Source organism: Burkholderia sp. BCC0398 (genome assembly GCF_902833245.1).
GTDB classification, from domain to species: domain Bacteria; phylum Pseudomonadota; class Gammaproteobacteria; order Burkholderiales; family Burkholderiaceae; genus Burkholderia; species Burkholderia sola.
This window is the reverse complement of sequence record NZ_CADFEM010000001.1, coordinates 230687-342489: the sequence shown is the minus strand read 5'-3', so window position 1 is coordinate 342489 and position 111803 is coordinate 230687. Positions and strand designations below refer to the sequence as shown.

Sequence of the window (111803 nt, the reverse complement as noted above, 5' to 3'; positions counted from 1 at the left end):
CCGTTGTGGAGGGGATCGTGCGGCGCATGATGCGTGTCCAGGTGAGTAATGAAATTAACGAGTGATATTTTTGCACATGTCGGTGCAAACAAATCGTTTGTTTTGGCGCTACGTGGCGAATAAAGTTGGCGTAACACCTTCACGCGGGCGATCAACAAATGACCAATGCACACAAATCGAATTCGTTTCAATGGGACGACCCGCTGCTGATCGACCAGCAGCTCGACGAAGAGGAGCGCATGGTGCGCGATTCCGCGAACGCATACTGTCAGGAGCGGCTCGCACCGCGCGTGCTGGATGCTTTTCGTCGCGAGGAGACCGATCGGGCGATCTTCCGCGAGCTGGGCGAACTCGGCCTGCTCGGCATCACGATTCCGGACACCTATGGCGGCGCGGGGAGCAACTACGTCAGCTATGGCCTCGTCGCGCGCGAGGTCGAACGTGTGGATTCCGGCTATCGCTCGATGATGAGCGTGCAATCGTCGCTCGTGATGGTGCCGATTCATGCATTCGGTAATGAAGCGATCCGCCAGAAATACCTGCCCAAGCTGGCATCGGGGGAACTGGTCGGCTGCTTCGGGCTCACCGAGCCGAATCACGGTTCCGATCCCGGCGGCATGGCGGCGCGCGCGCGAAAGGTCGACGGCGGCTATCGCCTGACAGGCAGCAAGATGTGGATCACGAACAGCCCGATCGCCGACGTCTTCGTCGTCTGGGCGAAGGACGACGAAGGCGCGATTCGCGGCTTCGTGCTGGAGAAGGGCTGGAAGGGTTTGTCGGCGCCGGCGATTCACGGCAAGGTCGGGCTGCGCGCGTCGATCACCGGCGAGATCGTGATGGACGACGTGTTCTGCCCGGAAGAGAACGCGTTTCCGGAAGTCCGCGGTCTCAAGGGGCCGTTCACCTGCCTGAACAGCGCGCGCTACGGTATCGCGTGGGGCGCGCTCGGCGCTGCCGAGGATTGCTGGCATCGCGCTCGGCAGTACGTGCTCGATCGCAAACAGTTCGGCCGGCCGCTTGCCGCGAATCAACTGATCCAGAAGAAGCTTGCCGACATGCAGACCGAGATCGCGCTCGGTCTGCAAGGTTGCCTGAGGCTCGGCCGGATGAAGGACGAAGGCACGGCGGCCGTCGAGATCACGTCGATCATGAAGCGCAATTCATGCGGCAAGGCGCTCGACATTGCGCGGGTCGCGCGGGACATGCTGGGCGGAAACGGGATCAGCGACGAATTCGGCATCGCACGGCACCTCGTGAATCTTGAAGTCGTGAACACGTATGAGGGTACGCACGACATCCACGCGCTGATCCTCGGCCGGGCGATCACCGGCATTGCCGCATTCTGAGCCGCCATGGAAACGATCGCACAGCAAGGCGCATTGGCCGGCCTCCGCGTACTCGATCTGTCGCGGGTGCTGGCCGGGCCGTGGGCAGGCCAGCTTCTCGCCGATCTCGGCGCCGATGTCGTCAAGGTCGAGCGGCCCCGGACGGGCGACGACACGCGGGCGTGGGGCCCGCCGTGGCTCCTCGACGAAGACGGACAGTCGACGGGCGAATCGGCGTACTACCTGAGCGCCAATCGCAACAAACGCTCGATCGCGGTCGATCTGAGCCGGCCGGACGGTCAGTCGCTGGTTCGGCAACTCGCGCGGCAGGCCGATATCGTGCTCGAGAATTTCAAGGCCGGTGGCCTTGCGCAGTACGGGCTGGATTACGCGACGCTCGGCGCCGAGAACCCGCGCCTGATCTACTGCTCGATTACCGGGTTCGGGCAGACGGGCCCGTATGCGTCACGTGCCGGTTACGACTTCCTGATACAAGGGATGGGCGGCCTGATGAGCGTGACGGGGCGCGCCGACGGCACGGAAGGTGCCGGCCCGGTGAAGGTCGGCGTCGCGCTGACCGACGTGATGACGGGGCTGTATGCGACGGTTGCCGTGCTGGCCGCCGTTGCCCATCGTGAGCGCACGGGGCGCGGACAACACATCGATCTGGCGCTGCTCGACGTGCAGATCGCCGCGCTCGCGAACCAGGCCGCCAATTACCTGGTCGGCGGCATCGTGCCGCGGCGGATGGGAAACGCACATCCGAACATCGTGCCATACCAGGACTTTCCGACGGCCGATGGCCACATGATCATCGCGGTCGGCAATGACAGCCAGTTCACCAGTCTCTGTGCGGTGCTCGGTCAGCCGCAATGGGCGAGCGATGCACGTTTCTCGACGAATCCTTTACGCGTACAGCATCGCGACGAACTGGTCGCGCTGATTGGCGCAGTGACCACGTGCCGGTCGACCGACGAGTGGGTCATCGCGATGGAGGAGGCGGGCGTGCCGTGCGGCCCGATCAATGGGCTCGACCGGGTATTCGCGGACGAACAGGTCAAGGCGCGCGGCATTCGTATCGAGATGCCGCATGCATCGGCCGGCAGCGTGCCGCTCGTGGCGAATCCGATCCGAATGTCCGATTCGCCGGTCCAGTATCTTCGTCCGCCGCCGCGGCTCGGCGAACAGACCGATGAGATCCTGGGCGCATGGCTGGGACTGAGAGAAGAAGAGATCGACGCATTGCACGAGCGAAAAATCATCTGACATCATGATTTCGATATGCGATCCTTCACTGGGCTGGGAGGCAATCTGCGAGGCACGAATGGTTGCCGCGGCTACCGCGAACGCGGACGATGCTTCGGTATGGAGATGGTTTGCGGCGATGCTCGAAGAGCGGCGCATCCGCTGGCGCTTCATGTTCAACGCGTGGGTCGTTCATGTCGACCGGAAGGAAGTCGCGATCGAATCGAGCTTCTATGAGGCGATCCGATCCGCCAAGTATGAATCGGAAGAGCTTGGCCTTGGCGCACTTTAGTATGAGTTGGATTGCCGCCGCGCCGAATATGGGTAGGATCGTGGGCAGGAAGCCATTTGCGATCGCGGGAGTCTTACCTGCCGGCCCTGTCCAAGCGGTGGTTGGAATCGGCTGCCTTCCGCCAGTCATGGCTTTGCGCGCATTCCGGCGGCTTCTGCGGCTCCAAGCGATATGGACGAAGAAGCCAGAAACCGCCCGTCGCGTACGCGGCCGTATCAACGCAATACTCGACGCCGAAATGGTCTTGGGCCATCGCGCCGGCGCGAATCCGGCGCGGTACGTCGATCATCTACAGCTTGTGTTGCCACGCTCGAAGCAGCGTTCGCACGTCAAGCAATCATCCAGCGCTTCCTTGGAAAGAACCGCCAGCGTTCATCCGTGAACTGAAGCAACGGCCCCGGCGGGCTGCGAGCGTTCTGCACTTGCTCATCCTGACATCATGGACTGCGCCTCCTGTCCGTGGTGATCGCTCCATTTCAGGAGCCGACTGCCTGCGGACGTTGCATCGGTCGCCGGTGGCGATTCGACGGGCACAGCCTGGCCGATGGCCGGGGTGTATCGCCCGATGGCGGGCCTTCTTCGACGCCGAGCATCGAGCAAATCCTCCGCGTTTCGATACACGGCGAACGATCCGGCCTATCGCACCGATCGATCCCATCGCCGCGGTCGGTTTTCTTCTCCGTGCTCGCTTCGCATCCCGATCGTTCCGTTCGCATCGCGTCGGCGAAAGCCGACCCGATACAAGAGACTAACCGCCAGGGGACGTCCACCGCACGAGCCGGCAGCAAGCGCGGCACGGCTGTGCGCGGCGCCGCCGTGCGCTTTTTGATTGCAGCACTCCAGCAGACGAGGACATCGTGACTTACACAGGATGCAGGGACGAGATTGCCGGCGGCCTAACCAAGGTGCTGTGGACGGCTTCGCAGCTCGACGACGAAGCCGACTTCGAGGATCTCCTCGAAGCGATCCGCGTGCTTTGGCCCAGGTGGCCCGGGGCGGGGACGGTCGCCGCGTGGCGCTACGTCCGGCGCCAGGCATGGGGCGACGCGCGCCGCGTGCTCGAAGACGACGACACCGAAGCGAAGCGCTCGGGGCTTCATACCGCACTGATGGCGGTGTGTCTGTTCGGCCTCGAAGACCCGCTGTGGCACAGCTATGCGCTCAGCGCGGCCGACCAGCGCGAAAGCATCGAGGGCGCGAAGATCGGCGCGCGTCTGCTCGAGCGTGCCGCCAAGCTCGACGTCGGCGTTCAAGCGCCTGCGTCCACCGACGCACCGGCGAGCACGCACGGCGTGCCGGCCGACAACGGCGGATTCTCCGCGTCGATGACGTGGGTCCGCGCATGAGCATCCGTTTTCACGTTTTCCGCGCGCCGGGCGATTCGCATTTCGATTGCAGCCTTCGCATCGGTGCGCTTGTAGCAGCGACAGCAACCTAGACTGACTTTGCTTCGTAGTACCCACGGTCACGCAAACACTTACCCGACAGGAAGAAAACATCATGAATCTGAACGTTCCGAATATGACCACCTACCCCACCGATCCGGCGAGCTACCTGCAACGGCTGACCAACGGTGCCTCGACGGGCTCGACGCAGGACGTGCTCAAGGATCTCATCGGCCTCATCAGCCAGTTGCTCAAGCAGATGCAGAGCGGGCAGAACGGGCAGGCCGGCGGCATGCCGGGCGGTGCGGGCGGCGCCGGCGGCATGCCCGGTGGCGGCGCGGGCGCAATGCCCGGCGGTATGGGGGCAACGCCCGGTGGTGTGGGAGCGGCGCCCGGCGGCATGGGGGGCGCAGGCGCCATGCCGGGCGGCACCGGGGGGATGACGGTGCAAAACGCGGCGGGCGTGCTGGCCTCGTACATGGGGCAGCATGGCATCAACGCGTCGGACCCGAACACGATGTACAAACTCGCGACGAACGCCGACGGCGGCACGCCGCCCACGGTGCAGCAAGCGGCGCAGACCATGCTCGCGAACCCGAGTGCCTACCAGCAGATCGACACGCACGACGTGGCGGGCACCGACGGCAAGTCCGCGGTCGGCAATTTCCAATGGGCGGCTCAAGGCGGACTCGGCGCGGCGGGCAACGCAACGGGTGGCGCGGGTGGCGCGGCGGCGCAGCCGGGGACGACCGGCGGCTTGCCCGGCACGGGCGGTTTTCCGGCGAACACCAATACGCTGCCGACGACGGGCGCGACGGCAGGCTTCACGCCCGGTACGGGCGACCTCTTGAAGGACGGCAAGCCGCTGCAGATGGCCGATGAAGGCAAGGCGCTGGCCAACTTCAACGCGCAGGATGGCGCCGACTTCCAGGCCATGGAAAGCGCGTTGTCGCACGGCGACGGCAATGCCGCGGCGAAGACGCTCGCCAACGCGGTGAAGTCGGGCAAGCTGAGCCAGTCGGATGCGGCGGCGATCGGCGCACAACTGCAGCAGACGGCGAACGCGCATGGCGGCGGCAAGATCAGCCACGACGCGAGCAAGGCGCTGTCGGATGCGCTGGGCGGCGCGAACGTGCTGACGCCGGGCAAGACGCGCGCCGCGGTCGCCTTCGAGAACATCACCGGCATTCACACGGGTACGATCGCCGGCGTCAGCACGAAGTAACGTCGCCGGCCGTTCCGGCGATCATCCCGATCGGCGACCCGAGCGGCCACCGATCGGGGGCTGCAGGAAGCGACAATCGACGACAATCGGCGGCCGCGCTGCGAAACACCGCAGCGCGGCCGCTTCGTTGTTTACCGGCGCAACCGATGTCAGGATTCAGCCCCCCATCTGCTGACGAAGGGACGCGTTCAGCGGGCTCCATTCGAGCAACGCGACGAAGCCGTCCTGCGCGGCGACCACGACCCAGCGCCGGTACTGATGCACGATCTGCCCGGGCTCGTACGTGTGTGCTTCCTGCCACGCGGTGGCGCGCCGCACGTGGACGGTCGTGCCGAAGAGCGGCGCGATCGATTCGACGTTCCCGCAGGCCCGCACGACGCGCATCACCTCGGCCACGGGCCGCGCGAAATCGATCGTGCGCTCGGCATCGGCAACGCGCGGCCAGTAGCTGCCCGCGCCTTGCGGACGCCGTTCGTTCCAGAGCCGATCGAAGTCGCGGGCCACGCGCGTGGCCAGCCGACGGGCGGCCATCAGCAGCTTCAGCTGCAGCGTCTCGTGCCATTCGTCGGCATCGAGCGGAAAGCATTCGGAATCGATGATGTCCCCGGTATCGAAATCGGCATCGATTCGGTGGCAACTGATGCCCCACTCGCGCCGCCCCTCGAGGATGGCGCGCATGGCCGGGTACGGGCCGCGCCCGTCGGGCAGCGGTGACGGATGAAAGTTCGCCGCATGGCGCAGATAGGGTTGCCACGCCGGAATCTTCCAGTTGTAGCCGGCCACGATCAGCGCCTCGCATTGCCGTTCGGCGAGCCAGCGCAGATCGTCTTCGTCGATGCGTGACAGTTGCACCGGAATGCGCAGCTTGTCCGCGCACTCGACGAGTTCGCTATTGAAGTCGAGCCGGTTGTCGACCGGAATCGAGTAGAGCGCCACGGGCTCCCAGCCGGCGGCCACGAACGCGTCGAAGACGACGCGCCAGCGATCGAAGCCGGCGAACGCGAATCGCATGATCGGTTCTCCCTTTCGCAGTGAAGGTCATGGCGGCATGGACGGCGATGACGGCCACCCCGCTTCACGGTAAGCGCGCACGGTGGAGGACAGCCCGCGCATTCCGAAGTTTCGTCGAGCGCCGCGAACCGGCAAATCAATCGCCGACTGCGTGCCGCGGCGACGGCGTCGCTATTGCGCCTGACGCCGCGCCGCGCGTCAAGACCTCAGCCCGAGGTTTTTCTTGATGGCGTCCTCCGCCGTCTTGGCGGCGGTTGCCGTGAGGCCGGGCTGCCCGATGATGTTGGCGATCTGTTTGAGCCGCTCGCTTTCGGTCAGCGGGGCGGCGCTCCGGCTGGAAGCCGATGTATCGCGCGGCGCCGGCGCTTCTTGCGGTTTTTCGCGCCGCGCGCGGGCAAGCTGCGAAAGCAGCAGCGCCGCTTCGCCCTTCGGAATGCCGCTGTCCGTCAGTAGCGTGTGCGCGGCGATCAGATCCCGATTGCGGCTCGCGCGCGGATGGTTGGCCACGATCGCGAGCGCTTGCCTGGCGCGTTGCGAGCCTGATGCATCGACTGCCATGTCGGCACCCGCGAGCGCCGCAAGCGAGGCTGGATCGAGGCGCCCGATGCTCTGGGTGACCATCGACAGAATGTGCTTGACCACGATGTCGCGCTCGGCATCCTTGTGTACTTTCGCCTTGTCTTCAGCGTGCATGCCCGAGATCAAGCGCTTGCCGAACGACGTCGTGCCGTTGGCATAGCGGCGTGCATCGTCGTAGAGCGACGCATAGATACCCGCCTGCGCCTGCGGGCTGCGCACGTCCGCAGGCAGGCCTTCGTCCTCCGGCCGCGCCTCCATCGCGCGCAGATCGTCGATCTTCGCACGGCTCGTTTGCAGCGCCGCGCGCAGGCGCTCGTCCCGCGTCTGGCCCGTGTAGTCGTGCGGGGCCAATACCGTGTCGACGTAGCGTTGAATCGTGGCGGCCTTCGCATTGCGCAGGTTTTGCCGTCCTTCGACAAACGGCTTCTTCAAATCGAGCGCTTCCTTGACCGCGTTGGTCAGGTGCCCGGATGCCGCGAGCGGCGCCAGCGCGCCGTGCGAGCCGCCTATGAGCAGCCCGCTTGCCGTCAGGCCGATGGCGGACGTGACCGACTGGTAGAGCGCGCCGTTACGTTGTTTGCCCTTGTTCTCCGCGATGCTCATGGCGGTCAATACGTCGCGGGCATGCTGCGTGAGCGGATGCGCGTCGTCTCGCGCAATGCGCGAGAGCTTGCCTTTGTCGTATTGCCATTCTCCGTTACTGCTTTTCGTCAGCAGCAGGTTGTCGACCCGGTTGGGCATCGGCGCGCCCGGCGGGCATTTTTCGGGGTGCTCGAAGCGTTCGACGTCGGCGGCGAGCATCGCCTTGACCTTGTTTTCGTAACGGCTATGAATCGAATGCGCGGCGGCGGCGTTCGAGCCCGAGGCCAGCGCGTTCACGAGGTCGGTGGCGGGCGCCGCGTCGTAGCCGAACTGTCCGTGCGCGGCCGTCGATGCGCCGTTCAGGCCGTCTTTCGCGGGCCGCTTGGCGGCGAAGGCCGTCAACGTCATGCCTTTGCGGTTGACGCCCATCGCGTGCGCGAAATCGGCGAAGCGCCGGCCCTTGCCGCCGGCACCCGGCACGAATGCGCCGATGTCGTCCACCCCGGGCTTCTGCGCCGCGATAGCCGCCGCGGGCCGGGGAGCAGCGGGCGCGGCGGGCGGGCCTTCCGCGCACGGGCGCTTGCCGAGGCTGCCGAGTTCGTCCATGAGCGCGCCGGCACTTGCGCGCCGGGTCGGCGCCGGCGCGGGTTTCGCTCCCGTGGAGGGGCCGGGGTCGCTCGGCGTGCGGGTGAGGGCGGCGGATTCGATCGCATGCGACCGGAACTCGAGCTTGGGTGGGGGCGCCATGATGTTCTCGACCAGGAGACAAGATGGACTGGACTGTGCGGGCCGGTCATGACACTCCCGTGAACCGCGCGAAGCATCGTCCGGATTGGCGAAGCGGGTTCGCGGCGGCATGCCGCCGAGCCGTCTCGCGGGTGTCGCTCATTCGGTTTTCGCGGTGCGGCTTCGCGCGCGCGAACGCTTTCGCATCCGCATTCATTAGATTGGAACGAGGGCCGCCTTCACGCGGTTCGGTGTCGCGCGTTTCATCGAACGCGCGTTTCGTTCACGATCAAGGAGAAAACGAATGAGCTTCATCGGCAATATTGTGAAGAGCGTAGTCGGGGATGTCACCAAGGCTGCCGGGGGTGTCCTCAATGGTGTCGGCAACGCGCTGCACGGCGCGGCGACGTTCGGCAAGGGGCTGCTGAGCGGCAACCCGAAGGAAGCCCTTGCGGGGGCGGGGGCCATTGCGAAGGGCGGGCTCGAGGCGCTCGAGGGCGGCACGGCGCTCGCGGAAAACCTGACGCCGGAGGGCGCCGCTACCGCGCTCGCGCTGGCGGGCGGCAAGGAGGCGGTGCGAACGCTGACCTCAGGCACGGGCGCAGCCTGATGCACGGACGGTGACGAGCATGATGGAGCTTCTTACCGAACTGCCGGCCGATGCGCCGGCCATCGCGCAGGCGATCATCGAGCATATCGAGGCCAACGAGCTGGACGAGGCCGAGGCGCTGCTGGCGCGCATGCACGATGTCTACCCCGAAACGCGCGAGGTGCACGTGTTCGCCGTGACGATCGCGTTGGTGCGCGGGCGTCCGCACGAAGCGTGGCAGATCGTGAACGGATTGCCCGACGATCGCGCGCCCGAACTGAAGGCAATCTGTCTGAAAGTCCTCGATGATCCGTCGTGGCATGGCTATGCGACGGCGCACGAGGACAGTAGCGATCCCTACGTGCGCCTTGCCATGCGGCGCCTGCTCGAAAGAGACTGATGGCCGCTGCCGGGGCCTTCGGCCCCGCTCGGCGAATCCCATCGCGTCGTTTCCCTCGAATCCGTGTCGTCCATGTATTGCCGATGAGCGGCGTTGTCGCGCGGCGGGAAATGCCGGGCAAAAAAAGCCCGCCCGGACATCGGGCGGGATCGTGCGCGCTTCAAACGCCCCGGGGGGGCGGACGCGTTCGCGTTCACAGACCTTGCGCGAGGAATTGCTCGGCGTACTTGTTGCGGTTTTCCATTTGCGGATCGGTCGCCTGTTCGTAGTCCTTGTCCCAGACCAGTGCCGCTTGGTCCGCCGTCGTCGTCTGCTTGATGTCCGTGATCGTCTTGCTGTACGTCGTGTCGAGTTCCTGATTCATGAAGCCGATGTTGGCTTCGAGGCTGCCCGGGTCGAGTCCGTGCTCCTTCGCATAGTTGATTTCGCCTTGTTTGCGCGTGCCGCCCCATTGAGCAAGACCCCAACCGTTGGCGTTGTCGTCCGCGAAGTTGCCGGAGGGCGCGCCTGTCGCTCCGCCTTGATTGACGTTGCCTTTCAGCCCGCTTTCCTGCTGCAGGTTGCCGAGCACGCCGGCGACCTGCGCGTCGGTCAGGCCGTAGCGCGATTTGAGGTCCTGTGCGATGGCGTGCGCGGCGTCGCCGCCCGATACATTGGGCAGCGTGTTGCCGCCGCCGTGGCCGCCGCCACCGCTTCCACCGCCGCCTATTCCCGGCGACGCGCCGCCACCGCCCTGGCCGCCACCGCCGCCGCTCACGCCAGCGGGTGCGGCGCCGCCACCGCCGGCATAGGCGGGCGGCGCGGAGTACGAAGGCGTACCGCCGCCGACGCCGCCCACACCACCCGCATCGCCTGAATTCTGGCTGGAGGGATCGAGAATCTGCTTGATTTCTTCGATGAGCAACTCGAGCAGTTGTGCGAGCTGCGATTCGTTCGTGCCGCCGCTGCCGCCGACATCGTCGATGCCGTTCAGATAACCGGCGTTATAGCCTTGCACTGCCGTGGTAGACATGATTTTCTCCGCGTGAGAATGACGTTGTTCATCAGCTGCCGATGGAGGGCCGATAGCGGCCGCCTGCGAAACCTAATTTATTGCCCGGCGCTTACAGCGCGTTGACGGATGCGAAGCCGTCGCCGGATTGCCGAACCGCCGAACCGGGTGGCGGCCGCGATGCCGATGCAAGCGGCTTGCGGCAGGCGAGCCGCCGCGCCACCGATGCGGCCACCTGCACGAACCTTCGTCGTTTCGCTAGCTTGGCGCGGCCCGTGTGTTCAGGCGGTCGTGCGATGCATCACGCCGAGTTCCACCGCGTTGTCGGCGTCGACCGTTCGCCGCTCGTTCGACCGGTTCGACGGGCTCGACGTGCTCGCGGCAAACGGCAGGCATCCCGCGATGATGAGCAGTGCACCCAACGCGTTCTCCGTGAAGTTCTTATCGCCGGCGGACCAATCGCTTCTCCCCCCCACGGCGTGATTGACCACGGCGGTGGCCGCATAAAGGGAGAGGAACAGGCTGAGACGCGCGATTCCCGCGCCGGCCGCCTTGTCCCCGAGCTGCCTGGCCGTGCTGGTTTCGGAGGTGTCGATCTTGCCCCAGCTCAGGCGCAGCGACTTCAGTTCATCGAGCGCCTTGCCCGTGAAGCCGTGCGTCGAGATTTCCGAGGCCACGCGTCCCCCGATCGCATCCAGCCCCTCGCCGGCGGCATTCGCTGCCGAATAGCCGAACAGGCCTTTGATCGCTGCGTTGGTCTTCGTGTGGTGAATGAGGCTGTCGACGTAGGACGTGGCCGACCATTGCGAGCTGGCCTGCGCGGTGTTCACGGCGAGCTGGTTTCCGAAATACGGAACGCCGTTGAGCGCCTGACCTCTGACGGGGTGCTCGTAGCCGGCGTCGTGATTGCCTTCGAGCGGGCGGAACACGTTGATCACGTCGCGCGCCAGGTATGCGTACGATTTGATCGCGCTAGGCAGCATGCCGGCGAGCTGCCCAAGATGCCCGTTGCCTTCGTCGTTCTTGCCGGCATGGGCGGCGAGGCCCACCGTCGTGATCAGCGCGATGAGCTGCGCACCGTGGCCCGCGTAGGTTTTCGTGTCCGCGGCGCCGGTGTGATACTTGTGCAACATCGCGACCAGGTTGCCCATCGCCGCCGCCGTGAACAGCGAGGCCGTGATGACGCCGCGTGTTTCGGGCCCGGCGCCGGTCTTGTCGAGGACGGCTTCGGTCGCCATCGAGCACAACTCCCGGAACAGCGTGGCGCCGCCGGTTGCGACGAATTCATGACTGAACGCGTTGACGAGGTTGGCCGTCCACCCTTTGAGCGGTTGCGCGGCGCCGTAGGGGTTCCGAGTCAGCATGTCGCCGACGTTCGAGATGAACGACCGGATTTGTCCCGGCCGGGACAGCGCGGCCGACAGGTGGTCGCTGATCGCGGCGGCCGATGCCGGACGTGTGTCTTCGGGTTCCGCGACCGCCGAGATATCCTCGGCCACCGATGTCCCGGCGGCCAGCGTGCGGGTTTCCAGTGCTATCCGGGACGACGAGCTCGGAACGGTTGCTTCGGGCCGGATTTCGGCATCCTGAATGTCGATGTCGTGCGCGACGCGGTGAGGCGCCGCGAAGCTGGCCGGATTCGGGGAGAGCGGGCTTCGGGGCGTCGTGTCGTGTCCGTCGGGTTTATGTTGATCGAAGACGGGGCTGGACGGAGCGGATGAGGAAGCGTTCGATGCGGCGCGGTGGAGCAACGCCGGGTTCGCCCCCTTGTCGAGCGGCAGCGGGCTGCCCGAACGGGACGTCTCGGGCATTTTGCCGGCAGCGCTCGTCCTTGCCTCGTCCACGAGCGCGGGCGGCTCTTTCGGGAGCGGCACCGGGCTGGCCGAACGGGACGTCGCGGGTTTCGATTCGGCCTCGCTCGTCGTCGCGGCTGTCAGCCCCGTGGCGTCCTTCTCGTGCGGCAGCGGGCTGCCCGAACGCAACGTGGCCGGTTGCTTGCCGGCAGCTTTCGTTTCCACCAGCTCCTGATGTTGACCGGGCGCCGCACTGTCGTGCTCCGATGCAGGCGTGTGTGGCTGCGGTTCGTCGTGTACGGGCAATTCTTCGCTCGACTGCCCGCCCCCCGACAAGTCGAGCACCGGCACCGTCTCGTCTCCCAGGGCTGCACGTTGAGCGCTCAGCTTGCCCGAACCGGGCAGCGACCGTGAGCCGCTACCTTCGCGACCGATCGCGGCGCCTGACGACGATGACGCGCGCGGAGGCAGCGATTTGCGCCTGACCGGCAACGGTGCCGGTAGCGCCGGCGAAGGGGGCTGCGCCGTCCCGGCCGGTTGCGATGTCGTCGAAAGCGGGCCCGCCGGCGCCGGTGCATCGGTGCCGGTGTGCGCCGGAAAGGCCGGCGCATTGCTCAGCGCGCCGAGCAATGCGCCGCCGGAGGGGCGCGGGCCGGTCATCGATGCGCTTCGTTGGCGCGGGGCAGGCGCGGGCTGCGTGTCGTTGCGCGGGAGGTCGAGCGATGATGACCGTACTTGCGTGCTGTTGCTGATCGTCATGACGTTTCCTTTCGGTTGATTTCGATCGTTCGACGTCGCCTCGCGACAAAGGCCTCGATGGACTTGCGCGCTGCCTCATCGCGTCCAGGCGGTCGACGTGCCTTCGCCCGTCGATTCCGTCTTCGCGCTTTGCGAACGTGGGTTCTCGTGTTGGAAAGGTAAAACGACATGACGGTGGCAGCCTGCCGATTCCGAAGTGGCGTGCAAAAACACGCACGTCGATGCCGGCGCCGGTGCGACGACCGCGGATCTCTTTGCGCACTTCATCGCATGTGTCGCATGCGTGCTTCGCAATTTCGCTCGCCGCGTCGCGTCGCGTGCGTTGCGCAATGCCGTCGAGCATAAGCTTGCGCTTGCATTCCTCGATATCGCTCCGCGTGAGTGGGATGCGGGGACCGTGCCGCGCCGACATCGAGCGATGTTGCAGGCGACGGAAATCGTCATGTCACTCAAGGAGTTCGCCATGAACAACTTAGGAATTCGGCCGGGGCTCGTCCAGTCCACTGTCGCGAAGTTCGAGAATGGGACGAAGAACGGTGCGGCCGACGGCGCACAAAAGCAATCGCCCGCGCGCAGCAAAGGCCAACTGGACGGGCTGTCCAGCTTCAAGGGGGCCGACGGCGCGCCGCCGCCTCCGCCTGCGCCGCCGCGCAACTTCGCCAGCCTGCCGGGGCGCGCGGGGAACGTCGGTGCACAGGTGCTGAGTTCGGCGCTTCATGCCGGAAGTCAGTTCATGCCGCCGGGCATCGCGTCCACCGCAATGCATGCGGCGGGTGACATCGTGCGTCCATCGGCCCTCGGCGCAGGGGACCCCGTGACGCAAATGGCTGCGATGCAAAACGACTTCATGAAGCAGCAAAACGAGATGACGCGGCTCAACAACGCGAACACGATGGCGGCCGCGGTCAACCAGCAGTCGCAGGAGCTCACGTCGGCACTGGCGTCGGTGGGTAACAAGGGCGCCAGCAACATTTCGAACGCCGCGAAGGGGCAGTAACGGCGACGGCGGGCCGCGGCGTTGTCGCGCGCGGCTCGCGAACGCCGCGGTTCGTCCACGCGTCCTGCCTGCCTCGTTCCTGCTTCGTCCCCGCGCTTCGCGCTTGCCTTGGCGCTCGCCATACGGGACGACTTCCTCATGCAACGTCGCTTTCCCTGTTGATGACGTTCGCGGGCAGCCGGGTCTCCCGGCTGCTCCTGCTCATCCTACTGCCCGTCATCCGCCAGCTTCATGCGCTCGACGATGCGTTCCACCGAACGCGCGTAGCGATCGCGCTCGGCAGGTGTCTCCGAATGGTACGCACCGATCGCCGCCCAGGTGTTCCCGTACTTGACCATCATCTTGTGCAGGTGCCACGCGGCCACGTAGACGCTCGAGCAGGGGTTCATGAGGTCGTCCGCCGAGACGCCGTAGCGCGACAGCAGCGGAAGGTGAATCGAGTTGATCTGCATCATGCCGTAATCGGTCGAACCGTTCCGGTTGCGATGGCGCGCGTTCGCGTTGCCATGCGATTCCTGCCACGCGATCGCGCGCAGCACGACGGGGCTCACATGTTGATAGGCCGCGGCCGCCGCAAAGCAGTCGAGGGTCTGCGCGCGCACTTCGGCGGGCCGCGCGGACAGAACGGCAAGCGCCAGCACGAGCGCCGGCCTGGGTATGAATAGTCGCATCATGGATCATCCGGTATCCGGTAAGAGCAGCGGTGCGGGAATCGCTTCGCACCGACATGCGAATGAAAACGCCGTCCGACCCACGCGTGTGCGTTTCGTCGGACGGCGTTGGCGGAAAAAAGCCGCGGGCCGGCCGTGTTACCGATCGGGAGTGCAGGCGCTTTGGCCCCGCACACCGCTGCCCTCAGCGGCCCATCGTCTCCGAGGGCGCTTCCTGGAACACGCGCCGGTAGCCGTTGACCAGCGTCGAACGATGGCGCACGCCCCACTTGTTCGCGACGTCGAGCACGCGCGTGGCCGGTGCGCCGTCGTCGAGCAGATCGTCGCGAATGCGCTCCATCCGCTGGCGCCGGATCAGCTCGCTCGGCGACAGCCCGAGGTGGTTCTTGAACGCGGCCTGCATCGCGCGCTCGGTCACGCCCACATGCGACGCCACTTCGCGCACCGAAAGATCCTTTTGGTCGAGGTTGTCCATCAGGTAGCGATAGGCGCGGCGGTATTTCGCCGGCAGGCGGGCGCTCACGTCGTCGGAGCGCTGTGCCGCGCGCGATGCCTGCATGTGATCGGCCGCGGCGGGCATCGACATGCTGTCCGCGCGCACGTGCTGAATCGAGGCGAGCGCGTAGCGGCCGTAGAACTGCGCGAATTCCTGCGTGCGCATCTGCTGCTGCATGATCTTCGCGCGGCAGTAGAGGTAGTCGAGGTACCAGCGCGCATGCTGGCTGCCTTGCGAATTCGCCGCGCCGGACGCATCGAGCATCGCTTCGGCCAACGGCGTCGCGTGGCCGGCGATCGCGGCCAGCGTGATTTCGAGGCACAGGCTGCGGTGATAATCGTTGAGGCCGGCCTGGCGGCTCCAGCTCACGTATTGCTTGAGCGTTTCGCCCGCGCTCGTCCGGCCGTCGGCCAGCGACACGAGCCGGTTCAGGTGCGAGAGTCGTTCGGCCAACAGCGGCAGCACGGTCCCGGCGGGCTGCGTGCCGGGTACCGGCGCCTCGCCCGGCTCGAACTCCGCGATGGCCGAGCGCCAGTAGATGTGGTCGGCGAGTCGCTCGGCGCCGTGCAGTTCGTGCTGCGCGAAGAGGTCCCGCCGCAACGCCTCCACGAGGTAGCGCCAGCGGCGATCGTCATGCGTTGCCGCCAGCGCGGCCAGTTCGCCGAGGCGATGGCACGCCGCCTGGATCAAGCCCAGATGAAACGAAACGAGTGTCGCACCGACGAGGCTGTCGAGACGTTGGCGTGGCGTGGCCGCCTTTTCCTCGCCGACGCGCTTGAAGCAACTGAGCGCGACGTTGAACTGGTTGCGGAACAACGCTTGCCAGCCGGTATTGCGGCACGACGCGATACGCAGATCGTCGCGATGCGCGCGAATGGCTTTTTGCGCGCGGCGATACGTTTCCTCCGCTTCTTCATGGCGGCCGAGCATCAGCTCGAGGTCGGCGCAGACTTGCAGCTGTGCGTAGCCGGGCTGGGCTTGCGCCGTGTCGGTATCGGCGTGGCGTGCGGCGTGGCGGACAGCGTCGAGAAACTGGCCCTGGAGCATTTTCGAGGCGACGTCCGCAGGGGTGTCGTCGAAAGCGAGGGCCGAGGCGGCGGCGAAGTAGATCGTTGAGAACATGTCGTGCTCCTGACTCGATGAGCGATGCGTTAAGCGGCGTGAAACGATTCGTGAAGCCGTGAGCGCATGTTTTCATCGCGGGCCGATTTAAGCGCGTGTTTGTGATGGTTTGTTACCTTCGGTTCGGCATCGGCGGTGGCCGGAGAGGGCGGCGCCGCGGCGGACTTTCACGCACGAGCGGCAGGCCTGCGTCGCGATTGTTTGGTGATTTGTTACGTTTGTTGCCGCGGTGCGGTAGTTGGCGCGGTGCACGGCGACGGCACGCGGGACGTGTTCGGTCTATGGATCCGGCGGACCGAAGGCGCGCGTTCTGGCTGCGCGCGGTCGACGACGTGAAACTGCGCGGCGTGCAGGACATCCCGATCGCGGTGGTCGACGGCCTGAAGGGCTTCCCGGAAACGACGGTCGAGACCGCTTCCCGGCGGATGAGGCAGCGCTCGAACGGATCTGGATGGCGCTGCGCAACGTCCTGACCAGGTGAACCGGTTCCCGGCACGATTGGAAGCGCGCCATGAATCGGTTCGCGCTTGTTTATCCAGAACGATTAAACATTGGAGTTTGAATCTCAATCCGCGTCACACGCGGAATTCCGGATACCTCGCGCACGGCACCCAATTGGCGACTCGCCCGCGAACGGCGCCATAGCACATCATTGTATCTGGCATATTTCCACGGGCGGCCATTCCGTGATTCGCGTCAAAACGTCCAAAAAATACGTGGCAACGGCCGCAGCGCCTTGCTGGGCGGGGATTGTGCCGCGAGGACGACGCGTTCGCGCCAGTGCCTGTATCATCCATGCCGGCCGAGAAAGAACGATTTTCCGAGAGTATTTTTTTACTTAAAGGCGCGGTGTGCTTTGCCGTAAACACCCATTGATATGTAGTGATATCCTTACGCGTCGTTACTGTTTTCTTACACAATTTCTTTCGAATTCCTGACGCCTTTCGGTACTGCTTTTAGGGCGGCTATTGGCATGGTTCAAGCAGATTGAAAAGAACGTGGCAACAAAAAAAATAGAGCTTCCGGCGCATCCGAGGTGCGTGAGCGACAAGAGGTGGAGCCGGGCGAGGGCGAATGTCTGGATAGCGGCGATACCGCCGGCAATTCGGGCGCTGCTGGGCGGCGTCTGGTTCGCCTGCACGGTCGCGCACGCTTCCGATCAGCAAGTCATCGTCGACGGCGGGCAGCGCCTGGGCGGCGTCGTGCGCACGGGCGGCCATGACGTTCCGTTGCTGCGCGCGCTCGAACAGATCATGCCGACGAGTTACAGCATCAATGTGCCGAACGCGGGCGCATGGGCCGACGCGCCCGTGAGCTGGCGCGCCGGCTCGTCGGTCGTGCACGCGCTCGGCGAGGTGCTGTCGGTCGATCCTGCGCTGCAGGCGCGCATCGATACGGATATGCGCTTGCTCTCGGTGACTGCGCACGCGCGGCGCGCAAACGTTGACGCGCCGCAGCCTTTCCCGGCGGCGGCCGGCGCGGCGTCGCGCATGAACGGTGCCGCCACGAATGCGTCTACCACCTTGCCCACGGGCGCGACGGCGATGGCTCCCGCGGCGGGGCCTGCCATTGGACAGGCGCAGACCGTGGCGCAGGCGCGCGTTTCGACGTCGATGCCCGCAACACCGGTATCGGCTCGCACACACGCGGCAGCATTGGCGGTCCCGCTCGTGCCGGCACCGGCACCGGCACCGGCACCGGCACCCGCACCCGCACCCGCACCCGCACCCGCACCCGCTCTGGTGATGTCGCCCGCACCGGCAGCCGGGCCGGCCATGCCGGCATCGGCACCGGCACGTGTTTCAGCACCGCCGCGAGCGCAGGTACCCACGCCGGCAAAGCGTGACGCCATTGAGCCCCCGCTGCTCGCCGCTACGCAATGGGCGTCCGGCCCGGGCTCGCCGGCGCCGTCGTCGGCGCCCACCGCCACGCCGGCGTTCGCACCCGCGGCGCCGCCCGAGCGCACGGAGTGGCAGATGCGCCTGTCGGACGGCTCCGTGCGCAACGCGCTCGCGCGCTGGGCGAGCGAAGCCGGCTGGCAATTCATTTGGGACGTGCCGACCGATTTTCAGGTCGACGCGACGGCCACGATACACGGCACGCTCGCCGAAGCGCTGCGTCAGGTGACCAATGCGCTCGCCGGCTCGCAGGTGCCGATCCAGGTGGTCTTGTACCAGCGCAACCGCGTCATGCGCGTCGTTCCCAAAGGAGCAAGTTGATGAGCGTCCTCCGTCGTCCTTTCGTCATCCTTGCCGCATGCCTGTCGCTGCTCGCGGGGTGCACCGGTCTCCTGGACAAGATCGAGCGCAGCTCGCAGGTCGATACCGCGCGTGCGGGGCAATTGCTCGGCAAGCTCTCGAACGGCGACAACCGCGCGGTGCCGGGCAGTGACGACGTCATCGTCAAGGACGAACTCTGGCTTTCGGGCAAGACGATCAAGCTCGCGACGAAATCGACGCTGCCGAAGCTCTTCGACGAGCCGGCGAGCTTCGACGGCACGGTCGATTCGCTGCGCATGTTCGCCGATCGCATTTCGCGCCTCGCGCACCTGCCGGCCAAGGTCGCGCCGGGCACGAGCGAAGCGGCCGCGCGCGCGACGCAGACCGCGGTCGATACGGGGGGCGCGGGCGCCTATCCCGGCGTGCCGCCGCTGCCCCCCGGCCTGCTGCAGGGGCCTGCACCGAGCACGAGCGCCGCGACGGTGGTCGCGCGCGTGCCGAGCGTATCCTCGCCCGTGCGCATCGCGTATTCCGGCGGCACGCTGCGCGGGCTGCTCGACACGGCATCGGCTCGCTTCGGCGTCTACTGGAAGTACGAGGACGGCGCGATCGTCTTCTTCTACACGGCCACGCGCGTCTATCAGGTCGTCGCCATTCCGGGCGACTCGAAGCTGGATACGAACGTCGTGAGCGGGGCGAGCAACAGCGGCGGCGCGTCGAGCAACAGCGCGGGGGCGGGCGGATCGGGCGCCGGCGGCGCGGGCATCGGCGGCGGAGGCGGTGGCGGTGGCGGGACGTCCGGTTCGCCCTCCGTGTCGTCGGACAACACCGCGAATATCACGATGAACGCGCAGCTTTCGGTGTACAACGGCTTGCAGACGGCGATCAAGGCGATGCTCTCCCCGGTAGGCTCGGTCATCACCTCGCCCGCCACGGGCTCGATCTCGGTCACCGATACGCCCGACGTGCTCGAGCGCGTGGGCGAGTTCATGGAGCAGCAAAACCGCGTGCTCGCGCGGCAGGTGCTCGTCAACGTGACGGTGCTCTCGGTTACGCTTTCCGCGCAGGACAGCTACGGCATCAACTGGCACGCGGTCTATCAGGCGCTCGGCACGCAGTTCGGTATCACCACCGCGTTCACGAGCATGATCCAGAACCCGAGCGAGCTCTCGGCCACGGTGATCACACCGTCGAGCCGCGCCTCGAGCACGACGGCCATCATCGATGCGCTTTCGACCCAGGGCACGGTGCACCGCAAGACCTCGGCGTCGATCACGACGCTCAACGATCAGCCCGTTCCGGTGCAGGTGGCCGAGCAGCAAGGCTATCTCGCGCAGATCTCGACGACCAACACCGTCAACGTCGGCAGCCAGACGTCGCTCACGCCGGGCACGATCACGACCGGCTTCAACCTCACGGTGCTGCCGCACATCCTCGACGACGGCACGATCATGATGCAGTTCTACAGCAACATTTCGTCGCTCGTGAACCTTGCCCCGTTCGGCCCGGCGAACCAGCAGATCCAGTTGCCGACCGTCGATACGCGCAACTTCCTGCAGCGCATCGCGGTGAAGTCGGGGCAGACGCTCGTCATCAGCGGCTACGAGGGCATCACCGATCTGGATAACCGGCAAGGCGTCGGCCATCCGTCGAACTACGCGATGGGCGGATTCAACGCGTCCGGCACGCGCGAGGTGATCGTCATCCTGCTGTCGCCGATCGCGATCAACGGCGCTTGACGCGCGCTCGGGCACAGGAACCGTCATGGCGACGCAAGTCATCCAGATCGGCCGCCAGCGTTTCATATGCGGCCTTTTCTGGCAATCGCTCTCGCGCCGGCACGCGCTGCGCGCGGAGGCCGTGGAACTCGCCGCGCGCCTGAATTTCGATGCGATGGTGCTGCGTATCGACCGCACGTTCGCGGGCGCGGGTTTCGCGAGCACGCGCGAGGGCGCGCAACTGGGCTTGCCGTCGCTCGGCGCGCTCGTGTCGAAGACGATCGCGGCCGAAGGCGCGTTCTACGACGGACGCCAGCAGCCGGCGCCCAACTGGCTCGGCGCGTTTCATCTGCCCGACGGGCGCTGGGCCTACTTCGCCGTGCGCGACGGCGCGTTCCTGCCGAACGGCGACTGGATCGGTTCCAGCGAGGAAGTGTTCGAGCGGCTGCACGGCGATTACAGCCTCGGTGGCTGGAACGTCGTCATCGGCGATCCGCAGCTGGAAGTGCAGGGGTTCCACAACTTCTACGCGCGGCGCATCGAGGACATGATCCCGCGGCGGGGCGGCAAGCCGCATTTGCCGCGCTGGCTCAATCTGTCGCGTGTCTCGCGGCGCGCACCGCGGCGCGAGGTGCTGATCGCCGCCGCTGCGATCGTGGTGGCAGCCGCGGTGGCGGCCGGCATCGTCGCGTACCGGCGCCACCGCATGGAACTCGAGCGGCAGCAGGCGTTCGAGCGGATGCGCGCGGAGCTCGCGCTGCATCCGCCCAAGCCCGCGGCACCGCCCGAAGCGCCGCACCCGTGGGCCAGCGAGCCACGGCCCGATGCGTTCGTTCGCGCGTGCCTCGATCACTTCACGCACCTCGCGCCGGGCGGCTGGGAACTCGACGACTACGTTTGCCGCGCGTCGAACGTCAGCTACAGCTGGTCGCGGGGCGGATCGAACGTGGCGATGCTGATGGCGGCGGAGCCGCGCGCGACGATCGACGGCAACGGCGAGCATGCGAGCTACGTGGAGCCGCTGGCATTGCCCGTGGGGGGAGACGAAGTGCTCGATGGCGTGCGCGGCGTGCGCTTGCGCATGCTTTCCGCCTTCCAGTTGCTGGGCATCGGCCTGACGTTCACGCTGCAGCCGGCAAGCGCGCCGCAGCGCAGCCTCGCTTCGCAAACGCTGGACCGCCTGCACCCGGGCGGCGAGCCGCCCCCGGCGCCGCGCTGGCAGACCTGGCGCATGTCGGCGCAACTGGACGACGTGCGGCCCGACAGCCTCATCAGGTACCTCGACGAGCCGGGTGTGCGCGTCGAGACGCTTTCATACAAATCCGGGCAGTGGACGCTCGACGGAGTGCTCTATGAGAAATGACGCTGCATTGACTGTACTGGTGCTCGCCTGCTGCTGGGCGTGGCCGTTGGCCGCGTTCGGCGAGGCCGGCGCCGCAACTGCCACGGCCGCCGCGCCCGCTGAAGCGGCGCCGCGCATGAACGTCGTTCCGACGCCGGCCGCCGTGCAGGCAGCCAACGAACTGATGCGGCTACAGGAGGAAACGATGATCCTCAAGGCCCAGCTGAAAAAGCTCGACGCGCAGGCGCAGGTGGCGGAGCGGCAAGAAGCGCTGCATCGGATGGGCAGTACCGTCTCGTCGTATTCGGACGTGTCGCTCGTGGCGACACAAGGGCTCGGCAAGAAGCTCGGCGCAACGGTGGCGACGAGCGACGGCGCGGAGTTCGACGTCGGGCCCGGCGATACGCTGCCCAACGGCATGCGCGTGGCGGCCATTCGCCCGGGTGCGATCGTCCTCGCATCGCAAGACGGACGGCGCACGACGCTGACCGTCTCCGCGAGCGCGCGGCAGCAGCCCGCGCGCAACGTGGCGTCGACAGGCTCGCCCGGCGTGCCGCCGGTGCCGACGCTGCCTGCTTTGCCGATGTCTGCGAGGTGATGCGATGAGTTCGTCTCCGACACCGCCGGGCAAGACGCCCAAAACCGTGACGCCGCTGATTCTCTCGCGCGCCGTGAAGCCGATCGAAACCGATCCGTCCGTGACGCAGGTTCAGCCCGCGGCCCCGGCCGCGCCGGCGCTCGCGCCCGTTGCGCGGTCGCGCGAGCCGGTGCTGAGCGCCGTGGCCGCTGCCGCCGCCGCTTCGGTGCAGCCCGCGCAAACGGCGTCGCAAAGCCAGCCGCCGGGGCAGGCGCTGCCGCTCGCCGCCGTGGCGCGCCCGCTTTCCGACAGCGGCGAGTTCGCCGCGAGCGACGAGGAGCGCAAGTTTCTCTGCCTGCTCGACGACGGCACGCTGCTCGTGGCCGAAGGGCACGAAATGAATCCGTTCGTGCTGTCGTACTGCGCGAGGCTCGAACGGCTCAATTGCCGCTATACGACGCGGCTCGTGGCGCTCGATGCGATCAGGCGCAGCTATCAGGGCCCGCGCCGCGACGGCAGCGCCGAGCGCATCGATCACACGCAGATGCAGGTCGTCGCGAAGAACCTGATCGCGCGGGCGTGCGATGCGCGTGCGTCGGATATCCATATCCGTGTGAACCGCTTCAGCACGGAGATTCTGTTTCGCATCCACAACGAACTCGTGCGCATGTCGGAGCAGACGCGCGAGTACGGCGAGCGGCTGCTCGCCACGCTTTATGCGGCGATGTCGAGCGTATCGGACAACACCTACAAGCCGAACGAGCGCCAGGACGCGGCCATCGGCGATCGGGACAAGCTGCCGGACCGGCTTTTCGGCGTGCGGATCGCGACGGCGCCCACGAGCGTCGGCAGTGTCATGGTCCTGCGGCTGCTCTACAACGATGCAGGCGAGGCGACGGCCCTGACCGAGCTCGGCTTCACGGTGGCGCAGGCGAACGCGTTCGAGCTGCTCGCGCAGCAGCCGCACGGCATGAACATCATCAGCGGCCCGACCGGCTCGGGCAAATCCACGACGTTGCAGCGCGTGCTGACGAAGCAATTGCGCGAGATGGCCGGCTCGATCCACGTCATCACCGTGGAAGATCCGGTGGAGTACCCGATCGAGGGCGCGGTGCAGACGCCCGTCGTCAACGCGCCGACGGAAGAGGCGCGCTCGCTCGCGTTCGCCGCCGCGATCGCGAATGCGATGCGGCTCGATCCCGATACGATCATGATCGGCGAGGTGCGCGACCGCGCATCGGCGCAAAGCGCGTTGCGCGCCGCGATGACGGGCCATCAGGTCTGGACGACGGTGCACGCGAACGGCGCGCTCGCGATCGTGGACCGTCTCGTCGATCTCGGCTTGCCGATCGCGATGGTGACGGACGAATCGCTCGTCACGGGACTCATCAGCCAGCGGCTCGTCAAGCTGCTGTGTCCGCACTGCTCGCGCCCGCTGGCCGAGTCGATGGCGCAGCTCGACATGGGGCTCGTCGCGCGCGTGAAGCGGGCCGTCGGCGCGCGGTTCGACGCGGTGCGCGTGGCCGGGCCCGGTTGCCCGCATTGCAAGAACGGCACGGTCGGCCGGACCGTGGTGGCCGAGGTCGTGCGCACCGACGCGACGTTTTGCGAATTGCTGCGCGCCGGGCGCAAGCCCGATGCGAACGCGTACTGGCTCGGCGAGCTCGCGGGGCAGACGGTCGCGCAGCACGCGCTCGAAAAAGTGGCGGCGGGCCTCGTCGATCCGCGCATGGCGGAGCGCGTGGTCGGCCCGTTCATGCCGGGCAGCGGGGGGCGGCCGCAGCCGCTCGGAAGCGGCTATGGCACTTGAGCTCAACCGGCGCTGGGCGCGCCTGCAACTCACGACGCAGGCGCGCCTGCGGCTCTATCGCAAGATCGCGAAAATGCTCGCGAACGGTTTGCCGTTGCTCAAGATTCTCGAGGAGCTCGAGTTGCGTGCGTCGCACGAGGGCCGCAAGCCGAACGAGCCGCTGGCATTGACGCTCGCGGACTGGCGCAGCGTCGTGCAAAACGGCGGCATGCTGGCCGAGGCAATGGCGTGGTGGGTGCCGCATACCGAGCAGATGATCGTCATGGCCGGCGAGCAGTCGGGGCGCCTCGAGGCCGCGCTGCTGAACGTGTGCAACGTCGTGCAGTACAGCCGCCGGATCCGCACGGCCATCGTCGGCGGGTTGACCTACCCGTGCGTGATCGTGGCGATGACGATCGGGTACGTGTACCTCTTCGGCCAGCTCGTGATTCCGCGCTTCGCGTCGATCGTGAACCCGGAGCACTGGCACGGCGTGGCGAAGTCGCTCTACGAGCTGTCCCGGTTCGTGCAGGGCGGCATGATCTACTGCCTCGTGGTGCTCGCGATCCTCGTCGCGGCGCTCTTTTACTCGATGCCGCGCTGGTCCGGCAACGTGCGGATCTGGCTCGACCGCTACCCGCCTTACTCGATCTATCGACTCATCACGGGCTGCGGTTTTCTCGTCGCGTTTTCGTCGCTGCAGGCGGCGGGCTTCACGGTCGAACGCTCGCTCGCGCGGCTCGCCACCGATGCGAAGCCGTGGCTCAGGCGGCGAATCGACGACATGCTCTTCGGCGTGAAATCGGGGCTCAACGTCGGCGAGGCGATGAAGAACGCCGGCTACCGGTTTCCTTCGGAGGAGATCGTCGACGATCTGTGCGTGTATGCCGAATACAAGGGCTTCGCCGAGGCGCTGCACGCGATCGCCAACGAATGGATGACCGACGGCGTGGAGACGATCGAGGCGCAGATGCGCGTGGTCAACGGCGCGGCGATCGTCGTGCTCGCGCTCGTGCTGTCGTGGCTGATCAGCGGCTTCTTCGGAATTCAGCAGGAAATTGCGGCTTTGGCCCGGAGTCTGCATTGAGCCTGCCGTGTAATGACGTGTAAGCGCAGTGCAAACGAACGGGTGTCGAAAGGAGCGGCACGTCTTTCTCGAGTGCCGATTGAGGAAACCAAGGAGAGCAACATGAATGTCAAGACCATCGCATCGATTCGCGCCAAGGTGGGTAGCCGCGGGTCGCGGCGCATGCAGCGTGGCGCCACGCTGCTCGAAGCGATCGCCTATCTCGGGATCGCCGCCATCGTCGTCATCGGCGCCATTGCGCTGCTGCGCGGCGCATTCGGCAGTGCTTCGTCGAATCAGACGGCCGAGCAGGTGACGGCCATCCAGACCGGCGTCAAGAAGCTGTATATGGGGCAGACCAACGGCTACAACGGGCTGGCGACGACCGTCGCCATTGCCGCCGGCATCATCCCGACGACGCTCGTCATCGACACAGCGGCAAATACCGTTACCGATGCGTGGGGTGGCGCGGTAACCGTGACGGGCACCGGCAGCGGTACCTTCACGATCGAATTCGATTCCGTGCCGACGGACGTCTGCATCAACGCAGCATCGGCTGGCGGAACGTGGACGGCCGTCTCGATCGGCGGTGCGGCGCAAATCGTGCCGGTCACGCCCGCCGCCGCTCAGGCGGCTTGTGCCGGCGGTGCGAAGAACATCATCTGGACCTCGGCCTGATCGCGGCCCGAGTACCGGCCTTCGCCCCGATTGACGCCACGAGTCGCCCGCCATGTTCCTGATCTGGATCGTCGCCGCCTTCGCGATGCTGACCGGTGCCTACGCGCTGCTCGGCGCCGAGGCGGCGCCGGCACCGCTCGCGCCGTCGGCGATGGCGCTCGCGGCGAACATGAGCGCCTACCGGCAGGCCGTGGTGGCGTTCGCGCGCGCCAACCCGTCGTTCGCCGGCAGCGTGCCGGCGGCCAGCCTCGCGCCCTCCCTCGGGGCGACCGTTCCCGATCCGATGTGGCGGAACTACGTCCAACCCAATGCCGGCTATGCGGGCAGCCTGGTCGTGGTCTATGCGGCATCCGCGTCGGCCGCGGCCGCGGTCGACGGCATCGAGCAGATTGCGCAGGGCTCGGCGCTGGCCGGCGTGGCGCTCGGCGCCAACCTCGTGTCTCCCGGCAACCCGGCCGTGCCGCTGCCGGCCGCACTGGCGAACGCGATCCCGAACGGCATGCCGGTATGGATGGCGCAAGCGTATGACTGAGCGCACCCGCACCCGCACCCTTGCCCGCACCGGCATGCGGCGCCGCGGCCCCCGCGCGCGGCCGGCTCGCCGCATGTCCGGCTTCACGATGGTGGAGATGCTGGCCGTGCTTGCGCTCGCCGCATTGATGATGGCGGGCCTCGTCACGCTCACGAACTCGTCGCTCGACGATACGCGCGCGCAGCAGGCCGCGCTTTATCAATCGCAGCTGACGGCGGCCGCCACGCGGCTCATTCGGCAAAACTACACGGCGCTCGCGGCCCAGGCCACGACCACCTCGCCGGTGATCGCGAAAATGACCGGCTCGACGTATCAGCTGTCGACCTACCTTCCGAATGCGTTGGGCGGCACGAACCCCTATGGTCAGGCGCCGTGCCTGCTCGTCTACGCGGCGCCGGGCGGCGCCAACCCGGTGGCGTTGCAGGCGCTGCTCGTCACGGAGGGCGGCCGGACCATTCCCGATCCCGAACTCGGCTACATCGCGGCGAACGCCGGCCCGGGCGGCGGTTCGATCCAGGCGACGAACAATGCGAACGGCGCGGCCACCGGCGCCTTCGGCACCTGGAAAATCGATACGCCGAACCCGGCGAATACATCGTGCACAGGCAAGAAAACGGGCACGGGCCATCTCGCGAGCCTCATTTTCTACGACGGCACGCAGGCGCAGAACGTCGACTATCTGTACCGCGTGGCCGTGCCGGGCAATCCGCAGGCGAACACGATGCAAGTGCCGATCGTGCTCGCGCGGCAGATCGACTATGCCGCCTGCACGCAGCCCGGCGCCATCGCGGCCGACGCGTCGGGCAACGTCCTGAATTGCGACGGCACGCAGAACCTCTGGGTGCCGCAGGCGGCCTATCACTGGCGCGAGCCGGTGGCCGACGAAGCGGCGCTCGCGGGCGTGGCCGCGCATCAGGGCGACGTGCGGCTCACCACCGCGACGAATCGGGCCTATGCGTACAACGGCGCCACATGGCAGGCGCTGGCGGTGGACGAAGCGGGCAATCTCGCGCTCGGCAACGCGCACAACGTCGGCGACCCATGCCCGCCCGCGCCGCAGAATTCGGCCATCGCCCCCGCGTCGGCGAGCACGACGCTCGTCTCCACCGATGCGAACGGACGCGTGCTGTCGTGCCGCGGCGGCAGGTGGCAAACGCAAAGCGAAATCGAGCCGGCGTCGTCGCTCACGGGCTGTCAGCTCGTGATGGCCAACCCGAACGGCGCGGGCGATTACTCGGCCTGCACGGGCCAGCCGGCGACGAACTTCCAGTCGGGCGCCTATTCGTACAACGGCAGCAACGGTACGTACTCGTATACGTTCAGGACGACCGTCAACCTCGCCAAGCCGGGGATCATCGTCGCGTCCACCTGGGCGCACCTGAACGACGGCATGTGCAACGGCCCTACCGGCAACCGGGGGCAGCTCTCGCAGAGCATCGACATCACCGACGGCGGCAACCACAACCTCGGGCATACGGAGAGCCAGACGCCGACGCTTCAGGACGATTCGGGCGGGATCAACAACGCGCTGTCCCAGGCGGGCACGCCCGGCACCTACACGATCGTCGTGACGACGAACTGGGCGACGTACGCCGGTATCACGACGCCGTGGATCAGCAGCTTTTGCGGGGAGTCCGGCCAGACGGTCTGGAACACGCCCGTCGCGGCGGGCTGGACGATCAACTCCTACTACTGAGCGCCCGACCGTGAGCCTATCCATACCGCACACCTTCGCAGCACGGCCACGCACGGCGCGACCGGCGAAAGCGGCGCCATTGCGCCGGCACCGCCTTCGCGCGGGCTCAGTGCGGCGCGAGCGTCTGCAGCATTTCGTGCAGCTCGAGCCGGTTGTAGGTCGCGCGCAGCACGTCGCGTGGCAGGCATTGCTGCTTCGATACGAGGCTGAAGAGGTGATCGTTGAGCATGCGCGACATGTTGTCTTCCTTGCGCTTCATGAACTCGGCAAGGTACGGCAGCTTGCCCGGATCGGTCAGCAGGCCGCTGATCTGCTGATTGTTGTTGAAGAGCAGTTCGCTCGCGAGCACGAAGTTCTCGCCATCCTCGGTCGGCACGAGGCATTGGCAGATCACGCCGATGAGGCAGTTCGCGAGCGCGGCCGCATAGCGCTCGCGCTGCTCGGCCGGAAAGAACGACAGCAGCCGCGTGAGCGTGCCGATCGCGCTGCCCGTGTGCATCGTCGCGAGCACGAGGTGGCCCGATTCGCCGGCCTGCAGCGCCGTCTCCGCGGTCTCGGGGTCGCGCACCTCGCCGACCATGATGACGTCGGGTTTCTGCCGCAGCGCCTCGCGCAGGCCGGCCGAGAAGCTCGGTGTGTCGGTCGGCACTTGCCGCTGCGAGACGATCGACGTGCGGCCCTCGAGTTCGTATTCGATCGGCTCCTCGATCGTGACGATATGGCTGTTGCGCGTGCGGTTGATGTGCTCGAGCAGCGACGCGATCGTCGTCGTCTTTCCCGAGCCGGTCGGGCCCGTCACGAGGATCAGCCCCTTGGCGCTGTCGATCATCGAGCGCACGTAGGCGGGCAGGCCGAGCTTGTCGAGCGCGAGCGGCTGCAGCGGCAGGCGCCGGATCGAAATGACGAGCTTGCGGCCGCCATTGGTGCGGTAGATGTTGCAGCGAAGGCGGCAGCGCGTGAGCACGAACGGGCGATCGATCGCGCCGTGCTGAAGCAGCGCCTCCCAGTCCGGTTCGATCGACGCCAGCGTGGGCAGCATTTCGTCGTGGAGCACGGGCTCCTCGCCGACGGCGAGCCACCCGCGCGGCGCCTTGATCATGATCGGCCGGTCCTGCTCGATATGGATGTCGGTGAAAGTCTGCCGCAGGTCGATCAATTCGAGAATCTCGCGCGTCAGGTCGCGACGTTCGTGACTCGGAGCGTTCATCGTCAATGCCCTTCCTATGAAAGATAGTCGGAACTTACATGAAAACTTTGTCGATGTGTCGGAGAAGCACCGGGCCGCGCTGCGTACGCTTCATCGCGGGCGGCGTGTCATGAACTGGGCTCGCCGACTGGGCACCGTGGCCCTCGCCGCCGCGCTCGCATTCGGGGCGACCGCCCCCGTCGCCGAGGCGGCGGCCGTGCGCTGGAAGTCGTCGAGCGTCGACTACGAAGCGCAGGGCAAGGACATCAAGGACGTGCTGCGCGACTTCGGCGCGAGCCAGGGCGTCCCCACGCGCATCGCCGCCGACGTGAGCGGCACCGTGAGCGGCAAGTTCCATCTGCCGCCGCGGCGTTTTCTCGATACGCTCGCGGCGTCGTTCGGCTTCGTGTGGTACTACGACGGCGAAGTGCTCGACATCACGACGGCCGCCGAACTGCAGAGCACGCTCGTGAAGCTCGATTCGGCCGATACGGGCGCGCTGCGCGATGCGCTCGACCGCCTGCGCATCGCCGACGAGCGCTTTCCGATCGTCTACGACAGCGCGCAGGGCACGGCGCTCGTGAGCGGGCCGCCTCGCTACGTGCAGATGGTGACGAACGTGGCCTCGCGGCTCGACAACAACGCGGCGCATCGAAGCGGCACGCAGGTACGCGTCTTTCCGCTCTATCACGCGTGGGCGCACGACCGCACGGTGCCCATCGACGGCCAGCAGGTCACGCTGCAGGGCGTGGTGGCCGTGCTCAACGGCATCTACCACCCGGGCACGGCCAAGGCCGCCGACAAACGCGGCGAGGGCGGCCGCGCGGCGAGCGGCGTGAAGCGCACCACGCCGATCAACGACGTGAACGGCAATGCGTACAACGGCCCGTACGTACCGCCGCCGGTGCCGTCGGGCGCGGCCGGCAAGGGCATGTTCGCCGGGCTCACCGGGCAGCCGTCGCCGGCCGTGGCGGCGGCGGTGGGCGAGCCGCCGCCGCCGCAGAACACGAGCACGGCGCCGGCGAGCGACGATCAACTGCCCGTCATCGTCGCGGACCAGCGCACGAACTCCGTCGTGATTCGCGATACGGCCGACCGGATGGATCAGTACGGCAAACTGATCGATCGCCTCGACGTCAAACCGCAACTGATCGAGATCGAGGCGCACATCATCGAGATCGACGACGACGCGCTGCATCAGCTTGGCGTCGACTGGACCGCGCACAACAGCCACGTCGACGTGCAGACCGGTACCGGCACGCTCGCACAGAGCACCTACAACGGCACGCTCTCCCAGAACTTCGGCCAGACGGCGCTGGCGGGCAACATGCTCGCGGCGGCGACGCCCGTGGGCGCATCGGTGGCCGCCGTGCTCGGCGACGCCGGCCGCTATCTGATGGCGCGCATCTCGGCACTGCAGCAGACGAAGGCCGCCAAGATCGACGCGAGCCCGAAGGTCGTCACGCTCAACAACATCGAGGCCGTGATGGACAACCAGACGCAGTTTTTCGTGCCGGTGTCGGGATACACGTCGGGCGATCTCTACAGCGTGTCGACCGGCATCTCGCTGCGTGTGCTGCCGATGGTCGTGGAGGAGGACGGGCGCACGCGCATCAAGCTCGACGTGGCGATTCAGGACGGCCAGCTCACCGATCAGACGGTCAGCAACCTGCCGGTGATCCAGAACAGCACGATCAACACGCAGGCGTTCATCGAGGAGGGGCAGGCGCTGCTCATCGCCGGCTATCGCGCGGACAGCGCGACGATGGGCGTGACCGGGGTGCCCGGGCTCTCGAAGATTCCGTTGATCGGCGCGCTCTTCAGGACCGACAACCGCCAGAAGAGCCACATGGAGCGGCTCTTCCTGCTGTCGCCGCGCGTCATCTCGCCGTGATGCACCGCAACCGCCCGCCCCGGGTAATGCAGGAGGCCATGTGAACGAATCCCGTACTCAGCCGCATTCGCTGCCCGACGTGCAGCCCGGGAAGCAGTCCGAGCCGCGGGCCGCCCAATCGGGCTTGCCCGCCGACGCATGCGGCGAGGGCGCCGCCGATCGCCGCCTGTCCGACGACGACGCGCGCCGCCTGCGCGGCACGCTGCGCGGGCTGCCGTGCGGGGTGATCGTGCTCGATCGCGCGGGCGCGGTCGTCCACGCGAACGCGCGCGCGCTCGAGATGCTGGCGATGACGCTGCCCGCGGGCGTCGATTTCAGCGTGGCGCTGAGCGAGCGCTTCGAGATGACGGATGTGCCGCGGTTGCGCGATCTCGAAGCGGGCCGCGAGGTACGCGTGGACGATTCGACCTTCTGGATTCAGGCGGGCCCCGCCGGTGCGTGCGCCGGTGCGGGGGCGGGCGAATCCGTCATCGCCGTGACGGACGTGACGCCGTTCGCTCGCTCGCTCGACGAGCGAGCGATGTCGCTGCGCTTTTTGCTGCACGATCTGCGCTCGCCGCTCAATTCGATCAGCGCGCTCACGCAGCTCGATGCGAGCGACCCCGACGCGTTCGAGCGCTGCGGCGGCATGCAGCAGATCACCGCGCTCGCGCAGTACGTGCTCTCGCTCGGCGAGCAGTTCATCTTCTCGTCGGTGACCGAGCATTTGCAGGCGCGCGACTTCAAACGGTTCGATCTGCGCGCGACGCTGCGCCAGATCATCTCGCAGCTGGAGGTCACCGCCGTCTATTGCGGCGTCGCGCTACACTTGTGGCTGCCCGACAGCGCGCCGCTCTGGGTGAGCGGCATGCGCAACTTCGTGGCGCGCGCCGTCCAGAACGTCATCGACAATGCCGTTCGCGCGTCGCCGCGCGGCGAGGCGGTGACGGTCTCGATCCGGCAGGCCGACGGTTTCGCCGAGGTGGTCGTCGACGATCGCGCGGGCGGGCTGCCGGGTCTCGTCGCGGGAGATCGGCTGACCGACTTCGAGAAGCTCGGCAAGCGGACGGCAACGGGCTTCGGTCTCGGGCTCAAGCTCGCCGTGCAGATCGTCGGCATGCACGGCGGCGCGCTTTACGCCGAGCTCAACGGACAAGGCGGTACCGTGTTCGTGCTGCGTCTGCCGTGCCTGAATCCCGTCGCCGCGAAGCCGCACGCGACGTCGCTCGTCGATGCCGACCGCGCGTTGCGCGCGGCGCGCGGCGAGTGAGGCGCCAGCGCGCGGCCCGTATTCGTTTGGCACGCGTTGCGCGGAGCGGGCGCCGGCTCCCGCGCGGCCGTCGGAACCAAGGGGTCTCATGAAATCGCTTGCAGGCAAACCCGTACGCATTCTGTTCGTCGAGGACGACGTCGCGCACCACGCGCTCATTCATTCCTGGCTCAAGAGCGAGGGCTACCACATCGACGCTTTTCACAGCGGGCTCGACGCGCAGCAATTTCTGTCGGAGCAGTGGGCCGATCTCGCGATTCTCGACTGGGATCTGCCGGGCGTTTCCGGCGACAAGCTGCTGCAAAAGATCCGCAGCCGCTCGCAATCGATCATGCCCGTGATTTTTCAGACCGTGCACTCGGCGGAGTCCGACATCGTGCGCATACTCGATGCGGGTGCCGACGACTATCTCGTGAAGCCCTACGACAGGCAGGTGCTGCTCGCGCGCATGCGCGCGCTGCTGCGGCGCTTCGCGCCGATGAACGTGCAGGGCCGCAAGATGTTCGTCGACGACGAATGCGCGCTCGATCAGCAGGCGCGCTCGCTCGTGGTGGCGGGCGTGGCGCACAAGCTCGGCACCAAGGAGTTCGACATTCTCTGGCATCTCGCCCGGCACACGGGCGCCGTCGTGCTGAGGCAGGATCTGATGAGCGTGGTCTGGGGCTGGGATGCGGCCGTGCAAAGCCGCTCCGTCGACATGTACGTGAGCCGCCTGCGTGCGAGCCTGAAGGCGGCCGGCGTCGGCTGGACCGTGCAATCGGTCTATGCGACCGGTTACCGCCTGACCCTCAAGCCGGATATGGATCAGTCGGGCGCCGGTGCGTCGGGCGCCGGTGCGTCGCCGGAAGGCGCCGCATGAGCGCGGCACGCACGCGAGCGCTCGCGCGCGGCGCCGTCGCTGCCTTCGTCTGCGCGGCCACCGTGCATGCGCAGGCGGCGAGCATGGCGTGGGCCGGCGGCCCCGGCGCCCGCTTCGTCTACGTGACGAATGGCGCGGGCCTCGCGGAGGTCCTGAATGCGTTCGCGGCGGGGCAGCACGTTGCGCTGCGCATCGACGGTCAGGTGGAGGGCGTCGTGAGCGGCCGTTTCGCCATGCCGCCGCAGCGCTTTCTCGACGTCATGAGCCGTTCGTACGGATTCGTCTGGTACTACGACGGTGCGGTCCTGCATGTGTCGCCCGCGAACGAGCAGGCGCATATCGCCATCCGGCCTCACTTCTTTTCGGCGAATGCGCTGCGTACGTCGCTCGAGCAGGCAGGTCTTGCCGATACGCACTTCCCGTTGGCGGTGGATGCCGTCGCGCAAACGGTGAACGTGCGCGGGCCGGCGACCTACGTGGAGCGTATTCGTGCCGCGGCCGAGCGCTTCGAGCGCGACGCGCGGGAGCGCGTGCGCTTGTCCGTGCGGGTGTTTCGCCTGAGTGCCGCGAATGCCGCCGACGAAACGCGCGTGGTCGATGGCCGCACGCTCGTCGTGCCCGGTGTGGCCACGCTCTTGCGGCGCCGTTTCGAGCGCCCGGCCGTGGCGAACGGGACCGCCATTGCCGATGCACCGCGGATCGTCGAGTTCGATGCGGCGTTGCCGGCGATCGAAGCGGATGCGACGACGAATTCCATCCTGATACGCGATCGGGCCGAGCGTATCGACGCCGACGGCGCGCTCGTCGCCAGCCTGGACGTGCGTGCGCAGCTCGTATCGGTCCAGACGTGGGTGGTGGATGTCGATGGCGACGCGCTCGACGCGTTGCGGCCCGCGTTGCCGCCGGCCATGGCCGACGGGGCAGCCGCCGAGCAGGCGACGGCGGACGCGCGCGCGCACCGCGATGCCGGTATCGCGCCCGACGGCGGCCGCGCGCTGCTCGCGCAACTCAAGGCATTGGCCAGCCGTGGCCGCGCTGAAATCGAGGTGTCGCAAACGGCGCTCACGCACGACCGCTCGCCGGCCGTCATCGACCGCCACGAGGCACGTCTCGCACGCCGCGATGAGGATGACCTGCCCGATGACGGCGCCCGCGATCTCTGGCTCTCGATTGCACCGACGGTCGAAGGCGCCGCGTCGATGCCGCGTATCGGCTTGCGCGTGGAACTGGGGCGTCGCCGCGATGCGCGCCGCTATCGGGCCGTCGACGAAAGCCTGGCGCCGGGCGAGTGCCTCGTCATCGAGGGGCCGGCGCGGCACAGGGGCGATGTCGAGCGTCGCGCGGACGATACCGGTTCCGGCAGTGCGGGAGAGGGCGGCACGCGTCGCCGCCTCGTCTTGCTGATACCGCGCGTGGCGGCATAGCGCCGAGCGGGCGAGCGCCCGCGATCGCGTGAGCGTGAAGCGACGTGCCGTGTACGAACGGTTGCGATGGCCGGCCAGGCGTCGATGCGCGCGGATGCGCCCCTTGCCTGCGGTGCGCCCGCGCTCGCCGGGCTTACGCCCGCAGCCACATGAAATTGCCCGACGCAATGCCCTCGAACATTTCGTCGGGCGATTCGAGGATGTTGTTTTGCCAGTAGCGGCCGTGTTCGGCGTAGTGCGAGAAGAGATCGGCGAGATAATCGCCGGTGATCGTCGGGCCCATCGGCAGATGGACGAGCAGCACGACGTTGCCCGTATCGGATTCGAGGCACAGTTGCGCCTGGTCCTGCGCGTAGACGAGCAGGTTGGCCTCGAGCATGAGCCGGAAAACGACGAGCGACCGGCCGGGCGTGACGGCGCCGTAATGAAAGCTGACATAGACCGAATCGGGGTCGGCCTCGTGGTGGTCGAGATGGACGTCGAACCCTTCGATCTCGAGCGTTTGCGTGTCGACGACATACTCGGCGTCGGGCAGCCCGACCACCGCGCAAACCTCGTGAATCAACTCGACGAAACGTTCCCTGCTCATGGGCGGCAATCTCCGGCGAAAATAGGGCGGGCCGGTTGCAAAAAAGCGGGGGCACGGAGCCGGAAAGCCGGGCTTTCCGCTTTCGTGCCCCTCGCGCCAACGGACCGCGGCAACGCGAGTCGCTTACTGGCCCTTCGCGGCGTCGGCGATGTTCTTCGCGCCGTTGTTGCCGACGGAGGCGAGCGCCGACGTTTCCTGCTGCTGCATGTTGATCTGCATGGCGGCCATCGTCATGGCGTTGTTCTGGTTGGCCATGGCCTGCATCTGGCCGACCATGTCGGCGTTTTGCGAACCGGCTTGCGAGACGCCCGAGCTTCCGATCGATGAAGACATGATGTATTCCCCTTATCAAGAAAGTGATGAAAAAAGCACTGCTGTGGGTTGACGCCTGATGCTTCGGTAAAAGGCCCGTGGCCGTGGTGGCCGCCGGTCCGGACCGGCTGACGCGCAGCCGGATGCTGCAACTGCAAACTGTCTAACCTTCTTCCGTATCGCCGCGGATGCCGTCAAAGCGCCGCGCCACGCGCGCTGTGGCGCTCCTGCAGCGTGAGCACGATGCGGCGCGCCGCGATCATCCCGCGATAGAGCTTTTGCAGATCGAGCCGCTCGCGCTCGTCGGCCGCGGACTGCGTGGCCGTACTGATCCGGCGCGCGGTTTCGTCGAAGGCCGCCGCGATGCGCGCGACCCGCTGCGCGCCGTCGGGCGCCGAGAGCGTGGCATCGAGCGCGTTCAGATCCTGCGCGATGGGAAGCAATGCGTCGTACATGTCGGTTCCTTTGGTGGTCGAGGTCAATTGTTTGCTTCGTCCCTGCTGCTCGCGAACAGATGCTTCGTGCCGTCGGGCGTCTCGATGTAGCGCAGCCCGCCCGTGGCGATCACCGACGTGTACTCGACATCGGGCGTGAGCGCCTGCGCCTCCTTGACGTCGACGTCGACGCGCTTGACGTTGTCGCCGAGGTCGGCCCTGATACCTGCTATCAGCGTGCGGAAGGTCGTCATCGACTGCACGCTGCCGCTCACGCGGAAGATGCCGTGGCCTTGGTAACTCACTGCCGCGCCCGTGCCGGCGAGCGACTGCTGAATGTTGTCCACATCTTGCTGCGCGACGTCGTATTCGCGCCGCACCTTGCCGCGCGCGAGACTGTCCATGATCCGCTGCGCCTTCGCGCTTTCGTCGCTGCTCGTCACGATGCCGCGCACCGCCACACTGTCCTTGCGTGCCATTGCCTGCAGATCGCCGAGGCCTTCGCGGTGCAGGGCCTCCTGCAACTGCCGTGCGATCGCGTCGGCGTCGAACTTCACGCTCGCCGCTTCGCTCGATTGCGTGCCCGCGAACATCACGCCGGCCACGGCGATGCCGCCGATCGCAGCGGTGCAGGCGAGCGCCAGCACGGCCGTGCGCCAGCGCACCTGGGGCGACGCGGTCGGCGCGCGGCCGGCGCCGGGTTCGTCCGCATGGGCCGGGTCCCGATCCGGCGCGCCGCTATCCGCGTCAGCCGCCGTCGCGGTGTCGGCAGGCGGCTCGGCTGTCTTCCAGAGGCCCGCCAGCAAATCGAGATCGCGCGGCCAGGCTTCGCCATCGGGGCCCACGCAAAACACGACATCGCCGAACGGCACGGCCACGAAGTCCGCCACGAGCACCTCGTCGCCGTTCGCCGAGCGGATCCGCGCCACACCGTCCTCGCCCACGCAAAGCTCGATGTCCTCGACCGTCCAGTCGCTGATGCAGACATCCGCGTGCTCGGCGGCGCCGATCCGGTAGGTGCCGCTCGTGAGCCGGACCTGGGCTCCGGCGTGGGTGCCGGTCAGTACTCGAAGCGCTTTCATGATCGTGGTATCCGTGTATCCGACGTGGGTCATGCGGTTGCTCTTGCGGGTCGCCGCTCCGGCGTGTCGCTGCTTCGCGCATCGGGCCGCCGGGCCTTGACCGTCAAAATCAGTTTAGGGTTTTGCCGTTGGCGCGGCCGGCGCCATGCGAACTTCGAACGTCTTATCCGAAGCGCCGGCCGTTGCCTTGGCCGCCCCTTGCCGCGCGGCGCCGGTTTGACCGCCGATCGCGCCGCCCGTCGCGCCGCCCGTGACGGCGGCACCGGCTGGCGCCTTGCCGGCCGGCAGCGCGGCTTGCGTGTCGAGAATGCATTGCTTCACTGCCGCGATCGATTGATCGTCGTACGAGTATTCGATGCCCGCGCGCTGGCGCGCGAGCGTGTTGTCGAGCGATACGCCGAGCAGCCCGGTCACTGCGGCGGCCTTGCCCGGGGTCGCGGCGCTTTGCATCAGCGCCGCATGGCGGTGCGCGTGAAGCCGGGCAGCATTGCGCCGGAGCGCCATCGGCGAGCGCATGGCGAGCAGCATCGGCACCGCCAGCAAGGGCCCCAGTTCGACCTGCGCGGCAAGCCGCAGCACCTCCTTCGCGCAGGCCGCCGCGAGTTCGGCCGGCAAGTCCGGTGCACCGAGCTTTTGCGTCGCGAGCAGTTGCATCGTCGCCGCGAGCGGCTGGCTGCGCGCGGCGGCCTTGGCCCGGCCCGCCTTGCCGATCGCGAACTTGCGCGGTGTGTCGCGGCCTTCGCCGGACTGACGGCCGTCGCGCCGAGGCTGTCCGTCGCGCGGCGAACGCTGCTGCGGCTGCCCCTGTTCTTCGCCCTGTTGATTCGAGCCGCGATCGTGCCCATGGCCGTTGCGATGCCGTTGCTCCTCGCCGTGTTGCTGATCGCGCTCGCGCTTTTGCTGCTGACCCTGCTCGTGCTTGCGTTCGCGCTCGTGCGGGTGTTCGTGCTCGTGCCTGGGCTCGAGCGCGTGCGGGTCGTCCGGCCGTTCGTGAGCCGATGCCTCTTTGCCCTGCGCCTTCGCCGAGCCCCCTGGCCGCGGCCGTTGGCCGAGCTGGCGCATCAGCTTTTGCGCGGAAGGGGGCGGCGGCTTGTGCATGCCTTCGGCAAAACGCTTGCCGCGGTAGAAAGCGGCGGCGAGCATCTTGTTGTGCTGCAGGCGCGCGCGCTGCATCTTCGTGTGCTGCACCTTCACGCCCGTGAAGCCGCGCGCCTGGGTCATCTGCCCCGTGTGCTCGGCGCCGGCCTGCGCCTGCTGCGCGAGATCGGCGGCGTGGTGGCCGTGGTTGTTGCGGATCGGCGAATTCACGACGGCACCGCGAGCGTGACGATCTGATTGGCGAAGCGCAGGATCGCGGCGGCGCCCCAGGCGCCGATCATCAGCACGGTGGCCACGACGGCCACCAGCTTCACCGCGTACGAGATGCTTTGGTCCTGCATCGACGTGATGGCCTGCACGAACGAAATCGCGAGGCCGGACAGCGCGGCGACCACCACCACCGGCATCGAGACGGACAGGCAGAGCAGCAGGCCCTGCGAAGTGATGCGAACGAGCGTATCGGTTTCCATGGTGCGCGCCTCAGCGATAGGTCATGACAAGACCGTGAATCAATGTGGACCAGCCGCTCATGACGACGAACAAGAGCAGCTTGAACGGAATCGCGACGTTCGTCGGCTGGACCTGGTTCAGGCCCATCGCCATCAGCACGTTGGCGATGACGAGATCGACGACGATGAACGCGATGTACAGCAGAAAGCCGATCTTGAAGGCGTCGGCCATCTCGGTCAGCGTGAAGGCCGGGGCGAGGACGATGAGGTCGTCCTCGCGGATCTTCGCCGCCATGTCCTTCGGCCAGACCACGGTTGCCGAGCGCACGAAGAACCGCTTTTCGCGCTCGTGCGCGTGCTTCTTCAGAAAGGCGCGAAACGGCTCCTTTGCCGCATCGAAGGCATCGAGCACGACGAGCGACGTGTCGCTGCCGGGGGTGCGGTGCATCGTCTGCATGGTTTGCATGGCCTGCATGCCGATCGGCGCCATCACGTAAGCGGAGACGAGGACCGCGATGCCGTTGAGCACCATGTTCGGCGGCACCTGCTGCACGCCGAGCGCGTTGCGCAACAGCCCGAGCACGACCACGATCTTCGCGTACGAGGTCGCGACCATCGCGACGAACGGGATCAGGCTGATCGCGACGACGGTGATCAGCAGCCCGGTGAGATCGCTAAACTGAACCATGGCCGCGCGACAGCTGAACGAGACGCACGCCGAGATGATCGCCGACGCTCACGAGTTCGCCGAAGCCGATCGTCTGCCCGTAGGTGACGAGCCGCACGCGCGCATCGGGCAGCGCGGTCGGAAGCTCGAGCACGTAGCCCGCGCGCAGCGCCGAGAGCTGGGCGACCGGCATCGAAACCGTGTCGATCTCGAGCTTCAGCGGCAGGTCCAGCTGGCTGATTTCGACGGGCGTGTCGATCGAATCGGTAAGCGGCGCGTTGAACTGCGTCTCATGGCTCATGGTGGGGTCCTCGTTCAAGGTCATCAGATGGTGGGTGACGTCTGCCACGGCGCGCAGTTGCCGCGTCCCGTAGCGGCCCCAGACGACGTGCATCGGGGCGGACGAGCGCTCGCTCGCGAAGAGCGCGCGGGTGGCTTCGGGTACGGCACGCAAGATGACGTCGCCCGCGCGCAGCGAATCGAGCGTCGTCACGTTCATCGTTTTCTCGCCGATCTGCAGCCGGCCCGGTACGGCGATCTCGCTGACGTGGGTGGCGAACGGCGTGCATTGCCGGGCCACGAGCGTTTCGAGCGCGTCGAGCCAGCCGCTGTCGACGTGCTCGACAACCGCATCGAAGCGGGTATCGCTCACGCGCAGCGAGAGCGCGCAGCAAGGCGCGCTCAACGGCTGACGCGCGGCAGGTTCGAGCGAGACGACTTCCACGCCGTCGAAGCCGAGCGTTTGCAGCGCGCGCCGCAGCGGATCGAGCAGGATCGCGCACACGGAATGGCGCAAGCGCGCGTTGACGGGCTCGTCCGACGCGACGATGCTCGCGAGCCCCGTGTGCTGTCCGACGTCGATGCGCACCGCGGCCGTCTCCATGCCCCAGCGCAAGCGCACGACGGCGGCGCGCTCCGGCTCCACGAAATCGTGCGTACCGACGCTGAAGGCCGAGACGCCGAGCGCGTGAGCGAGCAGTGCGCTCAGGCGCTCGTCGACGGCGAGCCGATGCTGGCGCGCGGTGGCGGCCGCAAGCGCGGGCAGCCGCGCGGGATCGAGCAAGACGGCCACCGCCGGCGCTTGGGCGGCCGCCGCAACGTGGTCTGTCAGTAGCGTTCGTGTGGTGTCCATATTCGTTTTACGTGACGATGATCTCGACGCTGCGCGCGCCGTCGAAGCGGCTTTGCATCACTGCCTCGAGGCTGGTGCGCAACGTCGCCGCATGCTGTGAGATTAGTTCGCGCGAGCGTGCGTCCGTGGTGTCGAAGCGAAGCGTCAATTGGAAATGCGAAAGCGCGAGGTTCAACGTGCAGCCTGGCAGCAGCGCCGGATCGATGGGAATCGTGATCTGCCAGTCGCCGCTTGCGAACACGATCGGATTGGCGCAGAAGTCCGACACTTCGGCGACGATCGAATCGACGAACCGGTTCATGTCCTGGCCCGTGCGCGCCGGTGCCCGCACGGCGACCACGGCATGCGGGCCGACTGCTTCGGAGCGCTGCGGCTCGCGCGTGGCTTGAACGCGCGGCGTGGCCGGCGCAGCCGTCGATGGCCGGGCGTTGGGCGGCCTCTGCGGTGAAAGTGGCGCCGCGCCGTGCACCGGCATCGGCGTCGGCGTCGGCGTCGGCGTGGGCATCGTCGAATATGCCGGTACATGCATGGGCGCATGCATGGCCGACTGCACCGGCAGGTGCATCGTCGAATGCATGGGCGGATGAATCGTCGCAGGCACCGGAGCCGGCACCGGCACCGGCGCTGCCGATCGAGCGTGCCCGGCAGCGTCATCGCGTTCGTCGCCGGAGCCAGCCTGTGCGTCGTCGTCGCGCTCGCCGCTGCCGGCATCGTCGCGATGGTCGTCCGCGGCGAACCCGGGGACCGGGTAGAACGGTTCGGCTTGCTCGCCGAATGGAGGCTCGGCCGGTGCGGCGCATGGCGGCTCGTCGCCGGGCGTTTCCGATGCGCCGGCGCGCGCGCCTTCGCGCAGGCGCTGAAAAAGCGCGGCCTGGCGGCTCAACTGCGCGACCGGCATCTCGGGTGCGGGGTCGGTGTGCGCGGCCGGCGCTGCGATGACGCGGGCGCGATGAGGGAGGCAGGTGTGCATGGCGCGGCTCGCTCGATCACATCGCCAGGCGGCCGACGGGCTGGAGATCGACATGCGCGCCGAGCTCCTGGTACGAATACACGGGCAGCCACGGCAGCCGCGCCTCGATCATCCGCTTGATGTAGCGCCGGATGTCCATCGACGCGACGAGCGCCAGCGGCTGCCGCGGCGTATCGCCGACGATGTCGGCGATCTTGCCGACGAGCTGGGCGATTTCGTCGGGCGGCAGCGCGAGGAAGTTGCCCGTGGGCGTCTGTTTGATCGACTGCCGGATGTGCTGCTCGACCTGAATGTCGACGAGTACGACGGGCAAATCCCGCACGCCACCCGTCGCGCGATAGGCGATGAGCCGGCCGAGCTCCATGCGGATGTATTCCGTCAACATCAGCATGTCCTTCTCCTTCGGTCCCCAGACGATCAGGCTTTCGGTGATGCTGCGGATATTGCGCACGGGCACGTCTTCCTCCAGCAGCCGGCGCAGCACGTCCGCCATCTTCTGCAGCGGCAGCGCCTTTTGTACTTCCGCGACGAGGCCCGGGTAGTCCTCGTTGAGCTGATCGAGCATCCACTGTGCTTCCTGGATGCCGAGAAAGAGATGAGCATTGCGCCGCAGCAGGTCGATCGTGTGGCGTGCAATCAATGCTTCCGGGGTCGCCGCGGCGGCAGGCGCGTCCGCGGCGCCGCCGTCGGCCGCCGCGTGTACCGCGCGCGTTTCGGCGAGCGTGGTGCGCCCTTGCGGCACGTCGAAGATGAGCACTTCGTAACTGTCTTCGGGCAGCGTGCCGTCGGTCCACATCATGATGCCGGGGAACGGCAGGCCGACTCCCGATTGCAGCGCGTGGCGCTGGGCGTCGAACGCGCGGTCGAGCGCATCGGCCGCGAGACGCGCGCTGACGTCGGCGGCGAGGCGCACGCCGAGCGGGCAGGTGAACTGCGGCGGGCGTGGCAGGATCGACGGCGCGTCGCCCTTGGCGCCGGCGCGCTGCAGTGCGCCTACGGGCTTGCCGGCGCCTTTGGCCGGACCATCCTGCTTCTTCTGCAGACGGTAGCCGACGAAGCCGAGCAGCCCGGCGAGCAGCGCGAAGAGCGCCGCCGGAAAACCGGGCACGGCGGCGAAGCCGAGCAGCAGCAGCGCGGCGAAGTACAGCGCGCGCGAGCTGCTCGTGAACTGGCGCCTGATGTCTTCGCCGAGGGAGGAATTTCCATGGTCGCCGCCTTCGTCCACGCGCGTGATCATGACGCCCGCGGCCACCGAGATCAGCAGCGACGGAATCTGCGAGACCATGGCGTCGCCGATCGAGAGGACCGAGAAGCGGTTGGCCGCGTCGCCGGCCGACATGCCGTGATAGGCGACGCCCACGGCGATGCCCGCGACGATGTTGATCATCGTGATCATGAGGCCGGCGATCGCATCGCCTTTCACGAATTTCATCGCGCCGTCCATGCCGCCATGCAATTGGCTTTCGATGGCGAGCCTCGCGCGTTTCCTGCGGGCTTCGTCCGGCGTCAGGATGTTCGCGCGCAGGTCGGCGTCGATGCTCATCTGTTTGCCGGGCAGCGCATCGAGCGTGAAACGGGCCCCCACTTCGGCGACGCGCTCCGAGCCCTTGGCGATCACGATGAACTGCACGACGGAGATGATGACGAACACGACGAGGCCGACGACGAGATTGCCGCCGACGACGAGCTGGCCGAAGCTTTCGATGATTTCGCCGGCATCGGCGTGCAGCAGGATCGACTTCGTCGACGCGATATTCAGCGAGAGCCGGAACAGCGTCGTGAAGAGCAGCACGGACGGGAACGCCGACAGCGTGGCGATATGGCCCACATACATCGTCACCATGAGCAGCGTGATGCTGATCATGATGTTGATCGCGAGCAGCCCGTCGATGATGGCGGGGGGCAGCGGCAGGATCATTAGCGAGACGATCGCGATCAGCAGGACGGCGATGCCGGCCTCGCCGATGCCGGGCAGTTTCATGGTCTTGAACATGTCCACTACTCCGTGGTGGCGGTTTGAGGCGCGAGGCCGTCCACCCAGCGAAGAATCGCGGCGACGACTTCGAACAGTTCCTCGGGAATCGGCTGATTGAGCGGCACCTTGTGCAGCATGCGCGCGACGGGCGGGTTCGCGACGATGGGCACGCGCGCGTGCATCGCCTGCTGGCGCAGCCGCAGCGCCTGCTCGTCGAGGCCCTTGGCGAGGACGACGGGCAGCGGAAACTCCGCCGGGTCGTAGCGCAGCGCGACCGCGTAGTGAACCGGGTTGACCACGACGACGTTCGCGCGCGCGACGCCGCCTTTCGGACCTTCCTGCGATATCTCCCTGGCCATGCGCTTGCGCTCGCCCTTGAGTTCGGGGTTGCCTTCGCTCTCCTTGTGCTCGCGCTTCACCTCGTCTTTCGACATCCGGTTCTTGCGGATGAAGAGCCACTTCTGCAGCTTGTAGTCGAACGCGCCGATGACGACGAACACGCCGAGCGCGACCACGACCACATGCATGAGCACGGACCACAGCACGCCGATCAACTGCGGTAGCGACTGATCGAGCGCGCTCGCCACCACGGGCATCGCGCTTTTGATCGTCTGCCACATGACGGCGACGAGAATCGCGGCCTTGCCGACCATCTTCGCGAGGTCGATCGCCGAGTTCATCGAGAAGATGCGCTGAAAGCCGGACCCGGGGCTGACCGACGCAAGCTTCGGCATGACGGCTTTCAGCGAAATCTTGAGTCCCGTCTGGGGGGCGAGCGCGATGATGGCGGCGACGAGCGCAACGGCCGCGATCCCGCACAGCAGGCCGAGCGTCTGCAGGCCGATATGAACGAGGATGGTCCAGAGGTCCTGCAACTCGCGCTCGCCGTGGGTGAAATCGACCGCCTCCTTGACGATCGCGCGCAGCGTATCGGCCAGATAGTGCTGGCCCGCCGTCAGCACGAGCACGATCGAGCCGAGCGACGCGACTTCGACCAGGTCGGAACTCTTCGCGACCTGGCCTTCCTCGCGGACTTTGTCCAGCTTCTTGTCTGTGGGCTCTTCGGTTTTCTCGTCGCTCATGACCGCTGTCCTTCGCTTGTCGCAGGCGCGCACCCGGGATGGGGCGCCCCGATGCAACGTTAGCGGCGCCGCGCTATCCGGCGCGACGGCGATGCGAAGCAAGGGCAGGGGCTGCGAAGCGAGGCGGCGCGACGGCGCGTCGCCCGGGCGCAGGCCACGTGAGCAAGGCGACCCGCGCGGCGGCGGGCACGCGCTAAGACGTCCGCGAAAAGCGGCACGGACCGCCGCCCGTCGCACGCGGCGCTTCGCAATTCGTTGTGCGACTTCGTGCGCGGCACGTGGCGCGCCGATCGTGTTGCGTAACTTAGCGTCAACGGAAGGCCACGCCTCATCGGGTGCGGCCCATCGGATCGAATCTGATTTCGTTGGGGGAAAGGATGGACGTTCTGAAGGATCGGCCGCAGTGCCCATCGGGAGTCGTCGGCGCGATCGTCGACCTGGTCAGGGTGGCATTGGCCCGCGCAGGCACGCCGGCGCAAGTCGACATCGACGATCTCGAGCACCTCGTCGACGTGCTGCATCTGCTGCGCCCGGATTCCGCCGAATTCGCGTTTTTCGACGGCTGGCTGCATATGGTGCGCGAGGAATGGAGCGACGCCGAACGGCTCTTTCGCGATCTGGTCGAGCGCTCGGTCTGCCTGCCGGCCAGCAAGGGAATGTTGCTGCAGTGCCTGAAGGCCCGCCAGGAGTTCGGCTGGCAGGAGGAGGCTCGGCACCTGCTGGAGGAGGGCGGCAACGAAGAGGTTGAACGGCTCGCGAAGGTTCTGCTTGCGAGCGAGGAGCTGAAGCAGGCGGTCGCGACCGCGAAGCGCACGGGCCGCTTCGTTGCGCCGGATTCCGCGCTCGCGTTCGAGAACGGAGCGCACGCCGAAGACGGCGAAGCGGTCGCGACGCCGTCGTCCTCATCCAGCGACATGCTGCTGACGATGCAGTACATGCGCGTCTGAGCCTGTTGCCCCTACCAGGAGAAACGAAATGAGCATCACGACTGCATCGCAACTCCAGTACGAACTGGCCCGCGTCACCGGCACGACGCCCGCGGCGCCGAATGCGGACGCGGTATCGCAGCCGCTCGTCGACAAATTCCAGGCGATGATGGCTTCGGCGCCCCAGCATGCGGCAGCCGTCCACCCGACCGAGCGCGCGGACCTCGTGACGAAAGCAGTCGAGGAGCAGGCGGACTATTACCGGCAAGTGCCGAACGACGTGCTCTACATGACTCAGCACATGAGCGCGCTGTCGATGGAGCGCCTTGCCGCCGCCGACATGACCATCCAGCTCGAGATCGCCAGCCTGAACGCCGATCTGCAGGTGAAGATGGCGACCGTGCAGTCGTCGAAGGACGCCGTGCAGACGCTCATGAAGAACCAATGACTTGACTCCCCGTCCTGAAGGACAGGGCTTCTCGGAGCAACTGATGAAACCGAACCTCATGCCTTCGAGGCTGCACTCCGCATGGCGGCTCGTCGCGGTGGCGGCGCTCGTGCTGTCGCTTGCGGCCTGCAAGCAGGAACTCTACGGGCAATTGACCGAAAGCGACTGCAACGAAATGGCGGCCGCGCTGCTGATGTCCGGCGTCGACGCGCAAAAGAGCACGCCCGATGGCGGCAAGACCTGGTCGGTCAGCGTCGACGAAAAGCAGATCGTGCATGCGGTGGAAGTGCTGCGCGCACGCGGCCTGCCGCGCAAGAAATTCGACGACCTCGGCTCGCTGTTCAAGAAGGACGGGCTCGTTTCCACGCCGACCGAGGAGCGCGTGCGCTTCATATACGGTTTGTCGCAGGAACTCGACGACACGTTGTCGAAGATCGACGGCGTGGTCGTGGCGCGCGTGCAGATCGTGCTGCCGAACAACGACCCGCTCGCACAGTCGGTCAAGCCGTCGTCCGCATCGGTCTTCATCAAGTACCGGCCCGACGCGAATCTCGAGCGGATGACGCCGGCGATCAAGAACCTGGTCGTGCACAGCATAGAGGGGCTGACCTACGATCAGGTCAGCGTGACCAGCGTGCCGGCCGATGCGCTCGATCCGCCCGCCCACCCGCACCGCCAGGACGGCTGGGTCGTCTATGCGGGCGGCGCGCTCGGCTTGCTGCTGTTGACGATCGCCGGCGGCTTCGCGCTGTTGCGCGGCAACCTGCTCAAGGGCGGCGGCGGACTTGCGGGCCTCCTCGCGCGCCGGGCGGGGCGTGCAGCGAAAGCGCCGGCATGACCGTCGATCCGAACGATCGCGTGGCCGGCATGGCAAGCATGGGTGAGCCCATGATGAGCGCATACGACGCAGCCGATGCATACGACGCAGCCGCCGACAGCGTTGCCGCCCCGCACGGCGAGACGCCGGCGGCCGTGGCGGCGAGACTGGCCGCCTACCATCGGCGCCGGCGTACGCTGTTCGACTGGATGCATCCGGCGTGGCTTGCACGCGTGCCCGGTGCGGACCGAATCGGCGCATGCAGCCCCGCGCAGGCCGAGGCGCTTGCCGATGCGCTGCTCGACGAATGGGGCATGCCGGTGCCGCCGCTTGCCGCGTTCAACGCGCCGGAAACGGCACTTGCGTTGCTGCCGGCGCACGATTGTCTGACCGTATTCCGCTTGCGCGCGCTCGTGGAGCAGGCGGAGCCGTTGCGCGCGTGGATCGACCGGCCGCGTCGCGAGAAGTTGACGGGCTGGATCGGGGCGCGCGGCGTCAATCTGCTCTTCGCGCGCGGGCGCGAGCTTGCCGGCGATGCGCGCTCGCTTGCCGCGCGCGCGCACCACGCGGCAGCGGTCATGCAAGTGCCGCTCGACGCCGCCGATGGCGATGACCTCGCGTGGCTCGGCTTTCGGCTGTTCGCGCGCGACCGCCGATGGGCGCCGGGCGGCCCGCTCGCGATCATGCGGTTGGCCATGCCGGCGCGCGACGACGGGGGGCCGTTGCCGTTCCCTTCGTTGCCGCCGTCGCTACCGTCTTCGGAAGGCTCGAGCCCGAGCCTTTCGATCGTCTCGCAACTGCCCGACTTGTTTCCGGAGGGGTCATGGTGATCTGGTTACGCAATCCGCAGGCCGAAGGCACGGACCTCGGGGTGGGCGTCGAAGGCGACGTCCTGCGTCATGAACGCGTCGCGGCGATCGTCGAGATCGATGCGGCGTACGCCGAGATGCGCCGGCAATGCGACGAGGCGCTGGACGCGGCGCGCGCCGAGGCCCGCATGCTGCTCGACGAAGCCCGCGCCCGCGCGGACGAACTCGTCGAGCGCGCCATGCGCGAGTTCGCGCAAGCGGCCGAGCGCGGCTATGACGACGGTTTGCGGCGGGGGCTGACCGATTGGCACGAACGCGCGGCGGCCGCGCATGCCGAAGCCTGCCGGCTCGCGCCCGGGCAGCATGACCGGCTGGCCGGGCTGGTGACGCTGGCGGTCGAGCAGATCGTCGCGTCAGTGGATCCCAAGGCGCTTTTCGCCCGCGCGGCCGCGACGGTCGAGCGGGTCGTCGCCGACGGCAGCCCCGTTCATCTGCGTGTTCATCCGTCGGATCTGGCCGCGGCGAGCGCGGCCTTCGACGAAGCGGCCGCGGCGTGGCGCGAGGCCGGGCGCTCCGTGCGGCTGTGCGTGGCGGCCGACGCGACGCTTGCGCCCGGCGCATGCGTCGCCGAAACCGACCTGGGCGCGATCGACGCGAGCTTGTCGTTGCACTTGGCGGCGATGCGCGATGCCCTGGCGCGCGCGGTGCGAAGCGTGACGGAGGGCCCATCGCGCGACGCGCCGGATGCGCGGCCCGGGGATGACGCGCAAGCCGTCGACGTGCAGACCGGTTTCGCGGGCAACGACGAGGGGCCGATCGGCGAGTACGCCGTCGGAGCCGGCGAGGGCCTGGCGGACCCGGATGCGCGCACGGACGACGGCGACGACGGCGACATCAGCGACATCAGCGACATCAGCGACATCAGCGACATCAGCGACATCAGCGACATCAGCGACATCAGCAACATCGGCGACATCGGCGACATCGGCGACATCGGCGACATCGGCGACATCGGCGACATCGGCGACGAAGAAGGTTGGCAAGACGAGGCCGCGGCCGTGCAAACGGCGGGCGACCTGCGCGACGAGGGTTGGACCGATGCCGCGTATGCCGACGCCGATGCGATGTCCATCTGAACCGATCTTCGAGCGGCACGTGGAAGAAGACACGACAACGAAAGGAGCGCCATGATCGACAGCGCGGACGGTTTCGAAACCGACGAAGCGAGCGGGGTGCCCATCGCGCAGCTACGGGACGTACGCGGCTTCTCGGCGCTGATGGATGCGATGGAGCGCGAACTGCGCGCCCGCCCACAACCCGCCGCATGCGGCAAGGTCCAGGAAGTGATCGGCACGCTCGTACGCGTATCGGGGCTCGATGCGACGCTCGGCGAGCTATGCGAGCTGCGCTCGCCCGAAGGCGCGTTGCTGCAGCGTGCCGAGGTGGTCGGCTTCTCGCGCGACGTCGCGCTGCTCTCGCCGTTCGGCCGGCTCGGCAGCGTGTCGCGGGCGACACGCGTGGTGGGACTCCGGCGTCCGCTTTCGCTGCGCATCGGCCCCCGCCTGCTCGGCCGCGTGATCGACAGCCTGGGCGAGCCGATCGACGGCAAGGGGCCGCTCGAATGCGACGAGTGGCAGCCCGTCATCGCCGATCCGCCCGATCCGATGTCGCGGCCCGTCGTCGATACCCCGATGCCGACGGGCGTGCGCGTCGTCGACGGCATGATGACGCTGGCCGAGGGCCAGCGCATGGGCATCTTCGCGCCGGCCGGCGTCGGCAAGAGTACGTTGATGGGCATGTTCGCGCGCGGGGCGCGCTGCGACGTCAACGTGATCGCGTTGATCGGGGAGCGCGGCCGCGAAGTGCGCGAATTCTGCGAGCACATTCTCGGGCCCGAGGGAATGGCCCGCTCGGTCGTCGTCTGCGCGACATCGGACCGCTCTTCGATCGAGCGCGCGAAGGCCGCTTATGCGGCAACGGCGGTGGCCGAATACTTCCGCGACCGCGGCATGCGTGTGCTGCTGATGATGGATTCGCTGACGCGCTTTGCGCGTGCGCAGCGCGAAATCGGCCTGGCGATGGGCGAGCCGCCGACGCGGCGCGGCTTTCCACCGTCGATCTTCGCGGAGCTGCCGCGGCTGCTGGAGCGCGCGGGCCGCTCGGAGCATGGTTCGATCACCGCCCTTTATACCGTGCTGGCCGAGGACGAATCGGGCGGCGACCCGATCGCCGAGGAAGTACGGGGCATTCTCGACGGCCACATGATTCTTTCGCGCGAGATTGCGGCACAGAACCGCTATCCGGCGATCGACGTGCTCGGCAGTCTTTCTCGCGTGATGACGCAGGTGGTGCCGCGCGAGCACGTGGCGGCGGCGGGGCACGTGCGCCGGTTGATGGCCAAGCACAAGGAGGTCGAATTGCTGCTGCAGGTGGGCGAGTATCAGAGCGGCACCGATGCGCTTGCCGACGAAGCCATCGCGAAGATCGACGCGATTCGGGATTTCCTCGGCCAACCGACCGATCTGCTCGTCGACCCGAACGACACGCTCGCGGCCCTCGGCGAGATCGTGCAGTCCTGATGCCGGAGGCAAGCGATGAAAGACCGCCGCGTTGCCGCGTTCGAGCGCGTGCTCTCGCGCCGCCGCCAGCTCGATCGCAAGCTCAATGCGGCGCTCGGCGGCTTGCGCGGCGAGCTGCAGGCGCTCATCGACGCGTTGGAGGAAAGCCGCGCGGCGGTGCGCGCGCATGCGGCCGGGCTCGCCGCGCACGACGGCAAGATCGACGCGATGCTGGGCAGCGTTTCCTTCCGGGCGGACGCGTATCTGAAGCTGCGCGAATTCCGCTCGCACGCGGCCGAGCAGCACGCGATGCTCGAGGCCCGGGCGGCGCAGGCCGGGCAGGCGCTGGCGGCGAAGGAGGCGCAGATCGGTGCGCTGCGCACGGAGATCCTGCGCAACCGTGCCCGCATCGACATCTACGAGAAGCGGCGCGACACGCTCGTCAAGGCGATCGAGCTCGCGATCGAGGACGCGCAGGACGAGGAAACATCGGAGAGCCGCCGGCCCAGCCCGGCGTTTTGAAGCGGCGAGCGCGCCCGCAAGCCGCGCATCCATTGAACGACAGGCGACTGAAATGAGCGAGATTACCTTCGCATCGATCGAATCGAGCCATCAACTGGTCAGGTTTCTGATCGTGCTGGGCCTTTGCAGCGAACGATTGATGGTCCTGATGATGATTTTTCCGCCGACGTCCGACAACGTCGTGCAAGGCCGCGTGCGCACCGCGCTGGCGCTGCTGTGGGGCAGCTTCATCGCCTACGGGCAACGCGGCCTGCTCGAGCAAGGGGATGCGACGATGCTCGTGGGCATCGGGTTGAAGGAGGCGCTGATCGGCGTCGGCCTGGGCTTCGCGGCGTCGACGGTGTTCTGGGCCGCCGAGAGCGTCGGCACGTACGTCGACGATCTGACCGGTTTCAATCAACTGCAGATGCAGAACCCGAGCCAGGGGCAGCAGACGTCGCTGACTTCCACGCTCCTGAGCCAGTTCGCGATCGCGGCGTTCTGGTGTCTGGGCGGCATGACGTTCCTCCTCGGCGCGATCTACGAATCGTATACCTGGTGGCCGCTGGCGAACCTCATGCCGGCCGGGGGATCGGTACTCGAATCGTTCGTGCTGCTGAAGACCGACTCGCTGATGGAAACGGTGGCGAAGCTGGCCACGCCGATGATGCTGATGCTGCTGCTGATCGATATCGGCTTCGGCTTTACCGGGAAGGTGTCGCAAAAGCTCGATCTGCCGTCGCTGGCGCAGCCCGTGAAAGGCGCGCTCACGATCCTGATGCTCGCGCTGATGGCGGCGATTTTCATCGATCAGGTACGCGATCAGCTGTCGCTCGTGGGCATCGCGGCCGAGGCGAGGGCGCTCGCGGGCGGCAAGTGAAACGCGCCGAATGCGCGAGCGAGCGCAAGTATGCGTTCGACGATGGCGATTGACGGAAAAGGCCGGGAGAAGAACATGATCGAGACGTTGAGCGACAACGCGATCGTTACGGGGATGATGGACGTGCTGTGGGCCGGTGCGGCGCTGGATACGTTTTCGGACGTTCAGGACCTGCTCGATGCGATGGCGGTGCTGCGTCCCGGGAACGGCGAAATGCGCGAGGTGCTGGCCTGGTGGCATGTGCGGGCACGCGCGTGGGGCGAGGCGCTGAGCGAATTGCGCCGGGTCGAGCGCGATGGCGCGCTGTCGTCGCGCGGCATGGCGCTCGCGGCCGTATGTCTTTACGCGCTTGGCGATGCATCGTGGCGTACCTATGCCTACGCGGCGGCGTACCGATCCGACGACCCGATGGCGACGCGCACCGCCCAGGCGCTGCTCGCCGCGCCCGCGATCGGGCGCGGATAGCCGTCCGCAAGCTCCCAGCGCCGTGTTCGGCCGCCTTCCCGCCGAAAGAACGGGAGAGCGCGCAACATCGCCGCCGCTCATATCACGCGGATTCACCCGCCCCCGCTGGATCGTAGAACAGCGCAAACAGTTCCGACTGCGACCCGACACCGAGCTTTGCATAGATGTGCTTCTTGTGTGCGCGCACGGTCTCGAACGAGATCGACAGTTTTTCCCCGATCGCCCGCGTGGAGAAGCCGCTCAACGACAGCATCGCCACTTCGGTTTCACGCGTCGTCAATGCGCCGCGTCCGCTCTTTCCGGTCAGCATGCCGAAGCGCGTGTGCGGATCGGGCGCTTCGGGTTGCCTCGCGCGCGGCGTTTCGTTCACGACGAACGTTTCGAAGCGCAGGCGCTGCTGCATCAACGACAGCACCCAGGGTGTGTAAAGCGTAAGCAATGCGATCTCGCGCTCGTCGTATTTGCTCGTCTTGCCGAGCGAGAAGCCCAGCGTGTGATCGCGATCGATCACGACGTTGAAATGCACTTCGTCACCGACGATGTTCTTCTTGAAGTACCGCTGGTAATACTCGGTCATCCGGAAGTTGTCCGGCGCGACGTCGGCGAGCGTGTAGAAGCCCGACGCCTGCGTTTCGAACGCGGCGAGATAGAACGGATCGAGCTGGTAGAGCGCGGCCAGATAGTCCTGGAACATCAGGTCGATCTTGCCGTCCGGCATCGCCTGTTCGGCAAGCACGAGCGGCGCCGCATCGCGCGCGAAGCGCAGCGCGACCCAGTTGTCGAAATCGAGATGCCGCTCGAGTACGCGCGTGAGACGCGCCCAGAAATGCGGGCCGTCGAGGGCGTCGATGGCCGAGCCAATCTCCCGATGAAAAGCGAGATCTCGCCATTCGAGGTCCATCGTGTGCTCCGGTGAGGGTAACCCTGGCGGGGAATTTCAGGTCAAAAATAATAACCCGATAATCGGCCTCGATTCGACGGGCGGCGGGCCGTTCGCCGCTTCGCTCGACGCGCGTCGCATGACTCGTGCAACGCATACGACATGCCACTGAAAGGCAATTGGAAGGAGAGGGCTTCATGCAGGTAGAACTCGCGCAACTGTCGCTCGTCGACGGAGACGTCGTGCACAACACGCGCAAGGTGATCGACACGATCGAGCGCGCCGACGTGGCCGGCGGCACGAAACTGATCGTGTTCCCCGAAACGACGCTGTCGGGTTTCCCGACGCGGGAGAACGTCGCCGACGTCGCCGAGACGCTCGACGGCCCGCGGCTGGTGGCGGTACGCGATGCGGCACGTCGCAAGGGCGTTGCCGTCGCGGTGGGCCTCGCGGAGCGCGACGGCGAACGGTTCTACAACACGACGGTACTCGTCGACGAGCGGGGCGACATCGTCCTGCGCTATCGCAAGACCCATCTGTGGGCGTCGGATGTCGGCGTATTCACGCCGGGCGACCGCTTCGCGACCTGCGTCTGGAACGACCTGACGGTCGGCCTGCTGATCTGCTACGACATCGAATTCCCCGAGACGGCGCGCGCGGTCGCCGCGCTCGACGCCGATCTGCTGATCGTCACCAACGGCAACATGGACCCGTTCGGGCCCGTCCATCACCGCGCGATCGCGGCACGTGCGATGGAGAACCAGATGTTCGCGGTGATGGTGAATCGCTGCGGGCCCGGCGACGACGATCTGACGTTCGCCGGCCTGTCCACGCTGGTCGATCCGTTTGGCGAGAGCACGATCGAACTCGGCCGGGACGAAGCCGTCGCACCGGCGAGCCTCGATCCGACTCGCCTCGAAGCAAGTCGCGAGCATTACAGCTATCTGCACGACGCACGCGTGGCGCTCGGTCTGTCGCCTGTCGAACAGGTTGACGGGAGTCGCGTGCTCACGATCGACGCGGGCCGTCACCGCACCGAGTAGCCCGAATCCCCGGTCCATCCGATGCATGGAGCAGGGCGCGATGCCCGCACATGCCCGGTCGTCCCATTGACATGCCGGAAATGCCTGCCGCACGGCACCCAGGCACTCGCATCGGCCCCAGAGGGGCCCAGGAGATCACATGCAAGCGTCGTCATCCAGTGAACCCGTCCGCCTGAAGCGCACGCTCGGCCTGCCGTCCGTGCTGCTGTTCGGTCTCGCCTATATGGCGCCGCTGATCGTCTACGGTACCTACGGCGTGCTCGCCAAGGCCAGCGACGATACGGCCGCGCTCGCCTATCTGCTCGCGCTGATCGCCATCGCATTCACCGCGCTCAGCTACGGCAAGCTCGCGCGGCTCTATCCGGCCGCCGGCTCGGCCTACACGTACACGCGCAGGACGTTCAACCCGCACCTGGGCTTCATGATCGGCTGGGCGACGCTGCTCGATTATTTCTTCCTGCCGATGGTGATCTGGCTGATCGGTGCGGCGTACCTGAACGCGGCATTTCCGCACGTGCCGACCTGGATCTGGATCGTCGCGTTCATCGTGCTGACGAGCGGATTGAACATCGTCGGCATCGAACTGGCCGCGCGCTTCAATATCGTGCTGATGGTCGTGCAACTGGCGATCGTCGCGATGTTCGTCGTGCTGTGCTGGCACTATGCGTCGGCTGCGGCGGGCCCGGGCGGCATCGCGATGGCGGAGCCGTTCTTCAGGCCGCACGTGCCGTTCGGCGCGACGATGGCAGGCGCCGCGATCGCCGCGTATTCGTATCTCGGCTTCGACGCCGTCTCGACGTTGACCGAGGAAACGATCGATCCGAAAAAGAACATGCCGCGTGCGATCCTGCTGATTGCGCTGATCGGCGGCGCGATTTTCGTGATCGCGGCATATACGATGCAGCTCGCGCATCCCGGCGTCGAATTCAAGGATACGGATTCGGCCGCGTTCGAAGTCGCGAAGATGATCGGCGGCGACCTGTTCGTCACCGTGTTCCTCGCGGGCCTGATCCTCGCGCAGTTCGCATCGGGCATCTCCGCGCAAGCGAGCGTCGGGCGGCTGCTGTATGCGATGGGCCGCGACGAAATCCTGCCGAAGCGCATCTTCGGGTTCATTCATCCGCGCTTCAGGACGCCCGCGATCAATATCGCCCTCGCCGGCGTCGTCGGATTGATCGCGCTGAAGCTGGATGTCGCCACGTCGACGTCGTTCATCAACTTCGGCGCGTTCCTCGCCTTTACTGCCGTCAATCTTTGCGTGATCCGGCTGTATCTGTCGGACCATCACGGTGAGCGCAGGATCGGGGTATTCGGCGGCCTCGTGTTTCCGTTGATCGGCGCGGTGTCCGATATCTGGCTGCTCGTGAGCCTCGAGAAGACGGCGCTCGTGCTCGGCGTCGCATGGTTCGTGCTCGGGCTCGTGTATCTGTGCTGGATGACGCGGCTGTTTCGCCAGGCGCCGCCGGAAGTGGCGATTTGAACGACCGATCAGTGACGACGTGATCCGGAAGCTGGACGGGCGCACCCAATAACCTGCGGCAGGTTGCGCGACCCGGCCGCACGTGGCGGCCGCGGCCGCCGAAACTTGATCGGGAAAAGCACCAGAAGCTTGCGGAATTTCTTCCGGTTATAGTGGAATCGCTGAAGGTAGACGCGGCGCTGATTGCCGATACCGTTCAGGTAACGACCGTAGACGGGTGCTGTATGAAAAACATAATCGACAAGACCGCCGGACCGATCTGGGGCGTGGCAGCAGGATTGCTTCTTGCTGGTGCGGGATTGAGCTTGGGTATTTTCCCGGCGGCGCTGCGCAGCTCGGGCAGCGCAAACGACTTCATGGCGTCCGGCGTCGCGATGCTGGGCATCTTCCTCGTCGTCTATTCCACGCACGAACTGCGAAGAAAGCGCTCGCACTGAGCGTTCGCGCCCCGCTGATCGCGACACGCGACTCGAGCCGGCCGACGGCGCCGGGCGGGCGCTACGCGTTGCGGATTTCGTGGTTGTAGACGAGTTCGACGATTCGCTTCGTCGGAATACTCGCGCGCAGACGGTCGACGCTGTCGATCGGAAACCACTTGCATTTCTCGATCTCGTTGCTCGCTTGCGGCGTCTGGTCCGGCCCGACTTCCGCGAAGAACACGTGATGGATCTTCGCGAGTCCGGTGAACTGCATCGAGTACACCAGATCCTGGCCGGTCATGCCGGTTTCCTCGCCCAATTCGCGATGCGCGGCTTCGAGCGGGGTTTCCCCGCGCTTGATCGTGCCGCCGGGAAGGGCCCAGCGCGACGCCGCGCGCGTGACGAGCAACACGCGCGCATCGCGATAGCAGACGACGGTCGCGCGTTCCTTGATCGGAACGGCAGTCGTTTCGGGGGTTTGGTCGGGCGCGAGGGTTTGGGGCATGCGGTGATTCTAACCAGCCGAAATCGATCGGCCAAGGCGCCCTGACCGGGTTTGACGATTGATTGCCGTTACTGCCTTTCCGGCAGGAACCAGTTCATCACGAGCGCGCAGATGCCGCCCGTCGCCACGCCCGATTCCAGCACGTTCTTCAGCGCATGCGGCAGGTTGTTCAGAATGTCCGGCACCTGCGACACGCCGAGGCCGAGCGCGAGCGACACCGCGATGATCAGCAGCGCGCGGCGATCGAGGTGCACGCCCGCGAGGATGTTGATGCCCGACGCGGCCACGGCGCCGAACATCACCATCGCCGCACCGCCGAGCACGGGCTCGGGCACGGCCTGCAGCACGCCGGCGACGACCGGGAACAGGCCGAGCACGACGAGCATCGCCGCGATCCAGATGCCGACGTGACGGCTCGCGACGCCGGTGATCTGGATCACGCCGTTGTTCTGCGCGAATACCGAGCTCGGGAACGTGTTGAACACGCCGGCCAGCAGCGAGTTCGCACCGTTGACGAGCACGCCGCCCTTGATCCGCTGCATCCACACCGGCCCTTCGACCGGCTCGTTCGAGATCTTGCTGGTGGCCGTCACGTCGCCGATCGCCTCGAGCGACGTGACGAGGTAGATGATCAGCATCGGCACGAACAGCGCCCACGAGAAGCCGATGCCGAAATGCAGCGGCGTCGGCACCTGGAACAGCGCGGCCTGGTGCATGCCGGTGAAGTCGAGGCGGCCGAGGAACGCGGCCGCGAGGTAGCCGATCGCGAGCGCGATGACGAGCGCGGTGCTGCGCACCCAGACGACCGGCACGCGGTTCAGCAGGATGATCGTGCCGAGCACGAGGCCCGACAGCGTCAGGTTCTCGGCGCTCGCAAAGGTGCCCTTGGCCATCGCGCCGTAGCCGCCGCCCATGCTGATCAGGCCGACCTTGATCAGCGTGAGGCCGATCAGCAGCACGACGATACCGGTGACGAGCGGCGTGATCAGGCGCTTCACGAACGGCAGGATGCGCGACACGCCCATCTCGATGAACGACCCGGCGATCACGACGCCGAAGATCGCGGCCATCACGGTCTCGACCGGCGTGCCCTGCTTGACCATCAGGCTGCCGCCGGCGATCAGCGGGCCGACGAAGTTGAAGCTGGTGCCCTGGACGATCAGCAGGCCGGCGCCGAGCGGGCCGAAGCGCTTGCACTGGACGAAGGTCGCGATGCCGGAAATCACCAGCGACATCGACACGATCAGGGTCGTATCGCGGCTGGACACGCCGAGCGCCTGGCAGATCAGCAGGCCGGGCGTGACGATCGGCACGATGATCGCCAGCAGGTGCTGCAGCGCGGCGACGAACGCGACCATCGGCGCCGGCCGGTCGTTCGGGCCGTAGACGAGGTCGCGGGCCGCGTCTGCGGCGTCGGCGCCGTGGGAGGCGGATGGGGCGGAGGAGGCGGGTTGCATGGCGAGCGGGCGGGCAAGGTGGAAAGTGCGGCATTTTAGCCGAAGGGGCTGGCGGCGCCGCCCGGCCGGGCCGCGGTAGTGGGGCGTCGGCGGTGCGTTGCCGGCCGCGCGGCTGGCCGGCAAGCACGCCCGCAAACCCACGTCAGCCGGCCGCGCGGGCTCCCTTGCCGCGCGCCGTCGTGCGTGGCGGACGGGAATCCGGATACGCGCGCTGGCACACGGCGATGACCGTGTCGCGCAGACGGCGATGGACGGGGTCGCCGTGCATGCGCGGATGCCACAGCGCCGACACGAGGATCGCCGGCAGGCGGACCGGGACCTCGAAGCTGCGCAGCCCGAGCGCTTCGGTGAGCCCGGGCGAGCACGCGTTGCCGAGGCTCGAGCGCGGCACCAGCGCGATCAGGTCGGTGCTGGCCGCGACACGCATCGCGTCGGGGTAGCCCGGCACGACGACGTGCACCGCAGGGTCCGGGCCGTCATGGCCGGTCGAGTCGTCGGCCGGCCCGCCGAAATCGCCGAGTTGGGCCGCCATCACGTGGCGGCAGGCGGCATAGCGCGCGGCCGTGATCCGGGCCGACGCGAACAGCGGATGCCCGGCGCGCGCCACCGCGACGTGCCAGTCGTGAAAGAGCATGCGCGTATGCAGCTCGGGCGCGTCGTCGCCGCGCTTGCCGATCTCGAGGTCGACGGTGCCGTCGCGCAGCGCCTGCGGATCGCGGTCGAGCTTCGGGACGAAGCGGATCCGTACGTGCGGTGCGACGTCGGCCAGTGCGGCGACGACCGGGCCGGCCAGCATTTCCATGAATGATGCGGCCGCGCGAACGGTGAACGTAGCCGTGAGCGTTGCAAGATCGACGTCGGCCGTCGCCGGCCGGAGCACGGCGCGCGCGTCGCGCGCGACCGCATGGACACGGTCGCGCAGCGCGGCGGCATGAGGCGTCGGCACGAGCTTGCGCCCGGCGCGCACGAGCAATTGATCGCCGGTGGCGAGGCGCAGCCGCGTGAGCGTGCGGCTCATCGCGGACGTGCTCAGGCCCAGCCGGCGTGCGGCGCCGGTCACGCTGCTCTCCGACAGCAGCACGTCGAGCGCGGTGACGAGGTTCAGGTCGATGTCTTCCATGCGGACAGGATACGCTTTTGCGCCGATAACATGGCGTTGAGTGCAACTATCGATTGCATTGGGTGCGTCTGGCGCCTGTCATGGAGCGCGCCTATAGTGGGCGCATGACGAAACACTGCAAAGGCGAAAAACCATGCAATCGACTGAATCGAATCGACGAAATACCTCCGCGATCCTCCTCGTCGCGGCGTCGCGCGGCCTCGGACTGGCAATGGCGGAGGCATTCCTGAACAAGGGCTGGAACGTGACGGGCACCGTGCGCGAAGGATCGGGGCGCACCAAGCTGCACGACCTGGCCGACCGGTTCGACGGCCGGCTCGAGATCGGCACGCTCGACATCTGCGAGCCCGCGCAACTGGCCGCGCTGCGCGAGCGCCTGTCCGGCCGGCGCTTCGACATGCTGTTCGTGAATGCGGGCACGACCAACGATCCGAATGAAACGATCGGCGAAGTGACGACCGACGAATTCGTGCGCGTGATGATCACGAATGCGCTGGCGCCGATGCGCGCGATCGAGACGCTGCAGGATCTCGTGACCGACGACGGGCTGATCGGCGCGATGTCGTCGGGGCAGGGCAGCGTCGCGAACAACGTCAGCGGGATGCGCGAGGTGTATCGCGGCAGCAAGGCCGCGCTGAACCAGTTCATGCGCAGCTTCGCGGCGCGTCAGGCCGATACGCGCCGCGCGCTGGCGCTGATGGCGCCCGGCTGGGTCCGCACCGAACTCGGCGGGCCCGACGCGCGCCTGACCATCGACGAGAGCGTGCCGAGCCTCGTCGACGTGCTGCTGGCGAAGCGGGCGCGGCCCGGGCTCGAGTATCTCGACTATCTGGGGCGGACGGTGCCGTGGTAGCCGGGGCGGCGGCGCAAGCGCGCGGCGGCCGGCCCGGTTCCGGCTCGGCGTGAACGTGCGGCGCGATTCGGCCTGCCGTTGGCGGCCCGGTCGCGGCACAGCGCAGGCCGTGCCGATTCAATACAATGCGACGACGCGTCAGCGATACGGTGCCGCCTCATCGCGTTTGAATTCATCCGGTTCGTGGCGGATGGGGGGCGCTCCCGTCGCGACGGGCTTGTGTCCAACATGGAGCGCAGCATGAACGAACCCTATCTGCAGGTCATCGCGCATTTCTTCGCGAAACCCGGCAACGGCGACCGCGTGGTCGAGCTGCTGGCCGAACTCGCGCCGGCCACGCGCACCGAGCCGAAAAACCTCGACTACGCGTACTTCCGGTCCCCGGAGAACCCCGACCACATCGTGATCCTCGAGCGTTACAGCGAGGCCGACGGCCTCGACGTGCATCGGGAAACGCCGCATTTCCAGCGGATCGGTGTCGGCGCGATCATGCCGTTGCTCGAGCGTCGCGACGTGATCCGCTACATGGTGCAGCCGGACACCGGCACGGCGACGCCCCCGGGAGGCGCCCAATGAACCCGTTTCAATTCCGCACCGTTCCGACGCAGATCGTCGAATTCGGCGCCGCGCGCCGGCTCGGCGCGCTGTTGCGCGAACGCTTTCCGGCGCTCGCGCGCCTGTGCGTCGTCACCGATGCGTTCCTGCACCGCAGCGGCGTGCTCGCGCCCGCGCTGGAGAGCCTCGCCGCGCACGGCTGGCAGGTCGCCGTGATCGACGACGTGATCGCCGATCCGCCCGAGCACGTGGTGCTCGAAGCAACCGCGCGAGCCGTCGCGGCCGATGCCGAGATCGTGCTCGGTCTCGGCGGCGGCTCGTCGATGGACGTCGCGAAGCTGATCGCGGTGCTCGCGCCGGGCCAGCAGGCGCTGGCCGACATGTACGGCGTCGACAAGGTCGCGAGCGCGAGGCTGCCGCTCGTGCAGATGCCGACCACGGCCGGCACCGGCTCCGAGGTCACGGCCGTGTCGATCGTCACGGTCGGGGAGGCGCGCAAGATGGGCGTCGTGTCGCCGCACCTGTTCGCGGACGTCGCGATCCTCGACGCGGAACTCACGCTCGGCCTGCCGCGTGCGGCGACGGCCGCCACCGGCATCGACGCGATGGTGCATGCGATCGAGGCGTACACGTCCGCGCGGCTGAAGAATCCGATATCCGACATGCTGGCGACGCACGCGCTGACGCTGCTGTCGCGCAACCTGCTGGCCGCATGCGACGACGGGCAGAACCGGCACGCGCGCGAAGCGATGCTGGTCGGCGCGATGTTCGCGGGGCAGGCGTTCGCGAATGCGCCGGTCGCGGCCGTGCACGCGCTGGCTTATCCGGTCGGCGGGATCTTCCACGTGCCGCACGGGTTGTCGAATGCGTTGGTGCTGCCGCACGTGCTGCGCTTCAATGCGCCGGCGGCCGCGCCGCTTTACGCGGAACTGGCGGCCATCGTCGCGCCGTCGGCCACGGGCAGCGACGAAGCGAAAACGCATGCGCTGATCGCCGAGATCGACCGGCTGATCGTCGCGACGGGCATTCCGCGCACGCTGCGCGACGTCGGTATCGGCGAGGACGACTTGCCGAGGATGGCGTCGGACGCGATGTTGCAGACGCGTCTGCTCGTGAACAATCCGCGCGAGGTGACCGAGGCCGACGCGCTGGCGATCTACCGGCAGGCGTGGTGACGCGGCGGGCGCGATGCCGTCCGCCGGCCGGGTTCCGTTATTTCAGGTCGCGATCCTTGCAGGTCGGCTCGAATTCGCCGTCGAAGTACTGATACAGGTGCACGAGCAACGTGTTGGCGCCGACCTTGCGCCCGAGGTAATGCGTGCCCTCCACCGACGTGCAGGTCGAGAACGCGAGTTGCAAGCCGCCGTCGAGCACGGCTTCCGGGTGTGCGCCCTGACGCACGAAATGCGCGGCGCCGACGACGCCGAAGCCGCGCGTGTCCGCCGGCACCGACTTCGGCAGCGACAGGGCGTACGCGGCGATCGTGCGGTCGTCGTGCAGGCTGTCGAGAATCTGGTTGCCGGGCTTGCCGGCGCGGCCGGTGACCGTCGCGCAGCAGCGCGCGACGCCCTTGTCGTCGTCGGGCAGCACTTGCAGCGACGTACCTGCCGCGAGATGCGTATTCGGCGTGTAGTAGACGCCGTCGGCCACCACGCCGACCTGCTGCGCATGCGCGGCGATGGAGACGGCGAGCGCCGGGGCGATCAGGATAGAACGAAGCGGTCGGATGGGCATGATGGCGGCGATGATACACGCGGCGCGCAAGCGCCGCGCGGGCCGGGCACCGATCGCGATCAGGCCCGCGACGCGTCGGCGCCGGCCGCGACCACGTACGCCGACGCCTGTTTCGTGCCGTCCAACTTCGTCTGCAGGTACACGCCCTGGATTTCCGGCTCGAAGCCCGGCAACGCATTGATCCCGGCTTCGAGCGCGCGGAAGTAGTCGAGCGCCGGGCCGCCCCATGCTTCGCCGGGCACCACGCAGAAGATGCCGGGCGGATAGGGCAGCGCGCCTTCGGTCGCGATCCGGCCTTCGATGCGCTCGAGCGTGACGAGTTCGACGTTGTTGCGGATCAGCTCGGTATTCGCGGCCTGCGGCAGCATCGCCTGCTTCGGGAACTGCGCGCGCCGGAACATCTGTTTCTGCAGATGCTTCATGTCGTGGCTGCGGTAGAAATCGTGCATGCGCTGGCACAGCTGCCGCAGGCGCATCGTGCCGTACAGCTCCGGATACGCTTCGCACAGCGACGGAATCGCTTCGCGCAGCGGCGTGTCCTGGTCGAGATGGCGCTCGAACTGCGCGAGGTGCGCGACCAGATGCTGCAGCTTGCCGGCACTCTCCGACGGCGTGAGCAGGAACAGGATCGTATACAAGTCGGCTTTCTCGGGCACGACGCCGTGCTCGCGCAGGTAGCGCGCGAGGATCGGCGCCGGCGCGCCGAACGGCGCGTATTCGTGCGTGTCGCGATCGATGCCGGGCGTCGTCAGCAGCAGCTTGCACGGATCGACGAAATACTGGTCGTCCGCATAGCCTTCGAAGCCGTGCCACCTGTCGGCCGGATGGAAGCGGAAGAAGCGCAGGTCGTCGACGATCTGCTCGGTCGGGTAGTCGGCCCACGGGCGGCCGTCGATCTGCTGCGGAACGAACGGGCGAATCTGGCGGCAGGTTTTCAGCAGCAGCTTGCGCGCATCGACGCCGTGTGCGACGCAGTCGCGCCACAGGCGCCGGCCGGCCGGGCCCGCATGCATCTGCGCGTTGACGTCGAGCGCCGCGAACATCGGATAGAACGGGCTCGTCGACGCGTGGATCATGTACGCGTTGTTGAAGCGCCGGTGATCGCAGAAGCGCTTCTGCCCTTCGATGTGGCTGTCCTTCTTGTGGATCTGCGAGGTCTGCGAGAAGCCGGCCTGCTGCTTGTGCACCGACTGCGTGACGAAGATGCCGGGATCGTCGGGCCCGAGCGTCAGCATCAGCGGCGAGCAGTCCTGCATCATCGGAATGAACTGCTCGTAGCCGACCCATGCCGAATCGAACAGGATGTAGTCGCACAGATGCCCGATCCGGTCGACGATTTCGCGCGCGTTGTAGATCGTGCCGTCGTAGGTGCCGAGCTGGATCACCGCGAGCCGGAACGGGCGCGGCAGGTCGGCGCGCTCGGGCGCGACGTCGCGGATCGCGTCGCGAATGCGCGCTTCGCCGAGCGCCGCGCTGTCGACGCCGCCGATGAGGCCCCACGCGTTGCGCGCGGTCTCGAGGTAGACCGGCCGCGCGCCGGACAGGACGAGCGCGCCGAGGTGCACCGACTTGTGGTTGTTGCGGTCGAACAGCACGAGATCGCCGGGCGCGAGCAGCGCGCTCGTGACGACCTTGTTCGACGTCGACGTGCCGTTCAGCACAAAATAAGTTTTATCCGCGTTGTAGATGCGCGCGGCGTTGCGCTGGGCTTCCAGCGCGGGCCCTTCGTGAATCAGCAGATCGCCGAGCCGGACGTCCGCGTTGCAGAGATCCGAGCGAAACAGCGTCTCGCCGAAGAAATCGAAGAACATCCGGCCGAGCGGATGGTTCGAGAAGAACTGGCCGCCCTGGTGGCCCGGGCAGTCGAATTCGACGTAGCCGCGCTGCACGTAGTCGCGCATGACCTTGAAGAACGGCGGCAGCAGGTTCTCGCTGTAGATGTCGGCGGCGGCGGAAATCTGCCGGCCGTGGTAGTGGCGGCCGCCGTGCCGGAGCGGGATCACGCCGCTCGCGTTCGGCAGGACCGACGGCGGCACTTCCTGGTCGGGCTCGACCGCGACGAAGAACGGAATCGCGAAACCGGTTCGCTCGACGGTTTTCAGCACCTTTTCCGCGGCATCGATGCCGACGACGACGGCCGCGATGTTCGTGAAATCGGTCTGGAATACGTCGACCTGTTCGTGCGTGGTGAGAAAGGCGCCGATCAGCGCCGGCTCGACTGCGATTTTCAACAGGCTCACGCGAACTCTCCGGTAAATGACCTGAAACGGGAGCCGCATTCGCGCTGGTGCGTGATGTCGATACGACACGCGCTGCAGCCGATTGAAACGTTCCCGCGAATGCCGAACGCCGAATGCGGACTGCACCGAGAAGCATTGAGCAGCGCGGCACGGCCGTGATCGGACAGTGTCCGGCGCCGCCGATCGTAACAACAAAGGCACGTGAATTCAATCGATCGGAATCGTCAATTTCATTGACGGCTGAGCCTGATCAATTGATCGGGAATTGGCGTGCTGCGGCGCATATAAAAATGATCCAATGATGAAATCCGATTGGAAAGGCGCCGATGATTTCGCCGAACCGTCGGCTTTTCATCGTAAGGCGTTCATGGCATAGTCGGCTCCGAACTGGATGGCGAATCAAGCCGGAATGGCGAGCGTCTCATGCCGCTGCCCGTGACCTGCCGTCCGCGTGCTCGTGAGACGAACGATACCAATCGAAGCAACGCAACAGCGAGGGCAACAACGTGAACACTTCCACTGGCGGCATGCGTCGTCTCGGCATGCGTGCGTTACTCGTCGACGACGAGATCGCGCAGGAAACGGCAACCGGGCGTGCGGTGCGCACGCTGAGCGCGGAGCTCGCGCAACGCGGTATCGACGTGTTGACGGCGACGTCCTCCGACGATGCCATCGTGCTGATCCGCTCCGATCCGTCGATCCAGTGCGTGCTGCTCGACTGGGATCTCGGCGTGGACGGCCACGGGCCGTCCGAGGCCGTGGTCGATGCGATCCGGCATCGCAATGCCAACGTGCCGATCTTCCTGCTGGCCGACCGCAGCGTCGCGTCGACGGTGCCGGCCGCGGTGATGGGCAAGGTCGACGATTTCGTGTGGCTGCTCGAGGATACGGCCGACTTCATCGGCGGGCGCATCCACGCGGCGATCGAACGCTATCGCTCGACCGTGCTGCCGCCGATGTTCGGCGCGCTCGCGAAGTTCTCGCGCGTCTACGAATACTCGTGGCATACGCCGGGCCACACGGGCGGCACCGGCTTCCTGAAATCGCCGGTCGGCCGCGCGTTCTTCGAATACTTCGGCGAATCGCTGTTTCGCTCGGACCTGTCGATCTCGGTGGGCGAACTCGGCTCGCTGCTCGATCACTCGGGCCCGATCGGCGAAAGCGAACGCTATGCGGCGCGCGTGTTCGGCGCGCATCGCACGTATCACGTGACGAACGGCTCGTCGACGTCGAACCGCATCATCCTGATGGCGAGCGTGAGCCGCGACCAGATCGCGCTGTGCGACCGCAACTGCCACAAGTCGGCCGAGCATGCGATGACGATGTCGGGCGCGATTCCGACCTACCTCGTGCCGACGCGCAACCGCTACGGGATCATCGGGCCGATCGCATCGGAGCGCCTCACGCAAGCGGCGATCCGCGAGGCGATCGCGTCGAACCCGCTCGCGGCGGGGCTCGCCGACCGCCAGCCGAAGCATGCGATCGTCACGAACTCGACGTACGACGGCCTCTGCTATAACGTGACGCGCGTCGAGGAGCTGCTCGGCGCGAGCGTCGACCGGCTGCACTTCGACGAAGCGTGGTACGGCTACGCGCGTTTCAATCCGATCTACCGCGACCGCCATGCGATGCACGGCGACCCGCGCGACCACCACAAGGACCGGCCGACGGTATTCGCGACGCAGTCGACGCACAAGCTGCTGACCGCGTTGTCGCAGGCGTCGTACATCCACGTGCGCGACGGCCGCAGCCCGATTCCGCATGGTCAGTTTAACGAAACGTTCATGATGCACGCGTCGACGTCGCCGAACTACGCGATCATCGCGTCGAACGACGTCGCGGCCGCGATGATGGACGGCCCCGGCGGCGCCGCGCTGACGCGCGAATCGATCGAGGAGGCCGTCGCGTTCCGGCAGATGATCGCGCGGATGAACGGCGAATTCGGCGCGAAGGGCGACTGGTTCTTCGAATGCTGGCAGCCCGACACCGTGCTCGAGGCGCGCACGGGCCGCACGCTGCCGTTCCACGAAGCGCCGCCCGAGCTGCTCGCGACCGACCCGGCGTGCTGGGTGCTGCGCCCCGGCGCGCAATGGCACGGCTTCGGCAATATCGAGGACGGCTACTGCATGCTCGACCCGATCAAGGTGTCGATCGTCACGCCGGGCGTGGCGCCGGCCGGCGGCCTGATGCCGGTCGGCATCCCGGCGAGCGTCGTCACCGCGTATCTCGATGCGCGCGGGATCGTCGTCGAGAAGACGACCGATTTCACGATCCTGTTCCTGTTCTCGATCGGCATCACGAAGGGCAAGTGGGGCTCGCTCGTCAGCGCGCTGTGCGATTTCAAGCGCGACTACGACGCGAACCTGCCCCTCGACATGGCGATTCCGTCGCTCGCGCAGGAGCATGGTTCGCGCTATGCGGGCATGGGGCTGAAGGATCTGGCCGACACGATGTTCGCGGCGATGGAGCAGCTCGGCACGACGCGCCTGATGTCGGAGGCGTTCTCGATCCTGCCGAAGCCGGAGATGAGCCCGGTGCGCGCGTACGAGCATCTCGTGCAGGGCCGCGTCGAGCAGGTCACGCTCGACGAACTGGCCGGGCGCACGGTGGCGACCGGCGTCGTGCCGTATCCGCCGGGCATTCCGCTGTTGATGCCGGGCGAGAACGCGGGGCCGGCCGGCGGCCCGGTGCTCGGCTACCTGAAGGCGCTCGAAGCATACGACCGGCGTTTTCCGGGCTTCGCGCACGACACGCACGGCGTGGAAGTCGAGGACGGCACGTATCGCGTGTACTGCCTGACGGCCTGAAGCCCCGAAGCCTGACCGGGCGAACGGGCGACCGGCCGCGCGGCGGCCTCACATCGAAGGATCGAACACCATGGACAACGCAGCGCACCTGGCCGACGCGGCCCCGGCGGCCGCGCCGAAGAACCGGATGAACGTCTGGCAGCTCACCATCCTCACCGCGGTCAACATGATGGGCTCCGGCATCATCCTGCTGCCGGCGAAGCTCGCGCAGGTCGGCACGATCTCGCTGCTGTCGTGGATCGTCACGGCCGGCGGCTCGCTCGCGCTGGCCTACGCGTTCGCGCGCTGCGGGATGCTGAGCCGCAAGCCGGGCGGGATGGGCGGCTACGCGGAATACGCGTTCGGCAAGGCCGGCAACTACATGGCGAACTACACGTACGGGCTGTCGCTCGTGATCGCCAACGTCGCGATCGGCGTCACGGCGGTCGGCTACGGCACCGTGCTGTTCGACGCGACGCTGTCGCCGCTGCAGACGGGCCTGTGGACGATCTTCCTGCTCGTGCTGACGACGGTCGCGAACTTCGGCGGCTCGCGCATCACTGGCCGGATCGGCGCGGTGACGGTGTGGGGCGTGATCATTCCGGTCGTCGTCGTATCGCTGATCGGCTGGTTCTGGTTCAGCGGCGCGACCTGGGGCGCCGCGTGGAATCCGCACAACCTGCCGTTCGGGCCGGCCGTCGGCGGCTCGATCGCGGTGACGCTGTGGGCGTTCCTCGGGCTCGAATCGGCGTGCGCGAACGCGGACGCCGTCGAGAATCCGGAGCGCAACGTGCCGATCGCCGTGCTCGGCGGCACGATCGCGTCGGCGATCTTCTATATCGTGTCGACCAACGTGATCGCCGGGATCGTGCCCAACGCGATCCTCGCGGCGTCGAACGCGCCGTTCGGCCTCGCGTTCGCGACGATGTTCACGCCGACCGTCGGCACGATCGTCACCGCGCTGATGGTGATCGCGTGCATCGGCTCGCTGCTCGGCTGGCAGTTCACGGTCGCGCAGGTGTTCAAGAGCTCGGCGGACGTCGGCTATTTCCTGCCGGTGTTCGCCCGCGCGACGCGCACGGGCACGCCGATCGTCGGCATGGTGATCCTGCTGGTCGCGCAGGTCGCGCTGGCGCTGATGACGATCAGCCCGGAGCTGAGCAGCCAGTTCCAGAAGATCGTCGATCTCGCGGTCGTCACGAACCTCGTGCCCTACGTGATGTCGATGGCCGCGCTGATCACGATCCAGAAGGTCGCGAAGGTGCCGCCGGGCAAGGCGCTGGTGACGAACGCGGTCGCGATGGTCGCAACCGCGTACAGCTTCTACGCGCTTTACAGTTCGGGCGAGCAGGCGCTGATGCTCGGCGGCCTGTGCGTGTTCCTCGGCTGGACGCTGTTCGGCTTCGTCAGCGCGCGCTTCTACCAGATGGAAGTCGACGCGCACGTGAAGGAGCCGGGGAAGTCGCTGCAGGCGTGAAGCCCTAGCGGTCGGGCGTCGTCAGCAGCGGCGGCAGGGTGCGTTTCAACAGATCGACGACGGCCCGCACGCGCGGCGGCAGCGGCCGCTGCGCGTGCACTAGCACATTGAGCGCGAAGTCGGGCACGTCGTAGTGCGGCAAGAGGCGAACGAGCCGGCCGCGCGCGAGCGCGTCGGCGCAAGCCGGGTGCTGGACCACGCCGATACCGCCGCCCGCCGCGATCGTGTCGAACATCGGGCGCCAGTGGCTCGCGGTCATGACCGTGCGGATGCGCGCGTATTCGACCGCACCGCCGTCGCGCCGCAGCGGTACCTGCTCGTTCGCGAACACGCCTTTCACCCGGATGAACGGATGGTTCGCGAGATCGGCCTTCGTGTCGAGCGGGCCGTGCCGCTCGAGATACGACGACGCGGCGACGAGCACGCGGCCGACCGCGCCAAGCGCGTAGGCGACGAAGCCGCCGTCGCGGAGCTGGCCGGCCCGGATCGAAATGTCGACCCCCTCGGTGACGGGATCGACGATCTCGTCGTTCAGCACCAGGTCGATGTGCAGCTTCGGATACGCGGTGCGGATCTGCATCAGCACGGCCGGTAGCACGACCTCGCCGAAACACTGCGGCGCCGCGAGCCGGATCGTGCCGTCGAGCGCGTTCTCCGTCTTCGACACCGACGCCACGGCCAGTTCGGCCGCTTCGAGCAGCGCCTTGCTGCGTTCGTAGAAGAGGCGGCCTTCCTCCGTGCACGCGAGCGTGCGCGCACTGCGCATCAGCAGCCGCGTGCCGAGATGCTTTTCGAGTTTCTCGATGCGTTCGCTGACGGCCGGTTGGCCCATGTCGAGATCCCGCGCCGCGCCGGACATCGTGCCGCGCTCCACGACTCTCACGTAGATGCGCATCGTCGCCAACAGATCCATGAAGTCGCGCCTCGTGTTTTCCGATGTCTTCCGGTTCGATTTTTACCGATCGACGGATGGTACCAAAGCGGCGTCGACGCGATGGTGTGCGTCGGGCCGATACTGACTATCGGCCGGTGCGCTTACGGTGCCGCCAAAGCCGCGTGCGTTCGTCCGCGCCGTGCGCGAAAATCGGCGTGCTTTCACACGGCCGACAGGAGACGCGACATGACGCAACGGAACGAAGCGCGACGGACGCATTGCGTCGCATGGCAGATCGTGCAGACGTGGCAGGCGGCCGAATGGTGCCGGCTCGACGAGTCGCCAACGGGCAACGCGCTGGCGGGTGCGGTGGCGGGCGCGATCGACGGCACGCCGTTTCGTATCGACTACGCGGTCGCATGCGGCGCCGACTGGCTCACGCGCTCGGCGCGCGTGACGCATTGGACCGGCACCGCGCCGCCCCGGCAATGGGACATCGCGTGCGACGCGGGGCAGTGGACGATCGACGGTATCGCTGCGCCGGCGCTCGCGGGCGCGACCGATATCGATCTCGGCTTCAGTCCGTCGACCAATACGCTGCCGATTCGCCGGCTGGCGCTCGCCGTCGGCGAGTCGGCGGAGATTCGCACCGCGTGGCTGCGTTTCCCGGATCTCGCCATCGTGCGCGGCGAACAGCGCTATACGCGCACGGCGCCGTACGTGTACCGCTACGAGAGCGGCACGTACGCGGCCGATATCGGCATCGACGATGCGGGCCTCGTCACCGACTACGACGAATGGCGGCGCATCGGCGCGGCACGGGCGTCGTGACGCGTCACCGCGCGCTGGCGACCGACAGCTTGCCCGGAATCAGCTTCAGCGTGCTGAACGCGTCGGCAATGCTCTGCTGGTACGCGACCGTCGCGTCGGTGATCGGCTGCACGCCGTAGCCGGCACGCTTGAGCGCGACTTCGAGCGTCGGCGCGTCGAGGCCGACGAGCGGCGACAGTTGCGCGGCGACCTCCGGCACGTGATCGCGCGCCCAGCGATCGACCGCGTCGACTTCGTCGAGCAGCGCGCGCAGCACCTGCGGATGCGCGGCCGCGTACTTGCGCGCCGCGAGGTAGTACTGCGTGTTGCGCACGAGCCCTTCGCCGTTCGCGACCACGCGCGCGCCGAGCTGTCGTTCGGCGGCGGCCAGGTACGGATCCCAGATCACCCACGCATCGACGCTGCGCTGCACGAACGCGGCGCGCGCGTCGGCGGGCGTCAGGTAGATCGGCTGGATGTCGGCATAGGTGAGGCCCGCATGTTCGAGCGCCTTCACCAGCAGGTAGTGGACGTTCGAACCCTTGTTGAACGCGACCTTCTTGCCGCGCAGTTGCGCGACGGTGCGGATCGGCGAATCGGGCAGCACGACGATCGCCTCGCCCTGCGGCGCGGGCGGCTCGTTGCCGATGTAGACGAACTCGACGCCGCCGGCCTGCGCGAAAATCGGCGGGGTTTCGCCGACCGTGCCGACGTCGATCGCGCCGGCGTTCAGCCCTTCGAGCAGTTGCGGGCCGGCCGGGAATTCGAGCCATTGCACGGTGACGCCCTGGCTCGCGAGACGCTTCTCGAGCGTGCCGCGCGCCTTGAGCACGACGAAGTTGCCGTATTTCTGGAAGCCGACGCGCAGCCGCGTGCCGCTGTCGGCGGCCGCGCGGGCGGGCACGGCCGCGAGCGGGCCGAGCGCGAGCCCGGCCAGTCCGGCGGCCGCGCCATGCAGCCACTGGCGGCGGCGCGGGTTCGCCGGGGTCGTTTCAAGGTCTGCGTGCGGTGTGTCGTTCATTAGGGCGTGTTCACGCTAATAACGGGTTTGCGCTGGCCCCCAGAAGGGCCGAGCGCGAGGATTGCGACGAAGCGAATACTCGACGTATTCGCGAGGAGCATGACGCGGCGATCGGCCCTTCTGGGGGCCAGCCCCGCGAATGAATTTTTCCAAACAGGGGAACGTGCCTTTCCGCCCACATTGCGGCGTCGTGCGTCGCTTGTTTGGCACGGCCAAACGGCGCTCCTTACTCCTTGCACTGCGGGCGGAAAGGCACGTTCGCAAACCCGTTATTAGCGTGAACACGCCCTAAGGCGTCCTGCTGGCGGGTTCACGGGGCGCGCGCGAAGGCGGCGCGGCCGGCGCGGGACCGGGCCGGATGCGGGCGACGCGCGCAACGGGCCGGCCCGCGCCGGAGTCGAGACGATACGGCCCGGCGGGACGGCGGCCAACCAATGAATCCGCATATGCAAATCAGCGGCCGGACGATGCGTGAACGGTGACGCGGCGGGGCGCCGCCGCGCTCACGCGGTGACGAGCAGGCTTTCCTCGATCGAATCGACGCGGTCCGGATAGAACGCGAGGTGCCCGCGAATCGATTCGACGGCCGGATTCGGATGCTCGTACGTCCACACCGCGTTGGTCGAGCGTTCGCCGCCGGCCGGAATCGAGTAGTACGCGCAATCGCCCTTGTACGGGCAGTAAGTCGCGTGGTCGGTGCGTTCGAGCAGCGACATGTCGGCATCCTCGCGCGGAATGTACAGCACCGCCGGATAGCTGGCCTCGCGCAGCACCAGCGCATGGCGCGTATCGGCGACGACCTTGCCGGCGACCTGCACGATCACGCGCGACGAATGCGGTTCGATCAGGATCGGGTGATCGGGGCCCGGCGACTTCACGGGACGAGAGGGCGTATCGGGGTTGATCGACATCTGGGTCCTCCAGGAAGAGCGGCGCGCACGGACGCGCCGTGCCGACATGTGCACGCCGGGCGGATTCCCGCGCGCCGATGCCGGCGTCGGCCAACCGATACGATGCACCCATTCCGGAGAACCTGCAGAGGGCCGGAAGACCGGCGGTGCGAATGGTTTCGATGCGCACGCCCGGGGCGGCCGGCCGCAACGGTATTCGGCATGTCCACGGCGCTCGCATGGCCATTCCGACGCAGCGGCAGCGGGATGCATCCGCGACGATAAGCAACGCGGAATTAATTGGTAAGCGATCGGCGGGCGGCGCGCGAAGATCGACGGTCGTCATTCGCATGACACCTCTTTCTTCCCTTTGCCACCATGAAGAATCCTTTCGTTTCGTCAGCCGCGCGCCGTTCGCGCGGCGTATCGCCTGCCGCTGTCGCGCTCCGCTGCATCGCCGCGTCGCTGCTGCTGGCCGGCGCCGCGACGCACGCACTCGCCGCGCCGGCAGGCAAGACACTCGTGTACTGCACCGAAGGCAGCCCCGCCGGCTTCGATCCCGGCCAGCACACGACGAGCACCGATTTCGATGCGAGCACGTACCCGGTCTACAACGGGCTCGTGCAGTTCAAGCGCGGCACGCTCGATCTCGAACCGGCGCTCGCGACGAGCTGGGACGTGTCGCCCGACCAGCGCACGATCACGTTCCATCTGCGGCGCGGCGTGAAATTCCAGACGACCGCGTGGTTCACGCCGACGCGGCCGTTCCAGGCCGACGACGTCGTGTTCACGTTCCGCCGGATGCTCGATCCGGACGACCCGTTCCGCAGGGCTTATCCGGTCAGCTTCCCGTATTTCAGCGATCTCGGCTTCGACCACAACGTCGAGCGTATCGAGAAGGTCGACGACTACACGGTGCGCTTCGTGCTGAAGTCGCCCGACGTCGTGTTCGTGCGCAATCTCGCGATGGCGTTCGCGTCGGTGCTGTCGGCCGACTATGCGGGACAGCTCGCCGCGCGCCATCGCGAGTCGGACATCAACCAGTTCCCGGTCGGCACGGGGCCGTTCGTGCTGCGTACGTACCAGAAGGACGCGTTGATCCGCTACGACGCGAATCCCGACTACTGGAAGCCGGACGACGTGAAGCTCGCGCGCCTCGTGTTCGCGATCACGCCCGATCCGGCCGCGCGATTGCAGAAGCTCGTGGCCGGCGAGTGCCAGGTGTCGGCGTTTCCGCGGCCGGCCGACCTCGAGACCGTGCGGCGCGATCCGAAACTGACGCTGTTTTCGGGGACGGGCTTCAACGTCGGCTTCGTCGCGTACAACACGCAGCATCCGCCGCTCGATCGCGTCGACGTGCGGCGCGCGCTCGACATCGCGATCGACAAGACGGCGATCGTCAAGACCGTGTTCAACGGCGACGCGACGATCGCGACGAACCCGATGCCGCCCGCGCAATGGTCGTACAACCCGCGTCTGAAGGATGCGCCGCGCGATCCGGCCGCCGCGAAGGCGCTGCTCGCGCAGGCCGGCTTCCCGAACGGCTTCGACCTGACGTTATGGGCGATGCCCGTGCAGCGCCCGTACAACCCGAACGCGCAGCTGATGGCGCAACTGATCCAGCAGGACTGGGCGAAGATCGGCGTGCGCGCGAAGATCGTCAGTTACGAATGGGGCGAATACAACCGCCGTGCGAAGCACGACGGCCAGCACGACGCGATCCTGTACGGCTGGTCGGGCGACAACGGCGACCCCGACAACTGGCTCGGCACGCTGCTCGGCTGCGACGCGGTGCACGGCAGCAATCTCGCGAAGTGGTGCAACAAGGACTTCGAGCAACTCGTGACCGCCGCGCGTTCGAACGGGGACGTCGCGAAGCGCACGGCGCTGTACGAGCAGGCGCAGGTGGTGTTCAAGGACCAGGTGCCATTCACGCCGATCGCGACGTCGATCGTGTCGCTGCCGATCTCGAAACGCGTACACGGGCTGACGTTCTCGCCGCTCGGCGGGCACCGGTTCGACGGCGTATGGCTCGATTGATCGAAGCGGGGCCGGCGCGCCGCGGGCGCACCGGAGTTTGCCGCATCAGTTGAGTGCGACGGCGGCCGCGGTTTCGACCGGCGCGCCTTCGAGCGCGACCGATGGCCTGCCGTCGGGGCCGACCGGCACGTCGCCGATGAGCGTCGTGCGATACAGCTGGCGGTCGAAGTCGAGATCGAAGATGTCGACGGGTGCGAGATGCGCGGTCGCACGGTTGTCCCAGAACGCGATGCTGCGCGGCTCCCACTTGAAGCGGATCGTGAATTCCGGCCGCGTCACGTGCTCCCACAGCAGTTCGAGCAGCGCCTGGCTCTCGCGCGGCGTCAGCCCGACGATCGATTTCAGGAAGCTCGGGCTCACGTACAGCGCGCGTTCGCCGGTCTCCGGATGCACGCGCACGAGCGGATGTTCGGTCACGAGCGGGCGGTGCTCGACCGCGTCGTCGAAGGCGCCGGTCGCGCGCGCGCCGGGCGGCGGCGTAAAGCGATGGATGCCGCGCAGCGTGTCGACGAAGCCGCGCAGCGGCGCGGACAGCGTTTCGTACGCGCGCACGAGGTTGGTCCAGTGCGTGTCGCCGCCGTACGGCGGGATCGTCACGCCGCGCAGGATCGACGCCCACGGCGGATTCACGGCGGCGGTCACGTCGGTATGCCAGCCGGTCCAGGGCCGGCGCACCGGCTCGCCTTCGAAGCGCGTCGCCTTGCGATGCTTCGCGATCGAATAGACGGCCGGATGGCCGTCGACGTGCCCGAACACCGGGTGGCCGACGGTCGGCTCGCCGAACTGCGCGGAGAACGCGACATGCTGCTCGTGCGTGAGGAATTGTTCGCGGAAGAAGATCACGCGCCATTTCAGCAGCGCGGCGCGGATCGCCGCGATCTGCGGCGTGGTCAACGGTTGCGTGAGGTCGACGCCGCGGATTTCCGCGCCGATATGGGCGGACAGCGGAATCACGTCGACCGGTTGGGCGGCGGGTTCGAGTAGGGCGCTCATGCGACGCTCCTGGCGGAAGTGAACGGGACGGAGGAACGACATCGTTGCGCGTGCAAGTGTCGGTCCGGTGGTGCGAGCTTCATGGCGGTTGTCCTCCAGCAAGGAGCGCGACGGCGCGCGGGAGACGGCGCCGTCGCGGGACGCCGACGTTATTGCAGCGTGGCGCCCGGCCCCTTGAGCAGGACGCTCTGGCGGCCGTCGATGCCGACCGGCACGTCGCCGTGAACGGTCGCGCGGCGCACGACGCGGCGCGCATCGCCGTAGTCGTTGATCGCGTAGTGCTGGGTCGCGCGGTTGTCCCAGATCGCGACGTCGCCTTCCTGCCAGTTCCAGCGCACGGTGTTCTCGAGGCGCGTCACGTGCTCGTGGAACACCTGCAGCAGATGCGCGGAATCCTGCGCCGACAGCCCCTTGAGCCGCTGCACGAAATGCCCGAGCACGAGCGTGCGCTCGCCGGTTTCCGGATGCACGCGCACGACCGGATGCTCGGTTTCGTAGACGGTCGACGTGAACACTTCGCGGTAGCGCTTCAGTTGCGTATCGTCGGCGTGCACGTGCGTCGACGCATAGTCGTACGCGTTCGTATGCAGTGCCCACAGCGTGTCGGCGAGCGCGCGCAGCGAATCGGGCAGATGCGCATACGCGGCGGCCGTGTTGGCCCATACGGTGTCGCCGCCGAACGGCGGGATCACGACCGCGCGCAGAATCGAGATCTTCGGGTACGCGTCGACGAAGGTCACGTCGGTGTGCCACGAATTGGCGCGTGCGCCGTGCGCGGAATCGAGTTCGAGCAGCGCCGCGCTGCCGTCGACGGACGGCACGGTCGGGTGCGCGACCGTGTCGCCGAAGCGGCGGGCGAACGCTTCCTGCGCGGTGTCGTCGAGATGGTGCTGGCCGCGGAAGAACAGCACCTTGTGGCGTAGCAGCGCGGCGTTGATCGCGTCGAACGTCGCGTCGTCGAGCGTGGCCGACAGCCGCACGCCGGCAATCTCGGCGCCGATCCGGCCGGCGACCTGGCGAAGCTGAAGCGGGACGGCGGCCGTGCGCGGCGCGGCGTGCGAAGCAGGCGAAGACGAGTGGGCGGCGTGCTGGACATCGGACATCGGGAGTCTCCTGGGAGTCGGGTCGGTCGAGTCTCCATTCAAGCAGGCGCGGCGCGGAACCGGAACCGATGAATCGTCACAACCTTAGCGTACGCGCTGCGATGATCGATATGTGTGGTAGTGCTGAGCGAATCGGCGCGTCATGCGATCACCACGCGAGCCGCCATTCGCCGATCCGGTGCGGGCGCGCCGTGTCGATGCGCTTGCCGCCCGAACCGTCGTCATCCGGCGGTTCGCTGTCGTCGAAATCGGCGAGCACCGTGTCGCGCAAGCGCGCGAATGCCGGCGAATCGCGCCGGCGCGGCCGCGGCAGCGCGACGTCGACGATGCGCGCGATGCGGCCCGGACGCGGCGCCATCGTGACGACGCGGTCGCCGAGATAGACGGCTTCGTCGACGTCGTGCGTGACGAGGAGCATCGTGATGCGCTCCTGTTCCCAGATGCGCAGCAGTTCGTTCTGCATCTTCGCGCGGGTCTGCGCGTCGAGCGCGCCGAACGGTTCGTCGAGCAGCAGCACGCGCGGGCGGTTCACGAGACCGCGCGCGATCGCGACGCGCTGCGCCATCCCGCCCGACAACTGGTTCGGAAACGCGTGCTCGAAGCCGTTCAGCCCGACGAGCGCAATGTGCTCCGCGATCGCGCGCCGTTTCGCGGCGGCGTCCAGCGGCGCGTTGCGCAGCGCGGCGCCGATGTTCTGTTCGACGGTCAGCCACGGGAACAGCCGGTGATCCTGGAACACGATACCGCGCTGCAGCGACGTGTCGCGCACGCGTTCGCCGCCGGCGCGGATTTCGCCGGTGTAATCGGTGTCCAGCCCGGCGACGAGCCGCAGCAGCGTCGACTTGCCGCAGCCGCTGGCGCCGACGATCGTGACGAATTCGCCGGCGCGCACGTGCAGCGATACGTCGTCGAGCACGGCGAGCGCCGCGCCGCGTTGCGCGTAGTGCTTGCTGACATGGAGGATGTCGAGCGAATCGGAGGCGAGAGTCGTCATGGCGGTACGGAAAAGGATGCGAAACGGAAGGAAAGGGCGCTCAGCGCGCGAGGTCGCCGCGCCGGGCCAGCACCTTGCGTTCGATCGCCCGCGCGGTCGCGTTCAGTGCCCAGCCGGTCACGCCGACGACGATGATTCCGAACAGCACGAGATCCATCCGGAACTGCTCGCTGCCGTCGATCAGCGTGTTGCCGATCCCGCTGCCGGCGACGAGCAGGTATTCGGCGCCGAGCGTCGCGAGCCACGAATAGATCAGGCCGAGATACAGGCCGGTGAAGATCGACGGCAACGCGGCCGGCAGTATCACGTAGCCGATCAGCTGAAGCCGCGAGTAGCGCAGCGCGCGGGCGACGTCGACATACGTGCGCGGCACAGCGTGAATGCCGTCGCAGGTATGGGCGGCGACGGGCAGCAGCGCGGCGAGCGACAGGAACACGACCTTCGCGACGTCGCCGAGGCCGAACCACACGGAAATCAGCGGAATCCACGCGAACAGCGAGATCTGCTTGAACGTGTCGAAGCTCGGGCCGACCATCCGCGCGGCGACGCGCGACAGCCCGAGCACGGCGCCGAGCAACAGCCCGCCCGTCGCGCCGATCGCGAACCCGCACGCTTCGCGCGCGAGCGACGCCGACAGCGCGCGGCCGAGCGCGCCGCTCGTGGCCTGCGCCCACGCGGTGTGCAGCACGTCGGCCGGGCCGACGAACAGCCCGCTTTTCACGAGGTGTGCGGAAGCGAGGGCCCACCAGCACGCAAACGCGGCGAGCGGCAGCACGACGCCGCGCCAGTCGGGCGCATGCAGGCGGCGGGCGGTCGTGGTAGGCGCTGTGAGCGACGGTGTAGCGGCATGCGGCACGGGCGATTCTCCTTCGAGGGCGGTTCAGCCGCGAAACGCGGACGGCACGCCGCGGCGCAGGCGCGCTTCGAGCGCGTCGAGCGCCCGGTTGATCAGCAGGCCGACCGCGCCGACCACGACGACGGCCGCCATCACGAGATCGAGCTGGAACAGTTGCCGCCCGTACACGATCAGGTAGCCGAGCCCTTCGGACGACGCGACGAGTTCGACCACGACGAGCGCGAGCCACGACTTCGTGAACGCGAGCCGCACGCCGGTCGCGAGCGTCGGGATCGCGGCTGGCAGCACGACGTGGACGATCCGTTGCCGGCGCGTGTAGCCGAACCCGCGCGCGACTTCGTCGAGGGCGGGCGGCGCCTGGCGAAACCCCTGCAAGGTACTCAGCGTGACCGGGACGAGCGCCGCATGCGCGATCAGCAGGTACTTCAGCGGCTCGCCGACGCCGACGAGCAGCAGCAGGAACGGCAGCCAGCCGAGCACCGGAATCTGCACGAGCGCGTTGAAGCTCGGCAGCACGTAGGCTTCCAGCGTGCGCGACAGCCCGAGCGCGACGCCGATCGCTACACCGAGCAGCGTGCCGGCCGCGAAGCCGACAAGCACGCGCTGCAGGCTGATCAGCGTGTGGCGCACGAGATCGCCGCTCGACGCGAGCTCGGCCAGCGTGTCGACCACCCGTTCGGGCGGCGGCAGGATTTGCGGCGCGATCCAGCCGCGCGCGCTGCCGACGCTCCACAGCGCGAACAGCAGCGCGGGCAGCACCCACGGGGCGAGCTGCCACGCGAGCCGTTTCAGCACGACCGCGCGGCGCGGCGGCACGGCGAGCGTGTGCGGTTCGGTCGTCGTGACGGAAAACGCGGTGTCGCTCATCGGGATGGTCCGGTCAGGAGAGGGGCTTGCCGGCGGCGTCGTAGCGCGGCCAGTAGTGTTCGAGCTTCAACGTGCGCAACGCATTGTCGAGATACTTCGGTTCGAACCAGCCGTCGACGTCGACCGGCTGGCGGATCAGCTTCAGGTTCAGCGCATCTTGAGCCACGGCCTTGTAGCGCGCGACGACGAACGGATCGATCAGCGGGGACAGGCGGTCCTTCAGGCGCTGGTTCGCATAGTCGGCCTGCCACGACGAATACGGCACGCCGCTTTTCGCCCACAGCTTGAACAGCGCATCGCGGTTCGCCTCGTCCGACGACCATTGCGCGCCCTTCACGAACGCGGTGACGACGCGCTGCACGATATCCGGGTGCGCGCGGTCGAAATCGTCGAGCACCAGCAGGTGGGTCTGGCGCGTCAGTTGCGGGCCGTCGTTCTGCGACTCGTAGATGATCTTCGCGAGGCCCGCGTCGCGCAGCTTGTAGAGCGCGTAGTCGCCGACCGACGCATCGATGCCTTTCGACGCGAGCGCGGCGAGCGAGCTGGCGGCGTCGAGGTTGATCACGCGCAGGTCGCGTTCGCCGAGGCCGTTCTTCGCGAGCGCGTTGTCGGCGACGAGCTGCAGGTTGGTGCCGCGGAAGATCGACACGCGGCGGTCCTTCAGGTCCTTGATCGAGCGGATCGCGGAGTCGGGCGGCACCGCGATCTTGATGCCCGAGCGTACGCTCGCGGCGAGCAGCAGGCGCGTCTTGATCCCGTTCGAGCGTGCGAGTACGGCCGGCAGGTCGCCCTGGTACGCGAAGTCGAGCGCCTTGTTCGCGATCGCCTCGTTGACGGCCGGGCCCGCGCCCTTGAAGAACAGCCATTCCACCTTGATGCCGTCGGCGGCGAATTCCTTTTCGACGAGCTGCTGCAACTGCACGGTGGCGGCGCTCGATCCGCCGAACGTCGGCGGATCGCCGGCGCCTTGCTGGGCGACGCCGATGCGGATGGTGGCGGGTTTGTCCGCGTGCGCGGCGGCGGCCGGCAACGCAATAAGGGACGCGATCAGCAGCGATCGCAGCAGGCGCAGTGGGAGCATGAATCGATCGGTCAGGAGTACGTTTGGGGCGGCGGTGCCGGGTGTCGGTCCGTCGAATCATTCTCGATGACGTGTCCGGGGCGGACAAGAAACGATTTGAACTATGCTTATCGCAGCGCGACAGGGGACGAAACCCTGTCACGTAGGCGAGCCGTCCTTGCGGCTGCATGGACAACGGCTAGGACGTCGTTCAAGACAACGGTCATACGGAGACGGTCATGCAAGTGCAGGACCTGGCAGGCGCGACGCTCGATTACTGGGTGGCGATGGCGGAAGACCTCGTCGCCCCGCGCATCGACACGTCGCGATGCACGGTGATCCGCGAACCGGGCGGCGTCCCGACGTCGTTCGCGCCGTCGTCGTCGTGGGCGGACGGCGGCCCGATCGTCGAGCGGCTGCCGTTCGCCGCGTTCGAGCGCGACGGCGGGCGGGGCGCGTGGCGTGCCGTGCTGCACCGCGCCGTGCCGGCCGCGGGCGAGCGCTGCACGTTTAACCAGTCGGGGCCGACGCTGCTGATCGCCGCGATGCGCACGCTCGTCGCGTCGACGTTCGGCGACGACGTGCCGGATCTCGATATGGCGCGGCCGCGCTGAGCACGTCCTCGCGCCGCGTCGCTCAGGCGGACACCTGCCGGACGGCGATCGACGCGACGTCGACGCGGCGCGGCAGGATCGCGTCCGCCGCCGCGCGATCGGCGACGCGCTGCAGCACGGCGATGTCGGCGTCGCTGAGGCTGCGTTGCGCGAGCGCGGCCCGGCGCGCGATATCGGTGGCCGCGTCGGGCGGCAGGCGCGTGAGCGACGCATAGACGCTCGCGTAGTCGGCCGGGTGCGCGAGCGCCCATTGGCCCGCCCGGGCGAGCCGTGCGAGCACGTCCGCCAGCGCCGCGCGCTTGCCGCGATCGTCGAGCGTGTCGACCGGCGACGTGAGGAACGCGAGCCCCGAATTGATGCCGCTGCCGTCGCGGACGATGCGCGCGCCGCGTCGCACCGCATGCCCGTAGTACGGATCGAACGTGGCCCAGATGCCGATCCGCTTCGCCTCGAACGCGGCGAACGCGTCGACCGGCAGCACGAAGCGCACGTCGACGTCGCGCGGCGCGAGCCCTTGTTCGCGCAGCGCGCCGTACAACTGGTATTGCGAGATGCTGCCGCGCGCCGACGACACGACGACGGTGTGCCCTTTCAGGTCGGCCACCGTGCGAACCGGCGAGTCGGGCTGCACGACGATGCCGAGCGACGTCGGCGAGCCGACGCGCGTCGCGACGATCCGCAACGACGGATCGCCGAGCGCGGCCGTCAGGACCGGCAGGTCGCCGGCCGGTGCGAGGTCGATCGCGCCCGCACGCTGCGCTTCGAACAGCGGCGCGGCGCCCTGGAAGTTGGCCCAGCGGAACCGGTACGGCGCGCCGTCGAGCACGCGCGCGGCTTCGGCCAGCGCCCGCAGGCCGCCGGCCTGGTCGCCGAGGACGAGCGTGACGCCCGACAGGTCGTCGCCGGCCGCGCGGGCGGGCAGCGCGAGGCCGCCCGCGAGCGGCGCGGTGGCGAGGGCGGCAAGGCGCTGTAGTGTGCGGCGGCGCGCGGTGGCGAAGGAGTGGGTCATCGGCGGCGTGTCCTCGGTGATCCGCGCGCGGGCGGCGCGGCTGCCGGGCAGGTTACGGAATCGGTTTCCGGCCGACAAACATCGAATCGTGGAATGCATATTCGCGTGATAACCGTCGATGCGGCCGCCGCTGCCCGAAGCCCGAGCGCTTGCGAGCGCGCCTTACGCGGCCGGCGTGACCGTGCGCAGGAATGCCCGCACCGCAGGCGCCTTTTCGAACCGCCGGTGCGCAAGTGCGAGCGCCGACATGATCGGCTTGCCGGCGATCGGCCGGTACACGACGCCCGGCAGCGACACGCAAGCGGCGAGCGCATCGGGAATCACCGCGACGCAGCCGTTCACCGACACGCACGCGAGCACCGCCAGCAGGCCGCCCGGCCGCGCGGCCACGACCGGCGCGAAGCGGCCGCGGCGCGCGACTTCGAGCGTGCCGAGCTCCTGTTCGGGCACCGCGAAGCGCGCGTCGGCGAGGTCCGCCGCGCGCACGGCCGCCATCGCCGCATGGCGCGAATCGGCCGGCACGGCGGCGACGAACACGTCGCGCTGCAGCGTGACGATCCGCAAGCCGCCGGGCAGCGGCAACGGCGGGCGCACGTACGCGAGGTCGAGGCGGCCCGCGTCGAGCTGGTTCGCGACGTCGTCCATCGGCACTTCGCGCAGGTTCAGCTCGATGCGCGGGTGCGCGGTGCGGAACGCGCCGACCGTGCGCTGCAGCGTGCCCGAATAAACGGCCGACGACACATAGCCGATCTCGATCCGGCCCAGTTCGCCGCGTTCGGCCAGCGCGGCGAGTTCGCTGCCGCGCTGCAGATGGTCGAACGCGGCACGCGCTTCCGCGAGATAGGCTTCGCCGGCCGCGCTCAGCGTGACCGCGCGGCGCGACCGGTGAAAGAGCCGCACGCCGAGCACGCGCTCCGCTTCCTGGATCTGCCGCGTGAGCGCGGGCGGCGCCATGTCGAGCGCGTCGGCCGCGCGCGCGAAGTGCAGATGTTGCGCGACGCTCAGGAAGGCGCGTACGTGACGGAATTCGAGCTGGCTCATGGTTGCAATTTTCGTCAATGAAACGGCATTGAAATGTCAATGACAGGCAATAGCGGGCAAGCCTAGCATACGGCTCGTTCATCCTGTTCCGGAGTGGCCGATGTCCCAGTCTTCACCGGCGTCGCGCGCGAGCGCGGCGGCCGCTTCGCGCGCCGGCGGCAACTTGCCTGCCGCCGCGACGCTCGCCGTCGCGTCCGCGACCTGCGCGCTGATCGTGCTCGACACGAACGTCGTGGCCGTCTCGCTGCCGAGCATCGCGCGCGGCTTTCACGCGAGCTTCGCCGATATCGAATGGGTCGTGAGCGCGTACATGACCGCATTCGCCGCGTGCCTGCTGCCGGCCGGCGGGCTCGCCGACCGCTTCGGGCGCCGGCGGATGCTTTTCGCGGGGCTCGCGCTCTTCTTCGTCGCGTCGCTCGGCTGCGGCATCGCGCCGTCGGCCGGCTGGCTGATCGCCGCGCGCGCGGTGAAGGGCGGCGGCGCCGCGTTGCTGCTGACCGCCGCGCTCGCGGTGATCGCGAACCGTTTCCCGGACGGACGCGAACGGGCGCGTGCGTGGGCGATCTGGGGCATGTGCATGGGGATCGCGACGGCGATCGCGCCGCTCGTCGGCGGGGCGATCACGCAATGGATCGGCTGGCGCTGGGTGTTCCTGCTGAACCTGCCGGTCTGCCTGCTGCTGGCGGCCGGCGCGCGCGTCGCGATCGACGAATCGAACGATCCGCAGGCGAAACGCGTGGACGCGGCCGGCAGCCTGCTGTTCGGCGCGGCGCTCGCCTGCGCGATCGCGGCGCTGATCGGCGCGCCGTCGCACGGCTGGCTGTCGGCCGCGACGCTGGGCCGGCTCGCGCTCGCGGCCGCGCTGCTGGCGGCATTCGTCGGCGCGGAGCGCTGGCAGGCGCGGCCGATGATCGATCTCGCGCTGTTTCGTCAGCCGCGCTTCGTCGGCGCGGTGCTCGCGATGTTCGGTTACGCGGCGTGCGCGCAGGTGATGATGACGTTCCTGCCGCTGTACCTGCAAAACGCGTTCGGGATGTCGGCGATCGATGCCGGGCTCGGGATGCTGCCGTTCGCGTTCGCGATGATCGCCGGTCCGTCGCTCGGCGCGGCGCTGGCCGCGCGCGTGTCTTCCGCCGGCGTGCTGGCGGGCGGGCTCGCGCTGATCGGCGCGGGCAATCTTGCGACGGCGGCGCTGACGGCCAGCGGCGACTACCGGCTCGTCGCGCTCGGCATGTTCGTGACGGGATGCGGCGCGGGCATCATGAACGGCGACACGCAGAAGGCGATCATGGCGTGCGTGCCGCCGGATCGCACGGGCATGGCGTCGGGCATCAGCACGACGACGCGCTTCTCGGCGATCGTGACGGCCGTCGGCGTGCTCGGCGCGGTGCTGGCGGCGAGTACGCATGCGCGGCTCGACGGCCTGCTGTCCGCGACGCCTGGCCTGCGCGCGTTCGCCGATGCATCGTTCATGTCGAGCCTGCTGGCCGGCGATCTCGCGCAGGCGCTCGGCCGCGTGCCGCCGTCGGCCGCCGGCGCGCTCGCGCAGGCCGCGCCCGTCGCGTTCGCGAGCGGGTTCGCCGATGCGTTGACGGTGAGCGGCGTGCTCGCGCTCGGTTCGGCCGTCGTTGCGTACAAGTTGCTTGCGCAACCGATGCGCGGACGCGCATGACGTTGTGCACGATCCTGCCGTGGACGCTCGGGCCGATCAGTGCGACTTCGTCGCGATGCGATGAATGCGTGCGGCCTGTGCGACGCGCGCCGGAGGCGACGCATGACAATGCGTGCCCGGTCTGCGGCGCGCGCGCTGGGCGAGCCCGGGCGGATCGGTGACGGCCGGCGCGGGTTTCGGCGCGTGTGCATCGACCCCGGAAGCGGCAACGGCGGCGACCGCGGCGACCGCCGGCAGCATCGCGTCGGCGTCGAGCCATGCACGCGTCGCTTCCGCGATCAGCCCGCGCAGCCATCGACCGCCTTCCGCGCACGCGCCCGATTCGTTCCACGTCATCCGGTACGCGATGTCCGGCGGCTCGGCCGGCAGCGCGACCGCGGCGAGCGGCAGCAGCTTCGCGTAGTGCCGCGCGAGCCGGTACGTGGTGGTGAGGATCAGGTCGCTGCGCACCAGCGCATGCGCGGCGAGTTCGAAATGCGGCAGCGTGACGACGATGTGCCGCTGCAGGCCGACGCGTTCGAGCTGCCGGTCGATCGCGCCGGACGCTTCGAGCCACGACGGCGTCGGGCACAGCTGCGGCGCCGCCGCGAACCCGGCGGCCGTCATCGCGCCGTGCCGCGCGAGCGGATGCGTCGCGCGCATCAGGCACACGACGCGGTCGTCGAACAGGTCGTCCTGCCGGAAGCGCGACCGGCGTGCGGGCCGGTTGTCGATCACGACGTCGAGTTCGCCGTCGGCCAGCGCGCGCTCGTCGTCGAACCCGTCGCCGAGCGGATGAAACACCAGTTGCGCGTTCGGCGCGCGCTCGCGGAATAGCGCGACGAGCTTCGGCACGAACAGCACGTTCAGATAGTCGGGGCAGCCGATCCGGTAGGTGCGCACCGACGTGCGCGCGTCGAACGTCGGCTGCTGGACGCGGATGAAGTCGATCACGCGCAGCGCGTTGCGCAGCGGCTCGATCAGTCGCGCGCCGAACTCGGTCGGCACCATCCCGTAGCGGCTGCGCACCAGCAGCGGATCGCCGAGCAGCGTGCGCAGCCGCTTGAGCGCGGCGCTCGTCGCCGGCTGCGACATGTTCAGGCGCACGGCCGCGCGCGACACGGTACGCTCGGTCAGCAGCACGAGCAGGATGCGCATCAGCCGCGCATCGAGCACGTCGAGCGCGCCCGCGGCGTCGCCCGCGTCGCGGGGCGGGGCGGTTGAGTCTAGCGGGCGCCGCATGCCGATACGCGTGCCGGCGAGACAGGCTGAGCGCGCCGCACGGCGGCCGGCCGGCGGCCCGTCATTTCGCGAAGGTGCCCGGCCAGCCGACGATCCGCTTCGGGCGCGGCGGCGCGTACGTGCGGACCTTCGACGTCTTCAGCTTCAGGCGCACCAGCGACTCGGCGAGCGCGACCGCGGCCGACACGCCGTCGACGACCGGCACGCCCGTGCATTCCTCGATCTGCCGGTCGAGGCCGGCCATCCCGCCGCAGCCGAGGCAGATCACTTCCGCGCGATCGTCCTTCACCGCGCGCTGCGCTTCGACGACGATCGATTCGATCGCGCGGGCCGGGTCCTCGTCGAGCTCCAGCACCGCGAGGCCGCTCGCGCGCACCGACGCGCAGCGCGCATCGAGCCCGGCGAGCTTCAGGCGATCCTCGATCAGCGGCACCGTGCGGTCGAGCGTCGTGACGACCGAGTAGCGATGGCCGAGCAGCATCGCGACGCTCGCGGCCGCTTCGGTGATGTCGACGACGGGCACCGTCAGCAGTTCCTGCAGCCCTTCGCGGCCGTGTTCGCCGTAGCCGGCCTGGATCACCGCGTCGTACGGTTCGTCGTAGCTCAACACGCGGTCCATCACGGCGATCGCCGCGAGGTAGCTCTCGAAGTTGCCTTCGATCGACTCCGCGCCGAAGCGCGGCGTGAGCCCGACGATCTCCGTGCCCGGCGACGCGGCGGCTTGTGCCTGCGCGGCGATCGCGTCGGTGATCGACTCGGTCGTGTTGACGTTGACTACCAGGATTCTCATCAGAATTTGCTCCGATAAACCCCGCCATTTCCCCCAAGGGGACTTCCTTCGGGGCGGATGGCGGGACGGGACGGCGTGCTGTTGACAGACAGCTTCTTCCACGGGTTAGGATCACCTGCATGATTCTTGTCTACCGCTACCGCGTGAAGTCGCTCAACGGACTGCTCAACAAGCAGAGCCGTGCGGTGAACTACGTCTGGAACTACTGCAACGACACACAGAAGCACGCGCTCAAGTGGGGCAAGAAGTGGCCGACGGATTTCGACCTGAACGTGCTGACGACCGGTAGCAGTAAGGAACTCGGCATCCACTCCGGCACGGTCAACGCGACGTGCGAGCAATATGCGAAGTCGCGCAGTCAGTACCGTCGGCCCTACCTGCGCTATCGCGGCAGGAAATCGCTGGGCTGGGTGCCGCTGAAGGGCCGCGACCTGAAGCGCGAAGGCGACGCGTTTCGCTTTGCCGGCAACACCTTTCGCGTGTTCAACAGCCGACCGCTTCCCGAAGGCAAGATCAAGGACGGGACCAACTTTGCGCAGGATGCGCGTGGTAACTGGTTTCTGAACATCGCGATCGAGATGCCCGATGTGCAGGCCCGCCCGGTCCGTTCCGGCGTGGGCATCGATCTCGGCCTGAAAGACTTCGCCACACTTTCGACCGGCGAAAAACTGCCGAATGACCGGTTCGGCCGACGCGCGGCGGAGAAGCTGGCGAAAGCGCAACGGGCACGAAAGCACAAGCGGCATATCGCGAAGCTGCACGCCAAGGTCGCGAATGCCCGTGCCGACTTCCAGCACAAGCTCGCGCTCGATCTGGTGCGGCGCTTCGATTACATCGCGGTCGGCAACGTGTCGGCCGCAAAACTCGCCAGAACCAGAATGGCGAAAAGCGTCTACGACGCATCCTGGTCGTCCTTCCGAAACAAGCTCCGCTACAAAGCGATCGCGCACGGAGCCACGTTCGAGGAAGTCGACGAAAGCGGTTCTACCCAGTCCTGTTCGGCGTGCGGGTCGCAAGCCAGCACGACGCGGCCGAAAGGTATCGCGGGACTGAGAATAAGAGAATGGGCCTGCAGTGACTGTGGTGTCGAGCATGATCGAGATATCAACGCTGCGCTGAACATTCTCCGATGCGGACGTGCATCGCCAGGTGTGGGAATCCTTCGCTTTTAGGCGGACGAGGACGTCAAGAAGCAGTACACGAGCACCGCGCCGATCGCGAGCGACGCAAGCATCTGCCACCCCGACAGGCCGAGCGCGAACAGCCCGATCGCGAACGAGTAGTTCGCGATGTTGTGCACGTCGTTGGTCCATAGCGCGAAGATGCTGTAGCGGCCCCACGTGCGGCCTTCGGCCTGGGTTGGCGCGAGGTCGGCGTTGTGCAGCCGCGGGCTCAGCGCGGGATCGCGCGCGGCCGTGTCGGTTCGATGCGATGCGTCGTCCGCGCCGGGCCCGATGCCCGCGCGGTGGATGGCTTCCAGTTGCACGCCGTTGTCTCCTTCCATGTGCGGGGCGCGACACCGGCCGCATGTCGTACGCAGCGCGGGCCGGGCCCCGGTGGACGTTATGTCTCGGATTTGTTCGCGAGTATGGGCGGCGGCTACCGCGATGGGAAATTAAATATTCGGCTGGGCGTCATTTGAAAAATGAATGCAATGGCGCGCGGCCGCGGAGACGGGCGACGGCACGCATATTGCGAGTCAGCGGGTTCCATCCACATCGACATCAGCGGAGGTGTCATGCAGCGATATTCCATTCGTCACGTATCGCGAGCCGTCTTCGCCGGCATCCTGATCGCGGGCCTGGCGGCGGGCGCGGGTTGCCAGAAGAAGGGCGACAACGGCGCAGCCAGTTCGGATTCGAGCGCAGCGAGCGGCATGTCGGCCGCGCCTTCCACCGCACCGTCGGGCATGCCGAGCAGCGGCGCGGCCGGCACGACCCTGCCGGGCGCGGCTTCCGCCCCGGCCGGCGCGAGCGGCGGCGGTTGACCGGCATTGGGGGGGCGGGCGGCGCGCCAGCGTGCCGCCGATTCGCCCACCGAGCGCCGTGTCCGTCGGCGCGTGCGCCGAACGGCGTACGTGCGGAGCGGTGCGCATGAAAGATTTGCAAGGACCGTTGTAGCGAATTCCGGCGCGGCGACGACGGCGTGACGCCGACGTCCGCCGGCCGGGCAAGGAGGTGCGATGCAGAACGCGGAATCGAACCCTACCCCGGAAAAGCAGCGGGAACAGATCGCGAAGAGCCCGGTGAAGACGCCGGCGGCCGGCGACATGCCGGACGCGGCGACCCAGGCCACCCAGACGGCGCAGCGTCCGCTGACGCCGGAGGCCGTTGCCGGGAAAATGCCGACCGGCCTGCCGGAGATCGACGTCGACGCGCACGCGGTCGACAGCGGCGATCCGGTGCGCCGGGCCGCCGGCCGGATCGTCACGCTCGACAACGCGAACATGGCGATGACCGACAACACGGTCGACGTCGACGGCAAAGGCATGGAGGCGCGCACCGGCGCGTCGGAACTGCAGGACAACGTGATCTATTCGAACGCGTTGCTCGACGAAGCGGTCGATACGCCCGACGAAGGGCTCGGCGGAATCGAGAGCCGGCCGTCCGGCAACATGCCGCAGATCGCGACGCGCCCGGGCTGGCGCGTGCGCCATGTCGGCGACGTCGATGTCGAGCACGGCGACGGGACGCGCGCCGAGCACGTGATCTGCCTCGAACGGACCGACGACCGATAGCGGGCAGCGATATCGACGCTCGATACCGGTATGCGACACACGGCGGCCGATGCAATCGCACCGGCCGCCGTGTGTCGTTTTCGGCCCGTTGCCGCGTGAGTGGCTGCGTTATTGCGGCCCCAGCTCCTGCGCGGACGTATCGGCGTCGTTGCCCTGCGCGACGAGCACGTGAATGTCGTTCGGCGTCACGTCGCCGATGCCGCCGGACGGAATCGTCAGGAGCAGCCAGTCCGCGTTGTTGGCGATGCTGACCGGCGCGGTCTTGAGGATCGGCGACTTGCTGCCGGCCGTCGTGACGATCACCTGGTAGGTGCCGCCGTTCAGGTAGACCGAATCCTGCGTCGAGGCCGGCACGGCATTCTGGTAGGCCGCGCCTGCCAGCGTCGGGCTCTGCGTCGTGATGTCGGTGCCGGGCGGCACGACGTACACGTCCACGTTCTGCGCGTTCGGCGATGCGTTGAAGCCGCGCACGCGCGCCTTGTCCGACAGCAGGCCCTTCGCGTATGGATCGTCGATGACGGAGATCAGCGACGTCGTGCTCGGCAGCGCGATCGTCGTGTAGTGGTGCCCGTTCGCGGCGCTGAACGATTGGGATGCGACGGTCGCGGTCGTGCCCGACACGTCGTAGCTCGCGGTCTGCGTGCCCGAGTCGATGTCGTGATAGCGCGTCACGCCCTTGTATGCGACGCCCGACTGGTCGACCTTCGCGTTCAGGTAGTAGTCGAGGTTCGGGCCGGCCGGCACCGCGTTGATGAAGCGCGCCTGCGGCTTCGAGATGCCGAGTACGGTCCCGGCGTCGTCGCCGCCGCCGCACGCTGTGAGCACGGAAATGACCGAGCACAGGGCCACTATCGTTCGTATTGATTTCATGTCGTCCTCTCGTTCAGGAAACCTGCCTTGCGATGCGGGACCGCCGCGCAAAGGATCGCGCGGGGCGCAGCGCCGGTTGGAAGGAAGATGGCTGTCCGCCGGATGGCGGGCGCGGAGGTGACGCAAGCGGTGTGCCTGTGCGGAGAAAAAGCCGGCGAACGACGGCGGGGTGCCCGACGCGGGGCGTTGGGGGGAGCGGGCTGCGCGATCGACGCGGTTGTAAAAAGCACATCCGCGCGCCACGCGCCGGGGTCAGCCGGCGTGCCGAACGCTCGCGGGAGCGTGCGCGAGAATCCGGCAGGCGGGCGTGCGTCGACCGTCGCGCCGGACGAAATGACCTGTCGGACGAAAATGATGGCCGGCGACGGCTGTAAATCTTGCCAGGTTCGACCATCGTTTAACCATTCGAAACAATGTGTTCACCGAAAGGGGCATGATCTCCGGCGATCGAGCAGGCATACTGTCGCCTATGTTGCTTAATGCACGCCGGCCGGCGTGCGCTTGCCCTCCATGCCCATTCCAGTCTCTTTTCGAACCCTGCGATGGTTGACCATTGCGGCGACTGCATGCTTGCTCGCCGCGTGTTCGACTGCTTCCGACGTGACCGCGACGTCGAACCCGAACGTATTCACCGTGACGACGCGCACGGTCGGCGTGTCGACGACGTGGGCCGACGCCCATCAGAAGGCCGTCAGCGAAGCCACCAACTACTGCTCGCAGCGCGGGATGCGCGCGAGCATGAAGCAGGAATCCCTGACCGCCGGCCGCCGTGTCGACGCGCGCTCGGAACTCGCGTTCGAGTGCCATCCGACCTTCGAGACGGCGTCGAACCCGCGCGGTTGACCGATCGGCGGCATGATCGCGCCGCCCGCGTTTTCCTTCCCCCGCATGCAAACCGACCCGCGATGCCCTACGGGCACATCGCGGGTCGGCGCACGTCCGGCGTCGGCCGGGCGGGTCAGGCCGGCTGCGCCTCGTACAGCTTCACGCACGCGGAGAAGTCGAGCGTGCCGAGCCCCTGCTGGCTCATCGACTGATACAGCTGCTGCGCGAGCGCGCCCATCCAGACCGGCTGATGGGCGCCGCGCGCGGCTTCGGTCGCGAGCCCGAGATCCTTCAGCATCAGGTTCGCCGCGAAGCCGCCCGCATAGCCGCGCGCGGCCGGCGCCGTGTCGCTCACGCCCGGATACGGGTTGTACGCGTCCGAACTCCAGCAGCGGCCCGTCGACGTGTTGATGATGCCCGCCAGCACCGGAGGCTCGATGCCGAGCGCCGCGCCCAGCGCCATCGCTTCCGCGACGCCCATCATCGAGATGCCGAGCAGCAGGTTGTTGCAGATCTTCGCGATCTGCCCGGTGCCGGTGCCGCCGCAGTGCACGACGTTCTTGCCCATGTCGAGCAGCACGGGGCGGATGCGCCCGAACAGCGCGGCGTCCGCGCCGACCATGAAGGTCAGCGTGCCGGCCTGCGCGCCGCCGGTGCCGCCCGACACAGGCGCGTCGGCGAGCGGAAAGTCGCGCTGCGCGGCGGCGTCGGCCACCGCGCGCACGGTGCCGGGATCGATCGTGCTGCAGTCGATCAGCGTCGCGCCGGCGCGTGCGCCGGCCAGCACGCCGTCGTCGCCGAGGTAGACGACGCGCACGTGCTGCGCGGCCGGCAGCATCGTGATGATCAACGAGCCGCGCGCGGCGGCGTCACGCGGCGACGCCGCCGCGGTCGCGCCGGCGCGCACCGCGGCGTCGACCGCGTGCGCGTCGAGGTCGAACACCGTCAGCGCGTGGCCGGCCTTGAGCAGGTTGGCGGCCATCGGGCCGCCCATGTTGCCGAGTCCGATGAAGGCGATTTCCATGTGCGGGCTCCGTCGGATCAGCGCAACGCGATCGTCGTGTTCACGCCGCCGGCCGTCGTGTCGTCGTCGAACCAGCGCGCGGTGACCGTCTTCGTCTGCGTGTAGAACTGCACGACCTGCTTGCCGTACGGGCCCAGATCGCCGAGCTTCGAGCCGCGCGAACCGGTGAAGCTGAAGTACGGCACCGGCACCGGAATCGGAATGTTGATGCCGACCTGCCCGACGTCGATCTCGCTCTGGAACTTGCGCGCGGCCGCGCCGCTCTGCGTGAACAGGCCCACGCCGTTGCCCATCGGATTGCGGTTGACGAGCGCGATCGCGTCGTCGAGCGTGTCGGCTTCCATCACGACCACCACCGGCCCGAAGATTTCTTCCGTGTAGATCGACATGTCGGTCGTCACGCCCGAGAAGATCGTCGGGCCGACGAAGTTGCCGTGCTCGTAGCCGGGCACCTTCACGTCGCGGCCGTCGAGCAGCAGCGTCGCGCCTTCCTTCACGCCGGCGTCGATCAGCGACAGGATGCGTTCCTTCGCCGCCTTCGACACGACCGGGCCGACGTCGGTGCCGGCTTCGGCTCCGGCGTTGACCTTCAGCGCCTTCGCCTTTTCGACGAGATCGGGCAGCCAGTCGCGCGCGCTGCCGACCAGCACGACGACGGAGGTCGCCATGCAGCGTTGGCCGGCCGCGCCGAAGCCCGCGCCGACGAGCGCGTTGATCGACTGCTCGCGGTGCGCATCGGGCAGCACGACCGCGTGGTTCTTCGCGCCCATCATCGACTGCACGCGCTTGCCGTGCTGGCTGCCGAGGTTGTACACGTGCGTGCCGACGCGCGTCGAACCGACGAACGAGATCGCCTTGATGTCCGGGTGCGTGCACAGGCGGTCGACCACCGTCTTGCCGCCGTGCACGACGTTCAGCACGCCTTGCGGCACGCCGGCCTCGATCGCGAGTTCGACGAGCTGCATCGTCGACAGCGGGTCCTGCTCGGACGGCTTCAGCACGAACGTGTTGCCGCAGACGATCGCCATCGGGAACATCCACAGCGGAATCATCCCGGGGAAGTTGAACGGCGTGATGCCCGCGCACACGCCGATCGGCTGGCGCAGCGTGTAGGTGTCGACGCCGCCCGCGACGTTCTCCGCGAATTCGCCTTGTTGCAGCGTGCCGATCGAGCACGCGTGCTCGACCACTTCGAGGCCGCGGAAGATGTCGCCCTGCGCGTCGGGCAGCGTCTTGCCTTGCTCGGCCGTCAGCGTGTGCGCGATCCGTTCGAGATTGCGGCGCACGAGATCCTGGAACTTCAGCATGATGCGCAGCCGCGCGCCGATCGGCGTCGTCTTCCAGGTCTGGAACGCGTGCTGCGCGGACGCGATCGCGGCATCGACCTCGTCGAGCGTCGCGTACGGCACGCGGCCGATCACTTGCTGCGTCGCGGGGTTGACGATGTCGCCCCATTCGGCGCTTTGCGAATCGACGAACGCGCCGTCGATCAGCAGCTTGGCGGTGGGCAGGGCGAGGGTGGTCTGGGGAACTGCGGCGTTCATGGAACTCTCCGGGAAACGGTGGTGCGAAGCAAAAGGGTGGCCTGCGTCCGCCGCGCGTGCGGCCACGGCGGACGGCAGGTCGAACTGAAATCGATGGAATGCGGGTGCGGCGCTACGCGCGCGCCGGCCGCATCAACGCGGTACACACGAGCGCGAACACGCCGAAGCCGACGAGGTACGCGATCACGTAGTGCGGCTGGCCGCCGCCGGCCTTGAGCAGCGACGTCGCGATCATCGGTGCGAAGCCGCCGCCGATCACGCCGGCCAGCTGCACCGACAGCGAGATGCCGCTGTAGCGGATTTCCGCCGGGAATTGCTGCGCGAACAGCAGCGATTCCGGCGCATAGAGGATCGGGAACACGACGCCGAGGCCGAGCACGATCGCCCACCATGCATACGACGTCTGCTGCGTGCCGAGCATCATGAAGAACGGCGCGGCGAACGCGCACATCAGCACGAGGCCGATCGCGAACATCCGGCGCTGGCCGATGCGGTCGCTCAGATGCCCGCACAGCGGCATCGTGACGAGCGACAGCGCCGCGCCGGCCGTGATTGCGTGCAGCATCTCGGCCTTCGGCAGATGCAGCTGCTGCGTCGCGTAAGCGAGCGCGAACGTGACGACCATGTAGAACCAGGTGTTCTCGGCGGCGCGTGCGCCGACGATCGTCAGCACTTCGCGCGGATGGCGGCGCAGCGCGGCCGTCACCGGCGATTTCTCGGCCTTGCCCTGCTTGCGGACCTTCTCGAAGTCGGGCGATTCCGGCACCTTCGCGCGGATGAACCAGCCGAGGCCGACGAGCGCGATGCTCGCGAGGAACGGCACGCGCCAGCCCCACGACAGCATGTCGGCTTCCGGCAGCGCGGCCACCGCGGCCATCGCGACCGACGACAGGATCAGGCCGAGCCCGACACCCGTCTGCGGCAGGCTGCCGAACAGCCCCTTGCGGCCTTTCGGCGCGTGCTCGACGGCCATCAGCACCGCGCCGCCCCATTCGCCGCCCACCGCCATCCCCTGCAGGAAGCGCATCGCGATCAACAGCGCGGCGGCCCAGTAGCCGATGCTGTCGTACGACGGGATCAGCCCGATGATCATGCTCGGCACGCCCATCAGCAGCAGCGTGATCATCAGCATCGACTTGCGGCCGATGCGATCGCCGAAGTGGCCGAACACGATGCCGCCCATCGGCCGCCCGATGAAGCCGACCGCGAACGTGCCGAACGCGGCGAGCGTGCCGACGACCGGGTCCAGCGACGGGAAGAAGATGCGGTTGAACACGAGCGCGGCGGCCGTGCCGTACAGGAAGAAGTCGTACCACTCGATCGTGGTGCCGGCCATGCTGGCCCAGCCGGCCAGCAGGTAATGCTTCGCGGTGCGCTCGGGCGCCGGCGTCGCGATGGTCGCATGCTCATCGAGGGTGGATCGGGTCTGCATGGTGTCTCCGGTTTTATTGCCCGCGGCTCATGGTCCGCAGGTCACGGTCGAGTATAGTTATGCGCAGATTCACGATGTACCGATAAAGAAACCGGTTGGATGTGCATTTATGCATATCGACGGCCGGCCCGGAGACCCCTCCTTTTTCCTCGCCGATGCGACATGCCACCGAGCCGGTTTCCGGCAACCTGAACTGGGACGACCTGCGCTTTTTCCTCGAAGTCGCGCGCACGCAGCGCGCGAGCGGCGCGGCGAAGCGGCTCGGCGTCGACTACACGACCGTCGCGCGGCGCATCCGCGCGCTCGAAGCCGCGATGGGCACGCTGCTGTTCGACAAGTCGCGCTCCGGCGGCTTCACGCTGACGGCCGAAGGGCAGCGGCTCGTCGCGTATGCGGATGCGATGGAGACGACCGTGCAATCCGCGTGCGACCAGGTCGCGAACACGGGGGAGGCGCTGTCGGGTCACGTGCGGATCGGGTCGACCGAAGGGTTCGGCTGTTTTTTCCTCGCGCCGCAGCTCGCGCAGTTTCGCGCCGCGCATCCGCACGTGACGGTTGACCTGCTGCCGGTGCCGCATTTCGTCAACCTGCCGAAGCGCGAGGCCGATCTCGCGATCACGCTCGAGCGGCCCGAGCGCGGGCCCTACGTGGTCACGAAGCTGTGCGACTACCAGTTGCGGCTCTATGCGACGCGCGACTATCTGGGGAATCACGCGCCGATTACCTGCACGGACGATCTCGCGCAGCACGCATTCATCAGCTACGTCGACGATCTCGCGTTCAGCAACGAACTGCTGTACCTGGACCGCGCGGTGCCTGGTGCTACGGCCGGGTTGCGCACGACGAGCGTGATCGCGCAGGTCTTCGCGGCGCTACAGGGCGGCGGCCTCGCGATCCTGCCGTGCTTCATCGCGGCCACGCAGCCGGCGCTGGTGCCCGTGCTGCCGAACGACGTGGTCGTCACGCGGTGCTTCTGGCTGACGTGCCGCGAGGATCTGCGCAAGCTGCGGCGCGTGACCGCGCTGTGGGATTACCTGCGCGCGGCGGCGGACGCGAACTGCGCGCTGCTGTCGGGGGAGTCGGGCACGCTGAGGTTCGTCGGCGAGCCGGCGTAGCGGTCGACGGGCGGGGCGCGACGGCGATGCGATGATCGATCTGGATGACAACACGGCCGGCGGCGATTCGACCGGCTAGCGGGGAGAGGGCAAATGGCTTTGACGCATGCGGGCAAGGTGTTCGTGGTATGCGTGGTGGTATTCGGCGTGACCGCCTACTGGCTCGCGTCGCGCATGGTGCGCCGACAGACGGGCGGCAAGCGCGGCTCCGGCGGCGCGGTCGCGTTCTGGTGGCTCGTGTGTTTTTGCCTCGTGTCGCTGTTGTTCCCGTTCGCGTACTGGATCGGCGACGAGCTTTACGCACTGGCGGTATCGCCGAAATACGAAGCGACCGTCGTGTCCTACCAGTCCGAGTGGGATACCTGCGAGCGCCGCGACAGTTCGGGGCGAACCTCGTCGTACCGGTGCATCAAGTACACGTCGATCCTGGAAGCCGTGATGCCGGATGGCGAACGTATCACGCTACCCGGCAACATTCGCTCGGGCGCCGTGCCCGAAATCGGCGAGAAGATCGATGTCGTGTTGCCGCAAGGGGCGCATCAGTGGCACGAACGCAGCGTGCGGAGTATCGGGTTGCTGGCCGGCGGCACGGTGATGGTCGCGATCGTCGGGTATTTCGTGTACCTGATCGCGGCGTACGGGGCCGGGAAGAAGATCGACGGCGCGGCGCGCTTCGGCGTGGCGGCGGTGCTGAACGGACTCGTGCCGCTTGGGGCGCTGTTGATGGAACTTGCCTTCCTGAGCGTGCCGTACCGTTACTGGGCGCACGGGAATCCGCAGCAATGGCCGGTGTGGGTGCTCGCGCTATGCCTGCTGTTCGCGCTGGCGCTGCTGCCGTTGCTGCTCATCTACGCGCGAACCGCATGGCGGGCGGTGGTGAAGTAGCGGAGGTGCGCCGCCTCGCGATCGCGGCGCGGGGGCGGGCCGCGCCGCCCGGCACACTCAGCCCGGGCAACCCAGCCGATCCGCGAGTTCGTTCAGATCCCTCACGTCGAAATCCCACGCATCGTCGGCTTGCAGGTCGGTCGTCTGGCCGGGCCCGTGCTCGGTCGGCCGCAGCACGAACGCGGTCGACAGCCCGAGCCGGCGCGCGGCCGCCAGATCGCCGTTATGCGCGGCCACCAGGCACAGCTCGGCCGGCGCGAGGCCGAGAATCTCGACCGCTTCGGTATAGACGGCCGGCGACGGCTTGTACGCGCGGGCCACCTCGGCGCCGAGAATCGCGTCCCACGGCAGCCCGCCGTGCTTCGCGACGTCGACCATCAGCCGGATGTTGCCGTTCGACAGCGGCGCGATGATGTAACGGCGCTTCAGCCGGTGCAGCCCGGCGACGGCGTCGGGCCACGGATCGAGCCGGTGCCACGCGAGATTGAGTGCGTCGATGTCGGCATCGGGCACGTCGACGATCCCGAAACGATCGAGCGTACGGACGAGGTTCTCGCGATGCAGCACGTCGAGCCGCACGTAACGGCGGCGTCCGCTGCGGATTTCTTCCATCGACGGCGAATATTCGTCGCGCCACGCATCGGCGAACGCGAACGGGTCGAGCGTCGGCGCGTGGCGGTCCAGGAATGCGGCGGCGCCGCGTGCGACACCGCTTCTCCAGTCGACGATCGTTCCGAAGACATCGAAAACGAGCGCCTTGATTTCGGCAGGGTTCGTCATGGTGATCCAGTGAAGGTCGTTCGATGAGGGGCCACATCGCCGTGCCGCCGGATGGCGCGGCGCCGGTTCGATCGACATTGAATCACGGATACGGAAACGCGGCGGGGGAGGCCGCGATGCGGGCCCCCGCCGGAGCCGGAAGCAGGACAAGCGCGCGGTGCCGGCCTGACAGCGCCTGCCGTCGCGCGCGCCCGGCCGGTCAGCACATCCGGAAGGATTGACGGGCGGCGCGCCCGCGCCGTCGTGCGGCGCAGCAACCTTTCATCGCACCGGCCGCCGCCGCCCGCCGCGCGGCAACCGAGCGTATCCCCTGATGGAAGCAGGTATGTCGATCGTCACGGATTGGTGTTAAATACATTTCGGCGCGCCCTCGCTCGGCGCGCAAACGGGGCGCACCGGGGATCGGCGTAAACCCGGAGCGGAACAGGGCACGAAATATCGATAACGAACCGGGCGCACCAGACCCGGTCGGACAGACGGCAGGATTCACTTGAATACCGAACCGCAAAGTTCTCGCTACAGCCTCGGGCTCGCCGCGGAAGTGCTCGCATCCGAGCAGAGCGTGCTGAGGCTGATCACACGCAACACGCCGCTGCCGGAACTGTTGGTCGAAGTTTGCCGGCGTGCCGAGGCTTTGCTCGGCGACGGTGCGTCGTGCACGATCCTGCTGCTCGATACGGACGGCGTGCACGTGCGCGTCGGCGCGGCGCCGTCGCTGCCCGCGCAGTACAGCGCGGCGATCGACGGCGCGACGATCGGCCCCGCGGCCGGCTCGTGCGGCACCGCGATGTACGAGCGCCGGATGGTCACCGTCGAGGACATCGAAACCGATCCGCTGTGGGCCGACTATCGCGCCATCGCGTTGCCGCTCGGCTTGCGCGCGTGCTGGTCGGTGCCGTTCCTCGACGACGCGGGCGTCGTGCTCGGCGCGTTCGCCGTCTATCATCATCGGCCGTGCCGCCCGAGCGACGAGGAAACGGGGCTGTTGCGCGATATCGGCAACAGCGTCGGCCTCGCGGTGCACCAGGACCGGATCGCACGGCAGCTCGCGCGCAGCGAGGAACATCACCGGCTCGTCGTCAACAGCCTGAGCGAGGGCATCCTCGTCGTGTCGCGCGAGGGCGTCGTGATCGCGAGCAATCCGAGCGCGAACCGGATGATCCGCGCGAAGGGCGAACTCGTCGGCCGTCGGCTGTCCACGGTGATCCTGCGCAAGCTGTACGAGGACGGCACGCCGATCGACCCGCACGACTGGCCGAGCCGGCGCGCGCTCGAGACGGCCACGCCGATGCTCGACTACACGGTCGGCTTCGGTCTCGCGGACGGCGACATCATCTGGGTGCGCGGCAACGCGGTGCCGATCGTGCGGCCGGGCGAGACGCAGGCCGACTCGGTGCTCGTGTCGTTCAACGACATCGGCCCCGTGCGCGAAGCGCAGCAGCAGTTGCGCTACATGGCGACCCGCGACGCGCTGACGGGCCTCTACAATCGCCGCTGGCTCGGCGACCGCATGCGCGAGCTGTTCGGCGTGCGCGATGCGGCGGCCGGGTCTGCGCGCGTCGCGATCCTGTTCATCGATCTGGTCGGCTTCAAGAAGGTCAACGACACGGCCGGCCACGACGCGGGCGACGCGCTGCTGCGCAGCGTTGCCGCGCGGCTCGCGGCGTGCGGCGGCGGCCAGTACGCGCTGACGCGCGTCGGCGGCGACGAGTTCGTGATCCTCGTCGACGACTGCGACGATCCCGAGCGTCTCGCGGGGCTCGCGCGCGAGGTCATCGACGCGATCGCGAAGCCGTTCGCGATCGCGAACAACGAATACTGGCTCGGCGTATCGATCGGCATCAGCGTCGCGCCGCGCGACGGCGACGACGCCGTGACGCTGATGCGCAACGCCGATTCGGCGATGTACGACGCGAAGCAGCACGGCCGCAACCATTTCACGTTCTTCACCGCGCAGCTCAACCTGCGGCTGCAGCGCCGCTTCGCGATCGAACAGTCGCTGCGGCGCGCGCTGGCGTCGGACATGCTGCGGCTCGCGTATCAGCCCGTGGTCGACGCGCGCACCGGCCGCACGGTCGGCGCCGAAGCGCTGCTGCGCTGGACGAGCCCCGAGCTCGGACCGATGTCGCCGGCGGAATTCATTCCGGTCGCGGAAGACACGGGGCTGATCGTCGCGATCGGCCAATGGGTGCTCGAAACCGCGTGCCGGCAGGCTGCCGAGTGGCGCCGCACGATCGCGCCGGACCTGATGCTGGCCGTCAACCTGTCGCCGCGGCAGTTTCACGAAGGGCTCGTCGAATCGGTCGCCCGCTGTCTCGCGCAAACGCGGCTCGACCCGTCCGCGCTCGAACTCGAGATCACCGAAGGCGTGCTGATGAACGACACGGACACCGTGCTGCCGATGCTCGAAGCGCTCACGGACATGAACGTGCGGATCTCGGTCGACGATTTCGGCACCGGCTATTCGTCGCTCGCGTACCTGAAGCGCTTTCCGCTGCACAACCTGAAGGTCGACCGTTCGTTCGTGTCGGGCGTGCCCGATCATCACGACTCGGTCGCGATCACGCAGGCGGTCGTCGCGATGGCGCATTCGCTCGGCATGAAGGTCACGGCCGAAGGCGTCGAGACGCAGGCGCAGTCGTGGTTCCTGCAGCAGATCGGCTGCGACATGCAGCAGGGCTATCTGTTCAGCCGCCCGCTGGATGCGCACGACTACGCGCGCCGGCTCGGCGCCGCGTGAGCGCGGCGCGCTCGCCGGACCTGGCGCGTGAGTGCGCTAGCTAGCGCGCGCCGAACCCGCCGGCGCCCGGCGGCGTCGGCGACGGATCGATCTCGACCCGGTTCTTGCCTTCGTGCTTCGCGCGATAGAGCGCGCGGTCGGCCGCCTCGATCAGCACGGTCGTCGGCAGGCCGGGTGCGGGCACGATGCTCGCGCCGCCGATGCTGATCGTCACGATCTGGTTGCCCGTCGACGCATGCGCGTGCCGCACGCGCAACGCCTCGACCGCGAGCCGGATCTTCTCGCCGAGCAGCCGCGCGGCGCCCGGCGACGTGGCCGGCATCACGACCGCGAATTCCTCGCCGCCGAAGCGGGCGGCGAGATCGCCCGACTGCCCGAGGCAGCGCTCGATCGTCGACGCGATCTGCTTGAGCACGCTGTCGCCCGACACGTGCCCGTACGTGTCGTTGTACAGCTTGAAGTTGTCGACGTCGATCATCAGCAGCGACAGCTCGCTGCGCTCGCGCGTGCCGCGCCGCCACTCGGCGGCCAGGTATTCGTCGAGATAGCGCCGGTTCGACAAGCCGGTCAGGCCGTCGGAGTGCGTGAGGCGCCGCAGCTCGAGATTGGCCTCGAGCAGTTGCTGTTGCGACTGCCGCAGCGCGCGATAGGCTTCGTCGCGCTGCAGCAGGTTCATATATGAGCGCGAGTGGTAGCGGATGCGCGCGACGAGCTCGATGCGATCGGGCAGCTTGACCAGATAGTCGTTCGCGCCGCACGCGAACGCGGCGCTCTTGATCACCGGTTCTTCCTGCGTCGACAACACGATGATCGGCACGTCGCGCGTCGCCGGATTCGCGCGGTACGCGCGCACGAGACTCAGCCCGTCGGTGCCGGGCATCACGAGATCCTGCAGGATCACGGTCGGGCGCGTCTCGATCGCGGCGGCCATCGCGTCGTCCGAGCGCGGGCAGTAGTGGAAGTCGATGCCGTCCTCGTCGACGAGCGCGCGGCGCACGGCTTCCGCGACGATCGTCTGGTCGTCGACCAGCAGCACCATCGCCGGCGCGTCGGCGGGCGACCCGGTCGGGCCGCCCGGCGGGCGAGTCAGGTCAATCGTCATGGTCGATGCGGGTTGTTGCGGTTGTTGCAAGGGCAGGCATGGGCGTTGCGCGCGGTCATCGTCGGGCTCAGATCCGCGCGAGCGCCGCCAACTCGCCCGCGATGCGCCCGAGCGGCAGGATCGCGCGCGCCGCGCCGAGCGTCGCGGCTGCCTTCGGCATTCCGTACACGGCGCTGGTCGCCTCGTCCTGCGCGATCGTATGGTAGCCCTTCATTCGCAGCGCCTTCAGGCCGATCGCGCCGTCGCGCCCCATCCCGGTGAGCAGTACGCCGATCACGCGGCCGGGCCAGTGCTCGGTCAGGCTGTTGAAGAATACGTCGACCGACGGACGATACGGCGTGGCGGCGGGTTCCCGCGTGTATTCGAGCGTGCCGGCGCGCGTGATGCGCAGGTGATCGTCGGTCGCGGCGAGCAGCGCGACGCCCGGCTGCGGGCGGTCGCCTTCGTGCGCGACGCGCACGGCGAGCCGGGTCTGACCGTCGAGCCATTGCGCCATGCCTTCGGCGAACGCGCGATCGACGTGCTGCACGATCACGATCGGCGCATTGAAATCGGCCGGCAGGCTGCCGAGGATCGACGCGAGCGCGCCGGGGCCGCCGGCCGATGCGCCGATCGCGACCAGCGGGCCGGCGCCGCCGCGCGCGGCCGCGCCCGTGACGCGCGTGCCGCCCGGCGCGTCGAGCAGACGGCCGATCTGGTCGATCTTCGCGAGCAGCAGTTTCGTCGTGTCGCCGGCCGAGCCGTCGCCGAGCCGCGGCGTATCGACCGCGTCGAGCGCACCGGCGCCCATCGCCTCGAACACGCGCCACGCGTTCGCGCCGATGCAGCTCGTCACGATCAGGATCGCGCACGGTCGTTCGGAGCGCATGATCCGCCGCGTCGCTTCGATCCCGTCGAATTTCGGCATGATCAGATCCATCAGCACGATGTCGGGCGGCTGCGCGGCGCACAGTTCGACGGCCTGCGCGCCGTCGGTCGCGACCCACAGCACGCGGTGCTCGGGCCGTCGCGCGATCGCGCGGCGCATCGCCTCGACGGCAAGCGGGAGGTCGTTGACGATGCCGATGTTCACAAGCGGAATTCTCCGGTCGGTTCGTAGTGTTGTTGGAGGTGGGCCGGGTTCATGGAAGGTGCAGCCGGTTCGGCGCGTCCGGGCGGCATCGGCGGCCGGACGGCGCGGCATTCTTTTGGGTTGACGACGCCCGAATGCTGTCATGCGGCGCGGGCGGCGGCAATCGAAAAATTTGCGCATGGTGCCGTTTCAGTGCGTTTCCTCTATGGCGATGCCGCATTGCCTGCAAGCGGGCCAGTCGATCCCGTCCGGACACGCCGCAAAAGTCCGCATGTTACCGTGCCGGCGTCGACAAAAAGAAAGGAGAGAACCGGATGACCGTGCCCGATACCGTCCTCGTCAGCCGCGACCCGCATGCGCCGATCGTGATCGAGCAGGACGGCCGTTTGCTGTACCGAATCCACATCGAGAGCGGACACGCGTCGTTCTACCGCGATTTTCCGGTCGAACCCGATGCGGTGCACATGCTGCGCGACGACGCCGAACGCTATTACTTCCTGTTCGCGGCGCTTCACCATCCGTACCAGTTGAGCGAGACGAACCTCTGCGACGCGGAGCGCGAGCGGTATTTCAGCACGATCCTGTTCGCCGGCCGCGACGCGGTCGAAGCCTTCATGACGGAACGCGATCGTGCCAGCAACGGCGCGGTGGCGAATTTGCTGGGGATCTTCACGCAGGCCGATTACCGACAACTGCGCGACGGCCGGTGGTTTGGCGTGGGCGCGGGCACGCCGGCTGCATAGCGGCCCGTACCGCGGCATCGGGCCGCGCAGCGGCCCCGCCGCCGCGCCGTCAGTGGCTGCGCGCGTAGCCCTGGATCAGCGCGCGCATCATCCCTTCGACCGTCGCGTCGAGCAGGTCGCTTTCCTGCTCGGCTTCCTCGACGAGCGCGGCATAGGCGGTCGCGAGCGTCACGCGGTCGACTTCATGGCGTTGCTCCATCAGCGTCACCATCCCGTCCTTCGCCAGATGGGCGGAGAACGCGCGGCTGCCGATGGTCTGGAATACGTCAATCATGGCGGCTCTCCCGTACGTTGCCGATGCTTTTCAGTTTAGTCGGCGTCCCGGGCCCGCGCCACGCGTGCGGGCCGGCCGGCCCGATTCGTCCGATGAAATGTGGCCGACACACGGCGCGGGCACGGTGTCCGTCGGCTTCAACGTTTACCCGAACCGCCAAATTGTCGACTTTTTATCGATAAAGTCTCGTGTTAGATTTCGCCGTCCGAGCCCGATGCAAACCGGGCCGGCCGCGCGCGGCCGACGTGCCGCGCGTCCAGACACAAGGAGGGGAAATGCTGGTGCTGATTGGCGTGCCGATCGTCGTGATCGGCTTCGCGCTGCGCTTCAATGCGCTGCTGGTGGTCACGATCGCGGGGCTCGTGACGGGGCTGGCGGGCGGGCTGAATTTCGTCGACATCGTCAGCGCGTTCGGCAAGGCGTTCACCGAGAACCGCTACATGGGGCTGATCTGGCTCACGCTGCCGGTGATCGCGCTGCTCGAGCGCAACGGGCTCAAGGAGCAGGCGAAGCGGATGATCTCGCGGGTCCAGGCGGCCACCACGGGCCGCGTGCTGATGCTGTACTTCGTGCTGCGCCAGGCGACCGCCGCGCTCGGCCTCACGTCGCTCGGCGGCCACGCGCAGATGGTGCGGCCGCTGATCGCGCCGATGGCCGAGGCCGCCGCGGTCGGCCGGCACGGCGAACTGCCCGAGTCGGTGCGCCAGCAGATCCGCGCGCATGCGTCGGGCGCGGACAACGTCGCCGTGTTCTTCGGCGAGGACATCTTCATCGCGATCCAGTCGATCCTGCTGATCAAGGGCTTTCTCGAACAAAACGGCATCGCCATCGAGCCGCTGCACCTGTCGGTGTGGGCGATCCCGACCGCGATCGCCGCGCTGCTGATTCACTGCACGCGCCTCGCGCTGCTCGACCGCCGGCTCGCGCGCGGCTTCGGCCTGGTGAAGCAGGAGGGCGCGCGATGATCGGCCTCGAATCGCTGTACACGCTCGCCGGGCTGATGTTCGCCGCGTTCGCGTACTTCAACCTGACGGACCGCACGAATCCGCGGCGCGTCGTCAATTTCGCGTTCTGGGCCATCTACGCGGTCACGTTCCTGTTCGGCGCGCTGCTGCCGCATTTCGTGATGGGCTGCCTGGCGATCGCGCTCGCGCTGATCGCCGGCTCCGGCAAGCTCGGCCGCGGCCAGTCGGACGAGGCAGGCGTTGCGGCGGCCGTGCGGCGCGAGACGCTCGCGCAGCGCTTCGGCAACCGGCTGTTCCTGCCCGCGCTGCTGATTCCGCTCGTCACGCTGATCGGCACGTTCGCGCTGAAGCTCGTGCCGTTCGTCGAGCCGAAGAGCGTGACGCTGATCTCGCTCGTGCTCGGTACGATCGTCGCGTTCGTCGTCGCGCTCGCGATGCTGCGCGATTCGCCCGTGCATGCGCTGAAGGAAGCGCGCCACACGATGGACGCGGTCGGCTGGGCCGCGATCCTGCCGCAGATGCTCGCGGCGCTCGGCGCGCTGTTCGCGGTCGCGGGCGTCGGCGGCGTGGTGTCGGGGCTCGTGAAGGAGTGGGTGCCGATCGATTCGCCGTTCGCGGTGGTCGCGGCCTACACGGTCGGCATGGCGCTGTTCACGATGATCATGGGCAACGGCTTCGCCGCGTTCCCGGTGATGACGGCCGGCATCGGCCTGCCGCTGATCGTCCACCAGTTCCACGGCAATCCGGCGATCATGGGCGCGATCGGAATGCTGAGCGGCTTCTGCGGTACGCTGATGACGCCGATGGCCGCGAACTTCAACATCGTGCCCGCGGCGCTGCTCGAACTGAAGGACAAGAACGGCGTGATCAAGGCGCAGTGGCCGACGGCCGTGCTGCTGCTGGCCGTGAACACGCTGCTGATGTACGCGTTCGTATTCCGCTTCTGATTCGATGGACGAGATCCTCATGACCGACCGACTGACCCCCGAACTCGCGTCGAAATTCGCGTCGCTCGCGCTCGCACACCTGACCCGCGAATATCCGAACAAGCTCACGCATGCGCTCGAAGGTCCGCACGACGTGCAGGGGCCGCGCGCGCTGCACCCGATCTTCTACGGCAGCTACGACTGGCACTCGTGCGTGCACGGCTACTGGCTCGTGCTGCGCGTGCTCGAACGCTACCCGGCATTGCCGGAGGCCGAGCGCATCGTCGCGATCGTCGACGCGCACTTTACCGACGCGAACGTTGCCGGCGAACGCGCGTATCTCGCGCTGCCGCACAACAGCGGCTTCGAGCGGCCGTACGGCTGGGCATGGCTGCTCGCGCTCGTCGCGCAGCTCGAGCGGCTCGCGCTGAAGGGCGTGCTGCCGCAGGCCGCGCGCTGGGCGAAGACGATGGCGCCGCTGGCCGACCTGTTCGTGTCGCGCTTCGAGACTTTCCTGCCGAAGGCGACCTATCCGCTGCGCGTCGGCACGCACTTCAACACCGCGTTCGCGCTGGCGCTCACGCTCGATTTCGCGCGCGATACGCAGCGCGACGGGCTCGCCGCGCTGATCGTCGATACCGCGAAGCGCTGGCACCTGAACGACGTCGCATGCCAGGCGTGGGAGCCGTCGGGCGACGAATTCCTGTCGCCCGCGCTGATGGAAGCCGAACTGATGCGGCGCGTGCTGCCGGCCACCGAATTCGACGGCTGGTTCGCGCGCTTCCTGCCCGACCTCGCGCGCGGCGAGCCGGCGACGCTGTTCGAGCCGGCGACGGTCAGCGACCGCAGCGACGGCAAGATCGCGCACCTCGACGGGCTGAACCTGAGCCGTGCGTGGTGCCAGCGTTCGCTGGCCGGCGCGCTGCCGGAAGGCGATGCGCGGCGCGCGAAGCTGCTCGATGCGGCCGACCGGCATCTCGCGAGCGCGCTCGCGCACGTGGCGGGCGACTACATGGGCGAGCACTGGCTCGCGACGTTCGCGCTGCTCGCGCTGGACGCGTAGCGCGCGAAACCCCGCCAGCGGCAAGGTCTTCGGCGCGCGGCTATACTCGCCGCTCGGGCCGCTTCGCGCTGCATGCGTGGCGCGAAGCGCGCCATCCGCCAGTTCGCCGTCTCGCCATGGACAAGCTTATTTCCTACGTCGCCGCGATCCACGGGCTCGCCGGGTCCGTGTCGGTCGTGTCGCACGCGACATCGCATGATCGCTGGACCGACGACGACGTCGAGGTCACCCGCGACGAAACCGAATACCGGTTCGACAACGGCGCGATCGTGCGCCGCTCGGTCGAGCAGGACCGTGCGCCGTCCGACCTGCTGTGCGCCGAATGCTGGATCGACTACGACGTGCTGCGCCATCCCGATGCGCAGCCGATCAACCCGTCGCGGTTGACGTTCGACAACGCGTGCCGCGAAACCTTCTGGCTGCGGTACCACCTCGCGTGAACGTGCGCGCCATGCATGAGTGCTTGAGGCTGCATCAGGCCGGCGGCCGACGAAGCGCGTGCCGGGGATGTCGGCGCCGCCGGTCTCGTCGAACACGCAGTCCTCGGTCATGAAGCCCATCAGCGCGTGAGCGTCATGCCGACTGAGTTCGGGACGGGATGATTAAATTGATTTTTTTGAAAATCAATCGGGTAAGTTCTAAATATATTGATTTTTAAATTTCCGATATTTAACAATCGTTTTGATTTTCCCCGTGATCTCATGGCAATGAGTTTTCTGGTGTTATTCGAGTAAGATTGTCAACAGAGAGCGATGAATAAAAAGGCTTGCCGCCTGATGTATGCCCGGTTCCGGCGAATGGTAGTGGCCCTCGAGGAAGCGGCAAGTACCTTGGCCGCACGCGCTTGCCGATTACCGCTGCTTCGCAGGCGGCGAGCTATCCATTGACCAGTACGCATGTGGTCCAGGTGCACAAGGGATTGCCGCAGGTAAATACCGCGAAACCATCGGATGCCGGGGAGGGCAGTCAATAGCTCTATTGTGTTATCCCGCTTTGCAATGCAGATTGATATAAAAAGCGGAGCACACGGGATGACCTCGATAACTCTCGATTTAGGTTCAGGAAAACGCGCGACATTGACTCGCGCCACAGGTTCTATCGGTGCAAGCCGATCGATGGGGCAACGCAGCGCCGTTTCGGAATTGATGCTGCACTGGCCGAAATATGCGGGCCTCACTGCCAACGCGTTGGCGTACATGCGGCAACTGGGTCTGGATGTGCTTCAGGGCACGCCGCTTGACGCGCTCAAATCCGCCATAGAAATCGGTCGCGTAGCGGTCGAGATTGACCGCAGGGTAGGCGAGGGTGGCGGTAGCGGTGGCGGCCAGCCGTCAACTCCACCCTTCCCGCGTGCCAGCAGGCTTGCCAGCGTGCCGCGGATGACTTCGCTGCCGGCCGACAAACCCCTGCCGAGTTGGGTGATGCCTGACGACGTGTCTGGCGACTCGCTGTTGGCCTACTTGGAAAGCGTTATTGGCGGCAGTGGCGCCGGCTGCACAGCCGGTTTTACGGGTGGTGCCTCATCATTGCTTGGAGATGCGCAGCCGTTCGACTATGCCGCACTCGCAATTGGCGAGCGTGTTGAATCGCTTGCCGCGGCGACCAACAATCCGAACTTTGCGGCAAAGATGCTCGGCTACGATCGCAAGACGTTCGGGCAGATGCTGCATATCTTGAAGCCCGCCAACGGCTTGGGACCGGCCGACAACGTTATCTTCCACGACAGCGGCGACGTTGAATTCAAAGGCGTAATTATTGATAACATCCATGACTATGCACGCTGAGCCCTCTCCGCCCACCGATAGCGCCCTTGCGCACGCGACGTTCATCATTTCATCGGACGGCGCGCACCCGGACACGTGGACCGCTTTCTTCGGCATCTTCCCGAGTCGAACGATCACGAAAGGGAAGCCCTATCTGCTGCCCTCCGGGCGCTTGAGTTCCCGGCCTGGAAAACTCAATCTATGGGCGCTGGAAAGCAAGGCCGCCATTCAAAGCGATCGGTTGGAGCCGCATCTCCGCTACCTGATCGAACGACTCTCGTTGCCGCGTGAAGGTCTTCTCGAGCGTATCGAACAAGCAGGGGCGCGTATGCGGTTCTTCTGTTACTGGGACAACGAGAAAGGTGATCGTGCGCCCTACGTGTCGGACGCTACCCGCCAACTCATTGAATCAGTCGGGGCAGTGATCGAGATCGACGAATATCGATAGCGTCCACGGCTGCTGGCGTTTCCGTGACGCCTGACGCGACGCGCATACCTCGGTCCGCCTCCGCCCTGGCACAGGCGCGAGCGTGCGGCAGTTCCCGCTGCGGCGCGCCGCTGAGCGGTAAATAGGTAACCGATGGAAGGTTTTTTGTACTAATTCAGTCAATCTTTCGTGGAAGGCGACCGCCTTTGCGTCGCATGCAACACCGCTTTCCATGACGAGGGCCGACGCGGCGGCGGCGACTCGCTACACTGCCGTACCGGTTGGACGGGCCCCGGCATCAGGCCCGCGAGCAAGGAGACAGAACAGGATGGACACCCCACGCGCAGCGGTCGTCACGTACCGCGGGAAGGCGATCGAGAACACGCACATCGCCCATGTGGCGGTCGTCGATGCACGCGGCCGGCTGCTGGCCCGGTTCGGCGATCCGTTCCGGATGACGCTCGCGCGGTCGGCGGCCAAGCCGGCCCAGGCGCTATCGGTGATCGAGACGGGCGCGCCGGAGCGCTTCGGCTTCGACGATGCGGACATCGCGCTGATGTGCGCGTCGCACAGCAGCGAGGATCGTCACATCGAACGCACGCGCGCGATGCTCGCGAAGGTCGCCGCACACGAATCGGATCTGCGCTGCGGCGGCCATCCGCCGTTGTCCGACGCGGTGTACCGGGCGTGGATCAAGCGCGACTACACGCCGACCGGCGTATGCAGCAACTGTTCGGGAAAGCACGTCGGGATGCTGGCCGGCGCGCAGGCGATCGGCGCCGCGATCGCCGATTACCATCTGCCCGACCATCCGATGCAGGTGCGCGTGAAGCAGGTGGTGGCCGATGCATGCGGGCTGCGCGACGACGAGGTCGACTGGGGCATCGACGGCTGCAACCTGCCGACCCCGGCGTTCTCGCTGGATCGGCTGGCGCGCCTGTACGCGTCGCTGGCCGACGGCGCGGACGCGGTGGAAGCGGGCGGCGCACTCACGGACCGCATTCGCGCACTGGCGCGCATTCACCGTGCGATGACCGCTCATCCGGAGCTGGTGGCCGGCGAAGGGCGCTATTGCACGGTGCTGATGAACGCGTTCGGCGGGCAGGTGGTCGGCAAGCTCGGCGCGGATGCGTGCTACGGAATCGGCGTGCGCGCGTCGGAACGCACGCGGCAACTCGGCGCGGACGGCGCGCTCGGCATCTCGGTGAAGATCGAGGACGGCAATCTCGACGTGCTCTATATGGTCGTCAGCGAAATCCTCGAGCGGTTGCAGATCGGCACGGCCGAGCAGCGTGCGCAATTGTCCGCGTTCCACCGGCCGCGGATGCTCAACACGCAGGGCGTCGAGTTCGGGCACGCGACGTTCCCGTTCGAATTGCAGGCGGCCTGAACGCGGTCGCCGCGCCGATGCCGTCGGCCCGCAATCCGGGCCGTACCGCGGCGCGCGCTACGCGCGTGCGTCGCGAATCTTCGCCAGCTCCCGCTCCGACAGCTCGCCGATCTGCGCGAGGTGTTCCGCGAGAAAATCCTTCAGCACGCGCAGCTTCGCCGAGCTGCGCCGGTTCGCCAGATACGCGATGTAGATGAATTCGCCGGTCAGCCGGTTCTGCAGCCGGTAGCGCGGCAGCACGGCTTCGAGCTGGCCGCTCGCGAGCAGGTCGCGCACCAGCCAGATCTCGAATTCCGCGATGCCGAGCCCCGCGCAGGTCGCCTCCAGCAACAGCTCCGAATGGTCGGTGACGAGATTGCCGGCCGGCAGCACGCTGTGCCGCGTGTCGCCGCGCACGAGCTCCCAGCGCGGATCGCCTTCCGGGTGCACGTAGCGCAGGCAGTTGTGATGCTTCAGGTCGTCCGGCGTCGCCGGGCGCCCGCAGCGGTCGAGGTAGCCGGGCGTCGCGCACAGGATGCTGTCGTTGCGCGACAGCCGGTGGACGACCAGGTTGTCCAGGTAGTTCTCGCCTTCGTGGATGTCGAGATCGAAGCCGCCGGCCACGAGGTCGTTGTGGTTGTCGGTGAGCCGCACGTCGAGCTGGATCGTCGGGTAGCGCGCGAGAAACGGCGCGATCAGCGGCGCGAGATGGCGGCGGCCGAACGCGACCGGCGCGGTGAGCTTCAGCGGGCCGCTCGGCTGCGCATTCAGCTCGGCGACGACACGCAGCGTGTCGTCGAGATCGGCGATCAGTGTGACCGCGCGCTCCAGATAGATATGGCCGGCCTCGGTGAGCGTCACGCTGTGCGTCGAACGGTGCAGCAGCGCGACGCCGAGCGCCTCCTCGATCGCGGTCACCTTGCGCGCGACCGTCGACGTCGACACGTGCATCTCCTTCGCGACCGCCGAAAAACTCCCCGTTTCGACCACCCGCACGAACGCGCGCATCGCGCCCAGGTGATCGATGCCGGTTTCTCTCGCGCCTTTTTTCATTCGATTCTCGCTGTTGCGTCCCACGCAAAACCGATTTCGATAATACAGAACGGAGCATGTTTTTGCAAAGGCATAGAATGCGAACCCGTCGCGTCGGCAAGCGGCGGCCGGCGAGCGGCACGAGACATTTCAGGAGGGCACGATGGCAGAACACGGCTTCCGCGTCGAAGCGGATCTTTTAGGGAAACGAAGCATTCCGGATACCGCCTATTACGGCGTCCACACGCTGCGCGCGAAAGAGAATTTCGACATTTCGGGCCGCACCATCGCGTCGCTGCCGTACCTCGTGATGGCGCTCGCGTCCGTGAAGGAAGCGGCGGCCGACGCCAATTGCGAACTCGGGCTGCTGCCGCGGCCGTTCCGCGATGCGATCGCCGCCGCGTGCGTCGAGATCCGCGAAGGGCGGCTGCACGACCAGTTCGTCGTGGACGTCATCCAGGGCGGCGCCGGCACGTCGACCAACATGAACGCGAACGAGGTGATCTGCAACCGCGCGCTCGAAATCATGGGCCACGCGCGCGGGCAGTACGAATACCTGCACCCGAACGAGCACGTCAATCTCGCGCAGAGCACCAACGACGTCTATCCGACCGCGATCCGGATCGCGACGTGCTTCGCGGTCGAACATCTGCTGGAGGCGATGGCGCGGCTGCGCGATGCATTCGCGGAGCGGGCCGACGCGTTCGCCGGCTTGCTGAAGCTCGGCCGCACGCAGTTGCAGGACGCGGTGCCGATGACGCTCGGCCAGGAATTCTCGACCTACGCGGTGATGCTGACGGAAGACATCGCGCGGCTGCAGGAAGCCGGCTGGCTGATTCGCGAGATCAACCTCGGCGCGACCGCGATCGGCACGGGCATCACCGCGCATCCGCAATACGCGGAGAAGGCGCTGGCCGCGCTGCGCCGCATCACCGGGCTCGACCTGAGCACCGCGCCGAACCTGATCGAGGCGACGCAGGATTGCGGCGCGTTCGTCCAGGTGTCGGGCGTGCTCAAGCGGATCGCCGTCAAGCTGTCGAAGATCTGCAACGACCTGCGGCTGCTGTCGAGCGGCCCGCGCGCAGGCTTCGGCGAAATCA

The 111803-nt window shown here is 67.6% G+C and carries 107 protein-coding genes and 2 pseudogenes (2 of these 109 running past the window's edge); 59 read left to right on the top strand and 50 right to left on the bottom strand.

Going from position 1 to position 111803, the window contains the following annotated elements:
* A protein-coding gene (locus tag HWX76_RS01500) for a LysR substrate-binding domain-containing protein (protein WP_050011185.1) crosses the window boundary here: on the bottom strand, positions 1 to 28 show its 5' portion. It extends 923 nt beyond the left edge of the window; the window shows 28 of its 951 coding nt (coding positions 1-28); its start codon is at positions 26 to 28; the stop codon falls past the left edge of the window.
* A 130-nt stretch (positions 29 to 158) separates the two neighbouring features.
* On the opposite strand from HWX76_RS01500, the gene HWX76_RS01495 reads away from it, so the two are divergent.
* Genes HWX76_RS01495 through HWX76_RS01485 form a run of 3 tightly spaced genes read left to right on the top strand, consistent with a single transcriptional unit; the run spans position 159 to position 2862 of the window.
* The gene (locus tag HWX76_RS01495; RefSeq protein ID WP_050011184.1) at positions 159 to 1346 is read left to right on the top strand and encodes an acyl-CoA dehydrogenase; all 1188 of its coding nucleotides are present in this window, start codon (positions 159 to 161) and stop codon (positions 1344 to 1346) included.
* Between the two features lie 6 nt (positions 1347 to 1352).
* Entirely contained in the window at positions 1353 to 2591 is a 1239-nt protein-coding gene (locus HWX76_RS01490; protein ID WP_124638687.1) for a CaiB/BaiF CoA-transferase family protein, read from the top strand.
* Positions 2592 to 2649: 58 nt separating this feature from the next.
* Positions 2650 to 2862 carry a hypothetical protein gene (locus tag HWX76_RS01485; RefSeq protein ID WP_234745145.1) on the top strand — a complete coding sequence of 71 codons (213 nt, stop codon included), beginning with the start codon at positions 2650 to 2652 and terminating at the stop codon, positions 2860 to 2862.
* Between the two features lie 73 nt (positions 2863 to 2935).
* Here HWX76_RS01485 and HWX76_RS01480 read toward each other — a convergent pair whose 3' ends face one another.
* Complete coding sequence (locus tag HWX76_RS01480) at positions 2936 to 3151, bottom strand: hypothetical protein (protein ID WP_060733617.1); 216 nt, start codon at positions 3149 to 3151, stop codon at positions 2936 to 2938.
* Between the two features lie 568 nt (positions 3152 to 3719).
* Between HWX76_RS01480 and HWX76_RS01475 the strand changes: the two genes are divergently transcribed.
* Both HWX76_RS01475 and HWX76_RS01470 read left to right on the top strand, forming a co-directional pair.
* Complete coding sequence (locus HWX76_RS01475) at positions 3720 to 4208, top strand: HrpB1 family type III secretion system apparatus protein (protein ID WP_050011181.1); 489 nt, start codon at positions 3720 to 3722, stop codon at positions 4206 to 4208.
* 154 nt (positions 4209 to 4362) lie between these two features.
* Complete coding sequence (locus HWX76_RS01470; RefSeq protein WP_176015403.1) at positions 4363 to 5472, top strand: hypothetical protein; 1110 nt, start codon at positions 4363 to 4365, stop codon at positions 5470 to 5472.
* A gap of 156 nt (positions 5473 to 5628) precedes the next feature.
* Here the strand turns inward: HWX76_RS01470 and HWX76_RS01465 are convergent, their stop codons facing one another.
* A complete protein-coding gene (locus HWX76_RS01465; protein ID WP_176015402.1) occupies positions 5629 to 6483 on the bottom strand; it encodes a formyltransferase family protein in 855 nt (284 codons plus the stop codon).
* A gap of 198 nt (positions 6484 to 6681) precedes the next feature.
* Positions 6682 to 8391: a hypothetical protein gene (locus HWX76_RS01460; protein WP_176015401.1), complete on the bottom strand. Its 1710-nt coding sequence runs from the start codon at positions 8389 to 8391 to the stop codon at positions 6682 to 6684.
* A gap of 283 nt (positions 8392 to 8674) precedes the next feature.
* On the opposite strand from HWX76_RS01460, the gene HWX76_RS01455 reads away from it, so the two are divergent.
* Together HWX76_RS01455 and HWX76_RS01450 are read left to right on the top strand one after the other, a co-directional pair.
* Complete coding sequence (locus HWX76_RS01455; protein ID WP_050011177.1) at positions 8675 to 8980, top strand: hypothetical protein; 306 nt, start codon at positions 8675 to 8677, stop codon at positions 8978 to 8980.
* A gap of 19 nt (positions 8981 to 8999) precedes the next feature.
* A complete protein-coding gene (locus HWX76_RS01450; RefSeq protein ID WP_050011176.1) occupies positions 9000 to 9359 on the top strand; it encodes an HrpB1 family type III secretion system apparatus protein in 360 nt (119 codons plus the stop codon).
* A 193-nt stretch (positions 9360 to 9552) separates the two neighbouring features.
* On the opposite strand, the gene HWX76_RS01445 is transcribed toward HWX76_RS01450, so the two are convergent.
* A complete protein-coding gene (locus tag HWX76_RS01445; RefSeq protein ID WP_050011175.1) occupies positions 9553 to 10371 on the bottom strand; it encodes a phage tail tip lysozyme in 819 nt (272 codons plus the stop codon).
* Positions 10372 to 10631: 260 nt separating this feature from the next.
* Positions 10632 to 12902 (bottom strand): hypothetical protein, encoded by a 2271-nt coding sequence (locus HWX76_RS01440; protein WP_244137931.1) that lies wholly within the window; start codon positions 12900 to 12902, stop codon positions 10632 to 10634.
* Between the two features lie 196 nt (positions 12903 to 13098).
* Here HWX76_RS01440 and HWX76_RS01435 point away from each other — a divergent pair, with 196 nt between their 5' ends.
* Positions 13099 to 13899, top strand: a complete 801-nt coding sequence (locus tag HWX76_RS01435) for a hypothetical protein (RefSeq protein WP_235356130.1) — start codon at positions 13099 to 13101, stop codon at positions 13897 to 13899.
* A gap of 206 nt (positions 13900 to 14105) precedes the next feature.
* Here HWX76_RS01435 and HWX76_RS01430 read toward each other — a convergent pair whose 3' ends face one another.
* Entirely contained in the window at positions 14106 to 14573 is a 468-nt protein-coding gene (locus tag HWX76_RS01430) for a lytic transglycosylase domain-containing protein (RefSeq protein WP_050011174.1), read from the bottom strand.
* Between the two features lie 181 nt (positions 14574 to 14754).
* Positions 14755 to 16188 (bottom strand): helix-turn-helix transcriptional regulator, encoded by a 1434-nt coding sequence (locus tag HWX76_RS01425; protein WP_050011173.1) that lies wholly within the window; start codon positions 16186 to 16188, stop codon positions 14755 to 14757.
* Between the two features lie 243 nt (positions 16189 to 16431).
* Here HWX76_RS01425 and HWX76_RS01420 point away from each other — a divergent pair.
* From HWX76_RS01420 to pilV, 10 genes and pseudogenes are all read left to right on the top strand, one after another.
* A pseudogene (locus HWX76_RS01420) lies at positions 16432 to 16750 on the top strand (transposase); the annotation flags it as partial.
* A 406-nt stretch (positions 16751 to 17156) separates the two neighbouring features.
* On the top strand, positions 17157 to 18407 hold the full coding sequence (locus tag HWX76_RS01415; RefSeq protein ID WP_244137930.1) for a toxin co-regulated pilus biosynthesis Q family protein: 1251 nt from the start codon (positions 17157 to 17159) through the stop codon (positions 18405 to 18407).
* Positions 18407 to 20146 carry a PilN family type IVB pilus formation outer membrane protein gene (locus tag HWX76_RS01410; protein WP_176015400.1) on the top strand — a complete coding sequence of 580 codons (1740 nt, stop codon included), beginning with the start codon at positions 18407 to 18409 and terminating at the stop codon, positions 20144 to 20146. The genes HWX76_RS01415 and HWX76_RS01410 overlap by 1 nt, the downstream gene beginning before the upstream one ends.
* Before the next feature lie 25 nt (positions 20147 to 20171).
* The gene (pilO2, locus tag HWX76_RS01405; protein ID WP_176015399.1) at positions 20172 to 21488 is read left to right on the top strand and encodes a type 4b pilus protein PilO2; all 1317 of its coding nucleotides are present in this window, start codon (positions 20172 to 20174) and stop codon (positions 21486 to 21488) included.
* 46 nt (positions 21489 to 21534) lie between these two features.
* Complete coding sequence (pilP, locus tag HWX76_RS01400) at positions 21535 to 22065, top strand: type IV pilus biogenesis protein PilP (RefSeq protein WP_244137929.1); 531 nt, start codon at positions 21535 to 21537, stop codon at positions 22063 to 22065.
* Between the two features lie 4 nt (positions 22066 to 22069).
* Positions 22070 to 23854 carry an ATPase, T2SS/T4P/T4SS family gene (locus HWX76_RS01395; RefSeq protein ID WP_176015397.1) on the top strand — a complete coding sequence of 595 codons (1785 nt, stop codon included), beginning with the start codon at positions 22070 to 22072 and terminating at the stop codon, positions 23852 to 23854.
* A complete protein-coding gene (locus HWX76_RS01390; protein WP_176015396.1) occupies positions 23844 to 24920 on the top strand; it encodes a type II secretion system F family protein in 1077 nt (358 codons plus the stop codon). Before HWX76_RS01395 ends, HWX76_RS01390 begins: the two co-directional genes overlap by 11 nt.
* A 102-nt stretch (positions 24921 to 25022) precedes the next feature.
* Positions 25023 to 25577 carry a type 4 pilus major pilin gene (locus tag HWX76_RS01385; RefSeq protein ID WP_124651090.1) on the top strand — a complete coding sequence of 185 codons (555 nt, stop codon included), beginning with the start codon at positions 25023 to 25025 and terminating at the stop codon, positions 25575 to 25577.
* 52 nt (positions 25578 to 25629) lie between these two features.
* Complete coding sequence (pilM, locus tag HWX76_RS01380; protein ID WP_050011165.1) at positions 25630 to 26109, top strand: type IV pilus biogenesis protein PilM; 480 nt, start codon at positions 25630 to 25632, stop codon at positions 26107 to 26109.
* On the top strand, positions 26102 to 27805 hold the full coding sequence (pilV, locus tag HWX76_RS01375; RefSeq protein WP_176015395.1) for a shufflon system plasmid conjugative transfer pilus tip adhesin PilV: 1704 nt from the start codon (positions 26102 to 26104) through the stop codon (positions 27803 to 27805). The genes pilM and pilV overlap by 8 nt, the downstream gene beginning before the upstream one ends.
* 106 nt (positions 27806 to 27911) lie before the next feature.
* Here the strand turns inward: pilV and HWX76_RS01370 are convergent, their stop codons facing one another.
* Positions 27912 to 29012, bottom strand: coding sequence for an ATPase, T2SS/T4P/T4SS family (locus HWX76_RS01370; protein ID WP_050011384.1), 1101 nt, complete (start codon positions 29010 to 29012; stop codon positions 27912 to 27914).
* Positions 29013 to 29121: 109 nt separating this feature from the next.
* Here HWX76_RS01370 and sctC point away from each other — a divergent pair, with 109 nt between their 5' ends.
* From sctC to HWX76_RS01350, 4 genes are all read left to right on the top strand, one after another.
* A complete protein-coding gene (gene sctC, locus HWX76_RS01365) occupies positions 29122 to 30885 on the top strand; it encodes a type III secretion system outer membrane ring subunit SctC (protein WP_176015394.1) in 1764 nt (587 codons plus the stop codon).
* Positions 30886 to 30925: 40 nt separating this feature from the next.
* Entirely contained in the window at positions 30926 to 32134 is a 1209-nt protein-coding gene (locus tag HWX76_RS01360; RefSeq protein ID WP_080334123.1) for a PAS domain-containing sensor histidine kinase, read from the top strand.
* Positions 32135 to 32222: 88 nt separating this feature from the next.
* Positions 32223 to 32993 carry a response regulator transcription factor gene (locus HWX76_RS01355; protein WP_050011163.1) on the top strand — a complete coding sequence of 257 codons (771 nt, stop codon included), beginning with the start codon at positions 32223 to 32225 and terminating at the stop codon, positions 32991 to 32993.
* Positions 32990 to 34417, top strand: coding sequence for a secretin N-terminal domain-containing protein (locus HWX76_RS01350; protein ID WP_089489223.1), 1428 nt, complete (start codon positions 32990 to 32992; stop codon positions 34415 to 34417). The genes HWX76_RS01355 and HWX76_RS01350 overlap by 4 nt, the downstream gene beginning before the upstream one ends.
* A gap of 133 nt (positions 34418 to 34550) precedes the next feature.
* Here HWX76_RS01350 and HWX76_RS01345 read toward each other — a convergent pair whose 3' ends face one another.
* From HWX76_RS01345 to sctU, 11 genes are all read right to left on the bottom strand, one after another.
* Positions 34551 to 35006 carry a molecular chaperone Tir gene (locus HWX76_RS01345; RefSeq protein ID WP_089489224.1) on the bottom strand — a complete coding sequence of 152 codons (456 nt, stop codon included), beginning with the start codon at positions 35004 to 35006 and terminating at the stop codon, positions 34551 to 34553.
* Positions 35007 to 35129: 123 nt separating this feature from the next.
* Positions 35130 to 35339: a hypothetical protein gene (locus HWX76_RS01340; RefSeq protein ID WP_006765597.1), complete on the bottom strand. Its 210-nt coding sequence runs from the start codon at positions 35337 to 35339 to the stop codon at positions 35130 to 35132.
* 173 nt (positions 35340 to 35512) lie between these two features.
* Positions 35513 to 35773, bottom strand: coding sequence for a hypothetical protein (locus HWX76_RS01335; protein ID WP_011660757.1), 261 nt, complete (start codon positions 35771 to 35773; stop codon positions 35513 to 35515).
* 23 nt (positions 35774 to 35796) lie between these two features.
* On the bottom strand, positions 35797 to 36834 hold the full coding sequence (hrpD5, locus tag HWX76_RS01330) for an HrpD5 family protein (RefSeq protein ID WP_176015393.1): 1038 nt from the start codon (positions 36832 to 36834) through the stop codon (positions 35797 to 35799).
* Between the two features lie 114 nt (positions 36835 to 36948).
* The gene (locus HWX76_RS01325; protein WP_176015392.1) at positions 36949 to 38142 is read right to left on the bottom strand and encodes a helicase; all 1194 of its coding nucleotides are present in this window, start codon (positions 38140 to 38142) and stop codon (positions 36949 to 36951) included.
* On the bottom strand, positions 38139 to 38402 hold the full coding sequence (sctS, locus tag HWX76_RS01320; protein WP_050011159.1) for a type III secretion system export apparatus subunit SctS: 264 nt from the start codon (positions 38400 to 38402) through the stop codon (positions 38139 to 38141). The genes HWX76_RS01325 and sctS overlap by 4 nt, the downstream gene beginning before the upstream one ends.
* Before the next feature lie 10 nt (positions 38403 to 38412).
* Positions 38413 to 39069, bottom strand: a complete 657-nt coding sequence (gene sctR / locus HWX76_RS01315) for a type III secretion system export apparatus subunit SctR (protein ID WP_006750699.1) — start codon at positions 39067 to 39069, stop codon at positions 38413 to 38415.
* Positions 39056 to 40180 carry a type III secretion system cytoplasmic ring protein SctQ gene (gene sctQ, locus HWX76_RS01310; protein ID WP_176015391.1) on the bottom strand — a complete coding sequence of 375 codons (1125 nt, stop codon included), beginning with the start codon at positions 40178 to 40180 and terminating at the stop codon, positions 39056 to 39058. Before sctQ ends, sctR begins: the two co-directional genes overlap by 14 nt.
* 7 nt (positions 40181 to 40187) lie before the next feature.
* Entirely contained in the window at positions 40188 to 41204 is a 1017-nt protein-coding gene (gene sctP / locus HWX76_RS01305) for a type III secretion system protein SctP (protein ID WP_244137928.1), read from the bottom strand.
* Positions 41167 to 43143, bottom strand: a complete 1977-nt coding sequence (locus HWX76_RS01300; protein WP_050011156.1) for an FHIPEP family type III secretion protein — start codon at positions 43141 to 43143, stop codon at positions 41167 to 41169. The genes sctP and HWX76_RS01300 overlap by 38 nt, the downstream gene beginning before the upstream one ends.
* A 5-nt stretch (positions 43144 to 43148) precedes the next feature.
* Complete coding sequence (gene sctU, locus HWX76_RS01295; RefSeq protein WP_050011155.1) at positions 43149 to 44207, bottom strand: type III secretion system export apparatus subunit SctU; 1059 nt, start codon at positions 44205 to 44207, stop codon at positions 43149 to 43151.
* A gap of 377 nt (positions 44208 to 44584) precedes the next feature.
* Here sctU and HWX76_RS01290 point away from each other — a divergent pair, with 377 nt between their 5' ends.
* The 9 genes from HWX76_RS01290 (at position 44585) to HWX76_RS01250 (ending at position 51611) form a co-directional block, all read left to right on the top strand.
* Positions 44585 to 45154, top strand: a complete 570-nt coding sequence (locus HWX76_RS01290; protein ID WP_089489228.1) for an HrpB1 family type III secretion system apparatus protein — start codon at positions 44585 to 44587, stop codon at positions 45152 to 45154.
* A gap of 28 nt (positions 45155 to 45182) precedes the next feature.
* Entirely contained in the window at positions 45183 to 45581 is a 399-nt protein-coding gene (locus HWX76_RS01285; RefSeq protein ID WP_124554048.1) for a serine kinase, read from the top strand.
* Positions 45582 to 45624: 43 nt separating this feature from the next.
* Entirely contained in the window at positions 45625 to 46419 is a 795-nt protein-coding gene (gene sctJ / locus HWX76_RS01280) for a type III secretion inner membrane ring lipoprotein SctJ (RefSeq protein WP_050011152.1), read from the top strand.
* Entirely contained in the window at positions 46416 to 47228 is an 813-nt protein-coding gene (locus tag HWX76_RS01275) for a type III secretion protein HrpB4 (RefSeq protein WP_244137927.1), read from the top strand. Before sctJ ends, HWX76_RS01275 begins: the two co-directional genes overlap by 4 nt.
* Positions 47222 to 48343 (top strand): type III secretion system stator protein SctL, encoded by a 1122-nt coding sequence (gene sctL, locus HWX76_RS01270; protein ID WP_176015390.1) that lies wholly within the window; start codon positions 47222 to 47224, stop codon positions 48341 to 48343. Before HWX76_RS01275 ends, sctL begins: the two co-directional genes overlap by 7 nt.
* A 51-nt stretch (positions 48344 to 48394) precedes the next feature.
* On the top strand, positions 48395 to 49786 hold the full coding sequence (gene sctN / locus HWX76_RS01265; RefSeq protein WP_080334121.1) for a type III secretion system ATPase SctN: 1392 nt from the start codon (positions 48395 to 48397) through the stop codon (positions 49784 to 49786).
* 15 nt (positions 49787 to 49801) lie between these two features.
* On the top strand, positions 49802 to 50287 hold the full coding sequence (locus HWX76_RS01260) for a type III secretion system protein (RefSeq protein ID WP_050011150.1): 486 nt from the start codon (positions 49802 to 49804) through the stop codon (positions 50285 to 50287).
* A gap of 52 nt (positions 50288 to 50339) precedes the next feature.
* Positions 50340 to 51146 (top strand): type III secretion system export apparatus subunit SctT, encoded by an 807-nt coding sequence (gene sctT / locus HWX76_RS01255; protein WP_050011149.1) that lies wholly within the window; start codon positions 50340 to 50342, stop codon positions 51144 to 51146.
* Positions 51147 to 51221: 75 nt separating this feature from the next.
* Complete coding sequence (locus HWX76_RS01250; RefSeq protein WP_050011378.1) at positions 51222 to 51611, top strand: HrpB1 family type III secretion system apparatus protein; 390 nt, start codon at positions 51222 to 51224, stop codon at positions 51609 to 51611.
* A gap of 82 nt (positions 51612 to 51693) precedes the next feature.
* Here the strand turns inward: HWX76_RS01250 and HWX76_RS01245 are convergent, their stop codons facing one another.
* Positions 51694 to 52512: a helix-turn-helix transcriptional regulator gene (locus HWX76_RS01245; protein ID WP_124554053.1), complete on the bottom strand. Its 819-nt coding sequence runs from the start codon at positions 52510 to 52512 to the stop codon at positions 51694 to 51696.
* 176 nt (positions 52513 to 52688) lie between these two features.
* Here HWX76_RS01245 and HWX76_RS01240 point away from each other — a divergent pair, with 176 nt between their 5' ends.
* The 3 genes from HWX76_RS01240 (at position 52689) to HWX76_RS01230 (ending at position 55451) form a co-directional block, all read left to right on the top strand.
* A complete protein-coding gene (locus HWX76_RS01240; protein WP_176015389.1) occupies positions 52689 to 53534 on the top strand; it encodes a carbon-nitrogen hydrolase family protein in 846 nt (281 codons plus the stop codon).
* 139 nt (positions 53535 to 53673) lie between these two features.
* Positions 53674 to 55014 carry an APC family permease gene (locus tag HWX76_RS01235; protein ID WP_050011146.1) on the top strand — a complete coding sequence of 447 codons (1341 nt, stop codon included), beginning with the start codon at positions 53674 to 53676 and terminating at the stop codon, positions 55012 to 55014.
* Between the two features lie 224 nt (positions 55015 to 55238).
* The gene (locus HWX76_RS01230) at positions 55239 to 55451 is read left to right on the top strand and encodes a hypothetical protein (RefSeq protein ID WP_050011377.1); all 213 of its coding nucleotides are present in this window, start codon (positions 55239 to 55241) and stop codon (positions 55449 to 55451) included.
* A gap of 61 nt (positions 55452 to 55512) precedes the next feature.
* Here HWX76_RS01230 and HWX76_RS01225 read toward each other — a convergent pair whose 3' ends face one another.
* From HWX76_RS01225 to HWX76_RS01215, 3 genes are all read right to left on the bottom strand, one after another.
* Entirely contained in the window at positions 55513 to 55938 is a 426-nt protein-coding gene (locus HWX76_RS01225) for an NUDIX hydrolase (protein ID WP_050011145.1), read from the bottom strand.
* 68 nt (positions 55939 to 56006) lie between these two features.
* On the bottom strand, positions 56007 to 57395 hold the full coding sequence (locus tag HWX76_RS01220) for a nucleobase:cation symporter-2 family protein (RefSeq protein WP_089489232.1): 1389 nt from the start codon (positions 57393 to 57395) through the stop codon (positions 56007 to 56009).
* A 142-nt stretch (positions 57396 to 57537) separates the two neighbouring features.
* Positions 57538 to 58515 (bottom strand): LysR family transcriptional regulator, encoded by a 978-nt coding sequence (locus HWX76_RS01215; protein ID WP_176015388.1) that lies wholly within the window; start codon positions 58513 to 58515, stop codon positions 57538 to 57540.
* A gap of 133 nt (positions 58516 to 58648) precedes the next feature.
* Between HWX76_RS01215 and HWX76_RS01210 the strand changes: the two genes are divergently transcribed.
* From HWX76_RS01210 to HWX76_RS01200, 3 genes are all read left to right on the top strand, one after another.
* Complete coding sequence (locus HWX76_RS01210; protein WP_050011142.1) at positions 58649 to 59368, top strand: SDR family oxidoreductase; 720 nt, start codon at positions 58649 to 58651, stop codon at positions 59366 to 59368.
* A 240-nt stretch (positions 59369 to 59608) separates the two neighbouring features.
* Entirely contained in the window at positions 59609 to 59944 is a 336-nt protein-coding gene (locus HWX76_RS01205) for a putative quinol monooxygenase (protein WP_089489735.1), read from the top strand.
* Entirely contained in the window at positions 59941 to 61098 is a 1158-nt protein-coding gene (locus HWX76_RS01200; protein WP_124593801.1) for an iron-containing alcohol dehydrogenase, read from the top strand. The genes HWX76_RS01205 and HWX76_RS01200 overlap by 4 nt, the downstream gene beginning before the upstream one ends.
* A gap of 37 nt (positions 61099 to 61135) precedes the next feature.
* Here HWX76_RS01200 and HWX76_RS01195 read toward each other — a convergent pair whose 3' ends face one another.
* Together HWX76_RS01195 and HWX76_RS01190 are read right to left on the bottom strand one after the other, a co-directional pair.
* Entirely contained in the window at positions 61136 to 61657 is a 522-nt protein-coding gene (locus tag HWX76_RS01195; RefSeq protein ID WP_176015387.1) for a hypothetical protein, read from the bottom strand.
* 59 nt (positions 61658 to 61716) lie between these two features.
* On the bottom strand, positions 61717 to 63897 hold the full coding sequence (locus tag HWX76_RS01190; protein ID WP_162484448.1) for an ornithine decarboxylase: 2181 nt from the start codon (positions 63895 to 63897) through the stop codon (positions 61717 to 61719).
* Between the two features lie 542 nt (positions 63898 to 64439).
* Here HWX76_RS01190 and HWX76_RS01185 point away from each other — a divergent pair.
* Positions 64440 to 66704: an Orn/Lys/Arg decarboxylase N-terminal domain-containing protein gene (locus HWX76_RS01185; RefSeq protein ID WP_176015510.1), complete on the top strand. Its 2265-nt coding sequence runs from the start codon at positions 64440 to 64442 to the stop codon at positions 66702 to 66704.
* A gap of 70 nt (positions 66705 to 66774) precedes the next feature.
* Positions 66775 to 68160, top strand: a complete 1386-nt coding sequence (gene potE, locus HWX76_RS01180) for a putrescine-ornithine antiporter (protein ID WP_050011137.1) — start codon at positions 66775 to 66777, stop codon at positions 68158 to 68160.
* A 4-nt stretch (positions 68161 to 68164) separates the two neighbouring features.
* Here the strand turns inward: potE and HWX76_RS01175 are convergent, their stop codons facing one another.
* Positions 68165 to 69073: a LysR family transcriptional regulator gene (locus HWX76_RS01175; protein ID WP_124630469.1), complete on the bottom strand. Its 909-nt coding sequence runs from the start codon at positions 69071 to 69073 to the stop codon at positions 68165 to 68167.
* A gap of 207 nt (positions 69074 to 69280) precedes the next feature.
* Here HWX76_RS01175 and HWX76_RS01170 point away from each other — a divergent pair, with 207 nt between their 5' ends.
* Positions 69281 to 69865 (top strand): putative glycolipid-binding domain-containing protein, encoded by a 585-nt coding sequence (locus HWX76_RS01170; protein WP_124593796.1) that lies wholly within the window; start codon positions 69281 to 69283, stop codon positions 69863 to 69865.
* Between the two features lie 4 nt (positions 69866 to 69869).
* Here HWX76_RS01170 and HWX76_RS01165 read toward each other — a convergent pair whose 3' ends face one another.
* Complete coding sequence (locus HWX76_RS01165) at positions 69870 to 70865, bottom strand: sulfonate ABC transporter substrate-binding protein (protein ID WP_050011135.1); 996 nt, start codon at positions 70863 to 70865, stop codon at positions 69870 to 69872.
* Between the two features lie 503 nt (positions 70866 to 71368).
* On the bottom strand, positions 71369 to 71776 hold the full coding sequence (locus HWX76_RS01160; protein WP_176015386.1) for a DUF427 domain-containing protein: 408 nt from the start codon (positions 71774 to 71776) through the stop codon (positions 71369 to 71371).
* Between the two features lie 357 nt (positions 71777 to 72133).
* On the opposite strand from HWX76_RS01160, the gene HWX76_RS01155 reads away from it, so the two are divergent.
* Positions 72134 to 73795, top strand: a complete 1662-nt coding sequence (locus tag HWX76_RS01155; RefSeq protein ID WP_124630468.1) for an ABC transporter substrate-binding protein — start codon at positions 72134 to 72136, stop codon at positions 73793 to 73795.
* Positions 73796 to 73840: 45 nt separating this feature from the next.
* Here HWX76_RS01155 and HWX76_RS01150 read toward each other — a convergent pair whose 3' ends face one another.
* From HWX76_RS01150 to HWX76_RS01125, 6 genes are all read right to left on the bottom strand, one after another.
* Positions 73841 to 74788, bottom strand: a complete 948-nt coding sequence (locus HWX76_RS01150; RefSeq protein ID WP_124630467.1) for a TauD/TfdA family dioxygenase — start codon at positions 74786 to 74788, stop codon at positions 73841 to 73843.
* A 149-nt stretch (positions 74789 to 74937) separates the two neighbouring features.
* Positions 74938 to 75891 carry a TauD/TfdA family dioxygenase gene (locus HWX76_RS01145; protein WP_050017350.1) on the bottom strand — a complete coding sequence of 318 codons (954 nt, stop codon included), beginning with the start codon at positions 75889 to 75891 and terminating at the stop codon, positions 74938 to 74940.
* 148 nt (positions 75892 to 76039) lie between these two features.
* A complete protein-coding gene (locus tag HWX76_RS01140) occupies positions 76040 to 76885 on the bottom strand; it encodes an ABC transporter ATP-binding protein (protein ID WP_050017351.1) in 846 nt (281 codons plus the stop codon).
* Between the two features lie 40 nt (positions 76886 to 76925).
* Positions 76926 to 77741, bottom strand: coding sequence for an ABC transporter permease (locus HWX76_RS01135; RefSeq protein ID WP_050017352.1), 816 nt, complete (start codon positions 77739 to 77741; stop codon positions 76926 to 76928).
* A 24-nt stretch (positions 77742 to 77765) separates the two neighbouring features.
* Complete coding sequence (locus HWX76_RS01130) at positions 77766 to 78608, bottom strand: ABC transporter permease (RefSeq protein WP_050017353.1); 843 nt, start codon at positions 78606 to 78608, stop codon at positions 77766 to 77768.
* 13 nt (positions 78609 to 78621) lie between these two features.
* Positions 78622 to 79689, bottom strand: coding sequence for an ABC transporter substrate-binding protein (locus tag HWX76_RS01125; protein WP_050017354.1), 1068 nt, complete (start codon positions 79687 to 79689; stop codon positions 78622 to 78624).
* Between the two features lie 218 nt (positions 79690 to 79907).
* Between HWX76_RS01125 and HWX76_RS01120 the strand changes: the two genes are divergently transcribed.
* Positions 79908 to 80282, top strand: a complete 375-nt coding sequence (locus tag HWX76_RS01120) for a phage protein NinX family protein (RefSeq protein WP_089489243.1) — start codon at positions 79908 to 79910, stop codon at positions 80280 to 80282.
* A 22-nt stretch (positions 80283 to 80304) separates the two neighbouring features.
* Here the strand turns inward: HWX76_RS01120 and HWX76_RS01115 are convergent, their stop codons facing one another.
* Together HWX76_RS01115 and HWX76_RS01110 are read right to left on the bottom strand one after the other, a co-directional pair.
* Positions 80305 to 81291, bottom strand: a complete 987-nt coding sequence (locus HWX76_RS01115) for an ABC transporter substrate-binding protein (protein ID WP_176015385.1) — start codon at positions 81289 to 81291, stop codon at positions 80305 to 80307.
* Positions 81292 to 81453: 162 nt separating this feature from the next.
* Entirely contained in the window at positions 81454 to 82332 is an 879-nt protein-coding gene (locus HWX76_RS01110; protein ID WP_176015384.1) for a LysR family transcriptional regulator, read from the bottom strand.
* 100 nt (positions 82333 to 82432) lie between these two features.
* On the opposite strand from HWX76_RS01110, the gene HWX76_RS01105 reads away from it, so the two are divergent.
* Positions 82433 to 84004, top strand: coding sequence for an MFS transporter (locus tag HWX76_RS01105; RefSeq protein WP_176015383.1), 1572 nt, complete (start codon positions 82433 to 82435; stop codon positions 84002 to 84004).
* Between the two features lie 36 nt (positions 84005 to 84040).
* Here HWX76_RS01105 and HWX76_RS01100 read toward each other — a convergent pair whose 3' ends face one another.
* Entirely contained in the window at positions 84041 to 85225 is a 1185-nt protein-coding gene (locus HWX76_RS01100) for a LysR family transcriptional regulator (RefSeq protein WP_176015382.1), read from the bottom strand.
* Positions 85226 to 85286: 61 nt separating this feature from the next.
* The gene (locus HWX76_RS01095; protein WP_176015381.1) at positions 85287 to 86015 is read right to left on the bottom strand and encodes an aspartate/glutamate racemase family protein; all 729 of its coding nucleotides are present in this window, start codon (positions 86013 to 86015) and stop codon (positions 85287 to 85289) included.
* A 119-nt stretch (positions 86016 to 86134) separates the two neighbouring features.
* Between HWX76_RS01095 and HWX76_RS01090 the strand changes: the two genes are divergently transcribed.
* The gene (locus HWX76_RS01090) at positions 86135 to 87187 is read left to right on the top strand and encodes an RNA-guided endonuclease TnpB family protein (RefSeq protein WP_176015380.1); all 1053 of its coding nucleotides are present in this window, start codon (positions 86135 to 86137) and stop codon (positions 87185 to 87187) included.
* Here HWX76_RS01090 and HWX76_RS01085 read toward each other — a convergent pair.
* Entirely contained in the window at positions 87184 to 87501 is a 318-nt protein-coding gene (locus HWX76_RS01085; RefSeq protein ID WP_244137926.1) for a cytosine permease, read from the bottom strand. The two genes, HWX76_RS01090 and HWX76_RS01085, sit on opposite strands and share 4 nt — an antisense overlap.
* Positions 87502 to 87753: 252 nt before the next feature.
* Between HWX76_RS01085 and HWX76_RS01080 the strand changes: the two genes are divergently transcribed.
* Positions 87754 to 88002 carry a hypothetical protein gene (locus tag HWX76_RS01080; RefSeq protein ID WP_175974961.1) on the top strand — a complete coding sequence of 83 codons (249 nt, stop codon included), beginning with the start codon at positions 87754 to 87756 and terminating at the stop codon, positions 88000 to 88002.
* Between the two features lie 195 nt (positions 88003 to 88197).
* Complete coding sequence (locus HWX76_RS01075) at positions 88198 to 88752, top strand: DUF3005 domain-containing protein (RefSeq protein ID WP_176015379.1); 555 nt, start codon at positions 88198 to 88200, stop codon at positions 88750 to 88752.
* 108 nt (positions 88753 to 88860) lie between these two features.
* Here the strand turns inward: HWX76_RS01075 and HWX76_RS01070 are convergent, their stop codons facing one another.
* Positions 88861 to 89622, bottom strand: a complete 762-nt coding sequence (locus tag HWX76_RS01070) for a DUF4397 domain-containing protein (protein ID WP_050013745.1) — start codon at positions 89620 to 89622, stop codon at positions 88861 to 88863.
* A 510-nt stretch (positions 89623 to 90132) separates the two neighbouring features.
* Here HWX76_RS01070 and HWX76_RS01065 point away from each other — a divergent pair.
* Entirely contained in the window at positions 90133 to 90465 is a 333-nt protein-coding gene (locus tag HWX76_RS01065; RefSeq protein ID WP_176015378.1) for a hypothetical protein, read from the top strand.
* 115 nt (positions 90466 to 90580) lie between these two features.
* Here HWX76_RS01065 and mmsB read toward each other — a convergent pair whose 3' ends face one another.
* From mmsB to HWX76_RS01050, 3 genes are all read right to left on the bottom strand, one after another.
* The gene (gene mmsB / locus HWX76_RS01060; RefSeq protein WP_176015377.1) at positions 90581 to 91471 is read right to left on the bottom strand and encodes a 3-hydroxyisobutyrate dehydrogenase; all 891 of its coding nucleotides are present in this window, start codon (positions 91469 to 91471) and stop codon (positions 90581 to 90583) included.
* A gap of 17 nt (positions 91472 to 91488) precedes the next feature.
* The gene (locus HWX76_RS01055; RefSeq protein ID WP_176015376.1) at positions 91489 to 93015 is read right to left on the bottom strand and encodes a CoA-acylating methylmalonate-semialdehyde dehydrogenase; all 1527 of its coding nucleotides are present in this window, start codon (positions 93013 to 93015) and stop codon (positions 91489 to 91491) included.
* Positions 93016 to 93127: 112 nt separating this feature from the next.
* Positions 93128 to 94447 carry an MFS transporter gene (locus HWX76_RS01050; RefSeq protein ID WP_089489248.1) on the bottom strand — a complete coding sequence of 440 codons (1320 nt, stop codon included), beginning with the start codon at positions 94445 to 94447 and terminating at the stop codon, positions 93128 to 93130.
* 155 nt (positions 94448 to 94602) lie between these two features.
* Here HWX76_RS01050 and HWX76_RS01045 point away from each other — a divergent pair, with 155 nt between their 5' ends.
* Both HWX76_RS01045 and HWX76_RS01040 read left to right on the top strand, forming a co-directional pair.
* The gene (locus tag HWX76_RS01045) at positions 94603 to 95562 is read left to right on the top strand and encodes a LysR family transcriptional regulator (RefSeq protein ID WP_089489249.1); all 960 of its coding nucleotides are present in this window, start codon (positions 94603 to 94605) and stop codon (positions 95560 to 95562) included.
* A 93-nt stretch (positions 95563 to 95655) separates the two neighbouring features.
* Entirely contained in the window at positions 95656 to 96447 is a 792-nt protein-coding gene (locus HWX76_RS01040) for a uracil permease (RefSeq protein WP_089489250.1), read from the top strand.
* 57 nt (positions 96448 to 96504) lie between these two features.
* Here the strand turns inward: HWX76_RS01040 and HWX76_RS01035 are convergent, their stop codons facing one another.
* Positions 96505 to 97227: a haloacid dehalogenase type II gene (locus tag HWX76_RS01035; protein WP_050013752.1), complete on the bottom strand. Its 723-nt coding sequence runs from the start codon at positions 97225 to 97227 to the stop codon at positions 96505 to 96507.
* 490 nt (positions 97228 to 97717) lie between these two features.
* Between HWX76_RS01035 and HWX76_RS01030 the strand changes: the two genes are divergently transcribed.
* The gene (locus HWX76_RS01030; RefSeq protein ID WP_050013753.1) at positions 97718 to 99967 is read left to right on the top strand and encodes an EAL domain-containing protein; all 2250 of its coding nucleotides are present in this window, start codon (positions 97718 to 97720) and stop codon (positions 99965 to 99967) included.
* Between the two features lie 40 nt (positions 99968 to 100007).
* On the opposite strand, the gene HWX76_RS01025 is transcribed toward HWX76_RS01030, so the two are convergent.
* Both HWX76_RS01025 and HWX76_RS01020 read right to left on the bottom strand, forming a co-directional pair.
* Positions 100008 to 101069 carry a diguanylate cyclase gene (locus HWX76_RS01025; protein ID WP_050013754.1) on the bottom strand — a complete coding sequence of 354 codons (1062 nt, stop codon included), beginning with the start codon at positions 101067 to 101069 and terminating at the stop codon, positions 100008 to 100010.
* Positions 101070 to 101136: 67 nt separating this feature from the next.
* Entirely contained in the window at positions 101137 to 102141 is a 1005-nt protein-coding gene (locus tag HWX76_RS01020; RefSeq protein ID WP_050013755.1) for a chemotaxis response regulator protein-glutamate methylesterase, read from the bottom strand.
* A 314-nt stretch (positions 102142 to 102455) separates the two neighbouring features.
* On the opposite strand from HWX76_RS01020, the gene HWX76_RS01015 reads away from it, so the two are divergent.
* Positions 102456 to 102884, top strand: a complete 429-nt coding sequence (locus HWX76_RS01015; protein WP_176015375.1) for a hypothetical protein — start codon at positions 102456 to 102458, stop codon at positions 102882 to 102884.
* Between the two features lie 49 nt (positions 102885 to 102933).
* Here HWX76_RS01015 and HWX76_RS01010 read toward each other — a convergent pair whose 3' ends face one another.
* A complete protein-coding gene (locus tag HWX76_RS01010; RefSeq protein ID WP_034179850.1) occupies positions 102934 to 103158 on the bottom strand; it encodes a hypothetical protein in 225 nt (74 codons plus the stop codon).
* 275 nt (positions 103159 to 103433) lie between these two features.
* On the opposite strand from HWX76_RS01010, the gene HWX76_RS01005 reads away from it, so the two are divergent.
* The 4 genes from HWX76_RS01005 (at position 103434) to HWX76_RS00990 (ending at position 106552) form a co-directional block, all read left to right on the top strand.
* A complete protein-coding gene (locus HWX76_RS01005; protein ID WP_176015374.1) occupies positions 103434 to 104123 on the top strand; it encodes a DUF969 domain-containing protein in 690 nt (229 codons plus the stop codon).
* Positions 104120 to 105070 carry a DUF979 domain-containing protein gene (locus tag HWX76_RS01000; RefSeq protein WP_050013759.1) on the top strand — a complete coding sequence of 317 codons (951 nt, stop codon included), beginning with the start codon at positions 104120 to 104122 and terminating at the stop codon, positions 105068 to 105070. Before HWX76_RS01005 ends, HWX76_RS01000 begins: the two co-directional genes overlap by 4 nt.
* 19 nt (positions 105071 to 105089) lie before the next feature.
* Complete coding sequence (locus tag HWX76_RS00995) at positions 105090 to 106112, top strand: DUF2891 domain-containing protein (protein WP_176015373.1); 1023 nt, start codon at positions 105090 to 105092, stop codon at positions 106110 to 106112.
* Positions 106113 to 106228: 116 nt separating this feature from the next.
* Positions 106229 to 106552, top strand: a complete 324-nt coding sequence (locus HWX76_RS00990) for a hypothetical protein (protein WP_050013761.1) — start codon at positions 106229 to 106231, stop codon at positions 106550 to 106552.
* Positions 106553 to 106594: 42 nt separating this feature from the next.
* Here the strand turns inward: HWX76_RS00990 and HWX76_RS36600 are convergent.
* A pseudogene (locus HWX76_RS36600) lies at positions 106595 to 106696 on the bottom strand (nuclear transport factor 2 family protein); the annotation flags it as partial.
* Between the two features lie 447 nt (positions 106697 to 107143).
* Between HWX76_RS36600 and HWX76_RS00985 the strand changes: the two are divergent.
* The 3 genes from HWX76_RS00985 to HWX76_RS00975 all read left to right on the top strand — a co-directional run bounded on the left by HWX76_RS00985 (position 107144) and on the right by HWX76_RS00975 (position 109692).
* Positions 107144 to 107896 (top strand): hypothetical protein, encoded by a 753-nt coding sequence (locus HWX76_RS00985; RefSeq protein WP_124554084.1) that lies wholly within the window; start codon positions 107144 to 107146, stop codon positions 107894 to 107896.
* Positions 107886 to 108323, top strand: coding sequence for a DUF4279 domain-containing protein (locus HWX76_RS00980; RefSeq protein WP_124630554.1), 438 nt, complete (start codon positions 107886 to 107888; stop codon positions 108321 to 108323). Before HWX76_RS00985 ends, HWX76_RS00980 begins: the two co-directional genes overlap by 11 nt.
* 307 nt (positions 108324 to 108630) lie before the next feature.
* Positions 108631 to 109692, top strand: a complete 1062-nt coding sequence (locus HWX76_RS00975; RefSeq protein WP_050013762.1) for an asparaginase — start codon at positions 108631 to 108633, stop codon at positions 109690 to 109692.
* 57 nt (positions 109693 to 109749) lie between these two features.
* Here the strand turns inward: HWX76_RS00975 and HWX76_RS00970 are convergent, their stop codons facing one another.
* Complete coding sequence (locus HWX76_RS00970; protein WP_050013763.1) at positions 109750 to 110724, bottom strand: LysR family transcriptional regulator; 975 nt, start codon at positions 110722 to 110724, stop codon at positions 109750 to 109752.
* Positions 110725 to 110866: 142 nt separating this feature from the next.
* On the opposite strand from HWX76_RS00970, the gene aspA reads away from it, so the two are divergent.
* Positions 110867 to 111803 carry the 5' portion of an aspartate ammonia-lyase gene (gene aspA / locus HWX76_RS00965; protein ID WP_050013764.1) on the top strand. The gene runs 470 nt beyond the window's last position, so the window shows 937 of its 1407 coding nt (coding positions 1-937); the start codon lies at positions 110867 to 110869; its stop codon lies off the right edge, out of view.

What these genes read in the sequence shown, in the direction of transcription:
- HWX76_RS01495 (WP_050011184.1), top strand. Translation starts at nt 159, where the DNA reads ATGACCAATGCACACAAATCGAATTCGTTTCAATGGGACGACCCGCTG.
- HWX76_RS01490 (WP_124638687.1), top strand. Translation starts at nt 1,353, where the DNA reads ATGGAAACGATCGCACAGCAAGGCGCATTGGCCGGCCTCCGCGTACTC.
- HWX76_RS01485 (WP_234745145.1), top strand. Translation starts at nt 2,650, where the DNA reads ATGGTTGCCGCGGCTACCGCGAACGCGGACGATGCTTCGGTATGGAGA.
- HWX76_RS01480 (WP_060733617.1), bottom strand. Translation starts at nt 3,151, where the DNA reads ATGATCGACGTACCGCGCCGGATTCGCGCCGGCGCGATGGCCCAAGAC.
- HWX76_RS01470 (WP_176015403.1), top strand. Translation starts at nt 4,363, where the DNA reads ATGAATCTGAACGTTCCGAATATGACCACCTACCCCACCGATCCGGCG.
- HWX76_RS01465 (WP_176015402.1), bottom strand. Translation starts at nt 6,483, where the DNA reads ATGCGATTCGCGTTCGCCGGCTTCGATCGCTGGCGCGTCGTCTTCGAC.
- HWX76_RS01460 (WP_176015401.1), bottom strand. Translation starts at nt 8,391, where the DNA reads ATGGCGCCCCCACCCAAGCTCGAGTTCCGGTCGCATGCGATCGAATCC.
- HWX76_RS01455 (WP_050011177.1), top strand. Translation starts at nt 8,675, where the DNA reads ATGAGCTTCATCGGCAATATTGTGAAGAGCGTAGTCGGGGATGTCACC.
- HWX76_RS01450 (WP_050011176.1), top strand. Translation starts at nt 9,000, where the DNA reads ATGATGGAGCTTCTTACCGAACTGCCGGCCGATGCGCCGGCCATCGCG.
- HWX76_RS01445 (WP_050011175.1), bottom strand. Translation starts at nt 10,371, where the DNA reads ATGTCTACCACGGCAGTGCAAGGCTATAACGCCGGTTATCTGAACGGC.
- HWX76_RS01440 (WP_244137931.1), bottom strand. Translation starts at nt 12,902, where the DNA reads ATGACGATCAGCAACAGCACGCAAGTACGGTCATCATCGCTCGACCTC.
- HWX76_RS01430 (WP_050011174.1), bottom strand. Translation starts at nt 14,573, where the DNA reads ATGATGCGACTATTCATACCCAGGCCGGCGCTCGTGCTGGCGCTTGCC.
- HWX76_RS01425 (WP_050011173.1), bottom strand. Translation starts at nt 16,188, where the DNA reads ATGTTCTCAACGATCTACTTCGCCGCCGCCTCGGCCCTCGCTTTCGAC.
- HWX76_RS01410 (WP_176015400.1), top strand. Translation starts at nt 18,407, where the DNA reads ATGAGCGTCCTCCGTCGTCCTTTCGTCATCCTTGCCGCATGCCTGTCG.
- pilO2 (WP_176015399.1), top strand. Translation starts at nt 20,172, where the DNA reads ATGGCGACGCAAGTCATCCAGATCGGCCGCCAGCGTTTCATATGCGGC.
- HWX76_RS01395 (WP_176015397.1), top strand. Translation starts at nt 22,070, where the DNA reads ATGAGTTCGTCTCCGACACCGCCGGGCAAGACGCCCAAAACCGTGACG.
- HWX76_RS01390 (WP_176015396.1), top strand. Translation starts at nt 23,844, where the DNA reads ATGGCACTTGAGCTCAACCGGCGCTGGGCGCGCCTGCAACTCACGACG.
- HWX76_RS01385 (WP_124651090.1), top strand. Translation starts at nt 25,023, where the DNA reads ATGAATGTCAAGACCATCGCATCGATTCGCGCCAAGGTGGGTAGCCGC.
- pilM (WP_050011165.1), top strand. Translation starts at nt 25,630, where the DNA reads ATGTTCCTGATCTGGATCGTCGCCGCCTTCGCGATGCTGACCGGTGCC.
- pilV (WP_176015395.1), top strand. Translation starts at nt 26,102, where the DNA reads ATGACTGAGCGCACCCGCACCCGCACCCTTGCCCGCACCGGCATGCGG.
- HWX76_RS01370 (WP_050011384.1), bottom strand. Translation starts at nt 29,012, where the DNA reads ATGAACGCTCCGAGTCACGAACGTCGCGACCTGACGCGCGAGATTCTC.
- sctC (WP_176015394.1), top strand. Translation starts at nt 29,122, where the DNA reads ATGAACTGGGCTCGCCGACTGGGCACCGTGGCCCTCGCCGCCGCGCTC.
- HWX76_RS01355 (WP_050011163.1), top strand. Translation starts at nt 32,223, where the DNA reads ATGAAATCGCTTGCAGGCAAACCCGTACGCATTCTGTTCGTCGAGGAC.
- HWX76_RS01350 (WP_089489223.1), top strand. Translation starts at nt 32,990, where the DNA reads ATGAGCGCGGCACGCACGCGAGCGCTCGCGCGCGGCGCCGTCGCTGCC.
- HWX76_RS01345 (WP_089489224.1), bottom strand. Translation starts at nt 35,006, where the DNA reads ATGAGCAGGGAACGTTTCGTCGAGTTGATTCACGAGGTTTGCGCGGTG.
- HWX76_RS01340 (WP_006765597.1), bottom strand. Translation starts at nt 35,339, where the DNA reads ATGTCTTCATCGATCGGAAGCTCGGGCGTCTCGCAAGCCGGTTCGCAA.
- HWX76_RS01335 (WP_011660757.1), bottom strand. Translation starts at nt 35,773, where the DNA reads ATGTACGACGCATTGCTTCCCATCGCGCAGGATCTGAACGCGCTCGAT.
- hrpD5 (WP_176015393.1), bottom strand. Translation starts at nt 36,834, where the DNA reads ATGAAAGCGCTTCGAGTACTGACCGGCACCCACGCCGGAGCCCAGGTC.
- sctS (WP_050011159.1), bottom strand. Translation starts at nt 38,402, where the DNA reads ATGGAAACCGATACGCTCGTTCGCATCACTTCGCAGGGCCTGCTGCTC.
- sctR (WP_006750699.1), bottom strand. Translation starts at nt 39,069, where the DNA reads ATGGTTCAGTTTAGCGATCTCACCGGGCTGCTGATCACCGTCGTCGCG.
- sctQ (WP_176015391.1), bottom strand. Translation starts at nt 40,180, where the DNA reads ATGGACACCACACGAACGCTACTGACAGACCACGTTGCGGCGGCCGCC.
- sctP (WP_244137928.1), bottom strand. Translation starts at nt 41,204, where the DNA reads ATGTCGATCTCCAGCCCGTCGGCCGCCTGGCGATGTGATCGAGCGAGC.
- HWX76_RS01300 (WP_050011156.1), bottom strand. Translation starts at nt 43,143, where the DNA reads ATGTTCAAGACCATGAAACTGCCCGGCATCGGCGAGGCCGGCATCGCC.
- sctU (WP_050011155.1), bottom strand. Translation starts at nt 44,207, where the DNA reads ATGAGCGACGAGAAAACCGAAGAGCCCACAGACAAGAAGCTGGACAAA.
- HWX76_RS01290 (WP_089489228.1), top strand. Translation starts at nt 44,585, where the DNA reads ATGGACGTTCTGAAGGATCGGCCGCAGTGCCCATCGGGAGTCGTCGGC.
- HWX76_RS01285 (WP_124554048.1), top strand. Translation starts at nt 45,183, where the DNA reads ATGAGCATCACGACTGCATCGCAACTCCAGTACGAACTGGCCCGCGTC.
- sctJ (WP_050011152.1), top strand. Translation starts at nt 45,625, where the DNA reads ATGAAACCGAACCTCATGCCTTCGAGGCTGCACTCCGCATGGCGGCTC.
- HWX76_RS01275 (WP_244137927.1), top strand. Translation starts at nt 46,416, where the DNA reads ATGACCGTCGATCCGAACGATCGCGTGGCCGGCATGGCAAGCATGGGT.
- sctL (WP_176015390.1), top strand. Translation starts at nt 47,222, where the DNA reads ATGGTGATCTGGTTACGCAATCCGCAGGCCGAAGGCACGGACCTCGGG.
- sctN (WP_080334121.1), top strand. Translation starts at nt 48,395, where the DNA reads ATGATCGACAGCGCGGACGGTTTCGAAACCGACGAAGCGAGCGGGGTG.
- HWX76_RS01260 (WP_050011150.1), top strand. Translation starts at nt 49,802, where the DNA reads ATGAAAGACCGCCGCGTTGCCGCGTTCGAGCGCGTGCTCTCGCGCCGC.
- sctT (WP_050011149.1), top strand. Translation starts at nt 50,340, where the DNA reads ATGAGCGAGATTACCTTCGCATCGATCGAATCGAGCCATCAACTGGTC.
- HWX76_RS01250 (WP_050011378.1), top strand. Translation starts at nt 51,222, where the DNA reads ATGATCGAGACGTTGAGCGACAACGCGATCGTTACGGGGATGATGGAC.
- HWX76_RS01245 (WP_124554053.1), bottom strand. Translation starts at nt 52,512, where the DNA reads ATGGACCTCGAATGGCGAGATCTCGCTTTTCATCGGGAGATTGGCTCG.
- HWX76_RS01240 (WP_176015389.1), top strand. Translation starts at nt 52,689, where the DNA reads ATGCAGGTAGAACTCGCGCAACTGTCGCTCGTCGACGGAGACGTCGTG.
- HWX76_RS01235 (WP_050011146.1), top strand. Translation starts at nt 53,674, where the DNA reads ATGCAAGCGTCGTCATCCAGTGAACCCGTCCGCCTGAAGCGCACGCTC.
- HWX76_RS01230 (WP_050011377.1), top strand. Translation starts at nt 55,239, where the DNA reads ATGAAAAACATAATCGACAAGACCGCCGGACCGATCTGGGGCGTGGCA.
- HWX76_RS01225 (WP_050011145.1), bottom strand. Translation starts at nt 55,938, where the DNA reads ATGCCCCAAACCCTCGCGCCCGACCAAACCCCCGAAACGACTGCCGTT.
- HWX76_RS01220 (WP_089489232.1), bottom strand. Translation starts at nt 57,395, where the DNA reads ATGCAACCCGCCTCCTCCGCCCCATCCGCCTCCCACGGCGCCGACGCC.
- HWX76_RS01215 (WP_176015388.1), bottom strand. Translation starts at nt 58,515, where the DNA reads ATGGAAGACATCGACCTGAACCTCGTCACCGCGCTCGACGTGCTGCTG.
- HWX76_RS01210 (WP_050011142.1), top strand. Translation starts at nt 58,649, where the DNA reads ATGCAATCGACTGAATCGAATCGACGAAATACCTCCGCGATCCTCCTC.
- HWX76_RS01205 (WP_089489735.1), top strand. Translation starts at nt 59,609, where the DNA reads ATGAACGAACCCTATCTGCAGGTCATCGCGCATTTCTTCGCGAAACCC.
- HWX76_RS01200 (WP_124593801.1), top strand. Translation starts at nt 59,941, where the DNA reads ATGAACCCGTTTCAATTCCGCACCGTTCCGACGCAGATCGTCGAATTC.
- HWX76_RS01195 (WP_176015387.1), bottom strand. Translation starts at nt 61,657, where the DNA reads ATGCCCATCCGACCGCTTCGTTCTATCCTGATCGCCCCGGCGCTCGCC.
- HWX76_RS01185 (WP_176015510.1), top strand. Translation starts at nt 64,440, where the DNA reads ATGCGTGCGTTACTCGTCGACGACGAGATCGCGCAGGAAACGGCAACC.
- potE (WP_050011137.1), top strand. Translation starts at nt 66,775, where the DNA reads ATGGACAACGCAGCGCACCTGGCCGACGCGGCCCCGGCGGCCGCGCCG.
- HWX76_RS01175 (WP_124630469.1), bottom strand. Translation starts at nt 69,073, where the DNA reads ATGGATCTGTTGGCGACGATGCGCATCTACGTGAGAGTCGTGGAGCGC.
- HWX76_RS01170 (WP_124593796.1), top strand. Translation starts at nt 69,281, where the DNA reads ATGACGCAACGGAACGAAGCGCGACGGACGCATTGCGTCGCATGGCAG.
- HWX76_RS01165 (WP_050011135.1), bottom strand. Translation starts at nt 70,865, where the DNA reads ATGAACGACACACCGCACGCAGACCTTGAAACGACCCCGGCGAACCCG.
- HWX76_RS01160 (WP_176015386.1), bottom strand. Translation starts at nt 71,776, where the DNA reads ATGTCGATCAACCCCGATACGCCCTCTCGTCCCGTGAAGTCGCCGGGC.
- HWX76_RS01155 (WP_124630468.1), top strand. Translation starts at nt 72,134, where the DNA reads ATGAAGAATCCTTTCGTTTCGTCAGCCGCGCGCCGTTCGCGCGGCGTA.
- HWX76_RS01150 (WP_124630467.1), bottom strand. Translation starts at nt 74,788, where the DNA reads ATGAGCGCCCTACTCGAACCCGCCGCCCAACCGGTCGACGTGATTCCG.
- HWX76_RS01145 (WP_050017350.1), bottom strand. Translation starts at nt 75,891, where the DNA reads ATGTCCGATGTCCAGCACGCCGCCCACTCGTCTTCGCCTGCTTCGCAC.
- HWX76_RS01140 (WP_050017351.1), bottom strand. Translation starts at nt 76,885, where the DNA reads ATGACGACTCTCGCCTCCGATTCGCTCGACATCCTCCATGTCAGCAAG.
- HWX76_RS01130 (WP_050017353.1), bottom strand. Translation starts at nt 78,608, where the DNA reads ATGAGCGACACCGCGTTTTCCGTCACGACGACCGAACCGCACACGCTC.
- HWX76_RS01125 (WP_050017354.1), bottom strand. Translation starts at nt 79,689, where the DNA reads ATGCTCCCACTGCGCCTGCTGCGATCGCTGCTGATCGCGTCCCTTATT.
- HWX76_RS01120 (WP_089489243.1), top strand. Translation starts at nt 79,908, where the DNA reads ATGCAAGTGCAGGACCTGGCAGGCGCGACGCTCGATTACTGGGTGGCG.
- HWX76_RS01115 (WP_176015385.1), bottom strand. Translation starts at nt 81,291, where the DNA reads ATGACCCACTCCTTCGCCACCGCGCGCCGCCGCACACTACAGCGCCTT.
- HWX76_RS01110 (WP_176015384.1), bottom strand. Translation starts at nt 82,332, where the DNA reads ATGAGCCAGCTCGAATTCCGTCACGTACGCGCCTTCCTGAGCGTCGCG.
- HWX76_RS01105 (WP_176015383.1), top strand. Translation starts at nt 82,433, where the DNA reads ATGTCCCAGTCTTCACCGGCGTCGCGCGCGAGCGCGGCGGCCGCTTCG.
- HWX76_RS01100 (WP_176015382.1), bottom strand. Translation starts at nt 85,225, where the DNA reads ATGCGGCGCCCGCTAGACTCAACCGCCCCGCCCCGCGACGCGGGCGAC.
- HWX76_RS01095 (WP_176015381.1), bottom strand. Translation starts at nt 86,015, where the DNA reads ATGAGAATCCTGGTAGTCAACGTCAACACGACCGAGTCGATCACCGAC.
- HWX76_RS01090 (WP_176015380.1), top strand. Translation starts at nt 86,135, where the DNA reads ATGATTCTTGTCTACCGCTACCGCGTGAAGTCGCTCAACGGACTGCTC.
- HWX76_RS01080 (WP_175974961.1), top strand. Translation starts at nt 87,754, where the DNA reads ATGCAGCGATATTCCATTCGTCACGTATCGCGAGCCGTCTTCGCCGGC.
- HWX76_RS01075 (WP_176015379.1), top strand. Translation starts at nt 88,198, where the DNA reads ATGCAGAACGCGGAATCGAACCCTACCCCGGAAAAGCAGCGGGAACAG.
- HWX76_RS01070 (WP_050013745.1), bottom strand. Translation starts at nt 89,622, where the DNA reads ATGAAATCAATACGAACGATAGTGGCCCTGTGCTCGGTCATTTCCGTG.
- HWX76_RS01065 (WP_176015378.1), top strand. Translation starts at nt 90,133, where the DNA reads ATGCCCATTCCAGTCTCTTTTCGAACCCTGCGATGGTTGACCATTGCG.
- mmsB (WP_176015377.1), bottom strand. Translation starts at nt 91,471, where the DNA reads ATGGAAATCGCCTTCATCGGACTCGGCAACATGGGCGGCCCGATGGCC.
- HWX76_RS01055 (WP_176015376.1), bottom strand. Translation starts at nt 93,015, where the DNA reads ATGAACGCCGCAGTTCCCCAGACCACCCTCGCCCTGCCCACCGCCAAG.
- HWX76_RS01050 (WP_089489248.1), bottom strand. Translation starts at nt 94,447, where the DNA reads ATGCAGACCCGATCCACCCTCGATGAGCATGCGACCATCGCGACGCCG.
- HWX76_RS01045 (WP_089489249.1), top strand. Translation starts at nt 94,603, where the DNA reads ATGCGACATGCCACCGAGCCGGTTTCCGGCAACCTGAACTGGGACGAC.
- HWX76_RS01040 (WP_089489250.1), top strand. Translation starts at nt 95,656, where the DNA reads ATGGCTTTGACGCATGCGGGCAAGGTGTTCGTGGTATGCGTGGTGGTA.
- HWX76_RS01035 (WP_050013752.1), bottom strand. Translation starts at nt 97,227, where the DNA reads ATGACGAACCCTGCCGAAATCAAGGCGCTCGTTTTCGATGTCTTCGGA.
- HWX76_RS01025 (WP_050013754.1), bottom strand. Translation starts at nt 101,069, where the DNA reads ATGACGATTGACCTGACTCGCCCGCCGGGCGGCCCGACCGGGTCGCCC.
- HWX76_RS01015 (WP_176015375.1), top strand. Translation starts at nt 102,456, where the DNA reads ATGACCGTGCCCGATACCGTCCTCGTCAGCCGCGACCCGCATGCGCCG.
- HWX76_RS01010 (WP_034179850.1), bottom strand. Translation starts at nt 103,158, where the DNA reads ATGATTGACGTATTCCAGACCATCGGCAGCCGCGCGTTCTCCGCCCAT.
- HWX76_RS01005 (WP_176015374.1), top strand. Translation starts at nt 103,434, where the DNA reads ATGCTGGTGCTGATTGGCGTGCCGATCGTCGTGATCGGCTTCGCGCTG.
- HWX76_RS01000 (WP_050013759.1), top strand. Translation starts at nt 104,120, where the DNA reads ATGATCGGCCTCGAATCGCTGTACACGCTCGCCGGGCTGATGTTCGCC.
- HWX76_RS00995 (WP_176015373.1), top strand. Translation starts at nt 105,090, where the DNA reads ATGACCGACCGACTGACCCCCGAACTCGCGTCGAAATTCGCGTCGCTC.
- HWX76_RS00990 (WP_050013761.1), top strand. Translation starts at nt 106,229, where the DNA reads ATGGACAAGCTTATTTCCTACGTCGCCGCGATCCACGGGCTCGCCGGG.
- HWX76_RS00985 (WP_124554084.1), top strand. Translation starts at nt 107,144, where the DNA reads ATGACCTCGATAACTCTCGATTTAGGTTCAGGAAAACGCGCGACATTG.
- HWX76_RS00980 (WP_124630554.1), top strand. Translation starts at nt 107,886, where the DNA reads ATGCACGCTGAGCCCTCTCCGCCCACCGATAGCGCCCTTGCGCACGCG.
- HWX76_RS00975 (WP_050013762.1), top strand. Translation starts at nt 108,631, where the DNA reads ATGGACACCCCACGCGCAGCGGTCGTCACGTACCGCGGGAAGGCGATC.
- HWX76_RS00970 (WP_050013763.1), bottom strand. Translation starts at nt 110,724, where the DNA reads ATGAAAAAAGGCGCGAGAGAAACCGGCATCGATCACCTGGGCGCGATG.